Consider the following 110,835-nt stretch of genomic DNA (forward strand, 5'->3'; position numbering starts at 1 on the left):
CAAGTGGACCGGCTCCCGGCACGATTGGAAGAGCGCGATGACCCAGTTTGCGCTGCTTTACCCGGAGCGATTCAACATCGGAATCTGAGTCTTAACCCGCCTCACACACAAGATTCCGGATACCTCCATTGGCGTTTCGCGCGCCGCATACAACTTTACTTCATCGCGCGACACTTCCTCAAAAACTCTACTTCGACACTAACCTGTTGCTGCCAACTTTTATCGATGGCCACCCACATCACCAGACATACGTCGCGCTGCTGCAGCGCCTTAAGCAAGCTTCCGCGCGAGCTGGAAATAAGTTACAACTGCTCACATACAGTGGTTACCTAAACGAGATTATCAGTCATAAGGCCGCTGCAATTTTGTACGCGAAAGAGGCCGGTGATAATTTCGAAGCGTTGGCGCGCAGTGATGCGTTATACCATGGTCCCGGCAACATCAATGTATTCGTCGGAGCTTACGTAAACTCCGTGGAGAACGGTCATCCACGGGGGTTTGATGCCTTCTTAAAGCGCGTCGCTCCGTATGCCACTGAGACCGAACTGAGGCGGTGGATTGAGAAACAAGGCTTTGTTGTTGTGGCATCGGTGAAAAACGGCTTTTATGGAAAACTGTATCCGATGCTTGAACAGCGCAACGCAACTCGTCTTTCCAACGGAAAGCAACCGATCCTTGTTGAGCACGATGCGTTGCAGTTGAGCCTGTTAGATGCTGATCACCAAAAAGGACAACGAGCGCTTTTCATAACTGCTGATCGCCAGCTTTACGAGGACTTAGCTGGATCCTCGTTTAGGCACTTGACCGAATTCATGGTCAGCCATATTGGAATCGTCCAATTTGTTGATCTCTTGATCGGCCTGAAAAGTGACGACCGGACGTTGGGTGAGCTGCTTTGGAGCAACAAAATTTCAGAAAAGGCACAGCGCATTCGATCCTATTTGACTGTCGAGGCTTTGAGCAAGTATGACGCAGCGATGGCCATGGACTTGCATGCTGTGGTCGAGGCCCAGTCCGAAGACATCGCAAAACGACTGGAGCGGCAGGGTGCTGATCTGGAGTCTCATGACCCAGCCCAACGGGTCAAGGCGCTCAAATCATTGGGCACGCTTGAGGCAAATTTCTTTGCGGATATTAGTCAACGCATATCCAAGAAAAAGCGCTGATCTCCGGGAGGTACTTTTCGATCTGATTCCGGCGCGATAGATAATTCAGCCACGTTCTTCGAGGCGCTGCTATCCCACGCACGTAGCGTGTTGTGTCAGCGGCGGATTTGCTCGGATAGTCGTCGTATGGACGACATTCAACACCCCAACGATTTCCCGACGTTGACCAACGAGCAGATTTGCGAGCTGGCTGCGGCGGTGTGTGACGATTTCGGCGGCGACCTCCCGCGAGCAGCTTTCACGGAGACACTGCGGTTGCTTCTCGAAGACGTTCCAGGATTCGAGGCAGGCAAGGTGGACGAGAGGCTCATTGAGTCGGCGTGGGGGACGTACAGCGGTCGTCCGCCCAATTCCTGAGATTTCTACTCGCGCACCAGTTCAGCCACCTTTCCGTAGAGAGTTTCTCGGTACGCACGAGCATTTTCCGAGAAGTGGAGCTGTCGATGGCAGTTTGGGCAAACGGCTACCGCGTTCGTTGGCGTATCCGATCCGTCGTCCGCAAGTCTGCGGAGATGATGGACCTCCAAAAATGGGAAGCCGTCTGCCCCGATGAACGGGGCCGGTTGATTGCAAGCCTCGCATGTCCCATTTGCTCGCTCCAGCACCCATGCTTTGACCTGCGGATCCCGTACGACGCTGGTCGTGGTTGATGTAGTCTTTCGGGGTGTTTTGCTTCCTGCGGGGCGTTGCTTCAGCGTCTTGCGAAGCTTGGCGACCGTAGCTGCTTCGGTAGCCCTCGCCGATTCGCGGCGGCCTTCCAGTTCGCAGATGAGCGTTTCTATCTGCTCAGTGACTCTCACTCCAACGTTCTTTGCCGGCGGGAGGCCGGGTATCCAGTCCCGTCCCATGAGAGCTAAGACATGGGAGATGTTCTGCATCCGGTATTCGCACGACTTCTCGGACCGGCCAATTCTCGCGGAGAGGTCTCGATAGACCTGCTTCTTTACAACGGATTGCCCGTTCCGGAGCCGACGTGCCATGTCGAGATACGCGACGACGGAGGCTCTCAATTCTGGTTCGGACCAATCCGATTCAAGTCGATTTTCTTCGTCGATCCTTCTCGCCCAGTCTTGCATCAGAAGCAGACACGTCGCTTCGTCCTGGACCCAAAGATACGAACCGCTGTAGTCACTATTGACCTGCAATAGATTCGGGTCACACCCATGTTGCAGAGCGAACTCGGCCTTATCGAAGTTCGGGGGAGCCTTGGCGCGATTCTTCTCGAACCGGTACAAGCAAGCATAAGGGGGGTTATGCCCCCAGAGATCCTCGTGCATATTCCCGACGTGCACGCCGCGCCAAGTGATACGCAGAGTCTTTCTCTGGTCATTCGGACCCTGCGTCGTGGGAGCGATAGTAAAGCCGGCAGCTTCCAGCGCATGGATGGCGCTCAGTGCGAACGCGTTCGGCGGGTTGCCCGTATAGTTTGAAAGATCAGGCATGGGAACAATATGATCCGAGTGAATGCAACGTTTGTCGCTGCAAGACTTGATTGTTACTTGCGCCGCTTGCTCTTGGCCGGATGCTTGGCCCTCAGCATGTCGGCGAACTGCTGAACGAAATTCACGACGAGTTCCCGCTCGTCGCTATCCAGTCCATCGAGCGCGTCCGCAATCATCGCCAGTTGGTCATCCGGTCGCTTCGATCCGCGCTGCAACAACTGGTCTACCGAGCAGTTGAGTGCGTCACTAAGCTGCTGGAGCCGATGCAAAGTCGGCACACGAGTGCCACGCTCCCATCGGCTGACCGCTTCCTGTTCCAGGTCGATCATCTCCGCGAGCTTCGCCTGTGTCAGACCGCGTGCGCGTCGTTGTTCGGCAATGGCAGTTCCGACACGAGCGGCAAGCAATGCGTCTTGAGCGTCTTCGGTCGGGGAGGCAGGGCTGGTAGTCATAGGACGATATGGTCGTCTTCATTCCGATTGTGATGAACAACCATATTGGAATGTTATATTCCAATATGGTTGAATTTGTCGAGGGGTTGACGTATCGTGCGGAGATGCCTGAGCGGTCGGGGATAACAACGAACGCTCTCGGGCAAGGGCCAATCCAGAAAAATCAACGACCTATGACCACAAACGATCCTCTTTCCCGGTTTCACGCCTTCATGACCGCCTATGAGGGATGTCGAGCGTCGGCGCTCGCGAGCGCGTTGCAGATGACGCCGATGGCGGCCAGAGCACTCGGACTGATCAATGCATTTCCGGGCATGACCCTGCACGAACTGAGTTGTGTTCTCGGCGGCAGCCAAGGGCAAGTAATCGGCGCGGCATTCGACCTAAAGCACTTCGGCTACATCGACATCACCGAGGAGCAGAATGACAATCGGCGGTGTGTACTTCGACCGATCCGGGATCGGATGTTCGGCTTCGATGGGTACCAGCGGCTCGTGAGTAATCTTGCGAGCGACGCAGGAATCGCCGAACGCTTGGAGGCGTTGCTACCGCTGTATCAGGACGTTTTGATGAAAGCTTTGGAAGAGTTGCAGGGTGATGCGCAGAGCGTCCAATATCAGGCGCAACGGCGGATACTGGCGCGGGTCGCGTAATCGCGTGCTGAGATTTCGAACATGGAATTCGAGAGATTGTTCGAAGGGAACGTATGCCGGCGATTTCCTGAATGCGTTGGCGAGGATGGATCAGGGCATTGAGACCTTGCGACAAGGTGCCGACAAGCGATCGGCCTACGATGCGCTCATAGCGGGTAGCGAGAAAGGGGGCGAGCTGTTGTTCGGGCGGAGTGCACACGAGGTCGGTCGAACATACGACCCGTTTTTCCACGCGCTTGGCGTGAGGGATACGCGATTCTCGGATTTCGAATATGCAACGGGGTATGCGGAAGGGGCGTGGATTGAAGAGTTGAGCTGTCAGGCGCTCAAGTGCACGGTCGGGCTCGATTTTTCCGAATACCTTGCCTATGGCAAGCGTGCCGACGGCGGCACGCGTGTGTTCAAGCACTGGACGTATGAATCGTTGTTCCAGGATCCGTTTTTTCCTGCATGGCGATATTGGCCGCCCGGTCGCCGCTACCCCGCAGAACTTCCTCCTTGTCCGCCCAGGAACGAATCCGGTGCCGGCGAGGTTTGCAGCGATCAGGCGATTCCTGTCGAGGGTATCTGGGAACCATGGTTTCCGGCCGGCAAGGTCGGCTGTCCGAGCTACTTCCTCGAAGGCAGTATTGCCCACAAGTACCTGCTGGAAGGGTCCAACGACGAGCAGGTGGTGCGCTGGCGGCTGCTGTGGGAAGACACGCGATACCGGGATGGCAGCATTCCGGCGGAGGAGGGAACTTACGTCCCCGAACCTGTCACGTTGTCGCCCCTCGATCAAGCTGCGGTAGCCGATGCTGGCAAGCAATCGACGAACGAACAGGTTCCATGATGTTGAATATTTTGACCATGACCGCCGAGCAGGAACAGGATGCGCGCGCCAAGGCGTTTTATCTGCTCAAGAAATGGACGAGTTTCACGTTCCTGGAATACGCCGTTGGACTCTATCGGGATTTTCTCGGCGCGTACGCAAGACAACTGGACACACCGAGCCCGAATCAGGTGGAACTTGAGGAGGCCTACAGGCATGACTTCCAGGGGGCGCTGGTGCAAATGGATCTGGGCATCGATGCATTGCGCCGGGGTCTCGACAAACGAGCGGCATACGACGCGCTGATGACAGGAAGCCAGCAAGCTGGCGACCTGTTGTTTGGACGGAGTGCGCTTGAAATCGGTCGTAAATACGATCCGTTTTTTCATTCACTGGGACTGAAGGACACCAGCTTTGCGGACCCGGTGTATGCCACGGGGTTCGCGGAGGGCGTGTGGATCGAGAGATTGATCGGCTACGCGCTCAAGTGCACGGTCGGATTCGGTTTTACCGGGATGCTTGCATACGGAACACGTGCGGATGGCGGGACCCGCGTTTTTGAGCACTGGACCTATGAATCCATGTTCGAACAGGCGCCTCTTCCGGCTTGGCGGTATTGGCCACCCGGTCGCAGCTATCCCGCATCGCTTCCTCCCTGTCCCCCCAGGAACGAATCCGGCAGCGGCGAGGTTTGCAGCGATCAGGCGATTCCTGTCGAGGGTATCTGGGAACCTTGGTTTCCGGCCGGCAAAGTCGGCTGTCCGAGTTACTTCCTCAAAGACAGTATTGCCCACAAGTACCTGCTGGAAGGGTCCAACGACGAACAGGTGGTGCGCTGGCGGCTGCTGTGGGAAGACAAGCGTTACCGGGATGGCAGCATTCCGGCGGAGGAGGAAACTTACTTCCCCAAGGCTGTCGCGTAACCGCGGCTACGGGTCCTGCCCGGAGAGCCTGGTCCGCGCACCGGTTACGCGCAAAGCCCGGCCGTGAAAGATCCGGTTTATGTCGCGGCCGGAGCGTCCATGCCGGGGCCGCACCGCGCAGCGTGGGGGATGGTCATTCGGCATTGCGGCGATCCTAAACCGGACCATTGAATCGCGGCCGAGGCGGAGTGCCCGCATGCAAGCCCGTGTCGAAAATAGACGAGTCCGCGTCGGAAGCATACAAGTCCCCGCCACGCTTTCGAACTAACGTGACAGGCCTCTCTTACACGATCGTTAGTCTGGAGCCGACATGTCCGATTTCATCACCGTCTTGCGCGAAACCTGCCCGACCCCCGTCCTTGACGCGACCAAGTGGAAGCGCATCGGCGGCGATCCGCACACCGTGAACCTGAACGCTTACCTCTCGAAGGACGGCAGCAAGATCATGGGCACCTGGATCTGCACGCCGGGCAAGTTCGAGGTGAACTACGAGAAATGGGAGTACTGCCACTTCCTCGACGGCTACTGCATCATCACGCCGGAAGGCGAGGAGGCGGTGCACCTCAAAGCCGGCGACGTGTTCGTAATCGAACCCGGGATGAAAGGGACGTGGGAAGTGGTGGAAACGGTGCGCAAGTACTTCGTGTTCGCCTGAGTGAGTGGATCGGATCGGCCTGAGCAAATGGCGCCGGTCGTCCCGACACGTTGAGCCGCACCCTTCAGCCGATACCATCGAACGGGGATGGCTGCCGGGATGACCCGCGGCGGATTCCGGCTCAATAAAACTCGTTCCGGTTCGGAAACAGCTCGCCGAGCGTGGTCGCGTGCCCGGCCGGTTCCGCTATCCCGCCAATCGCGCCGGGTGCCTGACGCTCGCGATACGCGCTCGGCGACATCCCGTACGCGCGCCGAAACTCGCGCCCGAGATGTGACGCATCGGCAAATCCGCAGGCGGCCGCGATTTCGGAAATGTTCTTGTCCAGATGCGTCAGCATCCATGCGGCCGTGCGAATCCGGATGGCCCGGTAGCACGCTGCCGGCCCGCTGCCGGTCGCTTCCCTGAACAGCCGTTCCAGCTGTCTCGACGAGACGTCCAGCCGTCGCGCCAGCTCGTCGATCGTAATCGAGTGGCTGATGTGTTGTTCCATCAGCAGGATCGCGCGCTTCACCTTCGGATGCGCGTTGGGTGCGACGCCGGGCGGATGCGGTTGCGGCGCGCTGACCGTTTCGCGCCCGTCTACCAGCAGGATCCGGAGCGCCTTGTAGACGATCGACGGCTCGATGTGCCGCACCAGGATCGCGGCCGCGACGTCAATCGACGCGCGTCCGCCGGAGCAGGTCACGCGCCGGCCGTCCACCACGTAGAGGCGATCGGACACCACGAGCTTCGCGTCGACGGACGGAAACCGCTCGATGAAATCCCAGTAGTGAAACCAGCTGACGCAGATCCGGTGTCCGGCCATCACGCCCGCACGTGTCAGCGCGAACGCGCCCGTGCAGATGCCGACCAGCATCGCACCGGTCGATGCAGCCGCGCGAATGAATTCGAGCGTGGCCGCGTCGAGTTCCGAGCGGGCATGCAGGAGCCCGCCCACGACGACCACGTAGTCGTATTCCTGACGCGCGTTCAACGACTCCCACGCCGGGATCTGGATCCCGCAGCTGGCGCGAACGGGGGCGGCCATGTCGCCGAGGATCGTCCACGACAGTCTGACCGGACGGCTGTTGTCGCCTTCGTCGGCCGCGAGCCGCAGCACGTCGATCATGCCCGAGAACGCCGTCAGCGTGAAATTCGGCAACAGGACGAAGCCGAACCGGATACGTGCCGGCGTGTCGGGTTCCGGCGGGCTTGCGACAGGCGCTGCATGACTCATGATGATGCGCGAATAAGGCAGCTGCTCGCGCAGATGCGAAACAAGGAGGGCCGGCGCGATGCTCGGCGAATCGCCCCGGTGGGCAACGTGGGCCGCAGCGCCGGGTTGCCGTGCGGATGGACGTCGTGAACGACGCGGCCGGGATATCGCCGGCCGGGTCGAGTCGGAAACATCGCCGCGGCATGGCAGTCGTCGGCGCAGGGCGCCACGCACCCGAAACTCGCGAAGCCCGATGCGACCGACTCGCCGGTAGCGGCAACCGCGCGCCTGCCTGCGCGCGTCGATGTGTCCTCAGGCCGACGACACGCCGCGGCGGCTGAGGCTCGACTGCGCATCGCGGCTGCGCTGGTTGAGCCACGCGGCGATCAGCACGAGCCCGGCGAGCACGCCGGTTGCCGCGACTTCCATCCGGTGGCCGTCGAGGAACAGCATCGTGACGAGCGTCCCGCAGATGAACACGATGACTGCCCACGTGAGCCACGGGAACATCCACATCCGCAGCGTCAGCGCCGAACCGCTCACGTCGAGCATGCGGCGCATCCGCAGTTGCGACACCGCGATCACCAGATATACGAGCAGCGCGATCGCGCCGGACGTCGCGATCAGCACGTTGAACACCTGTTCCGGTACCACGTAGTTCGCGATCACGGTCAGGAAGCCGAAGGCAGTTGACGCGAGCACGGCCGCGCGCGGCGTGCCGGTCGAATCGGTACGATGCAGGAACGCCGGTGCATCCTTGCGCTTCGACAGCGAGAACAGCATTCGCGACGCGGTGTACAGCGCCGAGTTCAGGCAGCTCGCGACCGACACGAGCACGATCACGTCGATGATCGCTTTCGCATGCGGGACGCCAAGCAGTTCCATCACGCGCTGGTACGAGCCGTGTACCGGCAGCAGCGGGTCGTTCCACGGCACGATCGCGGTGACGAACAGGATCGAGCCGAGATAGAACAGCGAGATGCGCCAGATCACCGAATTCGTCGCGCGCACGATCTGCCGCTCCGGATGCTCGGATTCGGCCGCGGCGATCGTCACGATCTCGGTGCCGACGAACGAGAACATCGTCATCAGCATGCCGGCGAACACCGCGCCGATCCCGTTCGGCATGAACCCGCCGTGCGTGACCAGGTTCGAGAAGCCCGACGCGTGGCCGCCCGGCAGCAGCCCGAATACGGCCGCACCGCCGATCGCGATGAACACGGCGATCGCGACGACCTTGATCAGCGCGAACCAGAATTCGAACTCGCCGTAGTTCTTGACGGAGAACAGGTTGGTCACCGTCAGCAGCAGCGTGACGCCGAGCGCAAAAATCCACGTCGCGATACCCGGGAACCACGCGTTGAGGATGGTGGCCGCCGCCGTCGCCTCGATCGGGATCACGAGCACCCAGAACCACCAGTACAGCCAGCCGATCGTGAAGCCGGCCCAATGGCCGATCGCGCGATCGGCATAGGTGGAGAACGAGCCGCTGTCCGGATGGGCGACGGCCATCTCGCCGAGCATGCGCATCACGAGGACGACGAGCGCGCCCGTCAGTGCATAGGCGATCAACGCTGCCGGTCCCGCTGCCGCGATCGCGTGGCCGGAGCCGACGAACAGGCCTGCGCCGATCACGCCCGCGATCGACAGCATTGTGACGTGGCGTGGCTTCAGGCCTGTCGCCAGGCCCGTATGACTACCATTCATGTCGTCCTCCAATCCCTGTTTCCAGTATCTGGTTTGTTGTTCAATGAGCTGCACGTTGCAGGGAGCCATCGCGGCGTTTCCGCATGCGTTGGCCTGCCTGACGACATGTATCTTCTCGGCACAAAACCACGCGATCTAGAAAATATCCGACCGCAACCCATAACAAATGCGACGCGCGGTTGATCGGCGGCGACACTTTTCGTGTGTGATGCCGATGGAAGCGGCGATGCCCCGGGGCAAACGCGGATTGCGGGACGCGATCGGATATCGGCAGGCGCCGCCGATATCGGGCGCGGATGACATCGCAGTACGCGTGGAACGCGTGACGGAGAATGAGTCCGTACGCCGATGTGGCGCGGCGCGATTCGGGCGCTGCCAATCGGGTCGCATGACGGTCGCGAGCCTGCAAGGCATCGCGCAAGCACCTATGATGCAGCGATCCGCCCGTCGCGCCGGCCACCATGCATGCATGACCTGCGAACACCGAACGTATTTCCGGAACCCCGACCATGCGCATCACCGCGATCCACGAACGAGCGATTCCCGTGTCCCGCTATGCCGATCCGGCGATCGCGTCCGGCGGCCTGACGACGAGTGTGGTCGCGGTCGTCACCGACGTCGTGCGCGACGGCCGTCCCGTGACGGGCTACGGCTACGCATCGGTCGGCCGTTTCGCGCAGGGCGGCCTGATTCGCGAACGGTTCGCGCCACGCCTGCTGGCCGCCGCCGACACGCTCGCGGACGAAGCGGGCACGAACCTCGATCCGTTCCGCGCATGGCGCGCGATGATGGCCGGTGAAAAACCGGGCGGGCACGGCGAACGATGCGTCGCAGTCGGCACGCTCGACATGGCGATCTGGGATGCTGCCGCGAAAATCGCACACTTGCCGCTCCATCGCTTGCTCGCCGACCGGCTTGGCCGCACGGCAGCACCACGCGTGCGCGTCTATGCAGGCGGCGGCTACCGCTATCCGCATGACGACCTCACGCGTCTGTCGGACGAGATGCGCCGCATCGCCGATCTCGGCTACACGCACGCGAAGATCAAGATCGGCGGCGAGGATCTCGACCAGGACCGCAGGCGTATCGAAGCTGCGGCCACGCAACTGGCGGACAGTTCGCATCTCGCGGTCGACGCGATGAACACGTACGACGCGACGACCGTCGACGCGGCCGCCGCGATGCTCGCACCGTTCGACCTCTGGTGGTTCGAGGACATCTGCGATCCGCACGACCTGCCGCTCCAGGCGGATCTCGCCACGCGCTACGCACCGCCGATCGCGGCCGGCGAGGCGCTGTTCTCGCTCGCGGAAGCGAAGCTGTTCGACCGCTACGGCGGTTTGCGTCCGGAACGCGACGTGCTGGTGTTCGATCCGGTGCATTGCTACGGGCTGCCGAGCTATCTGCAGATCGTCGACCACTTCGCATCGCGCGGCTGGCGGCGCGACGCATTCTGGCCGCACGGCGGCCACCTGTTCTCGCTGCATGTCGTCGCGGCGCTCGGGCTTGGTGGGGCGGAAGTCAATCCGTTCGCGTTCCATCCGTTCAGCGGACTGGCCGATGGCGTGAGTGTCGACGCCGGATACGCCCCTGTACCGCAAGCACCGGGCGTCGGCTTCGAGCTCCATGCCGGCGCACACGACGTGTTTCGCACGTTATCGAGCCGCTGACGCCTGAAGCGCGTCGATCGCGAAACGCACCGCGAAGCCGAGCATCATCGCGGCGACGAAGCAATCGAGCACGCGCCATGCCAGCACGTGTGCGAACCACGCGCGGCACGCGCGTGCGCCATAGGCGAGCAGGAGGAACCACGCGAGCGAAGCCGTCATCGCGCCGATCGCAAACGGCGCGCGTGCGGCGGGCGCGTGGCTCACGATCACGGTGCCGAGCAGCAGCACGGTGTCGATCCACGCATACGGATTGAGCAATGAGACGGCGGCGGTCGCGAGCACCGTGCGCGACCGCGTGGGTTCGCTGCCCGAGCGTGGTCCATCGACGTGCTCTGGCTGTCGCCGCCGGATCGCGGAGCGCAGGGCGAGCAGGCCATAGCCGGCGAGATACGCGATGCCGGCCCACAACGCGGCCGATACCACGCCGGGATGCTGCGACAGCAACGACGACAACCCGTGCGCGCCGAGGGCGATCAGCAGCGCGTCGCTGCCGGCGCAGACGAGGGCGATGGAGAGCAGATGGGGGCTCGAGATCGAGCGCTTGATGACGAATGCGTCCTTGGGGCCGACCGACGTGAACAGGGCGGCGCCAAGCAGCAGGCCTTCGGCGAAGGCAGAGGTGTCGAGCACGAGCGGGCCGACAACCTCTTAAGCTGAACCGGTGATGGTTACGATGAACGAAACGTTAAGGGGCGCCCGGGGGTGTTGTCAATGCCCCGCCAGGCGCCCATACGCCGATGACCGGCCCGACGCCGGTCAGTGCGTGGCCGCTTCGCCGAGGTTGAGCGCAACGAGCGCACAGACGGTCAGCGCGACGCCGGCGAGCTTCAGCGACGACACCGATTCATCGAAGCAGAGGATGCCGATCACGGCCGTGGCCGCGGTGCTGGCGGCGGCCCAGCTTGCATACGCGAGCCCCATTTCGAGGCGCTTCGTCGCGAGCGCCATCAGCCACACCGCGCAGGCATAACAGACGACGGTGAGCGCGGAGGGGAGCGGGCGGGAAAAGCCGGCCGACAATTTCAGGCCGACGGAGCCGAGCACTTCGGCGAGGACACTGACGCCCAGCAGAAGCCAGGCAGACTGGAGCGGGGACACGAACGGCCTCCTTCCCCCGACGCTTATACCGAGCGGCGAGGAGAAGTGGCGGTGTCAGCGGTACCCAGGATGAACGGAGCTTAGTACGCGCGGCGGCCCGGCACAAGGCACGCAGCGTGCCCGTTACTTGCCGTCGGTCTGTCCGGACGCCCACTCGGGCCGCTGCCCGAGCGCGTCGAACAGCCGAACGATCTCGGCTTTCACTTTCTGCACCGCGTTGCTGACGAGCGCCGTATCGTGCCAGCACAGCGACAGGTCGCGCGCGAACAGCCGATGCGCGACCGTCGACAGCTTGAGCTTGCGCTCCTCGATCTCGACGTGCGCGGCCGTCCACGGCAGGATCGTCACGCCGAGCTGCGCCATCACGGCCGCGAACAGCAGCCCGGTCGAGCTCGCCTCGAAGCTGATCTCGTACGACAGCCCGGCCTCGCGCATCGCCCAGTCGACCCGGTTGCGGATCGTGTTCGGCGCGCTCGGCAGCACGAGCGGCATCCGCGCGATCGCGTCGAGCGGCACGGGATCGTCCGGCACCTGGAACCCGGGCCACGTGATCAGGTACAGCGTCTCCGTCAGCAGCCGGTGGATCGCGATGCCACGCGTGTCGACCGCGTCGACGACGATCGCGAGATCGAGCCGTGCGCGTTCGAGCAGCGTGTCGAGATCGGCGCTCGGCGCCTCGATCAGCTCCAGCATGATGCCCGGGTAGCGGTCGCGCACTGCGCGTGCGAGCGGAATGGCCAGCACGCGCGCGGTGCTCGACGGCATCCCGACCGTCACGCGGCCCTGTGGCGTGTCGGCGTCGCGGCGCAGCAGTTCGCGCGTGCCGTCGGCCTGGCGCAGCAGGTCGAGCGCGTGCTGATACAGCGTGCGGCCGGCGGCGGTGGGCGCGACGCCGCGCACGCTGCGTTCAAGCAACTGCATCCCGAGATCCTGTTCGAGATTGCGCATCTGCTGGCTGACCGCCGGCTGCGCGACATGCAGCGCCTCGCTCGCATGCGTGACGTTGCCGCATTCGACGACCTTCACGAAATAGCGCAACTGCCTCAAGTCCATCGCCGCCGCCTCCCGATTCGAGCCATAAGCCAATCCGATCGAGCAAGATGAATATCATATTTTTCCCCGATCGATGGGGTTTCTATACTCGTCTCACAAAAGAGCCAGCCTCCCGGCCATCCCGGACCGGACGCGGCAAAAGCGCCGGCCCCGCCGGCAAGGAGACGAAGATGTTCAAGGCGATCGACGCGCCGGCGGCCGGCGCGAAGCCGCGGCGCACGCCGCTCACGCGCGAGCAGGTCAAGGGCTTCTGGGCCGTGTATGCGGGCTGGGTGCTCGACGGCGTGGATTCGGTGATCTACGCGCTTGTGCTGATTCCCGCACTGACCGAACTGCTGCCGGCGTCCGGCATCGCGGCGACGCCCGCGAATCTCGGGATGTACGGTTCGATCCTGTTCGCGCTGTTCCTGATCGGCTGGGGGCTGTCGTTCATCTGGGGGCCGCTCGCCGACCGCTTCGGCCGCGTGCGTACGCTCGCCGCGAGCATCCTGATCTACTCGGTGTTCACCGGCGCGGCCGCGTTCGTGCACGACGTGTGGGCGTTGGCCGCGTGCCGGCTGATCGCCGGGATCGGCGTCGGCGGCGAATGGGCGCTTGCGGGCACCTACGTCGCCGAGAGCTGGCCGGAAGACCGCCGCAAGATGGGCGCCGGCTACCTGCAGACGGGCTACTACTTCGGTTTCTTCATCGCGGCGTGCCTGAACTACACGATCGGTGCGACCTACGGCTGGCGCGCGATGTTCCTGTGCGGCCTCGCGCCCGCGCTGCTCGCGGTGTTCACCGTGATGCGCGTGAAGGAGCCGGGGCAGTGGCGCCGGCACGATGCACGCGATGGCGACGTGGCCGACGCGCGGCGCGCGCATCCGCTGCGCGAGATCTTCGCGCCGGCCTTCCTGCGCCGCACGCTGACGAGCGCGAGCCTCGTCGGCGTCGCGATCGTCGGACTGTGGGCCGGCTCCGTCTACGAGGCGAGCGCGGTCAGCACGCTGGCGGCGCGCGCGGGCATCGATCACATCGGCGCACTGCGGCTCGCGTCGGTCGGCGCGGCGATCCTGTCGTGCGCGACGATCGCCGGCTGCCTGGTGGCGCCGTGGCTCTCCGAGCGGCTCGGCCGGCGCACCGCGCTCGGCGTGTATTTCGCGGGCATGGCCGCATCGATCGTGTTCGCGTTCGGCTGGGCGTTCTATCAGCCGAACGGGCTCGCGGCGTTCATGGTGTCGCTCGCGTTCCTCGGTTTCTTCGGCGGCAATTTCGCGATCTTCTCGCTGTGGCTGCCCGAGCAGTACCCGACGCGTGTGCGCGCCACCGCGTTCGCGTTCAACGCGTCGGTCGGCCGCTTCATCGGCGCAGGCGTGAACTTCCTGCTCGGCGCCGCGATTCACGGCTACGGATCGCTCGGCGTGCCGGTCGCATGGACCGCGGCCGTATTCGGGCTCGGCATCCTGATCCTGCCGTTCGCGGTCGAAACGCGTCACCAGACGCTGCCCGAATGAGCGCTGCGCCGCGATCGTTCGGAAACGAGCCACACCCAGTCATCAATATCAGGAGTCCGGAATGCAGGCATTACAAGGAATCAAGGTCGTCGATTTGAGCCGCGCGCTGTCGGGGCCGTTCTGCTCGATGGTGCTCGCCGATCTTGGCGCCGACGTGATCAAGGTCGAGTCGGGGCCGCACGGCGACATGAGCCGCGCATGGGGGCCGTTCGATCGCGGCGTGAGCACGTACTACCTGTCCTGCAACCGCAACAAGCGCGGCATCTGCGTCGATTTCCGGCAGCCGGCCGGCCTCGACGTCGTGCGTCGGCTGATCGCGCAGGCCGACGTCGTGATCGAGAATTTCAAGGCCGGCACGATGGACGCGATGGGGCTCGGCTACGCCGCGCTGAGCGCGCGCGATCCGCGGCTCGTGATGGGCAGCGTCACCGCGTTCGGCCCGCGCGGCCCGTTGCGCGACTGGCCCGGCTTCGACCAGATCGCGCAGGGCTATGCGGGGCTGATGAGCCTCACCGGTTTTCCCGACGGCGAGCCGACCCGCACGGGCACCGCGATCGGCGATCTCAGCTCGGGAATGTGGGTCGCGACCGGCGTGATGGCCGCGCTGTACGAGCGCGAGCGCACGGGGCGCGGCCAGCATGTCGGCACGTCGCTGCTCGAAAGCCTCGTTTCGCTGCTGAGCGTGCACGGGCAACGCTACCTGAGCCTCGGCGACGTGCCGCGCCGTACCGGCAATGCGCATGCGGTGATCGCGCCGTACGGCGTGTTCGAGACCGCTGACGGGCCGCTCAACCTCGCACCGATCACGACCGACATGTGGCTGCGGCTGTGCCAGTTGCTGGACCTGCCCGAACTGCCGAACGATCCGCGCTTCTCGACCAACGACGCGCGCGTCGCGCACCGCGACGAACTGAAAGCGTTGCTCGAGAGCCGGCTGCGCACGCGCGGCAAGCGCGAATGGACGCAGCGTTTCGTCGACGTCGGGCTGCCGGCCGGGCCGATCAACACGCTCGACGAAGTGTTCGACGATCCGCAGCTCGCGCATTGCGGGCTGGTCGAGCCGGTTGCGCATCCGACGCTCGGCACGCTGCGCCAGGTCGTCACGCCGCTCGGCGGGATGGGGGGCGAGATGCCGGCGCCGCGCACGCGCCATGCGCCGCCGCTGCTCGGCGAGCATACGGTCGACGTGCTGCGCGAAGCGGGCTACAGCGACGACGCGATCGACGCGCTGCTGGCCGGGCGTGCGATCTTCCAGGCGGAAGCGGTGGCGGAGGTCGTGCAATGAGCGATACGACGAAACACGAAGGGGCGTCGAACGTGACGGTCGACATGATCGGCGAGCGGATCGCGCGCGTACGGTTCGCGAATCCGGCGCGACGGCATGCGCTCGACGCGCCATTGCTCGATGCGCTCGTCGCGCGCCTCGATGCGCTGGCCGAACATCGTCCGCCACCGGTCGTGATCCTGTCGAACGACGGCAGCGGCGACGTGTGGAGCGCGGGGCACGACCTGCGCGAACTGGCCGACGATCGCGATCCGCTCGCGTATGGCAAGCCGCTCGAACGGGCGCTGCGGCGCGTGCGCACCTACCCGGGCGCGGTGATCGCAGCGGTGGCGGGTTCGGCGTGGGGCGGGGCGGTCGATCTCGTGATGAGTTGCGACCTGGTGGTCGCGGCGCGCGACGCGCGTTTCGCGATGACGCCCGCGAACATCGGCCTGCCGTATTCGACGAGCGGCCTGCTGCGCTTCTACGACAACCTGCCGATCCACGTGCTGAAGGAGATGTTCTTCTGCGCGCAACCGCTCGATGCGGAGCGCGCCGCGCATCACGGGCTCGTGAACCGGCTGGCCGACGCGGGCGGTGTCGACGATGCGGCGCTCGACGTCGCGCGCACGATCGCCGCGAAGGCGCCGCTCGCGGTGTACGCGGTGAAGGAACAGTTGAGGGTGCTGCAGGACGCACGGCCGTTGCCGGCCGACGCGTTCGAACGGATTGCCGAGCTGCGCCGGCAAGCGTGCGAAGGCGCGGACTTCGACGAAGGGCTGCGCGCGTTTGCGGAGCGACGCACGCCGGTGTTTCGCGGCGTCTAGGCGACGTGTTGCGCGAGCCGGGCGCGCATGCGACGCGAGCGCGCGGACGCGCTCGCGTCGCTGCGAGGGTATCGGCTGTGTCGTTCGTAGCCGCCCGCGCGTGCTGCGTCGCCGCGCGTCACATGCCGAGTGCGTGCACGCCGACGAGCAGCAGCGCGCCGATCGCGATCAGCAGCAGTGCATGAACGCGCGTATACATCACGCACAGCGTCGACGCGACCGCGATCGCGCGCGCGGCCCAGCCGCCGTCGAGCGCCTGCAGCAGCACCCACGCCGACGCGAGGATCATGCCGGCCGCGACCGGGCGCAGGCCGGCCTCGAGCGCGATCTGCCAGCGCGCGCCCTGGTGCCGCCGCCACAGATGCGCGACGCCGTAGATCAGGAACGCGGTCGGGCCGAACAGCGCGAGCGTCGCGATCACCGCGCCCCAGAAGCCGGCCACCTGCCAGCCGATCAGCGTCGCCAGCAGCGAGCCGGGGCCCGGCGCCATCCGCGCGATCGCGAAGTCGTTCACGAATTGCGTGGCGGTCATCCAGTGATGCACGTCGACCACCTGCCGCTGGATGTCGGCGATGATTGCCTGTCCGCCGCCGATCGTCGCGATCGACAGCGGCGCGAACACGCCGATCAGCGCGGCGTAGCGTTGCGATGCGGTCATCGCGTATCGCTCCCGGCCGGTGTTGCGGCCGCGCGGCGGTATTCGAGCGCGACGCTCAGCGTGCCGCCGACCAGCACGGTCCACACGAGCGGCCAGTGCAGCACCGCAACCGATACGAAGGTCAGCGCCATTACCGCGAACGGTAGCGCGCGACGCGGCAGCCGGCGCACGGCGGTGATCGCCATCGAGATCGACAGCCCGATCGCTGCCGCCGCCGCGCCGGCGAGCGCGACATGCGTGAGCGGAAAGCGCGTGAGGGTCGAGAACGCGATGCCGAACAGCACGATCAGCACGGCCGGCGGCGCGATGATGCCGGTGAAGCCGGCCACGGCGCCGCGCCATCCGGCGAGCCGGTAGCCGATCCAGATCGCGAGGTTCTTGACGTTGACGCCCGGCAGCGCCTGCGACAGCGCGAGGCCGTTGAGGAACGCCTCCTCGTCGAGCCAGCGCCGCTCGTAAACGAAGTCGCGCATCATCCGGCCACTCAGCCCGCCGCCGAAGCTGGTCAGGCCGATCTGGGAGAACGCGATGAACAGCGCGAGGACGCCGGGCGACGGCGCATCGCCAGCCGGCGGTGCCGGCGTGGGGGTGGCGGAGGGCGGGGGCATCGGGCGGGCGGCGCGTGGCGATTGGGCGGACGCCCATGTTAGCAAGCGGACCCTGTCAGCACGCTGACATGGGCTCGGCGGCGAAGCGATGAAAGCCCGCGGACGAATCAACGGGCGCGTTCCGGCGCATTCGGCGCATCCGGCACATCCGGCACATCCGGCACATCGGCACATCGGCACATCGGCACATCGGCACATCCGCACATCCCGCGCGCCCGCAACCCCGCGCAGCTACGCGCGCACGACCGTCACGCCCGCCGCCTCGATCGGCTTCGTCAGCGCGGCGTCGGTTTCCTTCTCGACCACCACGGTGTGCGCCAGCGTGAGCTCGCCGATCACGAACTGCGACGCCGCGCGCAGCTTCGACTGCGAAGCGAGCACGACCGTCTCGGCCGCGCGTTCGGCCAGCGCGCGCTTGATCGCAGCTTCCTCGAAATCGCCGGTGCTGAGCCCCGCGACCGGATGCACGCCCGTGACGCCCATGAAGTACAGGTCAGCGTGGATGCGCGTAATGCCTTCCATCGCCGCCGCGCCGACGGCGACGATCGAATGCTTGTAGAGCCGCCCGCCGATCAGGATCACGTCGATCGACGGATGCGCGGCCAGCGCCACCGCGACACTCGGGCTGTGCGTGACGATCGTCGCGCGCAGGTCGGCCGGCAACTGGCTGACGAGCAGCGCCGAGGTCGTGCCGCCGTCGACGATGGCCACTTGCCCAGGCACGATCATCTCCGCGGCCCGCCGCGCGATGCGCCGCTTTTCCGCCGTCTCGAGCGCCTCGCGCTGCGCGAACGGCGCGACGGCCGGCGACGCCGGCAGCGCGCCGCCATGCACGCGCTGCAGCAGGCCCTCGGCCGCGAGCTCGCGCAGGTCGCGGCGGACGGTGTCTTCGGACACGCCGAATTGCGCGCTCAGCTCGACCGCCAGCACCTGGCCGTCGCGCGCGAGTGCGTCGAGAATCGCTTTCTTGCGTTGGGTCGTCAGCATCGTGTTTGCACGAAATTTCTTGAATTTGCACGAATATGCACGTTACCATGGGCGCCGTCTTTTGTCGAACCGGAGGCTGGGATGGCTGCAACGCGGGACCGTGTCCGCATCGTCGATACGACGGTGCTGTCCGATGACTGGTATGTGCTGAGGAAGGTGACGTTCGATTTCCTGCGCCGCGACGGTACGTGGCAGCGCCTGAGCCGCGAGACCTACGATCGCGGCAACGGCGCGACGATCCTGCTGCGCAATGCCGATACGGGCGACGTGCTGCTGACGCGGCAGTTCCGGATGCCGGCATTCGTCAGCGGGCACGACGGCATGCTGCTCGAGGCCGCGGCCGGCCTGCTCGACGATGCGACGCCCGAAGCACGCATCCGCGCGGAGGCCGAGGAAGAGACCGGCTATCGCGTGCGCGGCGTGCGCAAGGTGTTCGAGGCGTTCATGAGCCCGGGCTCGGTGACGGAGAAGCTGCATTTCTTCGTCGGCGAATACGATGCGTCGTTGCGCACCGGCGATGGCGGTGGCGTCGCGGAAGAGGGTGAGGATCTCGAGGTCGTCGAGATGCCGCTGCAGGCAGCGCTGGATGCGGTCGAGCGCGGCGAGATCGTCGATGCGAAGACGATCATGCTGCTCCAGTACGTCGCGCTGCGGGAAACCGCCGGCGCGCGCACGGCATGACGCCGCTGCTCGTGCTGGTCGCCGGCCCTTATCGCAGCGGCACGGACGGCGACCCCGCACGCATCGCCGCGAACCTGCACCGGCTGGAGGCGGCCGCGCTCGCCGTGTATCGCCGTGGGCACGTGCCGATGATCGGCGAGTGGGTGTCGCTGCCGCTCGCCGTCGCGGCCGGGTCGCGACAGGTCGGCGACGCGATCAGCGAGGCGTTCCTGTATCCGGCCGCGCACCGGCTGCTGCGCCGTTGCGATGCGGTGCTGCGTATCGACGGCGCGTCGCGCGGGGCGGACATGGACGTCGGTCTTGCAAGGCAGCTCGGCAAGCCGGTCTATTTCGCGGCCGACGAGATTCCGGTCGCGCAGGACGATTCGGATAGCTGAACAGGCGGGGAGGCGCCCGGCCGCGGTGGCGCCCTGCATCGGCCGGTTGCCTGCATCGTCCGCGGCCGGTCGAGCATCGCGCCATGCCGTTGCATCGCGCATGCCGCGCCGCGCGCGAACCGGCGTATGATCGCGACGCTACCCGCGCACCGCTCGATGCTATCGCCGCCCCATCATGCCGTTTTCCGATTCCGCTGACTCCACCGCTGCTGCCGCTGCCGCACAACTGCCCGCCGATCTCGTCGCCTCCGCCGTTGCTGCGCTCGCGCGCGCCGACGCGTTGCTCGTGACTGCCGGCGCCGGTATGGGTGTCGATTCAGGGCTGCCCGATTTTCGCGGTACGGACGGGTTCTGGCGTGCGTATCCGGCACTGCGTCACGAGCGTTTCGAATTCCACGAGATCGCATCGCCGCACGCGTTCCGTGCGCGTGCGCAACTCGCGTGGGGGTTCTACGGGCACCGCCTTGCGCTCTACCGTGCGACGGTGCCGCATGCGGGTTTCGCGATCCTGCGCCGCTGGATCGACGCGATGCCGAACGGCGGCTTCGTGCTGACCAGCAACGTCGACGGCCAGTTTCAGAAAGCCGGCTTCGATCCGGCGCGGATCGTCGAGATCCACGGTTCGATCCACGCGATGCAGTGCCTGCGCCCCTGTTCGGACGACACGTGGGATGCGGCGCCGTTCGTGCCGGACGTCGACGAAGCGACCTGCCGCCTCGTCGGCGACCTGCCGCGCTGTCCGCACTGCGGCGGCCTCGCGCGGCCGAACATCCTGATGTTCGGCGACACCGGCTGGCTCGGTGCGCGTTACGACGCGCAGGAACGTGCGCTGGAAGACTGGATCACGCAGGCCGGGCGGGTCGCCGTGGTCGAGATCGGCGCGGGCACCGCGATCCCGACCGTGCGCCTGCTGAGCGAACGGCTCGGTGGCGACGTGATCCGCATCAACGCGCGCGAAGCGCATGCGCGCCGTGCGGACGTGATCGGCTTGAAGGGCGGCGCGCTGGCGACGCTGAGCGCGCTCGACGCAGCCTGGCAACGCGCGTGAACCTGCGAGCGGGCGAGACGGCCTGAACGGGCAGGGATCCTGCCGGCCGTCGCCATTGCAGGTGCGCGGCGAATCCGCATACAGTTCAGCCTGTGCCGCCCGCCCACGTGCGCGCGCGGGAGCGGACATCGTCCCGGGCGACCGGGGGCCGGCGGCTGAATCCAGCCGCATCATCGACCGGGAGCGCCCTTGTTCTATTCGATCGTCGCGATCTTCGTCGGCGCCGGGCTCGGCGCGTTGCTGCGCTGGTTCCTGAGTCTCGCGCTTAACGAATTCTTTCCCGCCGTGCCGCTCGGCACGCTTGCCGCGAACCTGATCGGCGGCTACGTGATCGGCATCGCCGCCGTCGTGTTCACGACCCGTGTCGGGCTGCCGCCCGAGTGGCGGCTGTTCGTGATCACGGGCTTTCTCGGCGGCCTCACGACGTTCTCGACCTATTCGGTCGAAGTGATGACGCATGCGGTGCAGGGCGAATTCGGATGGGCGTTTGCGGTGGCTGCCCTACACTTGACTGGATCGTTCGCGCTGACGGCGCTCGGCATGTGGACCGCGCGCGCGTGGCTCGCGGCGGCCTGAGCGTGCCGCCATCGGAGGGTGCGATGGACAAGATCTTCCTGCGCTTCTATGTGCACGAGAAGCACCGGCTGCACTGGAAACCGTTGTGGGAATGGCTGCTGGAGGAGGCGAACCGGATGGGCGTCGCGGGCGGTTCCGCGTTTCGCGCGATGGCCGGTTTCGGCCAGCATCGCGTGCTGCACGAGGACCGCTTCTTCGAACTGCAGGGTTCGCTCGCGATCGAGATCGAATTCATCGTCACCGAGGACGAGGCGCAGCGCTTGCTCGAGCGGTTGTCGCACGAGAAGGTGCGGGTGTGCTACGCGATGATGCCGGCGCGCTTCGGCGTGATCGACACGCTCGGCGCACCGCCGGCGCAAGCGCCGGCGGCATAGGGGACGACAGCGTCAGATGCCGAACATCGTCAGCGACACGGCGGCGCGCGTGACGATCATCAGCAGCACCTGCACGATCACGAACAGCAGGATCGGCGACAGGTCGATGCCGCCGAGGTTCGGGATGATGCGGCGCAGCGGGTTCAGGAACGGCGCGGTGAGCTGGTAGAGGATCGGCATGGCCGGCGAGCGCGGGTTGAGCCACGACAGCAGCGCCATCAGGATCGTCATCCAGATCACGAGGTTGAGCGCCCACTTCACGACGGTGAGCAGCGCGACCACGACGAGCGTCGCGATCACCGAGGCCGGATCGAAGCCGGCCATCACGACCATCAGCACGACGTAGACGAGCGCGGTGAGCAGCGCGGCGACGACGCTGGCCCAGTCGATGCCGCGTACGCCTGCGATCACGCGGCGCAGCGGCAGCACGAGCCAGTTGGTTGCCTGCAGCACGGCCTGCGTGACCGGGTTGTACGGCGGCACGCGGACGGCCTGCATCCAGACGCGCAGGATCAGTGCGGCGCCGAACAGCGTGAAGACGGTATTGAGCAGAAAACGGGCGATCTCGCCGAACATCGTTGGCATCCTTTTTATACAGTCAGTAGCTCAGTAGCGTGCGGCCGCCAACGCCGGATGGCGGCGCATCGGCCGACACCTTATCACGCCTCGTCTCGCGACGGGGAGGGGTGCGCGGCGGTGCGCGCGAGCGACGTTTCGACGGCTTCGGCGAGCGCCGGCAGCGACGCCGGCGGCGTGGCGCGCTGCGCCGCGAGCGCGACCGCGCGGCGCGTCAGCAGCGCGTACAGCGTCGCGTGATCGCCGCCGCGCGTTTCAAGCAGTGCCAACTGGCGTTCGACGATGCCCGTATCGCCGCGCGACACGGGGCCGGAGAGCGCGTTCGCGAGGCCCTTGTCGCGCGCGGTCTCGATCGTGCCGGCCAGCATCGGCAGCAGCGCGCGCAGCGCGGCTTCCTCGTCGAAGCCGAGACCGCGCCACAGCTCGACCGCTTCCGCCAGCCCGCACAGCGCGAAGCTCGCCGCGTAGTGCGCGGCCGCGTGATAGAGCATCCGGCCGCCGGCCGGAATCGACAGCGGATGGCAGCCGAGTGCGGCAGCAAGCCGCATCAGCGTCGCATGCAACGCGCCATCGGCTTCGATCGTGACCGAGCAGCCGTCGATGCGGGCGAGGTCGGCGTCGGTGCCGCCGAACAGGTAGAGCGGATGGAAGCCGCCGGTGGCCGCGCCTTGCCGTTTTGCCGGATCGAGCAGCGCGACCGCCGACGCGCCGCTGCAGTGAACGACGGCCTGCTGCGCCGCGCGCGACGTGTCGAAGTGCAGCGCCGCGGCGGTCGACGCGAGATGGTCGTCGGGCACCGTCAGGAAGATCAGGTCGGCGGTATCGGCGACCTGCTGCGGCGTGTCGACCGCCTGGCAGCCGTCGATGCGCGCGGCGAGGGCGGCGGCCGATGCCGGCGTGCGGCTCGCGATCGCGACGACCGGAAAGCCGGCCTGCGCAAAGCGCTGCGCGACGCAGCGCGCGAGACGGCCGGCGCCGATGAAGCCGAGGCGGGGTGGGTCGGGGAGGGACATGGCAGCGAACGTAAGCGAAAACGAAGCAACCGCCAGTATCGCAGGAATGACGGCGGGGCCGCGAAAGGGCCATTTCCGCATGGACACGTGTGTGGATGACCGGTATACGGCGCGATCGACGCGTGTATCGGCGCCCGGCGTTACGGTCGAATCACGATCGTTGAATCCGACCCCGAAACATATCGCGCCCGTATCCCGCTTGAAATGTCGGCATCTTGTCTCAAATTTGTAATCGTTCATTACGGTCGCGTGCCCGCCATGCGCGCCGTATCCGGTAAGACTGACCGGCCATGATGTAGCGACCCGACTCGTCGGACGGAATCGCGCGACCCGCAAGGGTCGCCGCAGGCGCTGCAAGCCACGCCGCACGGCGGCTCTGGCCGCGTGCGATTGCAATTTGCAACAAATGCACGATACGCGAGGGGCGGGTTTTCGCTACATTGCTTCCATGCGACGTGCATGCCCGCCGTTGCCGACAGGGGCGCATAAAATACCGCTCCAGCAGGAGAATCGAAGTGAAAAAGCTCATTCCGTTCATCGCCGCCGCCGCGCTGGGCCTGGGTGCCGCAAGCGTTGCGCAGGCTCACGTGTCGATCGGGGTCGGCATCGGTATCCCGGTCGCGCCCGCGTATCCCGTCTATGCACCGCCGCCGCCCGTGTACTACGCGCCGCCGCCTCCGCCCGTGTACTACGCACCGGCGCCGGCCTACTATGCACCGCCGCCCGCCGTGGTCGTCGGCGGCTATGGTGGCTACTACGGTCGCCCGTACTGGCGCCATGGTTACGGCGGCTGGGGCCATCACGGCTACTGGCGTCGCTGATTCGTGCCGCGCGGCCTAGCCGCGCGTGGCAAAACGGCGCAACGTCCCGCGAGGGGCGCTGCGCCGTTTTTTCTTTGGAGCCGCTGCCCGACCGCGATGAGCGGCCCCGGGCAGGCCGGCTGCGATTACACCGCGTGCACGATCAGGTCGCGGTAGCCGCCGACGATCACGCTGTACGAGAAATACGCGAACAGCAGCGCCGACGCGATGTGACACGCGCGCATCAGCCCGGCGCCCGCACGCTTGCGGCCCTGGCTCGCGAGCGTGCACATGAAGAGCGTCCACGCGAGGCCGCCGAGGAAAAAGCCCGACAGGAACACCGACGCGGTGGCCGGCGTGGTCGCGCCGGCTTTCGCGATCAGCGCGCCGCCGACCGCCGCGAACCACAGGATCGCGCTCGGCGACGACATCGCGAGCAGCATCCCGCGCAGGAAACTGCGCCGCGCGCTGGCGCGCGGCTGCGGCGTGTCCTCGGCATCGTCGCCGGACGCCTTGGCGGGCGCGAGCGCTTCGCGCGCCATTTTCCACGTGAGGAACAGCAGCACGGCGCCGCCGCCGATCCACACGATCCAGCGTACCGGCTCGAACTGCAGCAGCACGGCCATCCCCGCGAGCGCGAGCGCCGCGTAGACGAGATCGCCGACGCACGAGCCGATGCCGAGCCAGAAGCCCGGCCGGAAGCCGTGCGACAGCGTCAGCGACAGCATCGCGACGTTCACGAGGCCGATGTCGAGACACAGCGACAGCGACAGAAAGAAGCCGTCGGACAGCATGGAGGCGGGTGGAAAGGTCATCGTCGTTGTCTTGTACTTGTAGCGATGGCAGTCCATGGGCCGGCGGGCGCCGGCCCATGGCGTCAGAGTCCGATCTCCTGCCAGAGCCGGTCGACGCGCGCCTTCACGGCGGCATCCATCTCGATCGGGCGGCCCCATTCGCGGTTGGTCTCGCCGGGCCACTTGTTGGTCGCGTCGAGCCCCATCTTCGAACCGAGGCCGGCGACCGGCGACGCGAAGTCGAGATAGTCGATCGGCGTGCTGTCGACCATCACGGTGTCGCGCACCGGGTCGACGCGCGTCGTGATCGCCCAGATCACTTCCTTCCAGTCGCGGATGTTCACATCCTCGTCCACGACCACGATGAACTTCGTATACATGAACTGCCGCAGGAAGCTCCACACGCCGAACATCACGCGCTTCGCGTGGCCCGCGTAGCTCTTCTTCATCTGGACGATGGCCATCCGGTAGCTGCAGCCTTCGGGCGGCAGGTAGAAGTCGGTGATCTCGGTGAACTGCTTCTGCAGCAGCGGCACGAACACTTCGTTCAGCGCGACGCCGAGCACCGCGGGCTCGTCGGGCGGCTTGCCCGTGTAGGTCGAGTGGTAGATCGCGTCGCGGCGCATCGTGATGCGCTCGACGGTGAACACCGGGAACCACTCCTGCTCGTTGTAATAGCCGGTGTGGTCGCCGTACGGGCCTTCGAGCGCGTGCTCGTACTTGGCCGACGCGTTGCCGGCCGGACGCGGCGGTGCGCCGGCCGGAGCGGGGGCGGGCGTGCCTTCCTGCGGATAAATGAAGCCTTCGAGCACGATCTCCGCGCGCGCGGGCACCTGCAGCGTGTCGACGCCGGGTGTCAGGCACTTCGCGAGCTCCGTGCGGCTGCCGCGCAGCAGGCCGGCGAACTGGTACTCGGACAGCGAATCGGGCACGGGCGTCACCGCGCCGAGCGTCGTGGCCGGATCGGCGCCGAGCACGACCGCGACCGGATACGGCTTGCCGGGGTTCTGCAGCGCGAATTCACGGAAGTCGAGCGCGCCGCCGCGATGCGCGAGCCAGCGCATGATCAGCTTGTTGCGGCCGATCAGTTGCTGGCGGTAGATCCCGAGGTTCTGCCGCGACTTGTTGGGCCCGCGCGTGACCGTCAGGCCCCACGTGACGAGCGGCCCCGCATCGCCGGGCCAGCAGGTCTGGATCGGCAGCCGGTTCAGGTCGACGTCGGCGCCTTCCCAGACGATCTCCTGGCACGGCGGCGACGACACCGACTTCGGCGCCATGTCCCACACGGCCTTCGCGAGCGACAGCAGCTTGCCGGCGTCCTTCAGGCTCTTCGGTGGATCGGGTTCCTTCAGCGCGGACAGCAGGCGGCCGAGATCGCGCAGCGAGTCGAGCGCGGCATCGTCGCCCGCATCGACGCCCATCCCGAGCGCGACGCGCCGCGGCGTGCCGAACAGGTTGCCGAGCACCGGGAAGTCGTAGCCGGGCGGCGCGTTGAACAGCAGCGCGGGGCCGCCGGCGCGCAGCACGCGGTCGCACAGCTCGGTCATTTCGAGCACGGGCGACACGGGTTGCGTGACGCGCCGCAGTTCGCCGAGCGCCTCGAGGCGCTGGATGAAATCGCGTAAGTCTTTGTATTTCATGAAGATGGTCCGGGCCACCCGCAAGGCGGGCAGCGATGGGCGGGCGCAGCGGCCGGCTGCGGCCCCGAATCGACCGACGATTTTACCCGCGCCGCCGCATGCCTGCCCGACGGAGAAAAAAGTCGACCGCGCGCAACCCCTCTACGGCATGGGGCTGGCGATCTGAAGAGTGACGCTAAATTACTTTTTGTTATAATTTCAAGGTTCTATAGTGTTGACGATCTATAAAACCCTGCTAGAATCCGCTCACATTGGCTGCAGGGTAAAAGGCTTCGAGCCGCCAATCACCGATCTTTGACGCAGCGCGTCACCGTCCGCCGAAACCTGCACGGCGTATCCGACGGCCTTAGTCGTAGTCTCGGCCAGCGCCACCAGACGCTGGTTTTTTGCGTGGGTGCCACCGCGTATGCCCGCCTCGCCCAGTGTGCGAAGGTGCCGGCCCTCTTACACCGTGGCCTCGAACGGTACTTATACCGTTTCCCCGATGCTTGCACGCCCCAACCAAAGCGTGCGGCGTCGTGATTCCGCGGCGCGTTACCTGTCTCGCCATCGAGCTGAGCGAGCCGCACGAGTCATGTTCATGGGAGATGATCTGAATGAACGCTTGGTTATCGTGGCGTCCTAGCGAGCAGCATGCGCAATTCGTGCGCAGCATGCTGCGTCGTGGGACGCGTGTCAGTCACCATCTATTCAGCGTTGTCGGCTGTTTCGCTGTCGCAGTTGCGCTCGCACTGTGGCTGCTGCCAACCGTCCGCGGCACGCTCGCCGCGAAGCTGATGCCGGTCGTATCCGCGGCCGTGCAAGCCGGCCCGGCCCGTCTGCTGACCGGCCATCCGCTGCCGAACTTCGCGCCTGCCGGCGCGCAGCCGCAGCAGGAAGACAGCCCCGAAACGGACGCGCTTGCGGTCGGCCTCGACGTCGCACCGGAAGCCGCCGCCGCCCAGGGCGATGCGTCCGATCCGGCCCGTAACGGTCCGTCGCCCGTCGCGCTGGCCAAACTGATCCCGACCCAGCGCGTCGCGGCTGATGCGCGCGACGACCGTGCGCTCGCATCGAATCGCGAACAGGCGCTCGTCGCGACCTACCTGTCGCGCCGTTACCGCGTCGCCCAGGAGCCGCTCGGCCAGCTCGTCAAGGCTGCGTTCCAGACCGGCCGTGACGTCGGCCTCGATCCGCTGCTGCTGCTGTCCGTGATGGCGATCGAATCGGGCTTCAACCCGTACGCCGAAAGCGGCGTCGGCGCGAAGGGCCTGATGCAGGTCATGTCGAAGGTCCACTCCGACAAGTTCGAGTATTTCGGCGGCACCGATACCGCACTTCAGCCGCTCGCGAACCTCCAGGTCGGCGCACTCGTGCTGAAGGACTGCATCGCACGTGGCGGCTCGCTCGCGACCGGCCTGCGCATGTACAACGGCTCGACGAACCCCGAAGATAATGGCTACGGTTCGAAGGTGATGGCCGAGCGAGGTCGCCTGCGGGACGTCGCGCGTGGTCGTAGCGTGCCGGTCAATGCGCCGCAGGCGCCGGCGAAGCCGATCGTGACGGCCGCGGCCGTCACGGCAGCAGCGGGCGGTGCGAAGCGCGTGCATGCGACGCTCGAAACCACGACGTCGGCGAAGTCGACGGCATCGAAGGACGCCGCGTCGCAGGACGACGCGAGCGTCGATACCGCGAAGCAGTCGCACGCGGATCATTCGGAGCTTGGCGCGTAACGTGCGGGGGTAACTGACCGCACGGCTCTGGCCTGCAGGACATGAAAAAGGCACCCGATCCGGGTGCCTTTTCTTTTTTTGCGGTGCGCGGAGAAGCCGCCGCTCCGGCCGCGTGTCAGTGCTGCCCGAACAGCGTCGCGAGCCGATCGACCGCTTCCTCGAGCCGCGAGTAGGCGGTCGCGTAGGACAGGCGGATATAGTCGCGCGGCGCATGGACACCGAAGTCCATGCCGGGCACCAGCACGACGCCCGCGTCGTGCAGCATCGCCGTCGTGAGCGCCGCGCTGTCGCCGGCCGCCGGGTGGGCGACGCCGCCGCAGTGCGCATACACGTAGAACGCGCCGTCCGGCATCACGGGCACCGTGAAGCCGAGCCGTTCGAGCGCCGGGGCGATGAAGTCGCGGCGGCGCTTGAATTCGAGCCGGCGCGCTTCATAGATGTCGAGTGCGGCCGGCTCGAAGCACGCGAGTGCCGCGTGCTGCGCAAGCGCGGACGGGCAGATGAACAGGTTCTGCGCCAGCTTTTCGAACGTGCCGACCAGTGCGGGCGGCACGACCAGCCAGCCGAGCCGCCAGCCCGTCATGCTGAAATACTTGGAGAAGCTGTTCACGGTGACGACGTCGTCGCCGAACGACAGCGCCGACACAGGCGCCGCGTCGTAGCTGAGCCCCTGGTAGATCTCGTCGACGATCGTGAAGCCGCCGCGTGCGCGCACGGCTTCGACGATCCGCTTCAGTTCGTCCGGCTCGAGCGACGTGCCGGTCGGGTTCGACGGCGAGGCCAGCAGCACGCCGCGTGTGCGGTCGCCCCAGCGCGTGCGGACGTCGTCCTCGGTGAGCTGGAAGCGCGCGTCGGGGCCGCTCGGCACGAGCACCGCGCGGCCTTCGGCCGCGGCAACGAAGTGCCGGTTGCACGGATACGACGGGTCGGGCATCAGCACCTCGTCGTCGCGCCCGACGAGCGCGAGGCAAGCGAGCAGCAGCGCGGCCGACGCGCCGGCCGTCACGACGATCCGTTCCGGGCTGATCGTGAGGCCGTAGGCGCGCGCGTAGTGCGCGGCGATCGCCTCGCGCAGCGGCGCAATGCCGAGTGCGCTCGTATATTGCGTGACGCCGCGGCGCAGCGCGGCCGCGGCGGCTTCGACGACCGGCTCCGGCGCGGTGAAATCCGGCTCGCCGATGCCCATGTGGATAACATCGCACCCGGAAGACTCCAGACGCTGTGCCTCCTTCATCAATTCCATCACGTAGAAGGGCTGGATCGCGTCGACGCGTGCGGCGAGTTTGACGAGCGAATCGGTGGCGGTATTCATCGGGCGGGCAGGGCGAGGGAGGCGAGACAAAAGAAAAAACGGGCGCATGCGCGCCCGTTCAGGACCAACGGAATCAGCCGTTGCGGCGCGCCTGCGTTTCGGCGGGGCGCAGCTTCGCGGCGAGCTTGTCGAGCACGCCGTTCACGTACTTGTAGCCGTCGGAGCCGCCGAACGTCTTCGCGAGTTCGACAGCTTCGTTGATGATCACGCGGTACGGTGTTTCGACGTGGTGCGTGAGCTCGAAAGTCGCGATCAGCAGCACGGCGCGTTCGACCGGCGACAACTGGTCGATCGGGCGGTCCAGCGACGGCGTCAGCGCTTCGACGAGCGTGGCGTGCTCGCGGATCACGCCGTGCAGGATGGCTTCGAGCAGATCCTTGTCAGCCTTGTCGTAACCGAGCGCGCCGCGCAGCTGCGCGTCGATCTCACCGGAGGACGCGTTCGACAGCAGCCACTGGTACAGCCCCTGCGTCGCCAGCTCGCGCGATTGTCGGCGGGCGCTCTTCTTCATGCGCGCTCCTCTTCGTCGTCTTCGTCTTCTTCTTCCTCGTCGTCATCGCCGAGCTGGTCGAGCGCCATCGTCAGGTTGGCCATCTCGACGGCGACGCGTGCGGCGTCACGACCCTTTTCGGTCATGCGCGCGACGGCCTGCTCGTCGTTTTCGGTCGTCAGGACCGCATTCGCGATCGGAAGGTTGAAGTCGAGGCCGATGCGGGTGATGCCCGCGCCGCTCTCGTTCGACACGAGTTCGAAGTGGTAGGTCTCGCCGCGGATCACCGCGCCGAGCGCGATCAGCGCGTCGAACTGGCCGCTTTCCGCGAGCTTTTGCAGCGCGAGCGGGATTTCCAGCGCGCCGGGCACCGACACGAGCAGCACGTCTTCACCGGTGACACCGAGGCGTTCCAGTTCCTCGACGCACGCGTCGGCGAGGCCGTTGCACACGGGCTCGTTGAAGCGCGATTGCACGATGCCGATACGCAGGCCGTCGCCTTCGAGATTCGGTTGGTATTGTCCGATTTCCATGATCTTGTCCGTGGTGTGGATGAACGGTTATAGGGCGAAAGCGTCGTGGCGGGTTACGCGTTGGACGCCGGGCAGGACTTGGCTTCGCCGCCGGGCATCGGAATGAAGCCCGTGACTTCCAGGCCGTAGCCGGACATGCTGCCCAGCTTGCGCGGATTCGACAGCACCTGCATCTTGCCGACGCCGACATCGCGCAGGATCTGCGCGCCGATGCCGAACGTCTTGAAATCAACCGGCCGGCGCTTGAGTGCAGCGGCCTTTTCTTCCTCGTCGAACGCCTTGAAGACGTCGATCAGGTGTTCCTTCGTGTCGCCGCAATTGAGCAGCACGATCACGCCGAGGTCGCGCTCCGCGATTTCGCGCATCGCGGCATCGAGCGTCCACGAGTGCGTCGACACGCCCGTTTCGAGCAGGTCGAGCACCGACAGCGGCTCGTGCACGCGCACCGGCGTATCGACGTCGGGCGACGGTTCGCCACGCACCAGCGCGATGTGCGGCGAGCCGCTCGGCTGGTCGCGGTACAGCACCGCGCGGAACGTGCCGTGCGCGGTCTGCATCGTGCGCTCGGCGATGCGCTCGATGATCGATTCGGTGCGGCTGCGGTACTGGATCAGGTCGGCGATCGTGCCGATCTTCAGGTTGTGTTCCTGCGCGAACTCGATCAGGTCGGGCAGGCGCGCCATCGTGCCGTCGTCCTTGATGATCTCGCAGATCACCGCGGCCGGCGTGAGGCCCGCGAGCGCGGTGAAGTCGCAACCGGCCTCGGTGTGGCCCGCACGAACGAGCACGCCGCCCGGCTGCGCCATGATCGGGAACACGTGACCCGGCTGCACGATGTGCTCGGGGCGCACGTCGTGCGCGACCGCCGTGGCGATCGTGTGCGCGCGGTCGGCGGCCGAGATGCCGGTCGTCACGCCTTCGGCCGCTTCGATGCTGACCGTGAAGGCGGTGCCGTACTGCGTACCGTTGCGGTAGGTCATCAGCGGCAGGTGCAGCTGCTTGCAGCGTTCCTGCGTCAACGTCAGACAAACCAGGCCGCGGCCATACTTGGCCATGAAGTTGATCGCTTCCGGCGTGACGAATTCGGCGGCGATCACGAGGTCGCCCTCGTTTTCGCGGTCTTCTTCGTCGACCAGGATCACCATCCGGCCGGCTTTCAGCTCGGCGATGATGTCGAGCGTGGAGGCGAGCGTCATAAGGGGGCGAGAAAGAGGAAAGTGCGTATTTTACGCCAGCCGGACGACCTTTCGGCTGGCATGGGCCGCGCGCGGCCGGCGAGCGCTCCGGAAAGCGCCCCGGCCGGCCTGCGCGGCAGGCCTGACGGGGCCGCCGCGCGGTGCCTGCACGCGGGTGCGGGGCGGTGCCGGGCTTTGCCCGGGCCGTGGGTCAGGCGTGCTGGTCGCGCCCGCCCAGGTAGTCGAGCTTGCCGAGTTCGACACCGCTGTGACGCAGGATGTCGTACGCGGTCGTCACGTGGAAGAAGAAATTGGGCAGCACGAAATTCAGCAGGTATGACTGGCCGGTGAACTCGATCGGGCCGACACGCATCTTCAGCACGATCTGGCGCGCCTCGCTGCCGTCGATCTGCGCGGCGTCGAAGCTTTTCAGGTAGTCGATCGTCTTCTGGATGCGTGCGTGCAGCTCGTCGAAGGTCTGCTCGACGTCCGGGTAGCTCGGGATCTCGACATCGGCGAGACGCGCGGCGCAGCCCTTGGCCGTGTCGGTCGCGATGTAGACCTGGCGGACGAGCGGCAGCATGTCCGGGTACAGGCGGGCGCCGACGAACACCGACGGGTCGATCTGCTTTTCGGCTGCATGCGCCTGCGCCTTGCCGAGGATGTGCTGCAGGTTGGTCAGGCCACGGATCAGCACGGGCAGGGAAGCCTGGTACATCGAGATGGACATGGGGACGACTCCTTGAAGAAGAGGGCGGCCGGTACGCGGCACGTCGTGCGTTGCGGCGTTGAAACCGCTGTCGACGCATCTTAGCGCGACGGCATGACCCGTGCGCGTCGTTGGCCAATCGGCCGATGGTGCCGGCGGGCCGGCCGGGGTGCCCACCGCCGGATCCGGTCAAGCACGCTGCATCCAGCCAATCATCTGCCGATACCGATCGGCGATATTGGCGGGCGATTGCGGCACGTGGTCGTCGCCCCAGTAGCGGACGAGCCGCACGTCGCGCTTGAGTTGCGTCAGTGCCGCGAACATCCGTTCGCTTTGTTCGAGCGGCACGTAGTCGGCGTCGCCGTGGATGAGCAGCAGCGGCGTCGTGATGTGCGCCGCATGCAGGATCGGGCTGATCGCGTGGTAGGCGTCCGGGCGGAGCCACGGCGGCGCGTCGATGTTCCAGCTGTTGTCGGCCAGCAGCTTGCCGATCAGCGAGAAACGCTCGGGGCGGGTGTCGTGGCCCGTGTCGTAGCGCAGGCGCGCGTCGAGCGACGCGTAGAGCGCCGCCGCGTCGCTGATGCCGGCGCTGGACACGCCCGAGCGGAACATCGGCGTGCGGGCGAGCAGCATCATCGTCGCCCAGCCCCCCAGGCTCTGGCCATACAGATGCAGCCGGTCGCGGTCGACGTATCCGGCGTCGGCCGCCGCGTCGACGGCCGCCAGGACGTCGTCGAGCATCCTGTCCGCCATCGTCGCCGGTGCTTCGCCGAGCACGTCCCGCATGTTGACGTCGATGACGGCGAAGCCATGCGCGGCGAACGGCTGGAAACTGAACGGCAACGGGCAGTCCGGTTCATGAAACAGGTGCGGATGGGGCGCGACTTTTTCGTGCGGATAGACCCAGACGACCGCGGGCACCGGCGCGCCCGCGAAATCCGGCGGCAGCAGGACGTCCACGAAGCGCTGCCGGCCCGGTTCCGCGCCACGGCAGGCAAGCCGGTGCGTCGTACCGGTCGCGATGCCGGCCAACTGGCGATTCGTCTCGAATGCCAGCGTCGAATCGCGCGAGTCCGCCAGCCGGACCGTCAGGCGGGTCGCGTCGCGGCCGTGTTCGATGAAGGCGGCATACGGGCGCCCCGTCTCCGCCGATACGCGTTCGCGGCGCCCGCCGCTATGGTCCGGCGGCGCGTCGGCGTCGTGCGTGTCAGGCGCGGCCGGCGGCGTGTCCGCAACCGCCCCATGTGCCAGTCCGGCCGCAGCACATGCTTCCGGCGACAGCGCGGACAGCGTGCCGGTGGCGGGATCGAACGCCCACCAGTCGCGCACGGGCTCGACGGGTTCGTCGCCGAACGACGCACTGTCGAGCACATCGGCCGTCGGTCGCCGGCCGGCGGCATTGGCCTCCCAGGCGCGGCGTGCGTTCCCGAACAGTCGGCGGTGCAGGTTCGCCATCGTGGGCGTCGCGCGTTCGGCCAGCAGGGGCAGCGCGACACGGCCATCGGCGAGCCAGGTGAACGGCCCGTCGCGGTCGCACGGAGACAGGTCGAGGTTGCGCGAAGTCGTGATCGGCGTCACAGCCCCGGTCGCCGGGTCGATCAGCACGGCGTGTACGGCGTCGTCGTCGGCCGACAGCGTGATGGCCGCGATCCGCTTCCCGTCGGGCGACCACGACGGCGAGCCGCACGCCCGGCCGGCCCGTCCGTCGCCGGCCAGCCGGCGCAGCGTGCGGCCGGCGAATTCGAACAGGTAGAGTTCGGCCCGATCGAGCCCGCCGAGGTAGGCGCGGTCGAAGCGGAGCGCGTCGGCCATCGGGCGGACGACGGCGAAGCAGATCGAGCCGCCGTCGGGCGATAACGCGCAGGTGCGACCGTAGTCGCGCTGGAAGGTGTCGAGCGACAGCAGATCGTCGACCGTGAAGCGGCGCCGTTGCAGCGGATCGGAAGGGACGGCCGTCACGCAAGCTCCTTGTCGGGTCGGCGGAAGCGGATAGACAGGCCTGGCCGGAGATGAGTTCCGGCGCTGTCGACCGCGCGCGGGAGGCGACGACACGAAGGTCTGGGCGCGGGCGGGAATCGTCGCCGCTGGCAGTGCGATTCACATGTCGACCTCGCTGCCGACGGTGCTGCCTCTTGGCGGTTTGAGCGGGCGCGCAGCGGGAAGGGCGTAGCGGGTTTCGGCTCGCCGCTCAACGCAAGACGGCTCGGCCTTTCACGAATCGTTTGGCCGAGTCGGCGGCATGCTGCCACCATGACATGCCGACGCGCCGCCGTTCGCGCCACGCATGGTCGTGCAGCGCCACCGCCGTCCACTGCTCGGCGTGCGTGCGAAAACGCGGCACGCCGAAGCGCTCGGGCGCGTCGAACAGGTCGAGATACGCGCGTCTATAGTGCTCGACGAGCGTGCGATCGTCATAGTGCGTTTCCATCCAGCGGCGCGACGCCTGCCCGACCTCGTCGCGCAGGCGCTTGTCGGCGAGTAGCGCGCGCAGCACCGGCTCCGCCTCCTCGAGCCGCACGTCCACCCACGGCAGCTCCGTCGCCCCGGTCATCGCGCGTAACTGTGCCTGCACGCGCGCGTCGAGATGCCCGAGGGTGGGCTTGCCCTGCGACAGCGATTCGAGTCCGCTCAGGTGATAGTTGCCGGTCACGCATTCGTCGACGGCCAGCGCGGCGCACTGTTTCAGACGCAAGCACGCGTCGTGCGGCGTGTCGACGATCGTCCGCACGCGGCACAGGCCCTTGCGCTCGAGCCGACGCAGCAATGCCAGCGTTTGCGGCGCGCCCTTGGTTTCCCAGCGCGTCTTCCACGCGCTGCGGCTGCCGCTCGGCGAGTAGACGACCACGGGCGGCCCGTCCTCGGATTCGGGCCCGGGCAGGTAGCGTGCGTCGTGAATGGGCACCAGATTCGGCACCACGCGCGCGAACGGATAGTAGCGCTCCGGCCCCTGCGCGATCACGAGTTGCGGGATCGGCTCGTTGACGATGCGCGCGAGCCGGTCGGCATCCTGCCCTGCCCAAAGCGACGGCGCGGAGTGGTATTGGCGAATGAGCTTGCGTGCACCGAAGTGCTGCGGCAAATCGGCGCCGAACGTCTCGTCGAACGAGAAGTGCTGGTGCAGATGAATGACGTCGGCGGCGTCGATGGCTGCCAGCGCGATGTCGCGCTGCGTGTGCCAGTCGATATCGACCGAAAACGTGCGCGCGCCGTAGGCCGACGCGTTGAACACTATGTGGCGCGCCTCGATGTCGGTGTGCCGGTTAAGCGCGGCGACGATGTTGCCGGGGCTGCCCGCCACCGGCGTATTCGAGATATGGACGACGCGCATGCTCGTTCGTCAGCGCGTGCGTGACGCTGGGGCGCGCGCGGATTCGGGGGCCGGTGCAGGGGTGAAAGTCGGCATCGTTGCGGGCATCGCGTCGCCCATGCCCGCTTGCGCGAGCATCTGCCAGCGCAGCTTCGGGAAGATGTCCTCGCCGAGCGCGCTTTCCATCGACAGATTGCGTACGTCGACGCCGCGGCGTGTCAGCAGCGCCGATGCATGACGGAACGACGGCTCGATGAAGCCGGGGAAATTTTCGTCGAGATGGCTGGGCTGCATGGTCGACGCCGATTCCTCGTAAAAGCGGGGCGTGCGCTTCGCGTCAGTGAGGTCGACACCGTGCAGATAGAGGCGTGTGAAGCCGAGCGCGGCGAGTACTTGCAGGCCAGTATAGGCGACCGTTCGGCCGTCGAAGACACCGCACCGCAGGTCGAGGCTGAAGCCGAGCGGCTTCGGCGTGTCGAACAGTGCGAGCGCCTGTGTGTCGTACGTCGTGCGCAGCTCGCGCGCACGCGGCGCGCGGCGGCCGGCGGGAAAGAGCATGTCGTCGAGGAGAAACACACGGCAGCGGATGCGCTCGACGCCGATGCGCTCGGCGATGTGCCAGAGCACGTGGGGCGTGGCAAACAGCGTGAGCGGCTCGCCGATCACGCGCTCGACGAGATCGGGCCGATTGCGTACGAAGCCGGTATCGACGATGCAGTAGTAGTCGAAACTGACACCCTGACGCTCGGTGAGTGCGATGGCACCGTTCACGCCCAGCACGTGCGTCATGTGCAGCGCGCGGTAATCGATGGTGTTGACGGACGGGCCGGTGGCGATGAGATGACATGCCTGCCCAGCGTGGCGCAGGGCGGGCGCGGATGCCATCTGGGTATTGGCGCACGCGATGCGGCGTCCGCGGATGCACATGCCGACGAGTCGCCCGGCTTCATCGCGTTCGAGCGCGACCCCGTGCGCGAGGCGCTCGTTGTGTCGCCACGCGCGCGAATGCGTATAGCGGTAAAGCAGCTTGAAAAAAGTATTGACTGCCCGCCGGACCGACGAAGCGGATGCACGCGCACCTTGTTCCGCTTTGACGCCGGTGCGCAGCGAGCGGATCGCATTGCCTTCGGAGATCATCGCTGAGCCTTGCAACGAAACGAAGCCTGAGGCTTCGCGACATGGTAAAGCGTCAGCTTACAATTTGATCTCGTTACACAGGTTACATATCCGGCAAGACAGTATTACTGTTTATTGCGCACGCAACGCTCATGACAGACGCGAATAATCGCTGCCGTTAATGAAATGAGCGCGGCGCCGGCGTCTCGAAATGGGCGGTCGTCGGGCGTGCGAGCCGCTGGCCGTGACGGCAAGCCGCAGTTCCCGAGGTGAGGGCCGGCGATTAACCGGCTGGCCGTTCAAAATGCTTGAACGATTTACAACTATTCGGAAACGTTCCGGGTATTCGTTTCACCTGCCGTGACTCATGTTGGGTCACGCAGAAAATGCCAGACCCACGAAAGACCATTCGGAAAACGCCAATTGGCGAGCGGTGGGGCGCGAAGGCAGGCGGTCGATTCGCGCGATTCGCGCCAAGCCGAATTACTTCGATGCTTGATGCTCGTCCCGGGCCGTGCTGAGCATTCGCTCCACGTACCGCGCGATCATGTCGACTTCGAGATTGACCTTGTCACCGGTCTTCACGTGACGCAGCGTCGTGACCTCGACCGTGTGCGGAATCAGGTTGATCGAGAACTCGCAGCCGTCCGCGCGATCGCCGACCGTGTTGACGGTCAGGCTCACGCCGTTGACCGTGATCGACCCCTTGTACGCGAGATAGCGACCGAGCTCGCGTGGTGCGACGATGCGCAGTTCGTGCGACTCGCCGACCGGCGCGAAGCGCGACACGGTGCCGAGGCCGTCCACATGGCCCGACACGATATGCCCGCCGAGGCGGTCGTGCGCGCGCAACGCCTTCTCGAGATTCACCTCGCCAGGCTCCGCGAGGCCGACCGTGCGGTTCAGGCTTTCGCGCGACACGTCGACGTCGAACGACGCGTCGGTCTTTTCGATTACCGTCATGCACGCACCCTGGATCGCGATGCTGTCGCCCAGCGCGACATCGGCGAGGTCGAGCCCGTCGGCCAGCACGGTCAGGCGCACGCCCGCATCGGCCGACGCGCCGAGCGGCTGGATCGATTCGATACGGCCGACGGCCGCGACAATGCCGGTAAACATGGTGGCGATTCCGTTCAGTGAGAGGCGTCGGACGGTGTGAAGCGCGCGAGGATCCGCAGATCGTCGCCGACCCGCTCGAACCCGTGGAACGACAGCCGCGTGCGCGCCTCGAGGCTCGCCGGCGCCGCGAGATCGAACATGCCAGCCGCATCGGCGCCCAGCAGGCTCGGCGCGAGGTAGACGAGCAGTTCGTCGACGCACTGTTCGCGCAGCAGCGAGCCGTTCAGCTTGTGGCCCGCCTCGACGTGCAGTTCGTTGACGCCGCGCGCGCCGAGCGCCGCCAGCATCGCGGGCAGGTCGACCTTGCCGTGCGCGTTCGCGAGCGGCACGATTTCCGCGCCGCGCGCTTTCAGCACGTTCGCGCGGACTTCGCCGGCCGCATCGAGCCGGCCGCAGAAGATCAGCAGCGGCGCGCCCTCGAGCAGCCGCGCGTCGAGCGGCAGGTCGAGGCGGCTGTCCACCAGGATGCGCTGCGGCTGGCGCGGCGTGTCGATGCCGCGCACGGTCAGCAGCGGGTTGTCTTCGCGGACGGTGCCGATGCCGGTGAGGATCGCGCAGGCGCGCGCACGCCATGCGTGCCCGTCGAGGCGCGCGGCCTCGCCGGTGATCCACTGGCTTTCGCCGGACGGCAGCGCGGTGCGGCCGTCGAGCGAGGCGGCGGTCTTCATCCGTACCCACGGGCGGCCGCGCGTCATCCGCGACACGAAGCCGATGTTCAGCTCGCCGGCTTCATGTGCGAGCAGCCCGCAGCGCACGTCGATGCCCGCGTCGCGCAGCATCCCGAGGCCGCGCCCCGATACCTGCGGGTTCGGGTCTTCCATCGCCGCGACGACCTTCGCGACGCGCGCGTCGATCAGCGCGTTCGCGCACGGCGGCGTGCGGCCGAAATGGCTGCACGGTTCGAGCGTGACATAGACGGTCGAGCCTGCGACGTCGTAGCCGCGCGCGCGTGCGTCCTTCAGCGCCTGCACCTCCGCGTGATCCTGGCCGGCCGGCTGCGTGAAGCCTTCGCCGATCACGTCGCCGTCCTTGACGATCACGCAACCGACACGCGGGTTCGGCGCCGTCGTATACATGCCGCGCGCGGCGAGCGCGAGCGCACGCTGCATGTGGGCGAAATCGATATCCGAGAACATGCGCGCGGACCCGGGTCAGGCAGCGAGTGCCGCGAATGCGCGGCGCGCGGCCGCGAGCGTCGCGTCGATCACCGCGTCGTCGTGCGTGCTCGACACGAAGCCGGCCTCGTACGCGGACGGCGCGAAATACACGCCTTCGTCGAGCATCAGGTGGAAGAAGCGGTTGAAGCGCTCGGTGTCGCTCTTCGTCACTTCCGCGAAGCTGGTCGGCACGCGTTCGGCGAAGTAGAGGCCGAACATCGCGCCGATCGAGTCGGCCGCGAACGGCACGCCGGCCGCGCGCGCTTCGGCCGCGAGGCCGTCGGCGAGGCGCTTCGTCTGCGCGGTGAGCGCGTCGTAGAAGCCGGGCGCCTGGATCAGCTGCAGCGTCTTCAGGCCCGCGGCGACCGCGATCGGGTTGCCCGACAGCGTGCCGGCCTGGTAGACGCCGCCGAGCGGCGCGAGGTGGGCCATGATGTCGCGACGGCCCCCGAACGCGGCAGCCGGCATCCCGCCGCCGATCACCTTGCCGAGGCAGGTGAGGTCGGGCGTGATCCCGTAGTAGGCCTGTGCGCCGCCGAGTGCGACGCGGAACCCGCACATCACTTCGTCGAAGATCAGCACGGCGCCGTGCTTCGTGCACAGCGCGCGCAGCGCGTTCAGGAATTCGGGCGTGCCGCGCACGAGGTTCATGTTGCCCGCGACCGGCTCGATGATCACGGCGGCGATCTCGTCGCCGAACGCGCCGAACGCTTCTTCGAGCGCGGCGACGTTGTTGTATTCGAGGACGGTCGTGTGTTTCGCGATGTCGGCGGGCACGCCGGCCGACGTCGGATTGCCGAACGTCAGCAGGCCGGAGCCGGCCTTCACGAGCAGGCTGTCCGCGTGGCCGTGGTAGCAGCCCTCGAACTTGACGATGCGGCTGCGGCCCGTGAAGCCGCGCGCGAGACGCAGCGCGCTCATCGTGGCCTCGGTGCCGCTCGACACCATCCGCACCTGCTCGATCGACGGCACGAGCTTGCAGATTTCCTCGGCGATCTCGATCTCGGCTTCGGTCGGCGCGCCGAACGAGAAGCCGTCGGCGAGCACGTTCTGCACGGCCGACAGGACTTCCGGATGGACGTGGCCGACGATCATCGGGCCCCAGGAGCCGATGTAGTCGATGTACTGCTTGCCGTCGGCATCCCAGAAATACGGGCCTTGCGCACGCGCGACGAAGCGCGGCGTGCCGCCGACCGAACGGAATGCGCGCACCGGCGAGTTGACGCCGCCGGGAATGGTCTTCTGGGCGCGTTCGAAGAGGATCTGATTGTTGGACATGGGCGAAACCTGCGAGAGAAGGGCGCGGGGGCCTGTGCACGGGCCGCGGCGCCTGGGCGGAACGATCGTCCGATTGTACCGGAGACGCGCGCGGCGGGCCTGCGGTGCGGTCTGCGGCCTTTCGGCACGTGAAGGATTGATCGGGCCGGGAGGGAGGAGGGCGATTCGGCCCCGTTATCGATCCGGCAAGGGTGGCGGCTTGCGCTTGCCGGTCAGCTCGGCCCAGCGCTTCTCGAGCGGGCCTTCGACCATCGGCTTGATCACCGTGCCGGAGCTCTGCGCATCCCAGGTCTGCACCGAATACGGATGGACGCGCAGCGCGTCGCGTGCGATCACGACGTCCTGGTGCGCGTCGACCAGCCAGTCGTATACGAAGTCGATGCACAGCCGGTAGCCGCGTTTCGTCGCCGCATCGGGCACCTCGTACGGTGCGCGCGTCACGTAGCCGGAGCCGAACACGCCCTTGGGCTCCTTCGCGACGCGGTGCAGGAACACGCGGTCGCCCGGCAGGATGCCGCGCGCGAAGCCGCAGCCCCACACGTCATGTACGGCCTCGCCGGCCTTCACGCGCGCGGCGACGTCGGGCAGGTCGGGCCACGGCCATTTCTTGGGGCTCCAGATCAGCAGGAAAGCGGTCATCGGTTCGGTCGTGCGTCGAATTGGTCAGACGAGAGAGGCAAGGAGCTGCAAGCTTAATCGAATCCCCGCTCGCGATCCCGCGCGGCGGGCACCGCACCGCTGCTTTCAGGCCGGCCGCGCACGCGCACCGGCGGCACGTAAAAAAGTTGCGCGTACAATCATGGGCCTGAGCGCGCCGTTCGCGGCGCGGCCTCCCGTCTTCATCGCCACGCGCGCCCCGATGCGTGCGGGCTCCATTCCGGATACCCATGTCCCACGTCGTCCGGCGCCGGCCCGATGCCCGGCTGATCCTGTTGCTCGGTGCGCTCGCCGCCTGCGGGCCGATCGCTACCGACATGTACCTGCCGAGCCTGCCGTCGATCGCCGACGGCTTCTCCGTCAGCCCTGGCGCCGCGCAGCGCACGCTGACGAGCTTCATGGCCGGCTTCTCGGTCGGCATGCTGCTGTACGGCCCGCTGTCCGACACGTGGGGCCGCCGTCCCGTGCTGCTCGGCGGCATCGCGCTGTTCACGCTCGCGAGCATCGGCTGCTTCGTGTCGACGTCGATCGACATGCTGATCCTCGTGCGCTTCCTGCAGGCGCTTGGCGCCGGCGCGGCGTCGGTGCTGTCGCGCGCGATCGCGCGCGACGCGCACGAGCCGACCGACGCGGCGAAGGTGCTGTCGATGGTCGCGATCGTCACGGCGGTCGGGCCGTTGCTCGCGCCACTGATCGGCGGGCAGATCCTGCGTTTCTCGGGCTGGCGCGGCGTGTTCGTCGTGCTGGCCGTGTTCGGCGCGGTGTGCGCGGCGACCGCGTACCTGCGCGTGCCCGAAACCTGGCCGAAGGAGCGGCGCAAGAGCGCGGCCGTGCTCGCGTCGTTCGCGTCGTATGGGCGCATCCTGTCCGATCCCGTTGCATGGGGGCACATGCTGTGCGGCGGCATGGCGTTCGCGTCGATGTTCTCGTACATCACCGCCACACCGTTCGTGTACATCGAGTATTTCCACGTGTCGCCGCAGCACTACGGGCTGCTGTTCGGCTTGAACGTCGTCGGCATCATGATCGGCAACTTCGCGAACACACGGCTCGTCGGCCGCATCGGCTCGCTGCGCATCATCGCGGCCGCGTCGCTCGTGAGCTGCATCGCATCGCTCGCGGTCGCGCTCGTCGCGCTGACGGGGTGGGGCGGGCTGTGGTCGATCGTCGTGTGCCTGTTCTTCGTCGTCGGCGTGGTCGGGATCCTGTCCGCGAACTGCACGACCGACCTCATGCATCGCTATCCGCACAACGCGGGCGCGTCGGCGGCGGTGTTCGGCGCGATGCAGCTGGCGCTCGGCGCGCTCGCGAGCGTCGCGATCGGCGCACTCGCGGACGGCACGCCGTTCGCGATGGGCGTGACGATCGGCATCTCGGGCGTGCTGTGTTTCGCCGGCCGCTACCTCGTGCTGCGCTGGCACGGGCGGCCCGTCAAGGCGGGCGCCTGAGCCGCGGCCTGACGGCAGAATGAAAAACGCCACCGTGCGCGCTGCGCCGGTGGCGTTTTTGTTTCGAACGCGGGGAGCGGCGGCCGCCGCGCCGCGTCAGTCCCGCGCGACGTCCTTCGCCGCCGGCGACGCGCCGTGGCTCAGCCAGTCGAGCACGTCGGCCGTTTCGTCGTCGCTCGCGCGTGCCTTCGCCTGGGCGACGGCCTCGGGCAGTTCGCCGTTCGTCGACGCACGGCGGATCGCGACGCCGACCGCGAGGATGTCGATCATCAGCAGATGCAGGATCCGCGAGATCATCGACAGCTGCGACTCGCGCATCTCGATGTGGTCGGTTTCGAGCGCGACGGTTGCGCGCTTCGCGAGCGGCGTGTTGCTCGACGTGATCGCGATCACCTTCGCGCCAGCCTGCATCGCGACGTCGAGCACGCGCAGCAGCTCGGGCGCGCGTCCCGACTTCGACACCGCGACGATCACGTCGCCCTTGCCGAGCAGCGCGGCCGACGCGGCCTGCATGTACAGGTCGCCGTACGCGATCGTCGGGATCCCGAAGCGGAAGAACTTGTAATGCGCGTCCTGCGCGACGATGTTCGAGTTGCCGAGCCCGTAGAACTCGATGCGCCGTGCACCGTTCAGGATCTCGATCGCGTTCTCGACGTGCTCGAAATTCAGGTGTTCGCGCAACTGCAGGATCGCCGACACCGTGTTGTCGAGCACCTTCGCGCCGAAGTCGGTGGCCGTGTCGCCGAGATGCACCTGGCTGTGGCTCATCGGGATCGTGCCGGTGAGGCCGGTGGCGAGCTTCAGCTTGAAGTCGGACAGCCCCTGGCAGCCGAGCGAGCGGCAGAAGCGGATCACCGTCGGCTGGCTCACGTCGGCCTTGCGCGCGATGTCGACGATCGGATCGTTGATGATCGAGCGCGGATGGTTCAGCGCGAGATCGGCCACGCGGCGCTCGGCCGGCGTCAGCGCGTCGCGCATCTGGCGGATCCGTTCGAACACGGCCGACGACGCACCGCCCGAGCGGTTCGACAGTTGCTCCGCGAGGATCGCCGACACGCCGAGGAACGCCGGATATTCGGCGGTGATCAGGTAGGTCGGGATGTTTTCGAGGTAGTGCGTGAAACGGCCCTTCGCCTCGAAGCGCGCACGGAACGACGAGCGCGTGAACAGTTCGCCGAGCTTCAGCGCGACGCCGCCGCCGATGTACACGCCGCCGAGCGCGCCGAGCGTCAGCGCGACGCTGCCCGCGAACGCGCCGAGAATGCCGCAGAAGCATTCGACCGTCTCGAGCGCGAGGGCGTCGCCCGCATGCGCGCGCTCGACGATCTCGACCGTGTCGACGGTCGCGGCGACGCGCTTCTTGTCGCGCGCGGCGAGCGCGCGATAGACGATCTCCATGCCGGGGCCCGCGCATACGCGTTCGAACGACACGTGCGGAAACTTCTTGCGCGCGTACTGCAGCACCAGATCCTCACGCTCGTCCTGCGGCGCGAACGACGCATGGCCGCCTTCGCTGCCGAGCGCGATCCAGCGGTCGTCGGCCGGAATCAGCCCCGACACGCCGAGCCCGGTGCCGGGCCCGAGCAGCCCGATCACGCTGTTCTGGCGGCGCGTGCCGCCGCCGATCTGCACGCGCTGCGCGTCGGTCAGGCCCGGCAGCGCCATGGCGAGCGCGGTGAAATCGTTGACGACGAGCAGCGTGTCGAAGCCGAGCGCGCGGCGCGTCGCCTCGATCGAGAAGCTCCAGTCGTGGTTGGTCATCGTGACCTGGTCGCCGTCGACCGGATTGGCGATCGCGATCGCCGCGTGATTCACGCGGCTGATCTTCACGTCCTTCAGGTATTTGCGGATCGCGTCGGTGAGCGTCGGATAGTCGGCGCCGGGATACACGCGGATCTGCGTGATGTCGCCCGGGCCGGTTTCCAGCGCGAAGCGCGCGTTGGTGCCGCCGACGTCCGCGAGCAGGCGCGGGCCGTCGGCATGCTGGCCCGCGACGGCCGCCTTACTTTGCGCACCAGTAGACATCGAGCTGGGTCCCCTTGTCGTTGGCCAGTTGGGAAATCGCGTTCTTCTGCAGCGATGCGGCTGCGGCGTCGAGCACCGCGCGCTTGCGTTCGCCCGCGATCAGCAGGAACAGCCGGTCGACGCGCTTGAGCGCATCGAGCGAGAAGCTCACGCGCGCATGCGGCGCGGCGCCGGGATGCACGGCGACGAAACGCTCGGGCGTCGTGATCGCGTGCTCCCATTCGAGCGCATCGGCGAAGATCGACGCGGTGTGGCCGTCCTCGCCCATGCCGAGCACCGCGACGGTCGGCACGCGGTAGTCGGCGTTCGCGTTCAGCGCGGCGACGTGCGCGTCGAGCGCGGCGCGCGTGTCGACGAGCGGCAGGAAGCGGGCCGGGGCCGCTGCGTGTTGCAGCAGCGTATCGCGCACGAGGTGCGCGTTGCTGGCTGCGTCGTCCTCCGGCACCCAGCGGTCGTCGACCAGCGTCACGTCGACGCCGGCCCAGTCGAGCGCCGCGTGCGACAGCGTTTGCAGGAACGGGCGCGGGCTGGTGCCGCCGGACACCGCGAGCGTCGGGCGCGCGGGGCCGGCGAGCGCGGCGCGCAGCGCATCGCCGACGGCGCGCGCGAGCGCGTCGCTTTGCGCTTCCTGGGTGTCGAAAGCGTGGATCTCGATCACATCTCCTCCGGACTGCTTTGTCTGTTCAAATCGTACGAATCGTGGGGCACGTTGCCGCGTACGGTGGCGTGCGCGGCAACGGTTTGCATCAGTTCTCTTCTTCGAGCCAGCAGGTGTCGTGCTGCGCGAGCATCGCGCTCGCCGCGGCCGGCCCCCACGTGCCCGCCGCGTACGGCTTCGGCGGCTTCAGCGTGCGTGCCCATTCGTTCAGGATAGGCTCGACCCAGCGCCATGCGGCTTCCTGTTCGTCGCGGCGCACGAAGAGGGCGAGCCGGCCGTTGATCACGTCGAGCAGCAGGCGCTGGTACGCCTCCATCTGCCCTTCCTTGAAGAACTGGTCGAACGCGAGGTCGAGGTGCACGCTCGCGAGGTTCATCCCTTCGCCCGGCTGTTTCGCGAGGCAGTACAGGCGGATCGTTTCGTTCGGCTGCAGCCGGATCACGAGGCGGTTCGAGCCGGGACGCAGCGCGGTGGGCCCGAGCGCCGAGTGCGGCACCGGGCGGAAATTGACGACGATCTCCGCGACGCGATCGGCAAGACGCTTGCCGGTGCGCAGGAAGAACGGCACGCCGGCCCAGCGCCAGTTCTCGATCTCGACCTTCAGCGCGACGAAGGTTTCGGTCTGGCTGTCGGGCTTCACGCCCGGCTCGGTCGCGTAGGCCGGCACCTGCGCGCCCTTGATCACGCCCGCATGATACTGGCCGCGCACGGCCACCTTGCCGATGTCGCGCGGATCGACCGGCTTCAGCGCGCGCAGCACGCGCAGCTTCTCGTCGCGTACCGAATCCGAATCCATCGAGTGCGGCGGTTCCATCGCGACGATCGACAGCAGCTGCAGCAGGTGGTTCTGCACCATGTCGCGCAGCGCGCCCGTATTGTCGTAGAAATCGCCGCGCGCCTCGACGCCGAGCTCCTCGGCGATCGTGATCTGGATGCTCTCGACCCATTCGCGGCGCCACAACGGCTCGAACAGCGCATTGCCGAAGCGCAGCGCGAGCAGGTTCTGCACGGGTTCCTTGCCGAGGTAGTGGTCGATCCGGTAGATCTGGCCTTCCGCGAAGATCTCGCCGACCGCGTCGTTGATCGCGTTCGACGACTTCAGGTCGTAGCCGAGCGGCTTCTCGAGCACGATTCGCGAGCCTTCGTTCAGGCCGACCGACGCGAGCGCCTTGCAGATCGGCACGAACAGCGACGGGCCCGTCGCCAGATAGAACACCCGGATGCCGGGCAGCGATGCCACGGCGTCGCGCAGCACGACGTAGTCTTCCGCGCGGCCGAGATCGAGGTGCACATACTCGATGCGATCGAGGAAGGACTTCCACGCAGCTTCGTCGAACGCCTTGCCGGCGGCCTTGGCCGCGTGCGGCTTCACGTGGGTGTCGACCCACTCGAGATAGGACGCCCGATCCGATTCATGACGCGCCACAGCGACGATCCGGCCGCTCTCCGCCAGCATGTTCGCACGGTGCGCTTCGAACAGCGCGGGCAGGATCTTGCGCATCGACAGATCGCCGGTGCCGCCGAAAAGTACGAAGGTAAAGCTGGAATCGGTATGCATGTGTCTCCGCCGGGTTGGGGGGCTGGGAAGCGATCCGTAGTGCGATAAAAATATTTTTGACACTGAATTGTAGTTTAACTACAATCCGCCGCAAGGGGTAGCACCTGGGTGAAGAAAAAAAGAAGTGCGGTCGATGAACTGCGCGAGCTTCGCCTTCGGGAACGCCTTGTGCCGAATGTTATCGGACATTGACGGCGCGCATCGTCAGCGCGACGTCGGCCCCGGGCTCGCGCCGCAGCATCGCGGCGGGCCAGAAACACAAAGAGGAGACACGCCGTTGAATCTCGATTCACGCTTTCTGTAAGAGCCCGGCCGGTCATCGGCCCCGTACGCTGCATGCGTCCCGCGGCTCGATTTCCCCGTCGTTATCAAGAAGCCGGTTCCCCGTCGGGGAACCTCACGAGTTGATTCAGTCTGGAGGAGATAAGTAATGAAAGTTCGCTCGATCATGGGCGCGCTCTGCGCCGCAGGTCTGATGGCTGGCGCCGTGGCGGCGCAGGCAGCCGAAAACGTGACGGTGCTGCACTGGTGGACCTCGGGCGGCGAGTCGAAGGCCGTCGGCGTGCTGAAGGACGACGTGCAGAAGCAGGGCTACGTGTGGAAAGACTTCGCGGTCGCGGGCGGCGCCGGTGCCGCGGCGATGACCGCGCTGAAGACCAAGGTGATCAGCGGCGACGCACCGTCGGCCGCGCAGATCAAGGGCCCGCTGATCCAGGACTGGGCCGACCAGGGCGTGCTCGTCAACATCGATTCCGCGGCCGGCGACTGGAAGCAGAACCTGCCGCCGGAAATCGACAAGATCATCAAGTACAAGGGCCACACCGTCGCGGCGCCGTTCTCGGTGCACCGCGTGAACTGGCTGTACATCAACAAGGCCGCGCTCGACAAGGTCGGCGCGAAGGTGCCGACCACCTGGCCTGAATTCTTCGCGGTGGCCGACAAGCTGAAGGCCGCGGGCATCCAGCCGGTCGCGATGGGCGGCCAGCCGTGGCAGGACCTGACGCTGTGGGAAGACGTCGTGCTGTCGCAGGGCCCCGCGTTCTACAAGAAGGCGCTGGTCGACCTCGACCAGGCGACGCTGACCTCGCCGCAGATGCTGTCCGTGTTCGACACGGTGCGCAAGATCCAGGGCTACTTCGATACCGGCCGTAACGGCCGCGACTGGAACCTCGCGACCGCGATGGTGATCAACGGCAAGGCCGGCATGCAGTTCATGGGCGACTGGGCGAAGGGCGAGTTCGAGAACGCCGGCAAGAAGTCGGGCAAGGACTACATCTGCGCACCGGTGCCGGGCACGGCGAATGCTTACACGTTCAACGTCGATTCGTTCGTGTTCTTCCAGCAGAAGGGCGACAAGGCGGCAACGCCGGGCCAGCTCGCGCTCGCGAAGACGATCATGACGCCGGACTTCCAGGAGCAGTTCAGCCTGCTGAAGGGTTCGGTGCCGGTACGCCTCGGCGTGAAGATGGACAAGTTCGACGACTGCGCGAAGAAGTCGTATGCCGACGAGCAGACCGCGATCAAGTCGGGCGGCTTCGTGCCGTCGCTCGCGCACGGGATGGCGCAGAGCGATGCGACCGCCGGCGCGATCACGGACGTCGTGACGAAGTTCATGAACTCGCAGCAGGATTCGAAGAGCGCGGTCGCCGCGCTCGCGAAGGCCGCGAAGGTCAAGTAACGCGCGACAGGCGCCCGGCCGGAAGCGCTTCATCGGCCGGGCGTTTTTGCATGTGCAGCAAACGGGCTCGCCCGCGGGCTCGTGCCGTATCTGGCGCCGGCCCGGCCTGCGTCGCCCTCGTTCCAGGAGTCGAATCAAGTGGCTGCCCCTCTTAGCGGAAACGGATCCGGCGCTGCCGCCGCACGGCGTACGTCGCCGATGTCGGCCTTCGCCGATCGCTGGATCCCGAAGCTCGTGCTTGCGCCGAGCGTCGCGATCGCCGTGGTGTTCATCTACGGCTTCATCCTGATTACCGGCTATCTGTCGCTGACCAATTCGCGGCTGTTGCCGAACTACGAATTCGACGGCTTCGGCCGTTACTCGGACCTGTTCCAGAACGACGTGTGGTGGACCTCCGCCGCGAACCTCGGCTGGTTCGGGATTCCGTTCATCGTGGTCTGCGTCGCGCTCGGGCTGTTCCTCGCGATCCTGCTCGACCAGCGGATCCGCAACGAAGGCGCGCTGCGCGCGGTCTTCCTGTACCCGATGGCGCTGTCGTTCATCGTCACCGGCACCGCGTGGCAGTGGATCCTGAACCCGGGCCTCGGCCTCGAGAAGGTGATGCACGACTGGGGCTGGACGAGCTTCTCGTTCGGCTGGCTCGACGATCCGGACAAGGCGATCTTCTGCGTGGTGATCGCGGCCGTGTGGCAATCGACCGGCTTCGTGATGGCGCTGTTCCTCGCGGGGCTGCGCGGTGTCGATGCGGAGATCTTCAAGGCCGCGCAGGTGGACGGCGCGACGCTGCCGACCATCTACCGCAAGATCGTGATCCCGAGCATGCGCCCGGTGTTCTTCTCGGTGCTGCTGATCCTCTGCCACATCACGATCAAGACCTTCGACCTGGTCGTCGCGCTGACGGCGGGCGGCCCGGGCACGTCGTCGTCGCTGCCGGCCATGTTCATGTACACGTTTTCGTTCAACCGCGGCCAGCTCGGGCTCGGCGCGGCGTCCTCGGTGATGATGCTCGCGACCGTGGTCGCGGTGCTGGTGCCGCTGATGTATATGGAATCGAGGAGCACCCGCAATGCAGCCTAAGATGACGATCAGCCGGGCAGTGATCTATGCGGCACTGATCCTGTTCGCGCTGTATTTCCTGTTCCCGATCTACGTGATGCTGTCGACGTCGTTCAAGGATCTCGACCAGCTGCGCACCGGCAACCTGCTGACGCCGCCCACCACGTGGACCATCGATCCGTGGGTGAAGGCCTGGAGCGGCGCCTGTACCGGCGTGCGCTGCGACGGCATGAAGCCGTTCTTCCTGAACTCGCTGCAGATGGTGATCCCGGCCGTGCTGATCTCGTCGCTGATCGGCGCGTTCAACGGCTACGTGCTCACGCACTGGCGCTTTCGCGGCGCCGACGCGCTGTTCACGATGATGCTGGTCGGCTGCTTCATCCCGTTCCAGGTGATCCTGCTGCCGATGGCGCGCCTGCAGGGGATGCTCGGCCTCGCCAACACGATTCCGGGCCTCGTGTTCGTGCACGTCGTGTACGGCATCGCGTTCACGACGATGTTCTTCCGCAACTTCTACGTGAGCGTGCCGGCCGAGCTCGTGAAGGCCGCGCGCATCGACGGCGCGGGCTTCTTCACGATCTTCACGAAGATCCTGCTGCCGGTGTCGCTGCCGATCTTCATGGTGTGCCTGATCTGGCAGTTCACGCAGATCTGGAACGACTTCCTGTTCGGGATCGTGTTCTCCGGCGTCGATTCGATGCCGATCACGGTTGCGCTGAACAACCTCGTCAACACGTCGACGGGCGTGAAGGAATACAACGTCGACATGGCCGGCGCGATCATCGCCGCGCTGCCGACGCTGCTCGTCTACATCGTCGCCGGCCGCTACTTCGTGCGCGGGCTGACGGCGGGCGCGGTGAAGGGGTAAGCGCGGCTTCATCCGATACGACGAACCGGCCGCGCCTCGCGCGCGGCGCATCGAAACGAACCCGACGCGGCGCCCGAGTGCGCCGCGCGAGACGAGACAGAGGATTCACAGCATGGCAAGCCTTTCCATCCGTGACGTGTACAAGACCTACCCGAACGGGGTGCCGGTCCTGAAGGGTGTCGACATCGAGATCGAGGACGGACAGTTCCTGATCCTGGTCGGCGGGTCGGGCTGCGGGAAGTCGACGCTGCTCAACATGATCGCCGGGCTCGAGACGGTCACGAGCGGCGAGATCTGCATCGACGGCAAGGTCGTCAACGACCTGTCGCCGAAGGATCGCGACATCGCGATGGTGTTCCAGTCGTACGCGCTGTATCCGTCGATGACGGTGCGCGAGAACATCTCGTTCGGCCTGAACATCCGCAAGGTGCCGAAGAGCGAGCAGCAGCAGATCGTCGACCGCGTGTCGCAGATGCTGCAGATCCAGCACCTGCTCGACCGCAAGCCGGGCCAGCTGTCGGGCGGCCAGCGCCAGCGCGTCGCGATGGGCCGTGCGCTCGCGCGCGATCCGTCGCTGTTCCTGTTCGACGAGCCGCTGTCGAACCTCGACGCGAAGCTGCGCATCGAGATGCGCGCGGAAATCAAGCTGCTGCACCAGCGCCTCGGCACGACGATCGTCTACGTGACGCACGACCAGATCGAGGCGATGACGCTCGGCGACCGGATCGCGGTGATGAAGGATGGCGTGGTCCAGCAGTTCGGCGCGCCGCAGGAGATCTACGATTCGCCGTCGAACCTGTTCGTCGCGGGTTTCATCGGCGCGCCGCCGATGAACTTCATCAACGGCAAGCTGGTCGAGCAGGGCAGCGGGATCGCGCTCGAAGTCGACACGGGCGTCAAGCGCGGCGCGCTGAACCTGCCGTTCGACGCGGCGAAGCTGAAGTCGCACGTCGGCCGCGAGGTGATCCTCGGCCTGCGTCCGGAGCGCATCACCGACGTGCGCCACGCGCACAACGGCGACGCGTCGCACCTGCAGCCGTTCGACGTGCGTGTCGACGTGACCGAACCGACCGGGCCGGATACGCACGTGTTCGCGCAGGTGAACGGCAAGCGCATCGTGAGCCGCGTGCATCCGGCCGCGAACCCGCAGCCTGACCAGACGCTGTCGCTGCTGTTCGACGTGTCGAAGGCGGTGCTGTTCGATCCGGCGTCGGAAGAGCGGATCGCGTGATGTCGCGTGAGCGCTGAATGAAGCAAAAAGGGGCCGTCGTCGGACGGCCCCTTTGTTTCGGCGCGACGGTCGATGTTGCGGCGACAGTCAGTGCGGCAGCCGTACGTCGAACTTGAACGTCGCGAGCCGCGCGACGAGGATGAAGCCGGTCGCGAGCAGCACGCTGTAGACGGAATCGAACTGCAGCCACACGAGCAGCAGGTAGAACCAGCAGCCGACGAACGCGCAGGTCGCATACGGCCGCGAATCGCGCAGGATCAGCGGGATGTCGTTGCACAGCACGTCGCGGATGATCCCGCCGACCACGCCCGTGATCACGCCCATCATCACCGCGATGAAACGCGGCATCTCGGCATCGAGTGCGATCGCCGTGCCCGAAATGCTGAAGATCCCGAGCCCGATCGCATCGGCGACGAGCAGCAATCGCTCGGCCGACAGCCGCGACAGCATCCGCAGCACGAACGGTGCGAACAATGCGAGCACGAAGATCACGATCACGTAGTCGTCGTGCACGACCCAGTAGAACGGCCGGCGCTCGAGCAGGATGTCGCGCAGCGTGCCGCCGCCGAACGCGGTGGCGAGCGCCACCACGAACGTGCCGACCGAGTCGAGACGGTTCTTGCGCGCCTCGATGAAACCCGAGATCGCAAAGGCCAGCGTGGCGATCGCCTCCAGTATCGCGATCGCGAGCGTCAGCCTAGGATGCGGCACGCGGCCCCCGGTCGCCCGGCGCCGCGAACGGCTGCAGCAGCACCAGCACCGCGCCGGCGCCGCCATCGTTGCCGCGCGCCTCGCAGAACGCGATCACTTCTTCCTTCTGCACGAGCCACGCGCGCACCTTGCCTTTCAGCACGGGTTCCTTGCCGATCGAGCCGAGCCCCTTGCCGTGGATTACGCGCAGGCAGCGCAGCCCCTTCTTGCCGGCTTCGCGGATGAATTCGGCGAGTGCATCGCGCGCCTCGTCGCGCCGCATCCCGTGCAGGTCGATCTGCGCCTGCACGATCCACGCGCCGCTGCGCAGCTTGCGCACCACGTCGCGGCTGATGCCGGGGCGGTGGTAGTACAGCGAGTCGTCGCTGTCGAGCAGCGTCTCGGGATCGAATTCGTCGGACAACGTCGCGTTCAGCACGGCTTCCTCGTCGCGCTGCGTCTGCTTCGGCACCGGGTCCGGCGGCGTGCGGCCGGCCGCCGCGCGCGGCGGCGCATTGAGCGGCTGGATCGCGCCGATCTCGTTGCGGAACAGGTTCGCGTCGGCTTCCGCCTTGCGCTCTGCCTTCGTCGATTCGATGCGCTCGCGGTCGCGGCGATCGGCTTCGCCTTGCAGCGACTTGCGCAGCGCGCCGAGGCCCGCGAGCCCCTGGCCGCGCAACGTGGCGGGATCGGGTGCGGGCGCCGGCGCGGCGGGCGCGGGGTTCGCGGGACGGGCGGCGATCTGCCGCTTCGCGGGATCGCTCGGATGGGGCTGGTTCTTCGCCATGATTCGGTACGCAGGGCAGGCGCGTTCGGGCGCGCGGGCAAAAAAAAGCCGCTGCACGGCGGCAGCGGCTTGTCCGGCCAGAGCCGCTTCGCGGCAGCGGACGCCATTGTAGCGCCCGGCGCGGCAGGTCTCGCGGCTTACTTCTTGTCGTGCAGGCTTTCGAGGTAGCGCTGCGCGTCGAGCGCGGCCATGCAGCCCGTGCCGGCGCTGGTGATCGCCTGGCGGTACACGTTGTCCTGCACGTCGCCCGCGGCGAACACGCCCGCGACGCTCGTCGACGTCGCGTTGCCGTGCAGGCCGCTCTTCGTCAGGATGTAGCCGTCCTTCATCTCGAGCTGGCCCTGGAACAGGTCCGTGTTCGGCTTGTGGCCGATCGCGACGAACACGCCCTGCACGGCGAGATCTTCCGTCGCGCCGGTCTTCACGTTCTTGATGCGCAGGCCCGTGACGCCCGAATCTTCGCCCGTCACTTCGTCGAGCACGTGATCCCACTTGATCACGACGGCGCCTTCCTTTTCCTTCTCCAGCAGGCGGTCGATCAGGATCGGTTCCGCGCGGAACTTGTCGCGGCGGTGGATCACCGTGACCTTCTTCGCGATGCCCGTCAGGTAGAGCGCTTCCTCGACGGCCGTGTTGCCGCCGCCGATCACGGCGACTTCCTGGCCGCGATAGAAGAAGCCGTCGCAGGTCGCGCAGGCCGACACGCCCTTGCCCATGAACAATTCTTCGGACGGCAGGCCGAGATACTGCGCGGACGCGCCGGTCGCGATGATCAGCGAGTCGCACGTGTATTCGCCCGAGTCGCCGATCAGGCGGATCGGCTGCTCGTGCAGCTTCGCGGTGTGGATATGGTCGAAGATGATTTCGGTGTTGAAGCGCTCGGCGTGCTCGAGGAAGCGCGCCATCAGCTCCGGACCCTGCACGCCTTTCGCGTCAGCCGGCCAGTTTTCGACATCGGTCGTGGTCATCAGCTGGCCGCCCTGCGCGATGCCGGTGATCAGCACCGGGGACAGGTTGGCGCGTGCTGCGTAGACGGCAGCCGTGTAGCCGGCGGGGCCGGAACCGAGAATCAGGACTTTGGCGTGTTTGGGCGTGGACATGTGCGAATCCGTAAAAGGCGGCCGCGGCGGGCGGGGTGGGGCTCGCCGTACGATCCGGGTTGACCGGGATGCCGTCATAGATGGGTATCAGACGCGCATTATAAAGGCCCCGTTGCTGCGTTGCCGAACGAGAGTTTCAATCGCGGCGATAGTGTCGGGCGGCGCAACGGCCGCGCACGCGGGGCGGGCGGGGCGCTGGTTCGGGGCTGCACAGAAGCGGCGCCCGACGCCTGGCCGGACTGGGGGGGAAGGGCCGCTGCGGAGCGCGTCCGCGGGGCCGGCCGTACCCCGGCCCTCTTATGTAACCGTCATTTACACTTGGCGGCCCGGTGCAGCGTTTACAATAAGCGGGATCGAACGACAGGCGGGCGCACGGCCCGTCCTCTTTATACGGATTCATGGCAAAAGCTCCTTATTCCGCCCAGGCACAGGCGTTGCCGCACCGGATGTCGAAGCTCCTCACGGAGATCCGCTGGATTCTCCAGGTCGCGCTCTGCGCATTTCTGGTGATGGCCCTGCTGAGCTACAGCCGGCGCGATCCGAGCTGGACGCACGCCGCCCAGGTGGACCACATCTCGAACTGGGCCGGCCGCGTCGGCGCGTGGACGGCCGACATCATCCTGCTGCTGTTCGGCCTGTCGGCCTACTGGCTGATCGTGCCGCTCGCGCGGCGCATCGCCGTCAACTATCGCCGCATCACGCGCCACGAGGCGGTCGCGGACGAACCCGAGCGGCCGATTGGCTGGCTCACCGAAATCCTCGCGTTCGTGCTCGTCGTGCTGGCGTGCGACGGCATCGAGGCGCTGCGCATGTGGTCGCTGAAGGTGCAGCTGCCGCGCGCGCCGGGCGGTGTCGTCGGCGAGGCCGTCGCGGGTGCGATGTCGCATGCGTTCGGCTTCACGGGCGGCACGCTGCTGCTGCTGATCGCGCTGGCGATCGGCCTGTCGCTGTATTTCCGCTTCTCGTGGCTGTCGGTCGCCGAGCGCGTCGGCGGCGCGATCCTGTCTGCCGTCAACGTCGCGAAGCTGCGCCGCGAGGCCGAGCGCGACCGCAAGCTCGGCGAGGCCGCGGCCGTGCGCCGCGAGGGCAAGGTCGAGGAGGAGCGCGTGCGCATCGAGGATCACGAGCCCGTGACGATCGTGCCGCCGGTCGTCACGCCGGTGAAGTCCGAGCGCGTCGAGCGCGAGCGCCAGGTGCCGCTCTTCACCGACCTGCCGGGCGATTCGACGCTGCCGGCGGTGTCGCTGCTCGATCCCGCACCGAAGGCGCAGGAGGCGATTTCCGCCGATACGCTCGAATTCACGTCGCGCCTGATCGAGAAGAAGCTGAAGGACTTCGGCGTCGAGGCGAGCGTCGTCGCCGCGTATCCGGGCCCGGTCGTCACGCGCTACGAGATCGAACCGGCCACCGGCGTGAAGGGCAGCCAGATCGTCAACCTCGCGAAGGATCTCGCGCGTTCGCTGTCGCTCGTGTCGATCCGCGTCGTCGAGACGATCCCCGGCAAGAACTACATGGCGCTCGAACTGCCGAACCAGCGCCGCCAGACGGTGCACCTGTCCGAAATCATCGGCTCCGAAGTCTATGCGGCCGCGTCGTCGGCGCTGACGCTGAGCCTCGGCAAGGACATCGGCGGCAAGCCGGTGTGCGCCGATCTCGGGAAGATGCCTCACCTGCTGGTCGCCGGCACGACCGGTTCGGGCAAGTCGGTCGGGATCAACGCGATGATCCTGTCGCTGCTGTATAAAGCGACCGCCGACCAGGTGCGCCTGATCCTGATCGATCCGAAGATGCTCGAAATGAGCGTCTACGAAGGCATTCCGCACCTGCTGTGCCCGGTCGTCACCGACATGCGCCAGGCCGGCCACGCGCTGAACTGGACGGTCGCGGAGATGGAGCGCCGCTACAAGCTGATGAGCAAGCTCGGCGTGCGCAACCTGGCCGGCTACAACAACAAGATCGACGAGGCCGCGAAGCGCGAAGAGAAGCTGCCGAATCCGTTCAGCCTGACGCCGGAAGATCCGGAGCCGCTTGGCCGCCTGCCGAACATCGTCGTCGTGATCGACGAGCTGGCCGACCTGATGATGGTCGTCGGCAAGAAGGTCGAGGAACTGATCGCGCGGATCGCGCAGAAGGCGCGTGCGGCCGGTATCCACCTGATCCTTGCCACGCAGCGTCCGTCGGTCGACGTGATCACCGGCCTCATCAAGGCCAACGTGCCGACCCGGATCGCGTTCCAGGTGTCGTCGAAGATCGACTCGCGCACGATTCTCGACCAGATGGGCGCCGAATCGCTGCTCGGGATGGGCGACATGCTTTACCTGGCGCCGGGCACCGGGCTGCCGGTGCGGGTGCACGGCGCGTTCGTCGCGGACGACGAAGTGCATCGCGTCGTCGAGAAGCTCAAGGAGCAGGGCGAGCCGAACTACGTCGAGGGCCTGCTCGAAGGCGGCACCGCCGACGGCGACGAGGGCTCGGCCGGCGCGGGAACCGGCGAAGGCGGCGACGAGTCTGATCCGCTGTACGACCAGGCGGTCGAGATCGTCATCAAGAACCGCCGCGCGTCGATCTCGCTCGTGCAGCGCCACCTGCGGATCGGCTATAACCGCGCGGCGCGGCTGCTCGAGCAGATGGAGCAGTCGGGGCTCGTGTCGGCGATGTCGTCGAGCGGCAACCGCGAAATTCTTGTGCCGGCGCGCGACGCGGAATGAGTCCGCGGCGCTCGCAGCGCCGGCCACCCAGGGAGAAAACCGCAATATGCAGCAACATTCGTTCGCAATGTCCCTTCGTTCGACGCGGCGCTGGCTCGGCGCGGCGCTCGCCGGCGCATCGCTGATGCTCGCGGCGACGCACGCGTTCGCGGGCGGCACCGAGCAACTGAAGGCGTTCGTGTCGCAGGTGCGTTCGGCGAAGGGCGACTTCACGCAGCAGATCGTCAAGGCACCGTCGAAGGGCGCGAGCGCCGTGCAGGCCGTGCCGAAGCCCACCGACAATTCGAGCGGCACGTTCGTGTTCGCGCGCCCGGGCAAGTTCATCTGGACGTACCAGAAGCCGTACCAGCAGGTGCTGCAGGCCGACGGCGAGAAGCTCTACGTGTACGACCGCGACCTGAACCAGGTCACCGAGCGCAAGCTGAACGGCGCGCTGGGCGCGAGCCCGGCCGCGATCCTGTTCGGCAGCAACGATCTCGAGAAGAACTACACGCTGCGCGATGCCGGCGAGAAGGGCGGCATCGAGTGGCTCGAGATGCTGCCGAAGGCGCAGGACACGCAGTTCCAGCGGATCGGCATCGGCTTCAAGAACGGCACGCTCGCCGCGATGGAGTTGCACGACGTGTTCGGCAACGTCACGCTGCTGACGTTTACGAACATCCAGACCAATCCGCCGCTGAAGGGCGATACGTTCAAGTTCGTCGTGCCGAAGGGCGCGGACGTGATTACCGGCTGACCGGCGCCGCGCGCCGCGCTCCCGCAACGGGCCTGCCGGCGACGGCAGGCCCGTTTCGTTTCTGGGCGCGGGCACCGGGCGGCACCGGGTGCGGCGGGGCTTTCGCGCGGCTGTCATAATGTCGGGTCCGGCGGCCGCGTTCGGCCGCTACCGTTTGAAGTGGAGCGAGGGTTCATGTCCGACCTGTTTCAAGTCGAGCCGCGCCGGCCGCTCGCCGAGTCGCTGCGGCCGAAGACGCTCGCCGAGGTGATCGGCCAGACGCATTTGCTGGGCGAAGGCAAGCCGCTGCGGCTCGCGTTCGAATCGGGCAAGCCGCATTCGATGATCCTGTGGGGGCCGCCCGGCGTCGGCAAGACGACGCTCGCGCGGCTCACCGCGCTCGCGTTCGACTGCGAGTTCATCGCGCTGTCGGCGGTGCTCGGCGGCGTGAAGGACATCCGCGAGTCGATGGAGCAGGCGAAGGACACGCTGAACCGCACCGGCCGCCACACGATCCTGTTCGTCGACGAAATCCACCGCTTCAACAAGGGGCAGCAGGACGCGTTGCTGCCGTTCGTCGAGTCGGGGCTCGTGACCTTCATCGGCGCGACGACCGAGAACCCGAGCTTCGAGGTCAATTCGGCACTGCTGTCGCGTGCGCAGGTGTACGTGCTGAAGTCGCTGAACGACGACGAGATGCGCCAGTTGCTGAAGCGCGCACAGGAAATCGCGCTCGACGGCCTTGCGTTCGACGACAAGGCGATCGATACGCTGGTCGGCTATGCGGACGGCGATGCGCGGCGCTTCCTGAACCTGCTCGAGCAGGCGCAGACAGCCGCCACGTCGGCCGGCGTCGCGACGATCGATGCCGAGTTCGTCAGCAGCGCGATGACGCTGAACGCGCGGCGCTTCGACAAGGGCGGCGACAACTTCTACGATCAGATTTCGGCGCTGCACAAGTCGGTGCGCGGTTCGAGCCCGGACGGTGCGCTGTACTGGTTCTGCCGGATGATCGACGGCGGCGCGGATCCGAAGTATCTCGCGCGGCGTATCGTGCGGATGGCGTGGGAAGACATCGGCCTCGCCGATCCGCGTGCGCTGCAGATGGCGAACGACGCGGCCGAAACCTACGAGCGGCTCGGCTCGCCGGAAGGCGAGCTCGCGCTCGGGCAGGCGGTGATCTATCTCGCGTGCGCAGCGAAGAGCAATGCGGGCTACAACGCGTTCAACCAGGCGATGGCGTTCGTGAAGCAGGACAAGTCGCGCGAGGTGCCCGTGCATCTGCGCAACGCGCCGACCAAGCTGATGAAGGAACTCGGCTACGGTCATGCCTACCGTTACGCGCACGACGAGCCGAATGCGTATGCGGCCGGCGAGACGTACCTGCCGGACGGGATGCGCGAACCGCGCTGGTACAAGCCGGTGCCGCGCGGGCTCGAATCGAAGATCGCCGACAAGCTCGCGTGGCTGCGCGAACTCGACCGCGAGGCCGGCAAGAAGGACTGACGGGCGCGCGCGGCCCGGTGAGGCCGGCGCCGCCGCGAGTGTGTCAGCGCTTGCGGGCCGGCTGCTTCTTCCAGTAGCCGAACGGCTCCTGATGGCACTCGATGTCGAGCTCGGTGACGCGGGCGTGCAGGCTCTGCTGCGCATCGGCGATCGCGAGGTTGTAGATCGCGGGCGCGATTTCCTCGACGAAGAAGTGCAGCAGTGCGCCGGCCTGGATATTGCCGATCGGCTCGTCCATGTTTTCCGTGAAATAGCGTTGCAGCGACGCGATCGCGCGGTCGCGTACGTCCTTGTCCAGTTCGATGGCCATCGGGTTCCTTGAGTAGCTGTGACGGGTGGCGGGTGCCTCGCTCGATGCACTGCGGCGGGCGCACACGGATGTTTCGCGATCCGCCGCGCGTCGATGCCGCGCGATTCGGCGGGTGCCGACGGGCGGACCGGCAATGCGATACTGCCATGGCCGTCGCACCCCGGTCATCGCCCGTTTGCAGCATTGTCCGTCCGGCCAGTGCCGTGGCGGCCCCGCGGTGCGTTAGAATTCCCGTCTTACACAACGATTCTCCAAGTCCTCCCATGCTCGACATCCAGTTGCTGCGCAAAGACCTCGACGGCGTCGCCCAGCGCCTCGCCGATCGCGGCTACACCCTCGACATCGCCGCGTTCTCCGCCCTCGAAGCGGAGCGCCGCGCGATCCAGACCCGCACCGAAGAGCTCCAGGCACGCCGTAACAGCCTGTCGAAGCAGATCGGCGCGATGAAGGGGAAGGGCGAGGACACGTCGGCCGTGATGGCCGAGGTCGGTGGGATCGGTGACGAAATGAAGGCGGGAGAAGCCAAGCTCGGCGAAATCCAGACGCGCCTGTCCGACCTGATGCTGGGCATGCCGAACATCGCGCATGAAAGCGTGCCGGTCGGCAAGGACGAAGCCGACAACGTCGAAGTGCGCCGCTGGGGCACGCCGCGCCAGTTCGATTTCGAGGTGAAGGATCACGTCGACGTCGGCACGCCGCTCGGCCTCGATTTCGAGACCGGCGCGAAGCTCGCCGGCGCGCGTTTCACGATGCTGCGCGGCCCGATCGCGCGCCTGCACCGCGCGCTTGCGCAGTTCATGATCGACACGCACACGCTGCAGCACGGCTATACCGAAACGTATACGCCGTACATCGTGAACCCCGAGATCCTGTACGGCACGGGCCAGCTGCCGAAGTTCGCGGACGACATGTTCCGCGTCGAGAAGGGCGGCGAGGAGAACAAGGTCACGCAATACTTGATCTCCACGTCGGAAATCTCGTTGACGAACACCGTGCGTGAGTCGATCGTCGATGCATCCGCACTGCCGATCAAGCTGACCGCGCATTCCCCGTGCTTCCGCTCGGAAGCCGGTTCGTACGGCCGCGACACGCGCGGGATGATCCGCCAGCACCAGTTCGACAAGGTCGAGATGGTGCAGGTCGTCGCGCCGGAAGCGTCGTACGCGGCGCTCGACGAGATGGTCGGTCATGCGGAAGCGATCCTGCAGAAGCTCGGCCTGCCGTACCGCGTGATCACGTTGTGCACGGGCGACATGGGCTTCTCGGCCGCGAAGACGTTCGACCTCGAGGTGTGGCTGCCTGCGCAGAACACCTACCGCGAAATCTCGAGCTGCTCGAACACCGAAGCGTTCCAGGCGCGCCGGATGCAGGCGCGTTTCCGCAACGCGCAGGGCAAGCCCGAGCTCGTGCATACGCTGAACGGTTCGGGTCTCGCCGTCGGCCGTACGCTCGTCGCGGTGCTGGAGAACTACCAGAACGCGGACGGCTCGGTCACGGTGCCGGAAGTGCTGCGTCCGTACACGGGTGGCATCGAGCGCATCGACGCGCCCGTGAAGGCGTCGTAAGATCGCGCGCCTGCAAGCCCTTGGTGCTCTCGTAAAAATTTTTGCAAAAAGGGCTTGTGGGTTTCGAAGAGATCGTTCTATAATCTTTTCTTTCGCGGAAACGACCAACCGCGAAATGCAGTAAGGAAGGAGAGGTGGCAGAGTGGTCGAATGTACCTGACTCGAAATCAGGCGTACGGTTTCCCCGTACCGTGGGTTCGAATCCCACCCTCTCCGCCAAAATACGAAGCCCCTTGATCCGGAAGGATCAAGGGGTTTTTCGTTTTGGGCACGCGGCGCGTGTGTCGTATCGCAAGCCGTTGCAGTGTCAACAGCTTGACCGTCGGCAATCCGGATCGTGCTGATGCCGCGGCGCCCGCCGCGTGCATGATCCTGCCGCGTCTTTGATACAGCCGCGCTGAACGGCGCATACAGCGTCCCCATGACGAACCGTGTGTCGAAAGTCCTGACGGGCATGGCGCTGTTCGTACTCGCATCCGCGTTGTTCGTCGTCGTGCGCCGCTGAGTGGCGAGCCCGCGCAGGGCCGCGACCGCCGGGCCGCGCGACGCATCCGACCTGATCGGACTGGCCGGTCTTGTCGTGCGTATCCAGTCTTCACCACTTTCTTCAGCTTTAAGCCCGCGCTTCCGGCGCCGTTAACACGAGGCGGCAGCCGGCGCCCGTGCCGGACCGCATCGTTCCCCGTCGATTCAAGGTTCCATGAAGCTGAGCTACAAGATTCCCCTCGCATTCGCTATCGCGCTGCTGCTGATGTTCGGTGGCGCGCTGTACGGTATCCACATTCTCAATCGGTCAATCGATACGTTTGCCGAAGACGTGCAGACGAACGTCGGCGACGAACGGCTCGTGTCGGCCACGCTCGTGCAATTCAAGCTGCAGGTGCAGGAATGGAAGGACACGCTGCTGCGCGGCAAGCAGCCCGACAAGCTCGACCGGTACTGGCAGGCGTTCCAGACGCGCGAGCGGACGGTCGATACGCTCGCCGCGCAGCTCGTTCACCAGTTGCCGCCCGGTGAGAGCCGCTCGCTCGTCGAGCAGTTCATGCGCGCACACACGGCGATGGGCGAGGGCTACCGGCGCGGGTTCGACGCGTTCAAGGCTGCCGGATTCGAGCCGTCGGCCGGCGATGCCGCTGTGGCGGGCGTCGACCGCGAACCCGCGGCGCTGCTGGAGCGGGCCGCGAAGTCGATCGCCGACGAGAGTGCCGCCGTATCGGCGCAGGCGAGCCGCGACGCGCAGCACGCCACCACTGCGAGCCTCGTGCTGATGCTGGTCGTGCTCGGCGTCGCGATGGTGGGCGCGTTCCTGTTCAGCCGCGCGATCCTGCGTCCGCTCGACCGCGCGGTGGCGTGCGCGCAGGCCGTCGCCGAAGGCGACCTGACGCGCGACGTCGATGCGGCCGGCCGCGACGAGATCGCGGACCTGCTGCGCGCGTTGCAGACGATGCAGGCGAGCCTGTCGGGCGTCGTGCTCGAAGTGCGTACGCACGCCGAAGCTGTCGCGACGGCGAGCGCCCAGATCGCGTCGGGCAATCATGACCTGTCGGCGCGTACTGAGGCGCAGGCCGCGTCGCTCGAGGAGACGGCCGCCAGCATGACCGAACTCACGGGCATCGTCCGCCAGTCGGCCGAGCACGCGCAGCACGCGGCGCAACTGGCGCGTGACGCGTCGAACATCGCGGCGGCAGGCGGCGGCGTGATGACGGATGCCGTCGGCACGATGAACGGTATCGCCGACAGCTCGGCGAAGGTCGGCGAAATCATCGCGGTGATCGACGGCATCGCGTTCCAGACCAACATCCTCGCGCTGAACGCAGCGGTCGAGGCCGCACGTGCGGGCGAACAGGGGCGCGGCTTCGCGGTTGTCGCGGCGGAAGTGCGGACGCTTGCGCAGCGCAGCGCCGCCGCCGCGAAGGAGATCAAGGGGCTCATCGAGCAGTCGACGCGGCGGGTCGACGAGGGCGCGTTGCTGATCGGCCGTGCGGGCGAATCGATTCACGAGATCGTCGGCGCGGTGCAGCGTGTCACGACGATCGTCGGCGAGATTTCGTCCGCGTCGCAGGAGCAGAGCGGCGGCATCCAGCAGGTGAACATCGCGGTGACGCAGATGGACGAAGCGACACAGCGCAACGCGGCGCTCGTTGAGCAGGCGTCGGCCGCGACGCAGGCGCTGGCCGAGCAGGCGAGCGCGTTGCGGCACGCGGTGGCCGTGTTCAGGCTGCCGGACATGGCTTGACGGCGGCGCCGTCGCGCCGGACTGAAACGGAACCGGGGGGCGCGGCGTGGCGTTGGCCTTGGGCCGCGCGCCGGCGCCGGCTAACACCGGCCCGTCCCCCGCGATCACGCCGCGGCCGGATATTGCGCGAGCACCCGGGCGCGGATCGACGGCTTGATGTTCGATTGCGCCATGTCGCCGCCGTAGTGCGCAACGACACGCGGATTCATCACGCGATACCAGAGCGGCGGCACGTACGCGAACAGGATCATCGTCGCGTAGCCGGCCGGCAGTTGCGGCGAATCGTCGAAGTGGCGCAGCGCCTGGTACGAGCGTGTCGGATTCGCGTGATGGTCGGCGTGCCGCTGCAACTGGTACAGGAACAGGTTGGTGACGACGTGATTGCTGTTCCACGAATGCTGCGGCGTGCAGCGTTCGTAGCGGCCGCTCGGCAGCTTGCGGCGGCCGAGCCCGTAGTGCTCGACGTAGTTCACGACTTCGAGCAGCGACGCCCCGTAGACGGCCTGGATCACGAGAAACGGAATCACGACCTTGCCGGCCATCGCGATCGCGATGCCCCACACGACGACGGTCATCGCCCATGCGTGCAGCACCTCGTTGCGCCAGGTCCACGGCGAATTCCCGAGCCGTTCGAGGCGGGCCTTCTCGAGCCGCCACGCCGAGCGGATGCTGCCGGTCACGGTGCGCGGCAGGAACGCCCAGAACGATTCGCCGTAGCGCGCGCTCGCGGGATCCTCGGCCGTCGCGACACGCACGTGGTGGCCGCGGTTGTGCTCGACGTAGAAGTGGCCGTAGGCGACCGGCGCGAGCGTGATCTTCGCGAGCCAGCGCTCGAAGCGGTTGGTCTTGTGCCCGAGCTCGTGCGCGGTATTGATCGAGATGCCCGTCGCGGCGCCGAGCGACAGCGCGAAGCCGACGTAGTCGTACCATGCGAGCGCGTGGGTGCCGACGATCCAGACGCACACGAAGAACGCGACGTATTCGACGAAGGTCGCGAGATAGACGATCAGCCGGTAGTAGCGCTCCCGTTCGAGGTGCGGCACGACCGCCTCGGGCGGGTTGTCGCGATCGTCGCCGATCAGCGTGTCGAGGATCGGAATCACGCCGAACGCGAACAGCGGGCCGAACCACCAGAACACGTGCAGGCCCGTCGACAGCGCGAGCTGGGCGGCGAGAATCGGCAGCGTGATCGTCAGCGCGCCGAGCAGCCACAGGTAACGCTTGCCATCCGACCAGCCCGAAGCCGATCCGTCGGTCATTGCCATTGTCTCCCTCCTGCCGGCCCGCCCGGGGGCGGCCGCCTGTCCGGTTGTTCGAATTCTCGCTGGTCCGCGACGCACGCGCGGCTCTACCGGATCGTCACCCGGTTCTGCCTGTTATACGACCCATGCGCACGCTTGCCAAACTCCAGCGCTAGGCGGGTGGCTCCAAACGGAGGGGGGTGTACGGCGCGGGCAGGGAAGGGGCCGCGCACGCTGATTGAAACATGCGGGGAACGCCGGATCGACCCGCGCGGGCGGCAGATTTGTCAGACGGATCGGGTACCTTGACGCGTTCGGGTGTCGACGCTGCAGGTTCACAACAAATGTTGCGATGCAATATGCGGAACGCGGCGAGTACCCGCGACGCCTGCTTTCTGGGTTACAAGTATTACGGATCATTACGGCTCCCGCGATGAAGTACGCAGGCTCCGGCAGGCGACTGCCTCATGCCATAAGGCGACTGGCGGCATGCGTCGAACGAAGCGGTCATGGTTGTCGTCCTGACGCACGCATCGACGTGGCGATGCTGCACCTGCACATTGGCTGGTCGCAAGACAGCTGGCGGCCCCCGCCGCCTTTCAATTCGCGCTGCCATTTGAAAATAACGATTTGACTCATGCCCCGCTTTCGGTTGAAGCTAATAGCTTGCTGTCCGAAGGGGGCTGTGCCTGCATGAGTTCGACCTTGACCGTTCGTCGTATCGTTGCCGACCAGGGCGGCGTGTATCGCGAACTCCGCGCCGCATCGCTGCGCGAGCCCTACGCGCCCGGCGAAGCGCCGGAGGCCGAATTGCTGAACGTCGAAGCGGACGCAGCGTCGGCGATTGCCGCGCAGCGTGCCGTGTCCGACGAATCGACGACTTTCCTGCTGTATACCGAAGGCCATCCGGCCGGCATGATCGGCGCGTATTTCGACAATACGCCCGATCGGCGCGCGTTCGTCAGCGAGCTGTGGGTCGCGCACGCCGTGCGTCATCTGCGCGGCGGCGTGCTGCTGCTGGAGACGGCCACCGCCTGGCTCGCCGAGCGCGGCGCCCAGGATGTCTACGCATGGATTGCCGATGCGAACCGCAATGCGATTCGCTTCTACGAGCGTGCCGGTTTCGGCAACACCGGCGAACACGCGCCGATTGCGCGGATGCCGGGCGCGATGAAATCGCTGTACGTGTCGCAGGTGAAGCACTGACGCGACGTCAGAACGCGGGCTGCACGGCGCGATGAAGGTCCGGTCGCCCGCTGCCTGCCCGCCTGCCGGTTGTGCGCCCGCCCGGGCCACCACCACCCGGCTCCCCAAAAATAATGGCCGCGCGCGTGGACGCCTGTAAAATACGCAAAAAATTTTTGCAGAGTGTCCATGTCGCTTAAAAAATCGCCATTCTTCGAGCTGCGCAGCGGATCGGTCGATACGTTGCTGTTCACCGTGAAGACGACCGATCTCGACGCGTTGCGTACCGAACTGGTCAAGCGCTTCGAAGCGACTCCCGAGTTTTTCGCCGACGATGTCGTCGCGATCGACGTCCGCCGCCTGGCTGACGGCGAACGTGTGGCGCTGGCGGACATCCGCCAGATGCTGAACGACGTGCGGATGCGCCCGGTGGGTGTCGTCGCGCTGGCAACGCAGGGCTGGGCGGGGGAAGCCGGCCTGCCGTTGCTCGAGGCGCGCGATCGCCGCGCGCCGGCCGCAAAGCACGCCGACGAAGCGGAACCGGCGCCGGCGCCCGTCGTCGAAGCCGCCGCCGCTCGGGCAGCCGAACTGGCGCAGGAGCCCGCGCCGACGTTGTTGCAGGCGGGCGGCCAGACGCTCGTGATCGACCGGCCGTTGCGTTCGGGGCAGCAGATTTACGCGAAAGGAGACCTCGTGGTGCTCGCGCCGGTCAGTCACGGTGCGGAGATCATCGCGGAAGGCAACATCCACATCTACGCGCCGTTGCGTGGCCGCGCACTCGCGGGCGTGCACGGCAATCACGACGCGCGCATTTTCTGCACGTGTCTGGAGCCGGAACTGATTTCGATCGCGGGTATCTATCGAACAACCGAGAACCCGCTGCCCGCCGAAGTACTGGGCAAATCGGTGCAGATCCGGCTCGAAGAGGAAAAACTGATGATCGAACCGCTGCGCCTGACGTAATCCACGCGGTGCGCTCCGGATCGATCGGCTCTCATTGACGAACACAGGGTATTGGGTAAATGGCAAAAATCATCGTGGTGACCTCGGGCAAGGGCGGCGTGGGCAAGACGACGACGAGCGCGAGCTTTGCGTCCGGTCTCGCGCTGCGCGGCCACAAGACGGCCGTGATCGACTTCGACGTCGGCCTGCGCAACCTCGATCTCATCATGGGCTGCGAGCGCCGTGTCGTGTACGACCTCGTGAACGTGATCCAGGGCGAAGCGAACCTGAACCAGGCGCTGATCAAGGACAAGAAGTGCGAGAACCTGTTCATCCTGCCGGCGTCGCAAACCCGCGACAAGGATGCGCTGACGCGTGACGGCGTCGAGAAGGTGCTGAACGACCTTGTCGCGATGGACTTCGACTACATCGTCTGCGATTCGCCGGCCGGTATCGAGGCAGGCGCGCTGCACGCGATGTACTTCGCGGACGAAGCGTTGATCGTCACGAACCCGGAAGTGTCGTCGGTGCGCGACTCGGACCGCATTCTCGGCATCCTGTCGTCGAAGACGAAGCGCGCGACCGAAGGCAAGGATCCGATCAAGGAACACCTGCTGATCACGCGTTACAGCCCGAAGCGCGTCAGCGAAGGCGAGATGCTGTCGCTCGAGGACATCAGCGAGATCCTGCGCATCAAGCTGATCGGCGTGGTGCCCGAGTCGGAAGCCGTGCTGCATGCATCGAACCAGGGTCTGCCGGCCGTGCATATCGATGGCACCGACGTGGCGGAAGCGTACAAGGACGTCGTCGCGCGCTTCCTCGGCGAAGACAAGCCGCTGCGTTTCACCGACTACCAGAAGCCGGGCCTGCTGCAGCGCCTCTTCGGCAGCAAGTAACGGAGGCCGACCATGTCCATCCTTTCGTTTCTCCTCGGCGAGAAGAAGAAGTCCGCATCGGTCGCGAAGGAGCGCCTGCAGCTCATCATCGCGCACGAGCGCGTCGGCGGCCGGCCGCCGGCCGATTACCTGCCGGCGCTGCAGAAGGAGCTGGTCGCGGTCATCTCGAAGTACGTCCATATTTCGAACGATGACATCCGCGTGAGCCTCGAGCGCCAGGACGATCTCGAAGTCCTCGAAGTGAAGATCGAGATCCCGCAAGCCTGACGCTTGCCGGTATCCCTCCGCGCGGCGGCACTCGCCGCCGTGCGCGTCTTACGCCCTGTTGCACTTTCGGGCACGCCGTAACAAGGCGTCTGTCGGCCGTAACCGCGCCTCCCGCATTGAACGAATACGCTCGCGTAACTTGTTCAACCCGGAGGTTGTGATGGCTGTCTCTATCGTTCAACGTCGTATCGTTTCGCTCGCACTGCTTGCCGCGAGCCTGTCAGCCGTCGTCGCGCCGCTTGCCGCACGTGCGGACGAGATTCTCGTCGGCACGCCCGTGATCGCGCCGCAGGGCCGCGTGGTCGTCGCCGAGCCAGTCGCCGTGCGCACCGAGGAAATCGTCGTGGTCGCGCCGAATGCGCCGCCGCCGGTGCGCTACGAGGTCGTGCCGGCCACGCGCGTGGGCTACGTATGGGATCGCGGGCACTGGCACTGGGATCATGGCCGCTACGTGTGGATCGGCGGCCACTGGGAAGCCGAGCGCGTCGGCATGCAATGGGTGCCGGGCCATTGGGACCAGCGCGGTCCGAACTGGTTCTGGACCCGTGGTCACTGGGCATGATGGAGGCGAGCGATGAAACGAACCGCAATCGCCATCGCGCTCGTCGCGATCACGCTGGCCGGATGCATCGTCGTGCCGGCACGGCCCGTGTACTACCGGCCGGCACCCGTCGTGATCTACTGAGCGTCGCGCGGGCCGGGCTGCGCCGGGCCGTTCGTCCCGGCCGCAGCCGCCTCGTCTTCGTGCGGCGCCGGCGCATGTGCTGCACGTTCGGCCGGCGCGGCGGCGGACGGCTCGTCGCCGCCTTCGTCGCGCAGCGTGTCGAGCGGATCGGCGGGCGCGGCGGTCGCGTCCTGCGGCTCGGTGACGCCGGTTGCCACCGTCGCGCTCGCGGCGGTGGCAGCGGCTGCCGCAGCCGGTTCCGCGGCCGCGACGGGCGGCGCGAGATAGCGCTGGGCGAGCGTTTCGTAGAGCGGCGGCGCGAAAAAGCGCGATACGCGGCTCGACACCAACGCAGTGGCCATCAGCGAAATCACGAGTGCATGACCGTTGATCATCTCCATCACGATCACGAACGACGTGATCGGCGACTGCGTGACGGCCGCCATGTAGCCGACCATCGCGAGCGCGATCAGCATCGGCAGGCTCATGTTGCTGAACACGACGTGCAGCAGGTTGCCGAACCCGGCGCCGATCGACAGCGACGGCGCGAAGATCCCGCCCGGGATGCCCGGCAGGTACGACGCGACCATCGATATCATCTTCAGGAACGGGTAGAACACCGACAGATGCTGGCTGCCGTCGAGCAGGCCGCGCGCTTCGGCATAGCCGCTGCCGAAGGTCGTGCCGCCCGATACGAGGCCGACGACAGCGATCGCGAAGCCGCACAGCGCGGCGAACGTGATCGGCCGCTCGCGATACAGGCCCAGCAGCTGCGCGGGCAGCCAGCGTCCCGTGTTGAGCAGCAGCCAGCAGAACAGGCCGCCTGCGATCCCCGTCACGATCGCGGTGACCAGCACGGCGAGCGCCAGCAGTTTCGGGAAATGGGGGCCGGCATCGATCGTGCCGAAATACGTGTAGTTGCCGTTCAGGCCGAGTGCGACGACGCCGGCGAGGATGATTGCGGTGATCAGCACGCCGCTGGCGCGCGCGGAGAAACTGCGCGTCAGCTCCTCGATCGCGAACACGATCCCGGCGAGCGGCGTATTGAACGCGGCCGACAGCCCGGCCGCCGCGCCGGCCAGTACCAGCTGGCGTTCGATCTGCGCGTTCGAGCGCGGATAGAAGCGCCGCAGGTTGAACATCAGCGCTGCGCCGACCTGCACGGTCGGCCCTTCGCGGCCGATCGTGAAGCCGCCCAGAATGCCGAGGAACGAGACCAGCACCTTGCCGAACAGGATGCGCAGCGTCAGCAGCCGGGAGCCGAACGCGCTCGGGCGCGCGTGCAGCGTCGCGATCACCTGCGGGATGCCGCTGCCCTCGGCGCCGCGGAAGAAGCGGCGCGTGATCCATACCGACAACGCGGCGATGGCTGGCGTCAGCAGCAGCGGCAGCCACGCGGCGTGATCGCGCATCGTGCGGAAGGTCTCGTAGCCCCAGTCGATCAGGCGCGCGTAAAGCACGGCCGCGAGACCGACGACGATCGCGCCGAGCCAGAAAACGCCGTACTGGCGCCAGATTCTCACCGAGCGTCGGGTGAGGGCGGGAAACAGGGCGGGAAGGGCAGGGCGTGGCATTGGCGCGGGCCGGAAGGCAAAGACACGATTATAAAAAAAGAACCCGGGCGACAATAAGCTCTACAATTCTCGACATATCCAAACGCTTTGTTACAAATGTAATTCAGCCGTAATTCTCAAGCGTCCCCGATCTTATTAGCATGCCGAAATGCACCGCTCCATGTACTCCCCCGCAAACGTGAAACGCATTCTGATCGTGAAAGTGACGTCGCTCGGCGATGTCATCCAGACGCTACCCGTCGTTGCGGATCTCCACCGTGCCTTTCCGGGCGTCGAGGTCGACTGGGCGGTGGACGAGTCGTGTGCCGAGATCGTGCGCTGGCATCCGGGCGTCAGCGCCGTGCTGTGCGCGCCGCTGCGCCGTTTCAAGAAGATGAGAAATACCGGCGACCTGAAGGCGATCTCGGCGTCGATCGGCGCGTTGCGCCGGCATCGCTACGATGCGGTGATCGACCTGCACGGCGTCTACAAGAGCGCGATCATTGCGGCGCTGGCACGTGCCCGGCGTCGAGTCGGTTACCGTACGCCGGATCTCGGCGAAACAGGTGCACGCTTTGCGTATTCGCATCGCTTCGGCCCGAAGCCGGCCTGCGACGCGTGGCACGGCATGCGCGTCAGCGCCGGCGAGGCGCTTGGCTACACGCCCGAAGGCATTGCGTCGTACGGGATCGTTGCGCCAGACGTATCGTTGCCGCCGATCGTTACGGAAGGCGCGCCGTTCGTACTGTTGTTCCACGCCACGTCGAATGCCGACAAGAAATGGCCGGCCGATCATTGGGCCGAACTCGCGACCCGAATGATGGCGCGTGGCTTGCGCGTGCTGCTGCCGTGGGGCTCGCCCGCCGAGCATGGCGATGCGCAGGACATCGCCGCGCGCGCGCCTGGTGCGGTCGTGCTGCCGGCCATGTCGCTGGGCGAACTCGCCGCGACGATCAGCCGGGCTGCGCTGGTCGTCGGGGTCGACACGGGGCTGGTGCACCTGGCGCACGCGCTGCAGCGCCCGACGGTGATGATGTTCGTGGCCACGTCGCGTGCCCACTTCGGTATCGGCGGCGCGCCGCATTCGCTGTCGATCGGCGCCGCCGGCGCGCCGCCGAGCCTGGCCGATGCACTCGCTGCCATCGATGCCGTGGCGCCGGTCTGCGACGTGTTGCCGGTGCACGCCGCCGCCTGACGGTTGCCGGCGGGCTTACGCCAGGATCGCTTCGATGGTGAGCACGGCGGCGATGGCCGCCAGATTCGCGAGCAGTGCCTCGAACACGAGGCCGCGCCACGTCTTCGGCCGGAAGCGCAGCGCGAGCAGCAGCGCGCCACCCAGCGCGAGCGCGAGGATCAGGACGAGATCGGCATTACCGAGGCGAATGTTCATGGCGGCGGCTCCTTCGGGGCGGGATCCCGGGGGCGCGCAGCGGCGCACCCAGGATCGAGTATAGGCAGCGCCGGTCACCGCACAACCCGGGTCGCCCCGGAGTCTCAGACGAGCGATGCGTCGCGCGTTTCGCGCATCAGCAGCACGCCGATCAGGCTGATTGCCGCCGCAACCGACACATAACCGCCGACCCACGACAGCCCGCCGCGCGCCGCCAGCAGTTGCGCGATGTACGGCGCGATCGACGCGCCGAGAATCCCGCCGAGGTTGTACGCGACGCCCGCGCCCGTATAGCGGACGTTGGTCGGGAACAGTTCCGGCAACAGCGCACCCATCGGCGCGAACGTCACGCCCATCAGGAACAGCTCGATCGTCAGGAACAGCGCGACGAGCGGCATCGAGCCGCTGCCGAGCAGCGGCTCCATCGCGAAACCCGACAGCAGCGCGGCGATCGCGCCCACGACGAGCACCGGCTTGCGGCCGAAGCGGTCGGATGCCCACGCGGACAGCGGTGTCGCGAGCCCCATGAACACGACCGCGAAGCACAGCAGGCCGAGGAAACTCTGGCGCGGAATATGCAGCGCCGACACGCCGTACGACAGCGAGAACACCGTCGAGATGTAGAACAGCGTGTAGCAGACGACCATCGCGAGCGCGCCGAGCAGCGTCGGCTGCCAGTGTTGCGTGATCAGTGTCGCGACCGGCACGCGCACGCGCTCGTTGCGATCGAGCGCAGCCTGGAACGCGGGCGTTTCGGTGATCTTGAGCCGCACGTACAGACCGAGCGCGACGAGCACCGCGCTGACCAGGAACGGGATGCGCCAGCCCCAGCTGCGGAACTGCTCGTCCGACAGCGATAGCGCGAGCGCGAAGAACAGGCCGTTCGACATCAGGAAGCCGACCGACGGCCCGAGCTGAGGGAACATCCCGAACCAGCCGCGCTTGCCCTGCGGCGCGTGCTCGGTCGCGAGCAGCGCGGCGCCGCCCCATTCGCCGCCGAGGCCGATCCCCTGGCCGAAGCGCAGCACGCACAGCAGCACCGGCGCGAGCGCGCCGATTGAGTCGTAGCCCGGCACGAAGCCGATGGCTGTGGTCGACACACCCATCACGAGCAGCGACGCGACGAGCGTCGACTTGCGGCCGATGCGGTCGCCGAAGTGCCCGAACAGGAACGAGCCGATCGGGCGTGCGATGAACGCGATGCCGAACGTCACGAACGCGGACAGCGCCTGTGCGGTTGCGGAGCCGTGCGGGAAGAAGACGGGGCCGATGACGAGCGCGGCGGCCGTTGCGTACACGTAGAAATCGTAGAACTCGATCGCGGTGCCGATGAAGCTCGCGAACACGATGCGCCGGTGGCTGACGGCGCCGGCCGAACCGGTTGCGTGTGCAACGGTCGGGGGGGATGCGGACATGGATGTCTCCGTTTTGTCGTTGGGGCGGTCGGCTGAGCATGCGGTCGGGCAGGCGGACGCCTGCCGGCGGCAGCCGAGCGGATGATGCGGTGGCGGCGTGGACGCGCGCCGTGGCGCGGACGTCACCCGCCGGTCGACGATGGAGACGGGTATGTCGCCGCCGCCCGGTGCCGGCGTGGTCGGCTCGCATGCCGGGTGGGGCGCGCGAACGCGCGCACGGCGTGATGGCCGCGCGATTGCGGAAAATTATAGCCAGCGCCGCCGCGCACCGGCAATCGCGGGGCGGCGGCCGATCAGTCGATCGATTGCGCCTGCGCCGACGCGGTGCTTTGCAACTGGAAGTGGCCGTCGTCGTTGAAGAGCCAGCCTTCCATCAATTCGAGCCGGCCATTGCCGTCGAGCAGCCGCGACGGTGGCGGCGGCAGCGGTGCCGAGCGGCGCAGCGACGCGAGCGCGAGCGCTTCCGCCTCGCTGTCGCCGTTGCTGCGATAGACGGACGCGTTGACGAGCCGGCCGCTGCCATCGACGGTGAAGGCCACGACGACGAGTGAGCGGAGCATCGCCTGCGGCGTGCCGTGCAGCATGCCGGACGGGTTGCGTTCGGCGACACGCTGCGCGACTTCGACTCGGTACTGGTCGAGGCTGCCGCTGCGAGTGATCGACGGAATCGTCAGGATGGAGTGCAGCGACGGAGGCGGCGTGATCGTGCACGCCGCGAGCATCGCGACGACGGCCAGCGCAACTGCACGCAGCCGGTCGACGCGCGGACGGGGAAGGAGGCGCATGGGGGGCTAGCCAGAAGTGACTATAAAAAAATGATAGGCGCACGGACGCGAGCCGATATCGGGAGAAACGCATAACGGGCGATGCCGGATGATGCGATCGCTGATGACGAGCGAGCGGGCGCCCGTGCATCGCGATGTGACGTGACATGTGACAGCGCACCCGCGCGGCTGCCGCACGTGTGCATCCCGGCGTGCGTGTTGCAAGGTTGAAAGAAAGGCACGGCGCGCGAGTGGCACGCACACATTGCGCGATGATCCGGCAGGGCGCAGCGATCGCCGCAGGCAGCACCGCTGCCGACGCCCGCGCAATCTTCAGCGACGCGTGCCGTCCGCTTCAGAAGCCGTGCGTGACGAGTGACAGGATCGACAGGTCGGGGTGCGTGCCGTCGATGATGCTCTTGCCGATGTGCACGGCCTCGTGGACGGCTTCGTCGAGGCTCGCGAAGCTTTCCTCGCCGTCCGCGTGGAACGGCACCGCGTGGCCGGGCAACGCAGGATTCGCGCCCGGATGGCAAACGTAGCCGGTGTAGGTGTAGCGCGTGTCGCTGCCGGGCACGGCGGCCGGCACGACATGGATCTCGAAGCCTTCGTAATCGACGGGTTCCGTCGGTATCGACAGTTCGGTCATGGCGATCTCCGTGTACCGCACGCAGGGGTGGCGCGCGCGGTATCGAGTACGCGGCGGCGGACTGTCGCCGTGTTGATCGAATTCTAGGTGATCGAGCGGCCGGCCGGGAGGCTGCCGGCGCGGTGCCACGTGACGACGGGCGGCTGCCCGTGCCCGCGGCTCAGTGGGCGCACGAGGCCCGGCGCGAACGCATGTGCCGTTTCGACGGACGGCGTCGCGTGCGGCGCTGCATCATTGTTTGCAGCGGGCGTCCTTGCGCTGCACGACGATGATCACCGGATATTTCTGGCCGTGGTCGAGTTCCACGCGTGCCACGACGGTCAGCGTCGCCGGATCGGAATCGTCGTACACGCTGACCTGTTCGTTCCGGAGGTAGGTCACGCCGGTGCAGTTCGACGTGCGTCCGTCGTCTCCCACCTTGCACTGGAGGTCGTTGTCCTTCAGGTAGTTGTACGGCGACGGGCTCGCGAGGTATTCGCTCAGGCCGCGCGGCGAGCCGCCGACGCCGGTCACGTAGGCGATCGCGCACGACGCTTGCGCGTCGCTGCCGGAGGCGGTGTCGGCCGTCGCCTGCGTGCTGACGGCAACCAGCAGCGCGGCGAGCGACGAGACGATGAAGGGCTTCATGACGTGGGTTTCCCGTTTCGCGAATCGGAGCGCCGGATTGTAACGGCATCCGGCGAGGCGCGTCCGGAAGTGAGGGCACGGCCACGAGAGTGGTCGACGAGTTGACTATAGAATCGCGGCCTGAGAGCGCCAGCCACTCTCTGGTGAAAAAACGACGGCAAAAGAAGCAATAAAGGGAATGGAACGAGTGCGCAGGATATCGTGCGGGCGCTTCAAGGGGGCTGATCTACGAAAACAAGAAGTTCAAGCGATGGCTTGGCGTGCAGCGCGGCAACTGGCGTCTTCGGACGATACGGCGATCAACAACTCGGTCCAGTCGATGCAGCACGGCCTGTCGGACGGTTCCGAGATTGCGCTGGCACCGGTCATTCGCGCGCTGGTTCCCAGCCTTCAACTCGCGCTCACGTCCGATGACAAGACGGACAGCATCGAATTCAGGTCGGACGCGCCGGGCCGCCTGGTGCTGGAGGACTATCAGAAGCGCATGGACTGGATCCAGACGGCAGCAACGAAGTACGACGGGTTGATGCAGGGGCCCAGGAAGCAAGTCATGCTCGATTATCTCGGAACGATCAAAAGCTGGGGCGACAGACCCGATACCTGATGAAAAAGACTCATTGCTTTGTACTGATCCTCGGGGCGCTTCTGCTTGGCGTCGTACTCGCATCGCACGACGGGAATGCCCGCTCAACCCTCGACAACCGCAACGGCATGAATTCACCACTTACCGTGATCCGGCTCGGCGATCCCAAGGACTCCGATCTCAACGGTCCGGGCGCGTCCGTCGACAATCATCCGTCAGGTACGAGCTTTTATCAGCATGACTGGATGCGCGGCAAACTCGGCACGGTGAAGTTCATGCAGGGGACGCATGGCTTCGTGCTGGACAACGTGCTGTCCGCGGTGGGTTCAGCGGACAAGGATCTGCCGGGCGGCATCTACACGTGGAATATCAATTTTGGCGTCAGCCCCGAGCAGGCCGACACGCACGAGGCCGCATTGGCGCGCATGACGAAACTGTTTCAGGATCTGCGCGCGAACGGCTGGGTCCGGTACATCGACGTCAGCAATCCGCGCCTGACCGGCAAGCAGGCGTGGGACTACATGAAGACGTATTCGATTTATTCCCTCGATTCCGGTTACACACCGACGATCGAGGAGTGGAAGGCCGCCGTGAAGGAAATGCCGAGATGGGTGTTTTATGCAGATGGCGCCTATCTGGAGATTTCGCTGTCGGAGAAGAACATGGGCGGCTTTGTCGGGAAGACGACCTATCTTCTGACGGCTCGCATCAGGAACGAGTATGCGTTCTACGGGCTGGGGTATTTCCCCAGGAACGCCGAAAAAATTCGCAACTGGAAGACGCTGTTGCCCGCGGAACTGCAGAAGTACCGCGCGAAGCGCATCGCTACCGAGGCTGCCCTGAAGGGGCAGGGCTATACGATCGACACGGCCTATCAGGATCCGCCCATCCTGGCGTTGAAGTGACGTGTCCGCCCATGCGTGACGAGGTGATGCCGGTGATGCGAGCAACAGTAGGCGGGAAGGCGCAGATCGTGATGGGCGACACGACCAGTCATGGCGGGCGGGTGATTTCCGGCAGCCCTTCTTCGACATGGGGGCGCGAGGCGATTCCGATCGCGCGCAAAGGCGACAAGGTGACCTGTCCGATTTGCGCACCTCATGTCTTCGAGATTGCGGTGGGTTGTGCGAACAGTCTGGATTTCGGTGCGCCGGTTGCGCTGGAAGGGCACACGACGACGTGCGGCGCGGTGCTGCTGGCCCAGCCCGGCAGTGCCGAGTCGTGAGCGGCACCGTCGATTGCGCGTGACCACGCACACGAAGCGTGTCGACGATGCGCGGTGAGCAGCGCAGGCGGATGTCCGCGAGCGCCTGATCGCCGTCGGAAATAAAAAACGGGCCGAGCGGCCCGTTTTCTTTGAAGCTCTGGCGGAAGCGGTGAGATTCGAACTCACGGACAGTTTCCCGTCGCCGGTTTTCAAGACCGGTGCCTTAAACCGCTCGGCCACGCTTCCACACGAGGCGGCATTGTAACCGAAATGCCGCCAGGTTCATTCCTTCAATCGTCGCGCAGGAACAATTCCTGCAGGTCGTTGAGGAAACGCTGGCCGAGCGGCGTCGGCGCGATCTGCGCGAAATCGCGCGCGATCAGCCCGCGCCGTTCCGCTTCCTGCAGTGCCGGCTCGATCGTGCTCATCGGCAGGCCCGTGCGTTCGGCGAAGCTGTGCACGGGGAAGCCCTCGACGAGCCGCAGCGTGTTCAGCATGAACTCGAACGGCAAGTCGCGCGCACCGACTTCGCGCTCTTCCTGCACGGCCGTGCCGGCCATCGCCTGCTCGATGAACGTGGCCGGATGCTTGTAGCGTGCCTGCCGCAGGATCCGGTTCGGGAACGACAGCTTCGTGTGTGCGCCCGCACCGATCCCGAGATAGTCGCCGAAGCGCCAGTAGTTCAGGTTGTGCTTGCACTGATGATTCGGCTTCGCATACGCGGACACTTCGTAGCGCCCGTAACCGGCCTCGGCCGTGCGCGCGTGGATCCATTCCTGCATGTCGGCCGATGCGTCGTCGTCGGGCACGACCGGCGGGAACTTCGCGAACAGCGTATTCGGCTCGAGCGTCAGGTGATACAGCGACAGATGCGGCGGCGCGTACGACAGCGCAGTCTCGATGTCGGTACGGCATTCGTCGAGCGTCTGGTTCGGCAGCGCGAACATCAGGTCGAGGTTGAAGTTGTCGAAGTTCTTCGCGGCGATCTCGACAGCGGCGCGTGCCTGCGTGGTGTCGTGAATCCGGCCGAGCGCCTTCAGGTGCGTTTCGTTGAAGCTCTGGATGCCGACCGACAGGCGATTCACGCCGCTCGCGCGGAACTGCGCGAACTTCGCGGCCTCGAACGTGCCGGGATTCGCCTCGAGCGTGATTTCGGCATCGGCGTCGAGCGGCAGCAGCGCGCGCACGTCGGACAGCATCCGGTCGAGGCCGGCTGCCGACAGCAGGCTCGGCGTGCCGCCGCCGATGAACACCGTATGCACCTGCCGGCCCCACACGAGCGGCAGCGCCTGCTCGAGATCGGCGCGCAGCGCATCGAGATACTCGGTTTCCGGAAACCGTTCGCCTTTCCACTCGTGCGAGTTGAAATCGCAGTACGGGCACTTGCGCACGCACCACGGGAAATGCACGTACAGCGCGAGCGGCGGCAACGACGTGAGCCGCACCTGGCCAGGCGACGTGAAGGTCGCGACGACGCGCGCGCCGGTTTCCGCGGCCTGGCTCATGCTGCCTCCGTGGGCGAACGGGTATCGGGCGTGCTCATGCTTCCTCCGCGAGCCGCGCCAGCAGCGCCTTCAGCGCCAGCGCGCGATGGCTGTGCGTGTTCTTTACGGCCGGCTCGAGTTCGGCAGCCGTCGCGCGGAGCGACGGCAGGTAGAAATACGGGTCGTAGCCGAATCCGTGCTCGCCGCGCGGCGTGTCGACGATCTCGCCCACCCAGCGCCCTTCGGCGAACAGCGGCTCGGGGTCGTCCGCATGGCGCACGAGCGCGAGCACGCAGCAGTAGTATGCGCGCCGGTCGTCGACGCCTCGCAACTGCTCGACGAGATATGCGTTGTTCGCTGCGTCACCCTTGTCGCGGCCCGCGCGCTGCGCGTAGCGCGCCGAATAGACGCCCGGCGCACCGCGCAGCACGCGCACGCACAGGCCCGAATCGTCGGCGATCGCCGGCAGCCCGGTGAGCCGCGATGCGTGGCGCGCTTTCGTCAGCGCATTCTCGATGAAGGTGCCGAACGGCTCTTCCGCCTCGGGCACCGCAAGGTCGCCCTGCGGGACGATCTCGATGCCGACCGTCGAGAACAGCGCGGTGAATTCGCGCAGCTTGCCGGCGTTGTTCGACGCGAGAACGATGCGCGACAGCGGCGCGATGGTGTGATCGTCCGGCATGTCAGGCGCCCAGCACGTCTTTCTGGAGCTGCACGAGCTCGGCGATCCCGCCTTGCGCGAGGTCGAGCAGCGCGTTCATCTCGGCGCGCGAGAACGGCGCGCCTTCGGCCGTGCCCTGGACTTCGACGAAGCCGCCGGCGCCCGTCATCACGACGTTCATGTCGGTGTCGCACTGCGAATCTTCCGCGTAATCGAGGTCGAGCACCGGCGCGCCTTCGTACACGCCGACCGAGATCGCGGCGACGTGGTCGGTGATCGGCGAGCGCGTGAGCTTGCCGGCCGCGAGCAGCTTCGACACGGCGTCGTGTGCGGCGACGAACGCGCCGGTGATGCTGGCCGTGCGCGTGCCGCCGTCGGCCTGGATCACGTCGCAGTCGATGTGGATCGTACGCGGGCCGAGCGCCTCGAGGTCGAACACCGCGCGCAGCGCGCGGCCGATCAGGCGCTGAATTTCCTGCGTGCGGCCGGTCTGCTTGCCGCGCGCGGCTTCGCGGTCGCTGCGTGTGTGCGTCGCGCGGGGCAGCATCCCGTACTCGGCGGTCAGCCAGCCTTGCCCGCGGTCGCGCAGGAAGTCGGGCACGCGTTCGGACACGCTGGCGGTGCAGAGCACCTTGGTGTCGCCGAATTCGACCAGTACCGAGCCTTCGGCATGTTTCGTGTAGTGGCGCGTGAGGGCGACCTTGCGCAGTTCGTCGGCGCGGCGGCCGCTCGGGCGGGAAACGGAGGACGTCATGTGGGATTCGCGGAACGGGAGGAAACCCCGATTTTAGCGCTGAACGGCGGGCTTGCCCGGCGGGGTGGTCCGCAAAAATGGGATAATGCGCGCTTCCCGCCCCGCGCTTTCCGATGCGCCGGGCGCCTCGACATATCCCCGCCCGCGAGGGCACCCAGACGGCGAGACGAACCATGATCTACAGCATGACGGGCTACGCGAGCGCAACGCGCGAACTCGCGACGGCCACCGGCAACGGCGGCACCAGCGTGTCGGTCGAACTGCGCACCGTGAACTCGCGCTTCCTCGACCTCAATTTCCGGATGCCGGACGACGTGCGCGCGTGCGAACCCGCGCTGCGCGAAATGCTGATGAACAAGCTGTCGCGCGGCAAGGTCGACATCCGCATCAACCTGCAGCGCGGCGAGCAGAGCATCGGCGCGGGCGCGCTGAACCAGTCGGCGCTCGGCCAGCTCGCCGAGCTCGAGCGCTCGGTGCTCGACACGTTCCCGGGCGTCGGCCGCCTGCGCGCGGGCGAGATCCTGCGCTGGCCCGGCGTGATCGCCGAGAGCGGCGTGTCGGCGGACGCGATCCGCGAGGCGGTGCTCGCGTGCGGCAAGGAAGCGATCGGCGAGCTCGTCGTCGTGCGTTCGCGCGAAGGCGCGCAACTGGCGACGATGCTGCTGTCGAACGTCACCGAGATGGAAGCGATCGTCGCGCGCATCACGCCGCTCGTGCCGGAGCTGATCGCGAAGCACCAGCAGAAGATCGTCGAACGGCTGCAGGAGGCGCTCGGCATCGCGGCGCCCGAAGGCAGCTCGACGATCGTCACGCGCGAGGAAGCCGCGGAGCGCATTCGTCAGGAAGTGACGATGTACGGGATCCGGATCGACATCGCGGAAGAGCTGTCGCGGCTCACCGCGCACCTGAACGAAACGCGCCATGTGATCGAGAAGGGCGGCCGTGTCGGCAAGCGTCTCGACTTCATGATGCAGGAACTGAATCGAGAAGCAAACACGCTCGGCTCGAAGGCGGCGGCGAAGGAACTGGCCGACGCGTCGATGGCGCTCAAGCTGTTGATCGAGCAGATGCGTGAGCAAGTGCAAAACCTGGAGTAAAAAGATGAAACAACCCCCACGCTCACTACGTTCACTGCCCCCCGAGGGGGCGGTCAGCCTCCTTGGGGCGGCCCGGCGGAGGCTGACATGACCCAGTCCACCCACGACGCCCACGCGTCGCATTCGCTGCACGGCGGCGTCTATCCCGGCAACCTGTTCATGGTCGTCGCGCCGTCGGGTGCCGGCAAGTCGACGCTCGTGAATGCGCTGCTGTCGAAGGACAACGACATCTGCCTGTCGATCTCGTACACGACGCGCAAGCCGCGCCCGGGCGAGCAGGACGGCCGGCACTATCACTTCACGACGGTCGAGGATTTCCGCGCGCGTCACGCGACGCACGAATTCCTCGAGAGCGCGGAAGTGCACGGCAACTACTACGGCACGTCGCGCGTCTGGATCGAAGAGCAGATGAAGAACGGCCACGACGTGCTGCTCGAGATCGACTGGCAGGGCGCGCTGCAGGTGAAGAAGCAGTTCCGCAACGCGGTCGGCATCTTCATCCTGCCGCCGTCGCTCGACGCGCTCGAAGAGCGTCTGAAGAAGCGCGGCCAGGACGAACCGAACGTGATCACGCGCCGCCTGCTTGCTGCCGGCAGCGAGATCGCGCACGCGTCTGAAGCGGAATACGTGGTGATCAACGAGAATTTCGAGCGTGCGCTTGCCGAGCTCGAATGCATCGTTGCGGCCACGCGCCTGCGCTTTGCTTCGCAGTACGCGCGACACACGGAGCTGTTCATCGAGCTCGGCATCCATCTGCCCCATGCGGAATGACGCGGGGGACGAGGGACATAAGGTAGAATAAGGACTATATTCAGAAGGAATTACCAACATGGCTCGCATTACCGTCGAAGACTGCCTGAAGCAAATCCCGAACCGCTTCGAACTGGCGCTCGCCGCCACCTATCGCGCGCGGCAGCTCGCGCAAGGCCATACGCCGAAGATCGAAAGCCGCGACAAGCCGACCGTCGTCGCGCTGCGCGAAATCGCTGCCGGCCAGGTCGGCGTCGAGATGCTGAAGAAGGTGCCGGTGTAACGCGCATCCGGCCCGTTCCAGCCATGTAATCCACGCGCGCAACGACTCGACCTGGAGGCGAATATGAGCACCACCCCATCGTCCGCCTCCGCGGATTCGACCACCGAAGCCACGGCCCAGTCGCCTGCGCGCCAGTACATCGACGCGGTTCTCGAACAGTCCTTCCGGCATCTGTTCGGGCCGACCGCCACACCGGAGCAGCCTCGCAAGCACGGCGTCGTTTCGATCGCGAAACTGACGGCTGCGCTTGCCGAGTATCTTCCTCCGGAAGAAATCAAAGAGGTCAAGGCGGCGTTCCACTTCAGCGACGAAGCCCACCTCGGTCAATATCGCCAGAGCGGCGAACCCTATATCACCCATCCTGTCGCCGTCGCGGAAATCTGCGCCGGCTGGAAGCTCGACGCGCAGGCTGTCATGGCGGCGCTCCTGCACGACGTGATGGAAGATCAGGGCGTGACCAAGAGCGAGCTGGCCGAACGGTTCGGCCCGAAGGTCGCCGAACTGGTCGACGGCCTGTCGAAGCTCGACAAGATGGAGTTCCGCAGCCGCGAAGAAGCGCAGGCGGAAAACTTCCGCAAGATGCTGCTCGCGATGGCACGTGATGTGCGCGTCATTCTCGTCAAGCTCGCCGACCGCCTGCACAACATGCGCACGCTCGGCGCGGTACCGATGGAAAAGCGCCGCCGCGTCGCGCGGGAAACGCTCGACATCTACGCGCCGATCGCGCACCGCCTCGGGTTGAACAATACGTATCGCGAGCTGCAGGACATGAGCTTCGCGAACTTCAACCCGCATCGCTACGCGACGCTCGAGAAGGCCGTGAAGGCCGCGCGCGGCAACCGCCGCGAAGTGATCAGCAAGATCCTCGAGGCCGCGCAGCGCGCGATGGCCGACGCGAAGATCGACGCCGAGATCACCGGCCGCGAGAAGACCATCTACAGCGTCTACCGCAAGATGCGCGACAAGCAGCTGTCGTTCTCGCAGGTGCTCGACGTGTACGGTTTTCGCGTCGTCGTCGACAGCCCGCTCGACTGCTACACGTGCATCGGCGCGCTGCACGCGCTGTACAAGCCCGTCCCTGGCAAGTTCAAGGACTACATCGCGATCCCGAAGATCAACGGCTACCAGTCGCTGCACACCACGCTGGTCGGCCCGTTCGGCGCGCCGATCGAGTTCCAGGTGCGCACGCGCAAGATGCACGAGATCGCCGAGGCGGGCGTGGCCGCGCACTGGTTGTACAAGAACGGCAGCGCGGATCTCAGCGACGTGCAGAAGCGCGCGCACCAGTGGCTGAAGTCGCTGCTCGACATCCAGAGCGAAGCCGGCGATTCGAGCGAATTCCTCGAGCACGTGAAGATCGACCTGTTCCCGGATGCGGTCTACGTGTTCACACCGAAGTCGAAGATCATGGCGCTGCCGCGCGGCGCGACGGCACTCGATTTCGCGTACTCGATCCACAGCGATCTCGGCAACCAGTGCGTGGCCGTGAAGATCAACAACGAGCTGCTGCCGCTGCGCACCGAGCTGAAGAGCGGCGATATCGTCGAGGTGATCACCGCGCCGTACTCGAAACCGAACCCCGCGTGGCTCGGGTTCGTGCGCACGGGCAAGGCGCGTTCGGCGATCCGTCACTATCTGAAGACGATGCGCCTGAACGAGTCGGTGCAGCTCGGCGAGCGTCTCGTCGACCAGAGTTTGAAGGGCTACGGTCTCGCGCTCGCCGACGTCACGCCGGAAGTGTGGGAGAAGCTCGTACAGTGGACGGGCAACAAGAGCCGTCAGGAAATCTTCGCGGACATCGGCCTCGGCCGTCGCGTGGCCGCGGTGATGGCCAAGCGCATCGAGGTGCTGATGAGCGGCCGCGATGCGGACGACGATCTGCCGAAGTCCGAGCGCCATCCCGCGCACCATGCGCCGCCGGTCGTGATTACCGGCACCGAAGGGATGTCGGTGCAGTTGTCCGCGTGCTGCCGGCCGATTCCGGGCGACGCGATCATGGGCTACATCGGCATCGGCCTGGGGATGGCGATTCATACGACCGATTGCCGCGTGGCGCAGCGGATTCATCGCCGCGATCCGGGCCGCTGGATCGACGTCGAATGGGCGCCGCAGCCGGGCCGCCTGTTCGACGTCGCGGTGAAGGCGCTCGTGAAGAACGCGAAGGGCATCTTTGCGCGCGTGGCGGCGGACATCACGTCGGCCGATGCGAACATCGTGCATATCGCGATGGACGAGGATCTGACACACGAATCGACGGTGCTGCGCTTCGTGATTCAGGTCAGCGACCGCGTGCACCTCGCGAACGTGATGCGGCGCGTGCGCACCAATCCGGACGTGATGCGGATCATGCGCGAGCGTTCGACCGACGACGGCGCGCATGCGCGTCACGACGGCGGTATGCGCATCGAGCGCGAGCGGCAGGATTACTGACGCGTCCTGCGTGACGAGCGATGCGACGGCGGCCATGGGTCGCCGTTTTCATTGGTGCCTTGCGGTGTGATGGCGCGAGCCTGACTGATGGCATCTTTCAGACGCCGATCGGATGGGCGGTGTCGTGCCGCTCATGGAGGGAGAAGGGGATGCAGAAAAGAAAAAGGGCTTTCCCGGAGGAAAGCCCTTTTAAGGTGGCGCGGCTGGCAGGATTCGAACCCACGACCCCTTGGTTCGTAGCCAAGTACTCTATCCAACTGAGCTACAGCCGCACGCAAAGCGGTACTACTTCAACTGTCGGAGCCTTCTACGGTGGGAAGGCCCCCAAAAAGGTGGCGCGGCTGGCAGGATTCGAACCCACGACCCCTTGGTTCGTAGCCAAGTACTCTATCCAACTGAGCTACAGCCGCACGCAAAACAAAACTTCTACTGCTTCGAACTGAAAGGGCCTTCGGATCAGAAGGCCCTCGAAAAAAGTGGCGCGGCTGGCAGGATTCGAACCCACGACCCCTTGGTTCGTAGCCAAGTACTCTATCCAACTGAGCTACAGCCGCACGCAGAAGCGAAATTATAGCAGGGTTGTATAAAAAGGGAAGCCTTATTCGCGAATTGTTCTGCAAGACCTTGCCGGGGCGCCCTTCGTGTACCCTTGGAGCATCAGTCATCCATGTTGAACCCGCATCATGAACAAGGCGTTTGTCAAAGAGTCGGACGGTGACGACGACGATCTCGACCAGGCCCAGCCGGCGATTCCGGCGGGCGCGAAGAACTACATCACGCCGGCCGGCCACAAGCGGCTGAGGGACGAACTGCTGAACCTGATCGACGTCGAGCGTCCCGAGGTCGTGCGGCTCGTGTCCTGGGCCGCGTCGAACGGCGACCGGTCGGAGAACGGCGACTACATCTACGGCAAGCGGCGGCTCCGCGAGATCGATCGCCGCATTCGCTTCCTGACGAAACGGCTCGATCTTGCCGAAGTCGTCGATGCGAGCCGGCAGGAGAACGTCGACCAGGTGTTTTTCGGCGCAACGGTCGACTACGAGACGCCGGACGGCGAGGATCACACGATCACGATCGTCGGGATCGACGAGGTCGATCTCGATCACGGGTGCGTCAGCTGGATCTCGCCGGTCGCGCGTGCGCTGATCAAGGCGAAAATCGGCGATACCGTCACGCTGATGACGCCGGCCGGCCCGCAGCAGATCGACGTGCTCGACGTCCGTTACCCGGCACCGGGCAACGCCTGAGCGACGCTCGGGATCAGCCCGGAAAAGAAAAAGCGCCCCGATGGGGCGCTTCGTCATCCGGCGTGCGGCGGATGTGCGGGTCGCTCAGAAGCGATGGCGCAGGCCGGCCGTGACCGCGATCTGCTTGTTGCTCGACGAAGCACCACCGAGGCCGTTGACATAGGCGCCGATGCCCAGGCCGTCCGTGCTGACGCGCTGATACACGCCTTGCACGTACACGTCGGTCCGCTTGGACAGTGCATAGTCAGTCTGCAGGTTGAACTGATTCCAGCCCGGATGACGGCCGTCCAGGAAGCCGGCGGTGTATGTGTACGACCCCGCCAGCGACAAGGCCGGCGTGAGCGCGTAGCGAGCGTTCACTTCGTAGTTGTTGAAGCGGGCAAACGTGCCGTCGAGACCCAGGCCGTTCGACACGCCCGAGGCACCCGCGGAGATGCCGAGCGCCCGGTTCACACGCGATTGCGTGAATACGAAGCCGGCCGTTGCCGGGCCGAATGTGTAGTTCAGGCCGCCGCCGAACACGCGCTGACGCTTGCCGACGAACGTGTTGTCGCCTGCTACCGCGCCGCCGCTGTTGGTGACCGTGGCCGACGTGAGGCCCGTGATGTCATTGTTCAACTGCAGGTAGCCAGCGCCGATATTGAAGCCGGCGTAGGTGTACGACACGCCCGCGCTGTACGCGCGATTGTTCGAGAACTGGTTGCTGTTCGAGAAGCCGTATAACGCGCCGAACTTCAGGCCGCCGTAATTGATGCTCGTATACTTGACGGCGTTATTGATCCGGAACGAATTGTTCAGGTTGTCGTTATCGAACGGGTGGGCAAACTGGGTGCCGCCGAATTGCGTACCGGTCAGCGACAGCGGCCCGATGTAGTCGACGACGCTGTCGTATTGGCGACCGAGAGTGACGGCGCCAAACTGGTCATGAGACAAGCCGACGAACGCCTGGCGGCCGAATTCACGGCCATTCTGGCCGAGCGTGCCGTTGGCGATGTTGAAGCCGTTTTCCAACACGAAGATTGCTTTCAGGCCGCCACCGAGATCTTCCGTGCCGCGCAGGCCCCAGCGGCTGCCGTTGATTTGGCCGCTGCGTTCCGACCATGAGCTGTGGCCACCCTGGTTGTTGGTATAGGTGATGCCTGCGTCGATCAGGCCATAGAGCGTCACGCTGCTCTGAGCATGGGCTGCTGTAACGAAGACACCCGACAACGCGGTGACGATCAGGGTTTTTTTCATGGATCTGTCTCCAAACAGGATGATGTCGATCGAACCTGCTGCGGACTGGCATGTTTTGCTTGACGCTGCGGCCGGTCCGGCAGAGCGGCGGTGCGCTTATCAATAAGCCATCTGCAGTGTACGGAGTGCGTGGAGCGGGGGACGATCACGCTTTAAGCAATAATATATTTTGGAATCCGCAAAGATTGTCGAGGCAGCACAAACGATTGACCATCAAGGGTTTGCGGCGCTGCAGCGAAGAAAAATGGCGATTAGGACTACGGAACGGGCGTTGCGCGATCGCGACAGGTAGTCAGCAGCAGGCGAGGGCGGTCATAGCGCGATTATTGACACATCGGCAATAGAGGTTTGTGTGGAGCATGAATAATGAAAGGTTGTTCTCTCGCTATACTGCGATCTCTGCTTTCCGAAGCAGACTTTTTCGTTGACGGAAAAGATCTCCAAACCTTTGTCGGCGCGACTTCCCAGTCGCGCTTTTTTTTGCCCCGTCACGCCGCGTGCTATTGCGCGTATGAGCGCCGCTTGCGCTTGGCCGCAGGTGCGGCTTCCTTGGCTTCGTTGGGGGGCGGTGTGTAGGTCCAGTCTTCCATCACGTAGTGACGGGCATCGAGTGGCGATGCGAGCAGGTTCTGCCAGTGATCGCCGTGCCAGGTCGTATCGAATTCGGTGTCACATGGCGCTTCGCGCGCAGACTCGGCCAGGGCGCGGGACTTGCGACGTACGCGTCCAAGCCGGCTCGCGAAGCGCTTGATTCCGTCCAGCCACATGACCTTCTCCTTCCTTCCGACGTTAAGTGAGCATCGCAATGTCCCCGCATTTCCGCAACCCGGAAAAAACCCGAGGATTTTACCGAGCCGATTTGTCCCCGGTAGAAATTTCGTGGTCGAGATTATTGATGCTCCGGTCCCGGTAATGTTGACAGGTTTTTGATGCGAATCAATTAATCAAAGGCGATGGTGTACCGATTCCAATGGTATTAGCGCTTTTTTGATAAAACGTTCGTCAAAAATTTTCTTGACGCACCCGGATTGTCCAATTTATAAAGTCAGCACTCCGTCCTCGGGCGGCGTGCTGGTGCGGGTGCTGGCGCAATGTTTCGGGATTTCGGGAAACGGCTATAAAAATAGCTTTTTTGATCTAATCGAGTGGGGAACGAAGACATGGATACCGGTATCGTGAAATGGTTTAACGATGCTAAAGGTTTCGGCTTTATTACGTCGGACAATGGTGGTGAAGATTTGTTTGCGCACTTTTCCGAAATCAAGATGGACGGCTTCAAGACGCTGAAGGAAAACCAGCGTGTTTCGTTCGACGTGAAAGTCGGGCCGAAAGGCAAGCAGGCAGCGAATATCCAGGCGGTCTGACGCGCCACGCATTGCCGATCACGTCCGGCCCCCGCATGGCGGGGGCTTTTTGCTTTTCGGGGGCGGAACATTCCGGTTCGGGCTGGCCGCGAACGGGGATGCCGGTGCATACTCACGGAAGCATCGTTTCCCAGTCTTTTCATGCCTGATTCCCCCCGTCCGTCCGATCCCGCCAGCGAACAGCCGCTCGTTTTCGTCGACCTTGAAACCACGGGCGGCTCGCCCGCCGAACACCGCATCACCGAAATCGGTGTGGTCGAAATCGGCCCGCTCGGCGTGTCGACGTGGACGACGCTCGTCAATCCGGGCCAGTCGATTCCGCCGTTCATCCAGCAACTGACGGGCATTTCGGACGACATGGTGCGCGACGCGCCGTCGTTTGCGTCGCTGGCGTCGGCGTTGTTCGAGCGGCTCGACGGCAAGCTGTTCGTCGCGCACAACGCGAGTTTCGACCGCGGCTTCCTGCGGGCCGAATTCGAGCGCGCCGGCTTCGCGTTCAATCCTGATGTGCTGTGTACGGTGCGGCTGTCGCGTGCGCTGTTCCCGCGCGAAGCGCGGCACGGCCTCGACGCGTTGATCGAACGCCACGGCCTCGTGCCGGCTGCACGCCACCGGGCGCTGGCGGATGCCGACCTCCTGTGGCAGTTCTGGCGCCAGTTGCACGATATCGTGCCGCTCGAGCGGTTGCGCGACCAGATCGCGCGCACGACGCGCCACTTCCGTCTGGGTGGCGACCTGACCGAAGCTTGGCTCGATACCGCGCCGGCCGGGTGCGGAGCGTACGCGCTGTTCGCGGAGGGCGACGCGCCGCTGTATGTCGGCCGCAGCGTACGCGTGCGGCAGCGGCTACGTGCACTGCTGACCGGCGAGCGCCGTTCGTCGAAGGAAATGCGGCTTGCGCAGCAGGTGCGCCGGGTCGAATGGCGCGAGACCGGCAACGAGCTGGGGGCAATGCTTGCCGAAGCGCAATGGATCGCCCAGTTGCGTCCATCGTACAACCGTCGCCCCGCGGCCGACGCCCGTGCCGGCGGTGCGCCCTGGCCGTTTGACGGTGCAGTTGCATTCGAGGCGAGCGGCGAGCGCCGCCTGTTTCATGTGATCGATGGCTGGCGCTATCTCGGCGTGGCGGAATCGCTCGACGCGGCCGCGCGGCTCGCGGCTGACGGGACGGACGGTGCGTTCGAACCCTTCACCCACCGCCTGCTGCAGACGCATCTCGCACGCGGCCTGCAACTGATTCCGCTCGCCGCGCTCACGCCGGCGGGGCAAGCCGGTTGAATCAAGCGCGGCCGCGCGATCCGCGCCTGCTGCGTCAACCGATCGCGCTTGCGCCGCCGGCCGAGCAGACGTGCGACAGCGCGGTGTCGAGTGCCTGCGTTTGCGTGGAGTCGTAGCGGGTGAGCGTCTTCCAGTTCGCGATGCTGCGCGCGAGCCGCGCCTGGCAATCAGGCGCATCGCGCAGCGGTCCAACCTGCGCGAGCCCTGCGAGCATTTTCTGCGTCAGCCGGTCGAGCGCCGGGCGCGTGCTGGTCGCGAGATCGGGCGGCATGCCTTCCGGCGGCCGCGTCGCACGCCAGGTCGCGAACAGCGCGTTCTGCACATCTTTGCTCGCGGTGATCTGATCCTCGAAGAACGTCCGCGCGAACGCGGGATCGACGCCGGCTTGTGCCGCGCGCTTCTCGACCGATGCGAGCAGTGCCGCTTCGCGCGGCCGGTCCTCGATTGCCTTGTGATTGGCCCATTTCCAGCGAGCGACCGGTTCGGCGAGCGCGAGACGCTGCGACGCGAGCGCGACGAGGTTGGTGAGGGCGGTGTCGTCGCCATCTGCATTGGCGATACGCGGGGACGAAAAGAGGGCGACGCCGAGCGCGGCGACAGCGAGGCTGGCACGAATGGCTTGCTTCATCGGAACGATCGGGAGAGCCGGGCGGGCCGGACGTGGAAAACCAGAAGAATAGACGAAGACAGTCGCGCGGCGTAGTGCAGCGACCGGAGAATCAGCAGGCGAGCTGATCCGGCACCGTCAGGCTGTTGCGGCCCGGGTGCGAGGCGAATTGCGCACGATGCGCAGTGATGAACCGCACGATAGCGATGATCGACACGTGGCGGTTACAGAACCGGACAGGCGTTCACTTCGGCGAGTACAGCTTGTGCTGCTCGTCGAAGAATGCCCGCACGTGGTCAGGCAATTCGGCGAGGAATTCCACGCCGACGGGTTCCGGATCCGGGCTCATCACTTGCTCGGGCGGTGGCATGCGAGTTGGTCTTTCGTCCATGGTCATTTCTCCAGCAGGTTCGATGATTATCAACCTCGCGCTTGGATTTATGCCAGTGGCGAATCGTTAGATTTTGTCTCTGTTGTATTAACGGCACATGCGCTCTGACGCGCGCTGCGATGCCGACTATTGCATCGTACGGAATCGGCAACAATCGGGCCGCTTGTTATACTTGCGCGCACTTTTTCCTGGACCGCGATGAAACGAACGACGCGATGGATCGGCCTCGTATGGCTGGCGCTGGTACTGAACGTACTGTCGCCCGTCATCGGCTATGCGCGTCTCGCATCGAGTGGCTCCGGCGAGCTCACGCTCGAATTGTGCAGTGCAGCGGGCGCCCGCCAGGTCGTGCTCGCGCAGGCGGGCGGCGATCACGATACGTCGTCGTTCGACCATGCCGGCATGGCGCACTGCGTGTACTGCCCCGGCTTCGCGGCGAACGTGGCGCTCGGGTCGAGCCTGCCCGCGTTGCCGGGCTTCGTGCGGACGTTCGCCTATCGCGCGGCCGCCCCCGTCGTTCCCGATTGTCCCCGCAAGGGCATTCGTCTCGCGCAGCCCCGCGCCCCGCCTGAAAACGCTCCGATCTGATTGATGTCGTCCGCGCGCCCCCCGGTGGCGCGCGTGCCGCCCGCGGCGAGGCCGCGTGCCGCGCCGTCCGTGCGCGGCACGCGCGCTCGCGTCCGGCGGCGTCCGATCGCGTTTTCAGGAATTCGCACATGTCCTCCCCCTTCGCCGCGCGGCCGTCGCGCGGCCGGCTCGCGCTCGCATGCGCGGCCGCTTTTGCCTGGCCAGCCGCCCATGCGGCGTCAACGGACGATGCACGCGGCGCGACCGCGCACGGTGGTGTCGAGCGTTCCGCTGATGCCGCCGCGCCCGCTTCGGCTGTCGCAACCGTGCCGCCGGCGCTGGCCGGCGACACGCTGAGCGCCGTCAGCGTGACCGCGCAGCGGCAACCGATCGATCCGGATACGCCGGCCGTTGTCACATCGATCACGCGCGAGCAGATCGAATCGCATACCAACGTCACGACCGAAGACGCGCTGAAATACGCGCCGAACCTGATGGTCCGCAAGCGCTATATCGGCGACCGCAACAGCGTATTCGCCGGCCGCGACTTCAACGAACTGCAGAGCGCACGCGGGCTCGTGTATGCGGACGGCGTGCTGCTGTCGAACCTGCTCGGCTCGAGCTACGCGTACCCGCCGCGCTGGTCGCTGATTCCGCCCGACGACATCGCGCGCGTCGACGTGCTCTATGGCCCCTTTTCCGCGCTGTATCCGGGTAACTCGATCGGCTCGACCGTGCTGCTGACGACGCGTCGCCCGGACAAACTCGAGGCGTCGCTGTCGACCCAGTTCTTCACGCAGCGCTATCACGACGGCTACGGGGTGGCAGACAGCTTCGGCGGCAATCACCAGACCGCGCGGATTGCGAACCGCGTCGGCCGGTTCTGGTTCGCGCTGTCGCTCGACCGGCTCGAGAACAACGGTCAGCCGATGCAGTATGCGAGCCCCAATTCGGCGTACAACCCGAAGCTCGGCGCCGCCGTGCCCGTGACGGGCGCCGCGACCGACATCGGGCCCAACGGAAAGCCGCGGACGATCGTCGGTGCGCAGTCGATCGAGCGGACCGAGCAGCTCAACGAAACGGTCCGGATGGGCTATGCGTTCACCGACCACGTCGATGCGACGCTCACGCTCGGGCATTGGGAGAACCATTACCGGCAGCACGGCGAAACCTTCCTGCGCGATGCGGCCGGCAATCCGGTCTACGGCGGCAACGTGTCGATCGGCGGCCGGAACATGACCGTCGCGCCGAACGCGTTCGCGCCGCAGCGCGGCGACCAGGAGAACTGGCTGTACGCGCTCGGCCTGAACGGCCGGCTCGATTCCGGCTGGCGCCTGTCGGGCGTCGTGTCCGCATACGACGTGTCGCGCGACGTGCAGCGCTCGGCGTCGACCGTGCAGGGTGGCGCAGGCACGCAGTTCCAGGGCGACGGCACCGGCTGGCGCACGCTCGACCTGAAGGCCGAGGCGCCGGAAGTGAAGGGCCATACGTTCACGTTCGGTTACCACTACGACAACTACTTCCTGCGCAACGTCACGTACAACACGGCCGACTGGCTGGCCGGGCCGACCACGTCGCTGTCGAGCGTCTATCGCGGCGACACGCGCACGCAGGCGCTGTTCGGCCAGGACGCGTGGCGCTTCGCGCCGGGCTGGCTCGCGACGCTGGGGCTGCGTTACGAGCGCTGGGATGCGTACGGCGGCGCGCTCGGCAATGCAACGGGCACACTCGGCTATGCGGACCGCAGCGCGAATGCGCTGTCGCCGAAAGTCGCGCTGCAATGGGATGCGACCGACGTATGGCGGTTCCGGCTCTCGTTCGCGACCGGCACGCGTTTCCCGACGGTCGGCGAACTGTTCCAGGGCACGATCTCGAACAACGCGATCGTCAACAACAACCCGAACCTGCGGCCCGAAAAGGCGATCGACTGGGACTTCACGGCCGAACGCGACGTGGGTGTCGGCGTCGTGCGTGCCAGCGTGTTCCAGAGCGATCTGCGCGATTCGATCTACAGCCAGACGACGGTGTCGGGCGCGACGACGGTGACCAACATCTCGAACGTCGATCGCGTGCGCGTGCGCGGCGTCGAACTCGCGTTCAGCGGCGAGAACGTTGGGTTGAAGGGACTCGCGATCGACGCGAACGTGTCGGCGAGCAATGCGCAGATCCTCGCCGATGCCGCGAATCCCGCGTATGTCGGTTCGCGCTTTCCGCGGATTCCGCGCATGCGTGCGAACCTGCTCGCGTCGTATCGCTTCGACGAGCACTGGCTTGCGAGCGTCGGCGTGCGCTATTCGGGCCGCCAGTTCAACACGCTCGACAACAGCGACGTAAACCCGGACGTCTATGGCGGCACGAGCTCGTTCACGATCGTCGATCTGAAGGCGCGCTACCGCTTCGACCGTCACTGGACCGCGTCGGTCGGCATCGACAACCTGACGGACCGCCGTTACTACGTGTTCCACCCGTATCCGGGCCGTACTTTCTATGGAGAACTGAAATGGTCGCTGTGAGATCGCTCGCGGCAGGCGGCGCGCTGTGGTTCGCGTTGCTGTCATCCGCAGGTGCGCACGATGCGCATGACGTGCCGAAGGCGGCTGACCCGCACGCCGCGCACATGAGCATGCAGGCCGCGCCCGCGCAGCAGAAGCAGCCGCTCGCGACCGGCGCCGCGTTCGACACGCATCACCGGCTGTGGGTCGCGTGGGTCGAGGGCGCGCACGTCGTCGTCGCGCATTCCGACGACGCGGGCAGCACGCTGTCCGCGCCCGTGACCGTCAACGCGATGCCGGAGCCGATCTACACGAGCGCCGAGAATCGCCCGAAGATCGCGACGAGTACGGATGGTCGCGCGGTGTACGTGTCGTGGTCGATGCCGCTCGATGCGCCGTACACCGGCATGGTGCGCTTCGCGCGATCGCTCGACGGCGGCGCGACGTGGAGCGTGCCCGTGACCGTGCATCGCGACCGGCAGGCGATCACGCACCGCTTCGACATGATGGCCGTCGATCCGGCCGGCAATATCGCGATCGCATGGATCGACAAGCGCGATCTCGTGGCGGCGAAAGCGGCGGGGCAGGCGTACGAAGGCGCGGCTGCCTACTACGCGGTATCGCGCGACGGCGGCGCATCGTTCGAAGCCGAGCGCAAGGTGACCGACCACACGTGCGAATGCTGCCGCATCGCGATGGCGATCGATCCGGCCGGACGGATCGAGGCCGCGTGGCGCAACGTGTTTCCGGGGCAGATCCGCGATCATGCGCTCGCCGTGTTGCCCGTCGCGGCGTCGGAGCCGGTCGTGCCGGTGCGCGCGACGTTCTCGAACTGGCACGTCGAGGCGTGCCCCGAGCACGGGCCGGCGCTGGCGATCACGCCGGACGGTACGCGCCATCTCGCCTGGTTCGGCGTCGTCGACGGCCGGGCTGACGTGTTCTATTCGCGCATCGGCGCCGACGGCGAGCCGCGCGGCACGCCGTGGGCATTCGGCGCGAATCCCGCGGTGCCCGGCGAGCAGGCGTCGCATGCGGCGCTCGTCGCGCGCGGCGACGTCGTCTGGCTCGCCTGGAAGGCGTTCGACGGCGACACGATGCAGATCAAGCTGCGCCGGTCGGACGATCGCGGCGAGCACTGGTCGGCGCCGCGCGTGATCGCGTCGACGTCGGGCGCGAGCGACAACCCGCAATTGCTCGACGACGCGGGCCGCCTCTATCTGTCGTGGCGCACGCGTAACGACGGTTATCGGCTGATCGCGGTGGAGGGGGCGAAATGAAGCGGCTGATTGCGTTGCTGGGCATCGTGCTCGCGAGCGTGCCGGCGTGGGCCGGCGGCGAACTGCAGCCGCTGCGCGCGGCCGACGTCGCGCACCTGTATGCGACCGCGCACGAGCGGCCGCTGGCGGTCGAGATCTGGTCGCTCGATTGCGGATACTGTCGCGAGAACGCCGCGCACCTGGTCGCGTGGCAGCGCCGCCATCCGGACGTGCAGCTCGCGATGGTCGCGATGGATGCATACGACGACAACGGTGCGGCGATCTCGCAGGCGCTCGCGCAGATGAACTTGCCGCCGCAGGTCGCGCAGTACGCGAACGCGGAGCCGATGCCCGAGCGTCTGCGGGCGGCGCTCGATGCGGGATGGAGAGGGGAGATGCCGCGCACCGTGTGGATCGGGCGCGATGGCGCACGCGAAGCGCGCAGCGGATTGCTGACGGCCGACGTGCTCGACGGCTGGTTGCAGCGCGCCAGGCGCTGAACCGGCCAGCGGCGCGCGGCGAGCGGGCCGCGCGCCGGCCTGATACGAAAACGCGCCCGAAGGCGCGTGGAGAGAATCGTCAGGCCGCTCGCTTGAATAGCCGGATCACGAACAGCAGGATCACCGCGCCGACGACCGCGACGATCACCGAACCGATGAAGCCACTGCCGACGCTGATGCCGAGCAGCCCGGCGAGCCAGCCGCCGATCACTGCGCCGACGATCCCGACGATGATGTCGACGATCAGCCCGAAGCCGCCGCCCTTGACGAGCAAGCCGGCAAGCCAGCCGGCGATCGCGCCGATGATGAGCCACATAATCAAGCCATGAGCCATGGTTGTCCTCTCCTTGAGTTGAGTCGAATGACCGGACATCGGCAGCGTTGCCGCAAGCTGAATGAAGGCGGCAACGCGACCTGCCGCGCCGCCCACGCAATGTAACGCGATAGACGGGTCGGAATCGTTAAGTAATGTTATGCACCCTTAACCGGATTTTCCAGGGAATTCGTCTGCATACGGGGAGGCTCGTGCGTGGACGATGCGTGATGAAATGAATATGTAATAAATGACCGCCGGTGAAGCCGGTCGGCCACGGGCGTCATCGCTCGCGCGTCGATGCCTGCATGCCCGCGTCGGGCAATCCGTCGCTTGCGTCGGCGATCAGCCGGGCGACGGTCGAGGGATCGCCGATCGCCTCGATCGACAGCAGTGCGAATCGGGCGAGAAAGAGCGACGCATCGGCTTCACCGATTCGCGTCATCGTGCGGCACAGGTCGGTGTAGAGGGTGTCGCGTTCGGTATCCATCATCATGCGGTCTCCTGAGGATCGGTTGACGCGCACGGATGGAGTGCGCGTTCGAGCGCGGCGGCCACGTCGCCGGCGCAAGCGTCGTGCCAGCGACCAAGGACGTGACCGTCCGGACGCACGAGATAGACGGTGCCGTCGCGCGCACCATACATGTCGAACAGCCGGCCGTCGTCGTCATGGCCGCCGCAGGCTGGTTGCCGCGGGGCCGCATGCCGTGCGAGCGTGACGAGCGCGAACGGTATCCGCGCAGCGTGCAGGCGCCGTTCGAGAGCGGCGAGTGCCGGATCGGGCACGCCGTCGGACGTGAAGCAGAACGCGGTGAAGCGCGGCGCGACGAGATCGGTCAGGTGGCCGCGGCGCATGTCGCTGCCATGCGCCGAGTACAGCATCAGCGGGCATTCGGCGAGCACCGTGCCGGGCGTGGGGCCGGCGGCAAACGTATCGCGTTCGGCTGCGTTGAGCGACGACGTCGCATAGGCGATGGCCATCGTCTGGCGCGGATTGATCAGCGAACGCAGCGCCGGATGCCCGACCGCGAGCGACAGCACGGCCTTGCGCATCAGTTCGAACGCAAACGACGGTGGCGCCATGAACTCGGTGCTCTTCGTGCCGTAGCGGAGGTTCTCGTGCGTCGCGAACACGCGTTCGTCCGAATAGCTGTCGAGCAACGTGTCCGACGCGAGCCCGCGAGTCACGTACGCGAGTTTCCATGCAAGGTTGTCGGCGTCTTCGATACCCGAATTCGCGCCGCGCACGCCGAAGATCGGTACGAGATGCGCGGCGTCGCCGCAGAACAGCACGCGGCCGTGCCGGTAGCGTTCGAGCGTCAGCGCGTTCGCCTTGTAGATCGTGATCCAGATCGGCGACCAGTCGCCGCGCTCACCCATCATGTCGAGCAGGTTCTGCACGCGCGGGATCACGTTCTCCGGTTTCACGGCCGCTTCGGGATCCTCATCGTCGCGCAACTGGTAGTCGATTCGCCACACGTTGTCGGGCTGCTTGTGGACGAGCACCGTCGAACCCGGGTTCGACGACGGATCGAAGTATGCGAGCCGTTCGGTCGGCCGGTCGCTGTCGAGCGCGATGTCGACGATCACGTAGCGGCCCTCGTAGCTCGTGCCCTGGAGCGACAGGCCGAGCGCGTCGCGCATCGTGCTGCGTCCGCCGTCGCACGCAACGACCCATTCGGCGTCGAGCGCATAGCCACCGAGCGGCGTGTCGACCTGCAGGCGCACGCCGTCCGGCTGCCGGATCACCCCGGTGACCTTCGCCTGCCAGCGAATCTCGATGAGTTCGGCGCGGCGCAGCGCGGCGTCGAGCAGGAATTGCTCGATGTGATACTGCGCGAGATTGATCATCGGCGGCAGCTTCTGGTTGTCGTCCTGCGGCATCGTGAAATGCAGCACTTCGTCGCGACGGTAGAAGCTGCGTCCGCCGGTCCACGGCAACCCGGTGCGCAGGAAGTCGTCGAGCGCGCCGAGCCGCTCGATGATCTCGAGGCTGCGCCGCGAGATGCAGATGGCGCGGCTGCCGTGGCAGACCGCGTCGTCGGCCTCGATCAGCACGCTGCGGATGCCGTGGTTCGCGAGGCCGAGCGCGACGGCGAGGCCGACAGGGCCGCCGCCGACGATCGCCACGCGATGCCGATGCGTATCGATACCGTCGTCGCAGGCCGGCAGATGTGCGGGATGGCGCGCGGCGACGAACGGGTAGGGCTTGAAGTCGAGATCCATCGTTGGCTTCCAGGGGGAGTGGTTCGACGTGCATGCGGGCCGGGGCAACGCGTGCAGGCAGTCGAAGCAGTATGGAAGCCGGGCGGAAATCCGCTGTCCCCATTCCGGGTACGGCAAGCCGACCGGGATTTACCCCGATTCGGTCATCACCGGCCGATTGGCTTCAGGGCTGCAGGCAGAGCGCGAACAGCTGGCGTTGACTCGAGATGCCCAGGCGCCGGTACGCGCGTTTCTGGTACGTGACGACGCTCGACGTCTTCACGCCGATCGTCTCGCCGATCTCGTGAGCGGTCTGGCCTTCGAGTACGCCGCGCAGCACGTCGAGTTCGCGCTTGGGCAGCGTCGGGCATGCGCTGCGCAGCCGCGCGAGCATCAGTTGCGGGATACCGATCTGCGCCGCACCGGCGAGTGCGTAGTGATGCTTCGCTGCCTGCGCGATCAGCGGCGCGAGCGCTTCGATCGCCGCGATCTCACGCGGCTGGAACGCGCCGCTGCGATGCGCGCGGTACAGGTTGATCGACAGCCAACTCGCATCGTTGGGCTGCATCAGCAGTGACAGCCGGTCGGACACGTCGGGGCCGCGGTAGCAAGCCGCGCGATACGCTTCATGATCGATCTCGTCGCCGGCCTGCTGGTGTAGCAGCAGGTCGTGGCGGCGCGTGCCGCGATGCGCGCTCGATACGATCTTCTGGTTGCCGTCGAGCGCGTAGAAGTGTCTCGCGTAGGTGTCGGCGACGTCGCGCAGGTAACGGCCGCCGCGATGGTCGGCGACGGATAGCGTGCGCGGGCGGTTGCCGAACTCGTACGCGAAGATCGTGCATTGCGTGACCGACAGCGCATCGTCGAACAGCCTCAGCACTTCGGCCGCGAATGGGTTCGGCTCGCTGCCGCCGATTGCGGCGACGAGGCGCGTCGCACGCGATACATCCAGTTGCCCGGTGAGGTTCGGTCGCTCGAGACGCCAGGTACGCATGATGCTCGGAAAGGGCGGGGTGATCCGAAGATTGTAATCGGCGGGATGCGGCGCGGGAGTCGGGTGATGCCCGCAAGCGGAGCGGGTGCGGACAGAAGGGCAGCGCACGATTCGGCGCCCGGAATGAGAAAAGGGCTGACAAGCATTGCTTGTCAGCCCTTTATAACTTGGTGCCGGAGATAGGAGTCGAACCTACGACCTTCGCATTACGAATGCGCTGCTCTACCAACTGAGCTACACCGGCATCAGAGAAACGAAATTATAAGGTGAAATCTGAAACCTTGGCAATAGGTTTTGCGAATTTTTTTCAGCTTGCTGCTGTTGTTTCGCGAAACTCATCGACTCGGCAAACTTCCCGCTTCGTTTCACTGCGATGCGACCCGTTGGGGTCACATCGAGAGGCGCGATTGTACTAACGTCACGCGATACTGTCTAGTGCTGCAGTGCAAATTTATTGCTTTTCTTGATGGTAGCCCGTCACGCGCTCGACTTCGTTCTTCGAACCGAGGAACACCGCGACGCGCTGATGCAGGCCCGTCGGCTGCACTTCCATGATGCGCTGCGTGCCATTCGTCGCGGCGCCGCCCGCCTGTTCGACGATGAACGACATCGGGTTCGCTTCGTACATCAGGCGCAGCTTGCCCGCACGATCGGGCGTGCGCTTGTCGGCCGGGTACATGAAGATGCCGCCGCGGTTCAGGATCCGGTGCACGTCGGCGACCATCGATGCGATCCAGCGCATGTTGAAGTTGTCGCCGCGCGGGCCGTCCTTGCCGGCGTTCAGTTCGTCGACGTAGCGCTTGACCGGGTCGTACCAGTGGCGTGCGTTCGATGCGTTGATCGCGTATTCGCGCGTGTCGGCCGGGATCTGCATGTTGCTCTGCGTGAGCACCCACGAGCCGACTTCGCGGTCGAGCGTGAAGCAGTTCACGCCGTTGCCGGTCGTCAGCACGAACACCGTTTGCGGGCCGTACACGGCGTAGCCGGCGGCGACCTGCTCCGTGCCGGGCTGCAGGAACGATTCCTCGGTGGCCTGCTTGCCGTCCGGGCAGCGCAGCACCGAGAAGATCGTGCCGATCGACACGTTCACGTCGATGTTCGACGAGCCGTCGAGCGGATCGAACACGAGCAGGTATTCGCCGCGCGGGTAGTTCGCCGGGATCGGGAAGAACGTTTCCATTTCTTCCGACGCCATCGCGGCGAGGTTGCCGCCCCATTCGTTCGCGTCGAGCAGGATCTCGTTCGACAGGATGTCGAGCTTCTTCTGCACTTCGCCCTGGACGTTCTCGCTGCCGGCGGTGCCGAGCGCCTCGCCGAGCGCGCCCTTCGACACGTTGTAGCTGATCGCCTTGCACGCTCGGGCGACGACTTCGATCAGCAGGCGCAGGTCGGCGGGGAGGTTGTTGGTCTCACGTTGCTGTTCGATCAGGAACTTCGACAGCGTGGTGCGGCGGGCAATGGACATGACAGACTCCGAAAGGCCAAAGAATCCTTGAATGGTCGCAATTTTACCCGCCGCGCCTCTCGTGCCGCCGGCTTTTTTCGTCCGGTTACATGGCCGGGCGGCCGAAGCGGCCCGGTTTCCGGTGGCGGGGGCGGGCGAGATGCGCTTTGCAGCGGCGGCAGGCGGCGCGGTCTGACCCCGCGATTGCGCCCGGTTCACGCGGTGCTCACACAATAAAAAAGCCGGTGCCGCGATTGGCGGCACCGGCTGTCTCGCGCGGGCGCGATGCGGGCGATGGCGTTACGCGAGCGCCTTCTCGACGATCTCGCGCACGTCGCGCGATTTCGCACCGGCGGCGACCTGCTCGAGGGCTTCGCGCATCCGGTCGCGCAGCGCCGGCGTGAAGCGGCGCCACAGTTCGAGCGAGCGGGCGAGGCGCGCCGCGACCTGCGGGTTGATCGCGTCGAGCGCGAGCACCTGTTCGGCCCAGAACGCATAACCCGAGCCGTCCGCCGCGTGGAATTGCGCGGGGTTGGCCGCGCAGAAGCTGAAGATCAGCGAACGCGCGCGGTTCGGGTTCTTCAGGTTGAACGCGGGGTGCGCGAACAGCTTGCGAACCTTCGCGAGCGTCGGCTGCGCGGCCGTGCCGCGTTGCGCAGCCTGCATCGCGAACCACTTGTCGATCACGAGCGCTTCCTTCTCGAAGCGGCGGTAGAAATCGTCGAGCGCGTGCTCGGCCGGTTCGTTCGCGCCGGCCGCCGCGGCGGATAGCAGCGCGCCGAGGGCAGCCGCGCGATCGGTCATGTTGTTCGCCGCGTCGTATTGTGCGGTTGCGAGGCTCACGGCATCGGCCGGGTTCTCGAGCTCGGCGAGATACGCGAGCGCGAGGTTCTTCAGCGCGCGGTGGCCGGATGCCTCCGGCGTCGGCTCGTAGGCGCCGGGCGTCTGGTGCTGTTCGTAGGCGGCGAGCCAGTCGGCGCGCAGCGCGGTGGCGAGTTGACGGCGCACGAACTGGCGCGCGCGATGCACGGCGGCCGGATCGGCTTCCGCCATCTGGTCGGCGAGGTAGGTTTCCGACGGCAGCGTCAGCGCGAGTTCGCGGAACGCCGGCGACAGCGTCGCGTCGGTCAGCACGCGGCGGAAGGCGGCGACGAAGTTCTCGCCGAGCGTGAGCGGCTCGTTCGCGGCGGCGCGCGCGGCGAGCGTCAGCAGCGCGCGCGTCGCGAGGCGCTGGCCGGCTTCCCAGCGGTTGAACGGATCACTGTCGTGCGCAAGCAGGAACGCGAGATCGTCGTCGCTGTAGTCGTACTCGACGATCACCGGCGACGAGAAGTTGCGCAGCAGCGACGGCAGCGGTTGTTCCGGCACGTCGACGAACGTGAAGGTCTGCTCGGTGTCGGTGAAGTCGAGCACGCGTGTCGTGCCTGCGGCGGCGGCTTCGCCGTCGAGTCGCAGCGGCAGGTCGCGGCCGTCGCGGCCGATCAGGCCGATCGCGAACGGAATCAGCAGCGGCCCTTGCTGCGTTTCGCGCGCGGCCGGCGATGCGTCGCCGTAACCCTGCGCGAGCGTGACCGTATAGCGGCGCGCGGCCGCGTCGTACGCGGTGCGCACCGACACGCGCGGCGTGCCGGCCTGGCTGTACCAGCGCTCGAACTGCGCGAGGTCGCGTCCGTTCGCGTCGGCCATCGCGTGACGGAAGTCGTCGCAGGTCACGGCGTGCCCGTCGTGGCGCTTGAAGTACAGGTCCATCCCCTTGCGGAAGCCGTCACGGCCGAACAGCGTCTGGTACATCCGCACGACTTCCGAACCTTTCTCGTAGACGGTCATCGTGTAGAAGTTGTTGATCTCGACGTAGCTCTCCGGGCGTACCGGGTGTGCCATCGGGCCCGCATCCTCGGCGAACTGCAGCTGGCGCAGCACGCGCACGTCCTCGATGCGCTTGACCGCGCGGGCCGCCGATTCGATATCGTCGCCCGCGGCCATGTCGGCCGAGAATTCCTGGTCGCGGAACACCGTCAGGCCTTCCTTCAGGCTCAACTGGAACCAGTCGCGGCAGGTCACGCGGTTGCCGGTCCAGTTGTGGAAGTACTCGTGGCCCACCACCGATTCGATGTTCGCGAAGTCGGTGTCGGTCGCGGTCTCGGGGTTCGCCAGCACGTACTTCGTATTGAAGATGTTGAGCCCCTTGTTTTCCATCGCCCCCATGTTGAAGTCGCCGACCGCGACGATCATGAAGCGGTCGAGATCGAGCTCGAGGCCGAAGCGCTTCTCGTCCCAGCGGATCGAGTGGATCAGCGAATCCATCGCATGACGCGTCTTGTCGAGGTCGGCCGGCTCGACCCACACCTGCAGCAGCTTTTCCTTGCCCGAGCCGGTCGTGATCTTTTCCTCGATCGCGACGAGCGTGCCCGCGACCAGCGCGAACAGGTAGCTCGGCTTGCGGAACGGGTCTTCCCACTTCGCGAAGTGGCGGCCGTCGGGCAGGTCGCCGGAATCGACGAGGTTGCCGTTCGACAGCAGCACCGGGTAGGCGGCCTTGTCGGCGCGCAGCGTCACCGTGTACGACGCCATCACGTCCGGGCGGTCGAGGAAGTAGGTGATGCGGCGGAAACCTTCGGCTTCGCACTGCGTGAAGAAGTTGCCGCTCGACACATAGAGGCCCGACAGCGTCGTATTCTGGTCGGGTGCGCAGGCGCTTTCGAGCGTCAGCTCGAATGCATCGGGGACGTTCTCGACGGTCAGCCCGTGTTCGTGCGCGCGCACGGCGTCATGCGGCGCACCGTCCAGCCGTGCGCCGACGAATTCGAGCGCTTCGCCCATCAGCTCCAGGTGCGGCGCGGGTGCGGCGTCCGGATTGCGGCGCACGCGCATCGTATTCCTGACGATCGTACGGGCCGGCGCGAGATCGAATTCGAGCGCGACGGAATCGATGAGGAAGGCCGGCGGCGTGTAGTCGGCGCGGCGGATCACGGTGGAGGAGGCGTTGTCGGACATGGTCGTCGAGATCGGTGGAATGGGGGACGCGCCCGTGGCACGGGCCGGGCGAACCGGGCCATTGTACAAAGGCTTGCGGCTACGTGCCGGGCGAACTTTTTACCGGTTCCGCGAGTCCGCGTATTATCGGCATCCCGTTGCGGTTCGCACGGTGCGACGAACGGGTGACGGATCGAAGAGGATCAACATGAAACGCAAATGGATTCAACGCGGTGCGGGCTGGGCGGCGGTGCTGTGCGTGGCGCTGCTGACCGGCTGCACCAGCTACGTGACGACCCAGGTCACGGCCTTCTCCGACTGGAGCGGCAGCGACGCGACACGCACCTATGCGTTCACGCGCACCGATGCGCAGAAGCACAGCATCGAGCAGTCGACCTACGAACCGATCGTGGCGAACGAGCTGTCCACGTATGCGTTCCGGCAGGCGCCGGCCGCGCAGGCCCGCTATCTCGTCGGACTGACGTACGGGGTCGGCAGCGATCTCGTGACGGTGCCGCAGCCGGTCTACTACGACCCGTGGTTCGCCGGCCCGGGGCCGTACTGGCGGGGCGGGCCCTGGGGACCGTGGGGCCCCTGGGGGCCGATGCCGGCCGGCTATGTCGCGCAGACCTATCAGGTGTTCGACTACACGCTCGGCATCCGTATCACCGAGCGCGCAACGGGCAAGGAGGTCTACAACGTGACCGCGCGCACGACCGGCGACAACGGCGCGCTGCTGTATGCCATGCCGTTCCTCGCGCGCAGCGCGCTCGCCGATTTCCCGCTGGCGAACGGCGCGGTCCGCACGGTGCGGCTGCCGGTCGACAAGCGCGGCGGCCCGGCGGCGCCGGCCGCCAACGAGCGAGCGGTGCCGGCGGCGCCTGCTTCAGGTGCAGCCGCCGCGAAGTAACGCGGCGTCAGTCCCGGCGCGGCCGTCCGGCCGCGCCCGCCATCTTCCTTCCCGTCAGACCCCGATGCCCAGCAGCGCAAGCGCGCCGAGCACGACGAACAGCACGGCCGCAATCCCGTGCACGAGCTTCGTCGGCAGACGGTGCGCGAAGCGGTCGCCGAGCAGGATCGCCGGCACGTTCGCGAGCATCATCCCGAACGTCGTGCCGGCCACGACACCGATGTAGTCCTGGAAGCGCGCGGCCAGTGCGACGGTCGCGATCTGCGTCTTGTCGCCCATTTCCGCGAGGAAGAACGCGACGAGGGTCGCACCGAACACGCCGAGCCGCGAGCGGTTGGCATTGGCTTCGTCGGCATCGAGCTTGTCCGGCACGAGGATCCACAACCCCATCGCGATGAACGAGAACGCGAGCGCCCAGCGCATGATCGACGGCGTGACGAGCGCGCCGAGCCATTCGCCGAGCGCGCCGGCGAAACCGTGGTTCACGAGCGTCGCGACGAGCACGCCAAGAATGATCGGCATCGGCTTGCGATAGCGCGCGGCCAGTACGAGGGAAAGCAGTTGGGTCTTGTCGCCGATTTCAGCGAGGGCGACGGCGCCGGTGGAGATCAGGAAGGCTTGGGACACGGATGGGGTTCCACGGGCCGGTGTTGTGCGTGCGAGCGACGATCCACGGCGCGCCGGGCCCTGATGCGGCGCACTGTGAACCATCGGTCTCGCCAGGCCAACGTGGCTGCGCCCGCCATGGCCATACGGCCAAGTCTGTTGACGGACGCCTCCGTCACGATGCGCGCCGGGGGCGCGGGACATCGAGCGGAGCGGCTACTCCCCAATGAGCGGCGAATTCTAGCACGGCGCGTTGTGCGCGGGAAAGCGGGCGGGCGGCATGGCACCCGGAGTCGGGGCGGGATTGGGATACGGCAATCCTCGGCGTCCCGGCACGCGCGGCGGCGAATGCCCGCGCGTGCCGGGACGAGCCCTCGGGCAGGTCGTTACGCGGCAGGGCGGCGTGCCGCGCCGCGCTCGTGGACGAGTTTGCCGGCCGCATAGGTGCGGTACACCGCGCGGTCGTCACCGAGCAGCGCGAACGCGAACAGCAGCTCCTCGAGCGAATCCGCGCGTTTCGTGCGGCGCGCGAGCAGCGGCGTGGCCTGCGGATCGAGCACGACGAAGTCGGCTTCGGTACGCGGCGCGAGCGTGCCGACCGTATCGGCGAGGTCGAGTGCCTGCGCGGCGCCGGCCGTCGCGAGCCAGAACATCCGCGTCGCGGTCAGGTGGTGGCCCGACAGCCGCGCGACCTTGTGCGCTTCGTTCATCGTCTGCAGCATCGAGAACGACGTGCCGCCGCCGACGTCGGTCGCGAGCGTGACGGGCACGTCGTATTCGCCGGCCTTGTCGAAATCGAACAGCCCGCTGCCGAGGAAGAAGTTCGACGTCGGGCAGTGCGCGACGACGGTGCGCGTCTCGGCCATCCGGCGGCGGTCCTCGTCGTCGAGGTGGATGCAGTGGCCGTACACCGCGCGCGGACGCAGCAGCCCGTAGCGGTCGTAGATGTCGAGATAGCTGCGATGGCCGGGGAACAGCTCGGCCACCCATTTCACCTCGTCGACGTTTTCCGCGACGTGGCTCTGCACGAACACGTCCGGATGACGGCGCGCGAGTTCGCTGCACGCCTCGAGCTGTGCCTCGGTCGACGTCGGCGCGAAGCGCGGCGTGAGCGCGTACATCTGGCGGCCCTTGCCATGCCAGCGGCCGATCAGCTCGGCGCTGTCGTCATAACCCGATTGCGCGGTATCGCGCAGGAATTCGGGGCAGTTGCGATCCATCAGCACCTTGCCCGCGATCATTCGCAGGTCGCGCGCGTCGCTCGCGGCGAACAGCGCATCGGCCGACTGCTTGTGCACCGTGCAGTAGACGAGCGCGCTCGTCGTGCCGCACGCGAGCAGTTCGTCGACGAAGAAGTCGGCGACTTCGCGCGCATGCTCGGGATCGCCGAACTGGCGCTCGGTCGGGAACGTGTACTTGTCCAGCCACGGCAGCAGACCCGGTGCCGGCGACGCGATCATGTCCGTCTGCGGATAGTGGATGTGCGTGTCGATGAAGCCGGGCACGATCAGCTTGTCGCGCAGGTCATGGACGATCGCGTCGCGCGCGAGCGTCGCGGCGAGCTGCGCGTACGGGCCGGCCGCGACGACCTTGCCGTCGTCGACGATCAGGAGGCCGTCGGTCTCGTAGTTCGCGGCCTGGCTCGATTGCGCCGGGTCGCCGTTGAAGGTCAGCAGTTGGGAACGAAAAGCGGTTTGCGTCATGACGAATGGTCCTGCATCAAGGTAAGGCGAACAGAAGAAAACGAGCGACGCCGCACGAGGGCGGGATGGCGCCTGGCGAGCGGGTGCGGCACGCTGCGTGCCGCACGACCGGATGCGATGGCGCGGGCGAACGTGGCGGCCGAAGCCGCCAGCGAGTGGTTGCCGGCGGGCCTCGCAGCCATTGCGCTCGCGACCGGTGCGGCGGCGAACGAAACGGCAAACCGCGACGGCCGGCATGTGCGCGCGACGACGAACGGTGCCGTCGCCGCGCAGGCACGCGCGCGACCGCTTCGGCACGAGGCCGAACCGGTGGTCGCGAAGCGGATGCCGTTGCCGTGTTTCATCTGTCTAGCGTTCCTCGATGCCGGCCGTCACGCGGCGTGCCAGTACGCGTCGAGGCGCGCGAACAGCGCGTCGCGCTGCGCCGGTTCGATGAACGACGCCTCGAAGCCGTTGCGGATCACCGCATGGACTTCGGCATCCGTGAGCTGCAGCCCTTCGGCCGTCGCGAAGTAGTTTTCGTTGACGTAGCCGCCGAAATAGGCCGGATCGTCGGAGTTGATCGTCACCGCGACGCCGCGATCGAGCAGCGCCTTCAGCGTGTGCTTCGCCATGTCGTCGAACACGCACAGCTTGAGATTCGACAGCGGGCAGACGGTGAGCGCCGTGCGCGTTTTCGCGAGGCGCTCGACGAGTGCCGCGTCCTCGATGCTGCGCACGCCGTGGTCGATCCGGTCGACCTTCAGCACGTCGAGCGCTTCGTAGATGTACGCGGGCGGGCCTTCCTCGCCTGCGTGCGCGACGAGCTTCAGCCCGAGCGCGCGCGCCTTCTCGAACACGCGCGCGAACTTGGTCGGCGGATGGCCGAGCTCGGACGAGTCGAGGCCCACGCCGATCAGGCGATGGCGATAGCGCTCGAACAGCGGCAGCGCGGATTCGAACGTCGCGAGCGCGTCCTCTTCGGACAGGTGGCGCAGGAAGCACAGAATCAGCTTGCTCGACAGCCCGCGTTGTTCGGCATCGGCGAGTGCGCGTTCGATGCCCGCGACCACCGTCTCGATCGGCACGCCACGCTCGGTGTGCGTCTGCGGATCGAAGAACAGTTCGGTATGGACGACGTTGTCGGCGAGCGCGCGTTCGCAGTACGCGGTCGTCATGTCGTAGAAATCCTGCTCGGTCAGCAGCACGCTCGCGCCGGCGTAATAGATGTCGAGGAACGACTGCAGGTCGGTGAACGCGTACGCGGCGCGCAGCGCGTCGATCGAGTCGTACGCGAGCTTCACGCCGTTGCGCTGCGCGAGCGCAAAAATCAGTTCGGGCTCGAGCGAGCCTTCGATATGGATGTGCAGCTCCGCTTTCGGCGCGCGGGCAATCTTGTCCTTGAATGTCGGGGTCATGGCGTCGTTCTTGGTCGGTCAGTAGGTAGGGGAAGCCTGCGCGGACGCGTTCGCGTTTGCCTCGACGGCCTGCAGCAATTGCGCAGCCACCGAGATCGCGATTACTTCGGGCGCCTTGTCGATGATGCCTTCGACACCGATCGGGCAGCGCATCCGCTCGACCTGGGCCGGGTCGATGCCGATGGCTGCGAGGCGATGATCGAACTGCACGCGTTTTGCGTGCGAACCGGTCATCCCGAAGTACGCATAGTCGCCGCGCCGCAGGATGCGCTCGGCCAGCACGAAATCGAGTGCGTGGTCGTGCGTCATCACGACGAAGTAGGACTGCGGCGGCGCTGCGTCGACCGCGTCGGCCGGGGCGGCGGCCGCTTCGATCGCGAGGTTGCCGATGCCGGCGAGCACGTCGGCCGGCGGGAACACCGCATCGGGCCCGTCGATCCAGCGCACGTGGCACGGCAGCGTCGCCAGTATCTTCACGAGCGCGGTGCCGATGTGCCCGGCGCCGAACAGCACGACGGGGAATGCATACGGCGCGATCGTTTCGGTCATCAGCGACACGCCGCCGGTTTCCCACAGCAGGCAGTCGGCACGCGCGGCTTCCGATTCGGGCTCGCTCAACAGCGGCGCGCCCGGCGAGGGGCCGAATGATACGCTACGGACGGTCGCGGCGCCGGCCGCGACACGCTTCGCGAGCGACATGATCCAGCCGAGATCGCCGACGTCGAGCCGCTCGAACGCGAGCACCACGGCGCCGCCGCAGCACTGGCCGAGGCTCGGGCCGAGCGCGAGCCGCTCGAGCCGGCGCGCGTGCGGCACGTGCGCGCCATCCTTCAGCAGGTGCCGTGCGATCTCGATCGCCTTCCATTCCAGATGACCGCCGCCGATCGTATGGCGAGCCGTGTCGCGCGTGACGAGCATCTTGGTGCCGGCTTCGCGCGGCGCGGAGCCGTCGGTGTGCGCGACCGTCACGAGCACGGCCGCTTCGCCATGCGCGAGCAGTTGCTGCAGATCGCCGAGCCAGGCTTCCATCAGCACGCTCCGTTCGGGACGACGCGGCACGACACGCGGCGCGGGCTGGCGGGCGTGGCGGCAACGATGACGGACGGGAGCGGGGCGGGCCGGCCGCACGGCCGATGCGGTGCGGCGGCAGCGCGCGGACGGCGCGCGCGGACGGCACCGCCGGATGGGCGGACGCCATGAGGGTGACGGATGCGGATGGTGTGCGTTGTCATGATGAATCCAGTCGACATTGCGGATCGGGCGCGCGTTACGCAGGGGTGGTGAGACCGCCTGGCCTCGCGCACGTAGATCGCCATCCAGTCCCGACGATAGCACCGCAAGGCGACGGGAACATCGCGGGGCGGTGATTCGGGCTATCAGGAGGCGATCATGTCGATCATAGGCCCGCCGCGCGGGATCGGGGCGCCGACGCATGCACGCCGGGCCGAAACGCACGCGTGGCGGGGCTGGGCGCGGAAGTCGCGCGATGCGCGTTCGCCCGGATCGCCGGGCGGCGGCGGAGTAGGTGTTTACGCGGGGCCGGCTAGGCAGGGCCACCTGGGTGGAGCCGTCCGGGCGCGGCTGCTCGGGTGCGGCCCGCCGGGTTGGGCCGGCGGGTGCTCCCGGGCCGGGCGGTCACCGGTCGGCGGTGTGCGGCCCGGGCGAGCGGGCCGCGCGCAGGCCGGTGCGAAACCGGCTGGTCACGCCACGAGCTTGCGGCGATGACGCCAGAGGCTCGCGACGACGGCGATCAGGATCGCGGCGAAGCCGATCAGCGACCAGCCGGGCAGCAGGATGCCGAAGATCGGCGGATAGACGGTCTCGCACAGCCCGGCGACCTTGAACATGCCGGGGAACCACTGCGCGGGCGGCAGGCTGTCGACGATCGGCTGCAGCGTGTCGAAGCCGCAACTGAAGCCCGGATTCATCTGGATCGACAGATGCCGGGCGGCCGTGCCGACACCGCCGGCCGCGGCGATCGCGATCAGCAGCTCGAGCACCCAGACGCCGCGCCAGTTGCGGATCCCGGCGGCCAGGAACGCGAAGATCCCGATCGCGCAGAAGAAGTAGCGCTGGATGATGCACAGCGGGCACGGATCTTCGTTCTTCACGTACTGCAGGTAAAGCGCACCGGCCAGCAGGGCGATGCACACCCATCCGAGCAGCATCAGCAGGCGGCGTTCGCGGCGGATGGCGAGCGTGTAGTCGTTCATGTCGGCGGGGTTCCTCGTGGGTCGGTCCGGAAAACAATCGCGCGATTTTAGCGCGAACGGTCTGGCACGAAACTGACAGCGCGCGTGCGGCAACCTGCCGCACCGCGCGCGCTGTCCGCCGGCGGTCGATTGGCTGCGGTCAGCGGATCGTGTTCAGCACGGCCTCGACCGCCTGGCCGATCGCGAGCAGCGCGTCGTCGCGATGCGGTGCGGCCGCGAGCATCAGCCCGACCGGCGCGGCATCGCGCGGATGGCAGGGCAGCGACAGCGCGCACGCGTCGAGGAAGTTGAACGCGCTCGGGTTGCGCAGGATCAGCGCGTTGGTGCGCGTGAACGCGGCGTCGTCCGCTTCGAGTTCGGCGATGCGCGGCGGCACGACCGGCACCGTCGGCGCGACGAGCGCATCGAAGCGCGACCAGACCGTATGCGCGGCTTCGTCGAGCATCGCCGTGCGCGCGGCGAGCAGGTCGAGATAGTCGGCCGCGCTCGCGGGTTCGCCCTTCAGGATCCGCGTGAGCACGCGCGGGTCGTATTGGTCGCGGTGCTTGTCGAGCAGCGGGCGATGCCACGCATAGGCCTCGATCGGCGAGAAGCCGAAGCGGTTGATGTCCGGTAACCGGTCGAGTGCCGGAAAGCGCACTTCCGTGACGATCGCGCCGGCGGCTTCGAGATGCTTGAGCGCGGCGTCGAGCGCGGCTGCGACGTCGGCATCGACGCCATCGGTCACGTAGTTCGTCAGCACGCCGAGCCGCACGCCTTCGAGCGGCCGGGCGGCCGGCACGTGCGGTTCGAGGCCCGCGAGCATCCGGTCGACGAGCGCGCAGCAGGCGACCGTCAGGCCGATCGGGCCGAACGAGTCGAGCGTCGTCGACAGCGGCACGCCGCCTTGCGTCGGGATCCGGCTCGCGGTCGGCTTGAAGCCCGTCAGCCCGCACAGCGCGGCCGGAATGCGGATCGAGCCGCCCGTATCGGTGCCGAGCGCGACCGCGGCCATCCCGTCGGCGACCGATGCGGCCGCGCCGGACGACGAGCCGCCGGAAATCCGCGCG

The 110,835-nt window shown here is 66.5% G+C and carries 109 protein-coding genes, 6 tRNA genes and 1 riboswitch (1 of these 116 only partly in view); of the genes, 50 read left to right on the plus strand and 65 right to left on the minus strand.

Going from position 1 to position 110,835, the window contains the following annotated elements; genetic code table 11:
* The first annotated feature begins 128 nt into the window (after positions 1-128).
* Together QZM67_RS29140 and QZM67_RS29145 are read left to right on the plus strand one after the other, a co-directional pair.
* Positions 129-1,166, plus strand: coding sequence for a hypothetical protein (locus tag QZM67_RS29140; protein ID WP_301808677.1), 1,038 nt, complete (start codon positions 129-131; stop codon positions 1,164-1,166).
* 126 nt (positions 1,167-1,292) lie between these two features.
* Positions 1,293-1,523 carry a hypothetical protein gene (locus QZM67_RS29145; RefSeq protein WP_301808680.1) on the plus strand — a complete coding sequence of 77 codons (231 nt, stop codon included), beginning with the start codon at positions 1,293-1,295 and terminating at the stop codon, positions 1,521-1,523.
* A gap of 5 nt (positions 1,524-1,528) precedes the next feature.
* Here QZM67_RS29145 and QZM67_RS29150 read toward each other — a convergent pair whose 3' ends face one another.
* Both QZM67_RS29150 and QZM67_RS29155 read right to left on the minus strand, forming a co-directional pair.
* Entirely contained in the window at positions 1,529-2,608 is a 1,080-nt protein-coding gene (locus QZM67_RS29150) for an HNH endonuclease signature motif containing protein (RefSeq protein WP_301808682.1), read from the minus strand.
* Positions 2,609-2,661: 53 nt separating this feature from the next.
* Positions 2,662-3,060: a helix-turn-helix domain-containing protein gene (locus QZM67_RS29155; protein ID WP_038757527.1), complete on the minus strand. Its 399-nt coding sequence runs from the start codon at positions 3,058-3,060 to the stop codon at positions 2,662-2,664.
* Positions 3,061-3,068: 8 nt separating this feature from the next.
* On the opposite strand from QZM67_RS29155, the gene QZM67_RS29160 reads away from it, so the two are divergent.
* The 4 genes from QZM67_RS29160 to QZM67_RS29175 all read left to right on the plus strand — a co-directional run bounded on the left by QZM67_RS29160 (position 3,069) and on the right by QZM67_RS29175 (position 6,102).
* A complete protein-coding gene (locus QZM67_RS29160) occupies positions 3,069-3,713 on the plus strand; it encodes a MarR family transcriptional regulator (RefSeq protein WP_301808687.1) in 645 nt (214 codons plus the stop codon).
* Entirely contained in the window at positions 3,658-4,545 is an 888-nt protein-coding gene (locus tag QZM67_RS29165; RefSeq protein ID WP_301808689.1) for an Imm72 family immunity protein, read from the plus strand. The genes QZM67_RS29160 and QZM67_RS29165 overlap by 56 nt, the downstream gene beginning before the upstream one ends.
* Positions 4,542-5,447, plus strand: a complete 906-nt coding sequence (locus QZM67_RS29170; protein ID WP_301808691.1) for an Imm72 family immunity protein — start codon at positions 4,542-4,544, stop codon at positions 5,445-5,447. The genes QZM67_RS29165 and QZM67_RS29170 overlap by 4 nt, the downstream gene beginning before the upstream one ends.
* A 310-nt stretch (positions 5,448-5,757) precedes the next feature.
* Complete coding sequence (locus QZM67_RS29175; protein WP_006752094.1) at positions 5,758-6,102, plus strand: cupin domain-containing protein; 345 nt, start codon at positions 5,758-5,760, stop codon at positions 6,100-6,102.
* Positions 6,103-6,223: 121 nt separating this feature from the next.
* Here QZM67_RS29175 and QZM67_RS29180 read toward each other — a convergent pair whose 3' ends face one another.
* Positions 6,224-7,321: a GlxA family transcriptional regulator gene (locus tag QZM67_RS29180; RefSeq protein ID WP_301808693.1), complete on the minus strand. Its 1,098-nt coding sequence runs from the start codon at positions 7,319-7,321 to the stop codon at positions 6,224-6,226.
* Between the two features lie 291 nt (positions 7,322-7,612).
* Positions 7,613-9,007 carry a GABA permease gene (gabP, locus tag QZM67_RS29185; protein WP_089450666.1) on the minus strand — a complete coding sequence of 465 codons (1,395 nt, stop codon included), beginning with the start codon at positions 9,005-9,007 and terminating at the stop codon, positions 7,613-7,615.
* A gap of 509 nt (positions 9,008-9,516) precedes the next feature.
* Here gabP and QZM67_RS29190 point away from each other — a divergent pair.
* A complete protein-coding gene (locus QZM67_RS29190) occupies positions 9,517-10,677 on the plus strand; it encodes an enolase C-terminal domain-like protein (RefSeq protein WP_301808696.1) in 1,161 nt (386 codons plus the stop codon).
* Here the strand turns inward: QZM67_RS29190 and QZM67_RS29195 are convergent.
* From QZM67_RS29195 to QZM67_RS29205, 3 genes are all read right to left on the minus strand, one after another.
* Positions 10,663-11,307, minus strand: a complete 645-nt coding sequence (locus tag QZM67_RS29195) for a LysE/ArgO family amino acid transporter (RefSeq protein ID WP_301808698.1) — start codon at positions 11,305-11,307, stop codon at positions 10,663-10,665. The genes QZM67_RS29190 and QZM67_RS29195 overlap by 15 nt on opposite strands.
* 126 nt (positions 11,308-11,433) lie before the next feature.
* Positions 11,434-11,775, minus strand: a complete 342-nt coding sequence (locus QZM67_RS29200) for a multidrug efflux SMR transporter (RefSeq protein WP_301808699.1) — start codon at positions 11,773-11,775, stop codon at positions 11,434-11,436.
* Between the two features lie 123 nt (positions 11,776-11,898).
* Positions 11,899-12,828, minus strand: a complete 930-nt coding sequence (locus QZM67_RS29205) for a LysR substrate-binding domain-containing protein (protein WP_301808700.1) — start codon at positions 12,826-12,828, stop codon at positions 11,899-11,901.
* 170 nt (positions 12,829-12,998) lie between these two features.
* On the opposite strand from QZM67_RS29205, the gene QZM67_RS29210 reads away from it, so the two are divergent.
* The 3 genes from QZM67_RS29210 (at position 12,999) to scpB (ending at position 16,412) form a co-directional block, all read left to right on the plus strand.
* Entirely contained in the window at positions 12,999-14,321 is a 1,323-nt protein-coding gene (locus QZM67_RS29210; protein ID WP_301808702.1) for an MFS transporter, read from the plus strand.
* A gap of 61 nt (positions 14,322-14,382) precedes the next feature.
* Complete coding sequence (locus QZM67_RS29215; protein ID WP_301808704.1) at positions 14,383-15,606, plus strand: CaiB/BaiF CoA-transferase family protein; 1,224 nt, start codon at positions 14,383-14,385, stop codon at positions 15,604-15,606.
* Positions 15,603-16,412, plus strand: a complete 810-nt coding sequence (gene scpB, locus QZM67_RS29220; RefSeq protein ID WP_301808707.1) for a methylmalonyl-CoA decarboxylase — start codon at positions 15,603-15,605, stop codon at positions 16,410-16,412. Before QZM67_RS29215 ends, scpB begins: the two co-directional genes overlap by 4 nt.
* A gap of 118 nt (positions 16,413-16,530) precedes the next feature.
* Here the strand turns inward: scpB and QZM67_RS29225 are convergent, their stop codons facing one another.
* The 3 genes from QZM67_RS29225 to QZM67_RS29235 form a co-directional block, all read right to left on the minus strand.
* Positions 16,531-17,070: a chromate transporter gene (locus QZM67_RS29225; protein ID WP_301808708.1), complete on the minus strand. Its 540-nt coding sequence runs from the start codon at positions 17,068-17,070 to the stop codon at positions 16,531-16,533.
* A complete protein-coding gene (locus QZM67_RS29230; RefSeq protein ID WP_301808709.1) occupies positions 17,067-17,678 on the minus strand; it encodes a chromate transporter in 612 nt (203 codons plus the stop codon). Before QZM67_RS29230 ends, QZM67_RS29225 begins: the two co-directional genes overlap by 4 nt.
* Positions 17,679-17,909: 231 nt before the next feature.
* Entirely contained in the window at positions 17,910-18,665 is a 756-nt protein-coding gene (locus tag QZM67_RS29235) for a DeoR/GlpR family DNA-binding transcription regulator (RefSeq protein ID WP_301808712.1), read from the minus strand.
* An 81-nt stretch (positions 18,666-18,746) separates the two neighbouring features.
* On the opposite strand from QZM67_RS29235, the gene QZM67_RS29240 reads away from it, so the two are divergent.
* The 5 genes from QZM67_RS29240 (at position 18,747) to QZM67_RS29260 (ending at position 21,721) form a co-directional block, all read left to right on the plus strand.
* Positions 18,747-19,346 carry an NUDIX domain-containing protein gene (locus tag QZM67_RS29240; protein WP_089450075.1) on the plus strand — a complete coding sequence of 200 codons (600 nt, stop codon included), beginning with the start codon at positions 18,747-18,749 and terminating at the stop codon, positions 19,344-19,346.
* Positions 19,343-19,723 (plus strand): DUF4406 domain-containing protein, encoded by a 381-nt coding sequence (locus QZM67_RS29245; protein WP_175026399.1) that lies wholly within the window; start codon positions 19,343-19,345, stop codon positions 19,721-19,723. Before QZM67_RS29240 ends, QZM67_RS29245 begins: the two co-directional genes overlap by 4 nt.
* A 175-nt stretch (positions 19,724-19,898) precedes the next feature.
* Positions 19,899-20,771, plus strand: coding sequence for a Sir2 family NAD-dependent protein deacetylase (locus QZM67_RS29250; protein WP_301808714.1), 873 nt, complete (start codon positions 19,899-19,901; stop codon positions 20,769-20,771).
* A 189-nt stretch (positions 20,772-20,960) separates the two neighbouring features.
* Positions 20,961-21,347 carry a fluoride efflux transporter CrcB gene (crcB, locus tag QZM67_RS29255; protein WP_011351225.1) on the plus strand — a complete coding sequence of 129 codons (387 nt, stop codon included), beginning with the start codon at positions 20,961-20,963 and terminating at the stop codon, positions 21,345-21,347.
* A gap of 23 nt (positions 21,348-21,370) precedes the next feature.
* Entirely contained in the window at positions 21,371-21,721 is a 351-nt protein-coding gene (locus QZM67_RS29260; protein ID WP_043183075.1) for a DUF190 domain-containing protein, read from the plus strand.
* A 12-nt stretch (positions 21,722-21,733) separates the two neighbouring features.
* Here the strand turns inward: QZM67_RS29260 and QZM67_RS29265 are convergent, their stop codons facing one another.
* Together QZM67_RS29265 and QZM67_RS29270 are read right to left on the minus strand one after the other, a co-directional pair.
* Positions 21,734-22,297, minus strand: a complete 564-nt coding sequence (locus tag QZM67_RS29265; RefSeq protein ID WP_039371016.1) for a YggT family protein — start codon at positions 22,295-22,297, stop codon at positions 21,734-21,736.
* Between the two features lie 83 nt (positions 22,298-22,380).
* On the minus strand, positions 22,381-23,310 hold the full coding sequence (locus tag QZM67_RS29270) for a Rossmann-like and DUF2520 domain-containing protein (protein ID WP_301808717.1): 930 nt from the start codon (positions 23,308-23,310) through the stop codon (positions 22,381-22,383).
* Between the two features lie 515 nt (positions 23,311-23,825).
* Between QZM67_RS29270 and QZM67_RS29275 the strand changes: the two genes are divergently transcribed.
* Positions 23,826-24,131: a hypothetical protein gene (locus tag QZM67_RS29275; RefSeq protein WP_043181688.1), complete on the plus strand. Its 306-nt coding sequence runs from the start codon at positions 23,826-23,828 to the stop codon at positions 24,129-24,131.
* Between the two features lie 125 nt (positions 24,132-24,256).
* On the opposite strand, the gene QZM67_RS29280 is transcribed toward QZM67_RS29275, so the two are convergent.
* Both QZM67_RS29280 and QZM67_RS29285 read right to left on the minus strand, forming a co-directional pair.
* On the minus strand, positions 24,257-24,925 hold the full coding sequence (locus QZM67_RS29280; protein ID WP_089450667.1) for a LysE family translocator: 669 nt from the start codon (positions 24,923-24,925) through the stop codon (positions 24,257-24,259).
* Positions 24,926-24,987: 62 nt separating this feature from the next.
* Complete coding sequence (locus tag QZM67_RS29285) at positions 24,988-26,544, minus strand: UbiD family decarboxylase (RefSeq protein ID WP_301808720.1); 1,557 nt, start codon at positions 26,542-26,544, stop codon at positions 24,988-24,990.
* Here QZM67_RS29285 and QZM67_RS29290 point away from each other — a divergent pair.
* The gene (locus QZM67_RS29290) at positions 26,516-26,710 is read left to right on the plus strand and encodes a hypothetical protein (RefSeq protein ID WP_301808721.1); all 195 of its coding nucleotides are present in this window, start codon (positions 26,516-26,518) and stop codon (positions 26,708-26,710) included. The two genes, QZM67_RS29285 and QZM67_RS29290, sit on opposite strands and share 29 nt — an antisense overlap.
* A 430-nt stretch (positions 26,711-27,140) precedes the next feature.
* Complete coding sequence (locus QZM67_RS29295) at positions 27,141-28,256, plus strand: lytic transglycosylase domain-containing protein (RefSeq protein WP_043181694.1); 1,116 nt, start codon at positions 27,141-27,143, stop codon at positions 28,254-28,256.
* 115 nt (positions 28,257-28,371) lie between these two features.
* Here the strand turns inward: QZM67_RS29295 and QZM67_RS29300 are convergent, their stop codons facing one another.
* The 12 genes from QZM67_RS29300 to QZM67_RS29355 form a co-directional block, all read right to left on the minus strand.
* Positions 28,372-29,568, minus strand: a complete 1,197-nt coding sequence (locus tag QZM67_RS29300) for a pyridoxal phosphate-dependent aminotransferase (RefSeq protein ID WP_301808724.1) — start codon at positions 29,566-29,568, stop codon at positions 28,372-28,374.
* A gap of 73 nt (positions 29,569-29,641) precedes the next feature.
* Complete coding sequence (gene nusB / locus QZM67_RS29305) at positions 29,642-30,079, minus strand: transcription antitermination factor NusB (protein WP_175025621.1); 438 nt, start codon at positions 30,077-30,079, stop codon at positions 29,642-29,644.
* The gene (ribH, locus tag QZM67_RS29310; RefSeq protein ID WP_089450082.1) at positions 30,076-30,591 is read right to left on the minus strand and encodes a 6,7-dimethyl-8-ribityllumazine synthase; all 516 of its coding nucleotides are present in this window, start codon (positions 30,589-30,591) and stop codon (positions 30,076-30,078) included. The genes nusB and ribH overlap by 4 nt, the downstream gene beginning before the upstream one ends.
* Before the next feature lie 53 nt (positions 30,592-30,644).
* Positions 30,645-31,787, minus strand: coding sequence for a bifunctional 3,4-dihydroxy-2-butanone-4-phosphate synthase/GTP cyclohydrolase II (gene ribBA, locus QZM67_RS29315; protein WP_043181701.1), 1,143 nt, complete (start codon positions 31,785-31,787; stop codon positions 30,645-30,647).
* 190 nt (positions 31,788-31,977) lie between these two features.
* Positions 31,978-32,496: a DUF1993 family protein gene (locus QZM67_RS29320; protein WP_085039677.1), complete on the minus strand. Its 519-nt coding sequence runs from the start codon at positions 32,494-32,496 to the stop codon at positions 31,978-31,980.
* 168 nt (positions 32,497-32,664) lie between these two features.
* Positions 32,665-34,434, minus strand: coding sequence for a prolyl oligopeptidase family serine peptidase (locus QZM67_RS29325; RefSeq protein WP_301808727.1), 1,770 nt, complete (start codon positions 34,432-34,434; stop codon positions 32,665-32,667).
* A gap of 229 nt (positions 34,435-34,663) precedes the next feature.
* Positions 34,664-35,803 (minus strand): hypothetical protein, encoded by a 1,140-nt coding sequence (locus QZM67_RS29330; protein WP_301808729.1) that lies wholly within the window; start codon positions 35,801-35,803, stop codon positions 34,664-34,666.
* Between the two features lie 9 nt (positions 35,804-35,812).
* A complete protein-coding gene (locus QZM67_RS29335; protein WP_301808730.1) occupies positions 35,813-36,919 on the minus strand; it encodes a hypothetical protein in 1,107 nt (368 codons plus the stop codon).
* Between the two features lie 462 nt (positions 36,920-37,381).
* Entirely contained in the window at positions 37,382-38,017 is a 636-nt protein-coding gene (locus tag QZM67_RS29340; RefSeq protein WP_301808733.1) for a riboflavin synthase, read from the minus strand.
* A gap of 14 nt (positions 38,018-38,031) precedes the next feature.
* A complete protein-coding gene (gene ribD, locus QZM67_RS29345) occupies positions 38,032-39,153 on the minus strand; it encodes a bifunctional diaminohydroxyphosphoribosylaminopyrimidine deaminase/5-amino-6-(5-phosphoribosylamino)uracil reductase RibD (RefSeq protein WP_043181709.1) in 1,122 nt (373 codons plus the stop codon).
* 15 nt (positions 39,154-39,168) lie between these two features.
* On the minus strand, positions 39,169-40,452 hold the full coding sequence (gene hemL / locus QZM67_RS29350; protein WP_301808734.1) for a glutamate-1-semialdehyde 2,1-aminomutase: 1,284 nt from the start codon (positions 40,450-40,452) through the stop codon (positions 39,169-39,171).
* Positions 40,453-40,626: 174 nt separating this feature from the next.
* Positions 40,627-41,091, minus strand: a complete 465-nt coding sequence (locus QZM67_RS29355; RefSeq protein ID WP_089430736.1) for a hypothetical protein — start codon at positions 41,089-41,091, stop codon at positions 40,627-40,629.
* A 248-nt stretch (positions 41,092-41,339) separates the two neighbouring features.
* Here QZM67_RS29355 and QZM67_RS29360 point away from each other — a divergent pair, with 248 nt between their 5' ends.
* Positions 41,340-42,557, plus strand: a complete 1,218-nt coding sequence (locus QZM67_RS29360; protein ID WP_043181712.1) for a Bcr/CflA family multidrug efflux MFS transporter — start codon at positions 41,340-41,342, stop codon at positions 42,555-42,557.
* A gap of 96 nt (positions 42,558-42,653) precedes the next feature.
* Here the strand turns inward: QZM67_RS29360 and QZM67_RS29365 are convergent, their stop codons facing one another.
* The 3 genes from QZM67_RS29365 to zwf form a co-directional block, all read right to left on the minus strand.
* Positions 42,654-44,582, minus strand: coding sequence for a bifunctional transcriptional regulator/glucokinase (locus QZM67_RS29365; RefSeq protein WP_175025613.1), 1,929 nt, complete (start codon positions 44,580-44,582; stop codon positions 42,654-42,656).
* The gene (gene pgl / locus QZM67_RS29370; RefSeq protein WP_301808737.1) at positions 44,560-45,240 is read right to left on the minus strand and encodes a 6-phosphogluconolactonase; all 681 of its coding nucleotides are present in this window, start codon (positions 45,238-45,240) and stop codon (positions 44,560-44,562) included. The genes QZM67_RS29365 and pgl overlap by 23 nt, the downstream gene beginning before the upstream one ends.
* Before the next feature lie 88 nt (positions 45,241-45,328).
* Positions 45,329-46,798, minus strand: a complete 1,470-nt coding sequence (gene zwf / locus QZM67_RS29375) for a glucose-6-phosphate dehydrogenase (RefSeq protein WP_174941423.1) — start codon at positions 46,796-46,798, stop codon at positions 45,329-45,331.
* 430 nt (positions 46,799-47,228) lie between these two features.
* On the opposite strand from zwf, the gene QZM67_RS29380 reads away from it, so the two are divergent.
* From QZM67_RS29380 to QZM67_RS29395, 4 genes are all read left to right on the plus strand, one after another.
* On the plus strand, positions 47,229-48,476 hold the full coding sequence (locus QZM67_RS29380; RefSeq protein WP_043181719.1) for an ABC transporter substrate-binding protein: 1,248 nt from the start codon (positions 47,229-47,231) through the stop codon (positions 48,474-48,476).
* Between the two features lie 138 nt (positions 48,477-48,614).
* The gene (locus QZM67_RS29385; RefSeq protein WP_043181720.1) at positions 48,615-49,553 is read left to right on the plus strand and encodes a carbohydrate ABC transporter permease; all 939 of its coding nucleotides are present in this window, start codon (positions 48,615-48,617) and stop codon (positions 49,551-49,553) included.
* Complete coding sequence (locus tag QZM67_RS29390) at positions 49,543-50,400, plus strand: carbohydrate ABC transporter permease (RefSeq protein WP_043181722.1); 858 nt, start codon at positions 49,543-49,545, stop codon at positions 50,398-50,400. Before QZM67_RS29385 ends, QZM67_RS29390 begins: the two co-directional genes overlap by 11 nt.
* Positions 50,401-50,512: 112 nt before the next feature.
* The gene (locus QZM67_RS29395) at positions 50,513-51,631 is read left to right on the plus strand and encodes an ABC transporter ATP-binding protein (RefSeq protein WP_046545128.1); all 1,119 of its coding nucleotides are present in this window, start codon (positions 50,513-50,515) and stop codon (positions 51,629-51,631) included.
* 87 nt (positions 51,632-51,718) lie between these two features.
* Here the strand turns inward: QZM67_RS29395 and QZM67_RS29400 are convergent, their stop codons facing one another.
* The 3 genes from QZM67_RS29400 to trxB all read right to left on the minus strand — a co-directional run bounded on the left by QZM67_RS29400 (position 51,719) and on the right by trxB (position 54,208).
* Positions 51,719-52,342 carry a trimeric intracellular cation channel family protein gene (locus QZM67_RS29400; RefSeq protein ID WP_043183085.1) on the minus strand — a complete coding sequence of 208 codons (624 nt, stop codon included), beginning with the start codon at positions 52,340-52,342 and terminating at the stop codon, positions 51,719-51,721.
* Positions 52,329-53,108 carry a Smr/MutS family protein gene (locus tag QZM67_RS29405; protein ID WP_301808743.1) on the minus strand — a complete coding sequence of 260 codons (780 nt, stop codon included), beginning with the start codon at positions 53,106-53,108 and terminating at the stop codon, positions 52,329-52,331. Before QZM67_RS29405 ends, QZM67_RS29400 begins: the two co-directional genes overlap by 14 nt.
* 137 nt (positions 53,109-53,245) lie before the next feature.
* Entirely contained in the window at positions 53,246-54,208 is a 963-nt protein-coding gene (trxB, locus tag QZM67_RS29410; protein ID WP_041492769.1) for a thioredoxin-disulfide reductase, read from the minus strand.
* Positions 54,209-54,606: 398 nt separating this feature from the next.
* On the opposite strand from trxB, the gene QZM67_RS29415 reads away from it, so the two are divergent.
* The 3 genes from QZM67_RS29415 (at position 54,607) to QZM67_RS29425 (ending at position 59,137) form a co-directional block, all read left to right on the plus strand.
* The gene (locus QZM67_RS29415; protein WP_175025610.1) at positions 54,607-56,916 is read left to right on the plus strand and encodes a DNA translocase FtsK; all 2,310 of its coding nucleotides are present in this window, start codon (positions 54,607-54,609) and stop codon (positions 56,914-56,916) included.
* 46 nt (positions 56,917-56,962) lie between these two features.
* Positions 56,963-57,652, plus strand: coding sequence for an outer membrane lipoprotein chaperone LolA (gene lolA / locus QZM67_RS29420; RefSeq protein ID WP_043181732.1), 690 nt, complete (start codon positions 56,963-56,965; stop codon positions 57,650-57,652).
* Between the two features lie 174 nt (positions 57,653-57,826).
* A complete protein-coding gene (locus QZM67_RS29425) occupies positions 57,827-59,137 on the plus strand; it encodes a replication-associated recombination protein A (protein ID WP_089450091.1) in 1,311 nt (436 codons plus the stop codon).
* A 43-nt stretch (positions 59,138-59,180) separates the two neighbouring features.
* Here QZM67_RS29425 and QZM67_RS29430 read toward each other — a convergent pair whose 3' ends face one another.
* The gene (locus QZM67_RS29430) at positions 59,181-59,447 is read right to left on the minus strand and encodes a DUF2164 domain-containing protein (RefSeq protein WP_011351259.1); all 267 of its coding nucleotides are present in this window, start codon (positions 59,445-59,447) and stop codon (positions 59,181-59,183) included.
* A gap of 263 nt (positions 59,448-59,710) precedes the next feature.
* On the opposite strand from QZM67_RS29430, the gene serS reads away from it, so the two are divergent.
* From serS to QZM67_RS29445, 3 genes are all read left to right on the plus strand, one after another.
* Positions 59,711-61,012, plus strand: coding sequence for a serine--tRNA ligase (serS, locus tag QZM67_RS29435; protein WP_301808748.1), 1,302 nt, complete (start codon positions 59,711-59,713; stop codon positions 61,010-61,012).
* 128 nt (positions 61,013-61,140) lie between these two features.
* Positions 61,141-61,231: transfer RNA gene (locus QZM67_RS29440), tRNA-Ser, on the plus strand.
* 481 nt (positions 61,232-61,712) lie between these two features.
* Positions 61,713-63,248, plus strand: coding sequence for a methyl-accepting chemotaxis protein (locus QZM67_RS29445; protein WP_301808751.1), 1,536 nt, complete (start codon positions 61,713-61,715; stop codon positions 63,246-63,248).
* A 104-nt stretch (positions 63,249-63,352) separates the two neighbouring features.
* On the opposite strand, the gene QZM67_RS29450 is transcribed toward QZM67_RS29445, so the two are convergent.
* Complete coding sequence (locus tag QZM67_RS29450; RefSeq protein ID WP_301808759.1) at positions 63,353-64,513, minus strand: alkane 1-monooxygenase; 1,161 nt, start codon at positions 64,511-64,513, stop codon at positions 63,353-63,355.
* Between the two features lie 540 nt (positions 64,514-65,053).
* Between QZM67_RS29450 and QZM67_RS29455 the strand changes: the two genes are divergently transcribed.
* The 5 genes from QZM67_RS29455 (at position 65,054) to QZM67_RS29475 (ending at position 68,341) form a co-directional block, all read left to right on the plus strand.
* Entirely contained in the window at positions 65,054-65,695 is a 642-nt protein-coding gene (locus tag QZM67_RS29455) for a GNAT family N-acetyltransferase (RefSeq protein ID WP_235996256.1), read from the plus strand.
* A gap of 168 nt (positions 65,696-65,863) precedes the next feature.
* Complete coding sequence (minC, locus tag QZM67_RS29460) at positions 65,864-66,637, plus strand: septum site-determining protein MinC (RefSeq protein ID WP_301808763.1); 774 nt, start codon at positions 65,864-65,866, stop codon at positions 66,635-66,637.
* A gap of 59 nt (positions 66,638-66,696) precedes the next feature.
* Positions 66,697-67,512 (plus strand): septum site-determining protein MinD, encoded by an 816-nt coding sequence (gene minD, locus QZM67_RS29465; RefSeq protein ID WP_043181745.1) that lies wholly within the window; start codon positions 66,697-66,699, stop codon positions 67,510-67,512.
* A gap of 12 nt (positions 67,513-67,524) precedes the next feature.
* On the plus strand, positions 67,525-67,779 hold the full coding sequence (gene minE / locus QZM67_RS29470; protein WP_006486661.1) for a cell division topological specificity factor MinE: 255 nt from the start codon (positions 67,525-67,527) through the stop codon (positions 67,777-67,779).
* Between the two features lie 160 nt (positions 67,780-67,939).
* Positions 67,940-68,341 carry a YXWGXW repeat-containing protein gene (locus QZM67_RS29475; RefSeq protein ID WP_089450097.1) on the plus strand — a complete coding sequence of 134 codons (402 nt, stop codon included), beginning with the start codon at positions 67,940-67,942 and terminating at the stop codon, positions 68,339-68,341.
* Positions 68,342-68,457: 116 nt separating this feature from the next.
* Here QZM67_RS29475 and QZM67_RS29480 read toward each other — a convergent pair whose 3' ends face one another.
* A complete protein-coding gene (locus tag QZM67_RS29480; protein ID WP_301808767.1) occupies positions 68,458-70,017 on the minus strand; it encodes a chloride channel protein in 1,560 nt (519 codons plus the stop codon).
* A gap of 178 nt (positions 70,018-70,195) precedes the next feature.
* Here QZM67_RS29480 and waaC point away from each other — a divergent pair, with 178 nt between their 5' ends.
* The gene (gene waaC / locus QZM67_RS29485; RefSeq protein ID WP_301808835.1) at positions 70,196-71,191 is read left to right on the plus strand and encodes a lipopolysaccharide heptosyltransferase I; all 996 of its coding nucleotides are present in this window, start codon (positions 70,196-70,198) and stop codon (positions 71,189-71,191) included.
* A 15-nt stretch (positions 71,192-71,206) separates the two neighbouring features.
* Here waaC and QZM67_RS29490 read toward each other — a convergent pair whose 3' ends face one another.
* The 5 genes from QZM67_RS29490 to QZM67_RS29510 form a co-directional block, all read right to left on the minus strand.
* Positions 71,207-71,386: a hypothetical protein gene (locus QZM67_RS29490; protein WP_043181750.1), complete on the minus strand. Its 180-nt coding sequence runs from the start codon at positions 71,384-71,386 to the stop codon at positions 71,207-71,209.
* Positions 71,387-71,490: 104 nt separating this feature from the next.
* Positions 71,491-72,801, minus strand: coding sequence for an MFS transporter (locus QZM67_RS29495; protein WP_089450099.1), 1,311 nt, complete (start codon positions 72,799-72,801; stop codon positions 71,491-71,493).
* A gap of 293 nt (positions 72,802-73,094) precedes the next feature.
* Positions 73,095-73,586: an energy transducer TonB gene (locus QZM67_RS29500; RefSeq protein ID WP_175025603.1), complete on the minus strand. Its 492-nt coding sequence runs from the start codon at positions 73,584-73,586 to the stop codon at positions 73,095-73,097.
* Between the two features lie 334 nt (positions 73,587-73,920).
* On the minus strand, positions 73,921-74,214 hold the full coding sequence (locus tag QZM67_RS29505) for a hypothetical protein (RefSeq protein ID WP_089450101.1): 294 nt from the start codon (positions 74,212-74,214) through the stop codon (positions 73,921-73,923).
* 231 nt (positions 74,215-74,445) lie between these two features.
* Positions 74,446-74,841 (minus strand): hypothetical protein, encoded by a 396-nt coding sequence (locus QZM67_RS29510; RefSeq protein ID WP_043181759.1) that lies wholly within the window; start codon positions 74,839-74,841, stop codon positions 74,446-74,448.
* A gap of 178 nt (positions 74,842-75,019) precedes the next feature.
* On the opposite strand from QZM67_RS29510, the gene QZM67_RS29515 reads away from it, so the two are divergent.
* From QZM67_RS29515 to QZM67_RS29525, 3 genes are read left to right on the plus strand one after another with little or no spacing between them, the layout of a single operon-like run.
* The gene (locus tag QZM67_RS29515; RefSeq protein WP_301808773.1) at positions 75,020-75,445 is read left to right on the plus strand and encodes a hypothetical protein; all 426 of its coding nucleotides are present in this window, start codon (positions 75,020-75,022) and stop codon (positions 75,443-75,445) included.
* A complete protein-coding gene (locus QZM67_RS29520; RefSeq protein WP_301808775.1) occupies positions 75,445-76,329 on the plus strand; it encodes a hypothetical protein in 885 nt (294 codons plus the stop codon). The genes QZM67_RS29515 and QZM67_RS29520 overlap by 1 nt, the downstream gene beginning before the upstream one ends.
* An 11-nt stretch (positions 76,330-76,340) precedes the next feature.
* Complete coding sequence (locus QZM67_RS29525; protein ID WP_301808776.1) at positions 76,341-76,649, plus strand: PAAR domain-containing protein; 309 nt, start codon at positions 76,341-76,343, stop codon at positions 76,647-76,649.
* A gap of 140 nt (positions 76,650-76,789) precedes the next feature.
* Here QZM67_RS29525 and QZM67_RS29530 read toward each other — a convergent pair.
* The 4 genes from QZM67_RS29530 to rph form a co-directional block, all read right to left on the minus strand.
* A tRNA-Ser gene (locus QZM67_RS29530) sits at positions 76,790-76,877 on the minus strand.
* A 44-nt stretch (positions 76,878-76,921) separates the two neighbouring features.
* Entirely contained in the window at positions 76,922-78,136 is a 1,215-nt protein-coding gene (gene hemW, locus QZM67_RS29535) for a radical SAM family heme chaperone HemW (protein WP_043181762.1), read from the minus strand.
* 34 nt (positions 78,137-78,170) lie between these two features.
* A complete protein-coding gene (gene rdgB / locus QZM67_RS29540) occupies positions 78,171-78,797 on the minus strand; it encodes an RdgB/HAM1 family non-canonical purine NTP pyrophosphatase (protein ID WP_301808779.1) in 627 nt (208 codons plus the stop codon).
* A gap of 1 nt (position 78,798) precedes the next feature.
* Positions 78,799-79,530: a ribonuclease PH gene (rph, locus tag QZM67_RS29545; protein WP_043181765.1), complete on the minus strand. Its 732-nt coding sequence runs from the start codon at positions 79,528-79,530 to the stop codon at positions 78,799-78,801.
* Positions 79,531-79,703: 173 nt separating this feature from the next.
* Between rph and QZM67_RS29550 the strand changes: the two genes are divergently transcribed.
* The 4 genes from QZM67_RS29550 to QZM67_RS29565 all read left to right on the plus strand — a co-directional run bounded on the left by QZM67_RS29550 (position 79,704) and on the right by QZM67_RS29565 (position 84,090).
* Positions 79,704-80,627, plus strand: a complete 924-nt coding sequence (locus QZM67_RS29550; protein ID WP_043181767.1) for a YicC/YloC family endoribonuclease — start codon at positions 79,704-79,706, stop codon at positions 80,625-80,627.
* 87 nt (positions 80,628-80,714) lie between these two features.
* A complete protein-coding gene (gene gmk / locus QZM67_RS29555) occupies positions 80,715-81,398 on the plus strand; it encodes a guanylate kinase (RefSeq protein WP_175025598.1) in 684 nt (227 codons plus the stop codon).
* A 58-nt stretch (positions 81,399-81,456) separates the two neighbouring features.
* Entirely contained in the window at positions 81,457-81,660 is a 204-nt protein-coding gene (rpoZ, locus tag QZM67_RS29560) for a DNA-directed RNA polymerase subunit omega (RefSeq protein ID WP_006025620.1), read from the plus strand.
* Between the two features lie 63 nt (positions 81,661-81,723).
* Positions 81,724-84,090: a bifunctional (p)ppGpp synthetase/guanosine-3',5'-bis(diphosphate) 3'-pyrophosphohydrolase gene (locus QZM67_RS29565; protein WP_301808782.1), complete on the plus strand. Its 2,367-nt coding sequence runs from the start codon at positions 81,724-81,726 to the stop codon at positions 84,088-84,090.
* 195 nt (positions 84,091-84,285) lie between these two features.
* Here the strand turns inward: QZM67_RS29565 and QZM67_RS29570 are convergent.
* The 3 genes from QZM67_RS29570 to QZM67_RS29580 form a co-directional block, all read right to left on the minus strand.
* Positions 84,286-84,362: transfer RNA gene (locus QZM67_RS29570), tRNA-Arg, on the minus strand.
* Between the two features lie 61 nt (positions 84,363-84,423).
* Positions 84,424-84,500, minus strand: a tRNA-Arg gene (locus tag QZM67_RS29575).
* A gap of 67 nt (positions 84,501-84,567) precedes the next feature.
* A tRNA-Arg gene (locus QZM67_RS29580) sits at positions 84,568-84,644 on the minus strand.
* Positions 84,645-84,773: 129 nt separating this feature from the next.
* On the opposite strand from QZM67_RS29580, the gene greB reads away from it, so the two are divergent.
* Positions 84,774-85,337 (plus strand): transcription elongation factor GreB, encoded by a 564-nt coding sequence (gene greB / locus QZM67_RS29585; RefSeq protein ID WP_301808784.1) that lies wholly within the window; start codon positions 84,774-84,776, stop codon positions 85,335-85,337.
* An 84-nt stretch (positions 85,338-85,421) separates the two neighbouring features.
* Here greB and QZM67_RS29590 read toward each other — a convergent pair whose 3' ends face one another.
* Together QZM67_RS29590 and QZM67_RS29595 are read right to left on the minus strand one after the other, a co-directional pair.
* Positions 85,422-86,573 carry a porin gene (locus tag QZM67_RS29590; protein WP_301808785.1) on the minus strand — a complete coding sequence of 384 codons (1,152 nt, stop codon included), beginning with the start codon at positions 86,571-86,573 and terminating at the stop codon, positions 85,422-85,424.
* 500 nt (positions 86,574-87,073) lie between these two features.
* Positions 87,074-87,340 (minus strand): hypothetical protein, encoded by a 267-nt coding sequence (locus QZM67_RS29595; protein WP_043181783.1) that lies wholly within the window; start codon positions 87,338-87,340, stop codon positions 87,074-87,076.
* A 393-nt stretch (positions 87,341-87,733) separates the two neighbouring features.
* Here QZM67_RS29595 and QZM67_RS29600 point away from each other — a divergent pair, with 393 nt between their 5' ends.
* Together QZM67_RS29600 and QZM67_RS29605 are read left to right on the plus strand one after the other, a co-directional pair.
* A complete protein-coding gene (locus QZM67_RS29600; protein WP_011351289.1) occupies positions 87,734-87,937 on the plus strand; it encodes a cold-shock protein in 204 nt (67 codons plus the stop codon).
* Between the two features lie 141 nt (positions 87,938-88,078).
* The gene (locus QZM67_RS29605; RefSeq protein ID WP_301808788.1) at positions 88,079-89,215 is read left to right on the plus strand and encodes an exonuclease domain-containing protein; all 1,137 of its coding nucleotides are present in this window, start codon (positions 88,079-88,081) and stop codon (positions 89,213-89,215) included.
* A 34-nt stretch (positions 89,216-89,249) separates the two neighbouring features.
* Here the strand turns inward: QZM67_RS29605 and QZM67_RS29610 are convergent, their stop codons facing one another.
* Both QZM67_RS29610 and QZM67_RS29615 read right to left on the minus strand, forming a co-directional pair.
* A complete protein-coding gene (locus QZM67_RS29610; protein WP_301808790.1) occupies positions 89,250-89,843 on the minus strand; it encodes a chorismate mutase in 594 nt (197 codons plus the stop codon).
* Between the two features lie 223 nt (positions 89,844-90,066).
* Complete coding sequence (locus QZM67_RS29615) at positions 90,067-90,213, minus strand: hypothetical protein (RefSeq protein ID WP_006756195.1); 147 nt, start codon at positions 90,211-90,213, stop codon at positions 90,067-90,069.
* Positions 90,214-90,411: 198 nt separating this feature from the next.
* Here QZM67_RS29615 and QZM67_RS29620 point away from each other — a divergent pair, with 198 nt between their 5' ends.
* From QZM67_RS29620 to QZM67_RS29635, 4 genes are all read left to right on the plus strand, one after another.
* Positions 90,412-90,801 carry a DUF2946 domain-containing protein gene (locus QZM67_RS29620; RefSeq protein ID WP_301808791.1) on the plus strand — a complete coding sequence of 130 codons (390 nt, stop codon included), beginning with the start codon at positions 90,412-90,414 and terminating at the stop codon, positions 90,799-90,801.
* 128 nt (positions 90,802-90,929) lie between these two features.
* Complete coding sequence (locus QZM67_RS29625; protein ID WP_301808793.1) at positions 90,930-93,293, plus strand: TonB-dependent receptor; 2,364 nt, start codon at positions 90,930-90,932, stop codon at positions 93,291-93,293.
* Complete coding sequence (locus tag QZM67_RS29630; RefSeq protein WP_301808795.1) at positions 93,281-94,549, plus strand: sialidase family protein; 1,269 nt, start codon at positions 93,281-93,283, stop codon at positions 94,547-94,549. Before QZM67_RS29625 ends, QZM67_RS29630 begins: the two co-directional genes overlap by 13 nt.
* On the plus strand, positions 94,546-95,028 hold the full coding sequence (locus QZM67_RS29635; protein WP_301808797.1) for a TlpA family protein disulfide reductase: 483 nt from the start codon (positions 94,546-94,548) through the stop codon (positions 95,026-95,028). Before QZM67_RS29630 ends, QZM67_RS29635 begins: the two co-directional genes overlap by 4 nt.
* 79 nt (positions 95,029-95,107) lie before the next feature.
* Here the strand turns inward: QZM67_RS29635 and QZM67_RS29640 are convergent, their stop codons facing one another.
* The 7 genes from QZM67_RS29640 to pepN all read right to left on the minus strand — a co-directional run bounded on the left by QZM67_RS29640 (position 95,108) and on the right by pepN (position 102,978).
* The gene (locus QZM67_RS29640) at positions 95,108-95,362 is read right to left on the minus strand and encodes a GlsB/YeaQ/YmgE family stress response membrane protein (RefSeq protein ID WP_043181796.1); all 255 of its coding nucleotides are present in this window, start codon (positions 95,360-95,362) and stop codon (positions 95,108-95,110) included.
* A gap of 262 nt (positions 95,363-95,624) precedes the next feature.
* Positions 95,625-95,837 (minus strand): hypothetical protein, encoded by a 213-nt coding sequence (locus QZM67_RS29645; RefSeq protein ID WP_175026333.1) that lies wholly within the window; start codon positions 95,835-95,837, stop codon positions 95,625-95,627.
* Complete coding sequence (locus QZM67_RS29650) at positions 95,834-97,567, minus strand: FAD-dependent oxidoreductase (RefSeq protein WP_301808801.1); 1,734 nt, start codon at positions 97,565-97,567, stop codon at positions 95,834-95,836. Before QZM67_RS29650 ends, QZM67_RS29645 begins: the two co-directional genes overlap by 4 nt.
* Before the next feature lie 163 nt (positions 97,568-97,730).
* Positions 97,731-98,540 carry a LuxR C-terminal-related transcriptional regulator gene (locus QZM67_RS29655; RefSeq protein ID WP_301808802.1) on the minus strand — a complete coding sequence of 270 codons (810 nt, stop codon included), beginning with the start codon at positions 98,538-98,540 and terminating at the stop codon, positions 97,731-97,733.
* A 168-nt stretch (positions 98,541-98,708) separates the two neighbouring features.
* Positions 98,709-98,784: transfer RNA gene (locus tag QZM67_RS29660), tRNA-Thr, on the minus strand.
* 207 nt (positions 98,785-98,991) lie between these two features.
* Complete coding sequence (locus QZM67_RS29665; RefSeq protein ID WP_175026330.1) at positions 98,992-100,005, minus strand: class 1 fructose-bisphosphatase; 1,014 nt, start codon at positions 100,003-100,005, stop codon at positions 98,992-98,994.
* A gap of 279 nt (positions 100,006-100,284) precedes the next feature.
* Positions 100,285-102,978 (minus strand): aminopeptidase N, encoded by a 2,694-nt coding sequence (pepN, locus tag QZM67_RS29670; protein ID WP_301808804.1) that lies wholly within the window; start codon positions 102,976-102,978, stop codon positions 100,285-100,287.
* A 187-nt stretch (positions 102,979-103,165) separates the two neighbouring features.
* Between pepN and QZM67_RS29675 the strand changes: the two genes are divergently transcribed.
* A complete protein-coding gene (locus tag QZM67_RS29675; RefSeq protein ID WP_301808806.1) occupies positions 103,166-103,867 on the plus strand; it encodes a DUF4136 domain-containing protein in 702 nt (233 codons plus the stop codon).
* Between the two features lie 54 nt (positions 103,868-103,921).
* Here QZM67_RS29675 and QZM67_RS29680 read toward each other — a convergent pair whose 3' ends face one another.
* The 7 genes from QZM67_RS29680 to QZM67_RS29710 all read right to left on the minus strand — a co-directional run.
* Positions 103,922-104,494: a TMEM165/GDT1 family protein gene (locus QZM67_RS29680; RefSeq protein ID WP_043181806.1), complete on the minus strand. Its 573-nt coding sequence runs from the start codon at positions 104,492-104,494 to the stop codon at positions 103,922-103,924.
* A gap of 78 nt (positions 104,495-104,572) precedes the next feature.
* Positions 104,573-104,710: riboswitch (yybP-ykoY riboswitch) on the minus strand.
* 149 nt (positions 104,711-104,859) lie between these two features.
* Entirely contained in the window at positions 104,860-106,176 is a 1,317-nt protein-coding gene (gene guaD / locus QZM67_RS29685) for a guanine deaminase (protein WP_175026327.1), read from the minus strand.
* On the minus strand, positions 106,173-106,520 hold the full coding sequence (locus tag QZM67_RS29690; RefSeq protein ID WP_175026326.1) for a hypothetical protein: 348 nt from the start codon (positions 106,518-106,520) through the stop codon (positions 106,173-106,175). Before QZM67_RS29690 ends, guaD begins: the two co-directional genes overlap by 4 nt.
* Positions 106,521-106,547: 27 nt before the next feature.
* The gene (locus QZM67_RS29695; RefSeq protein ID WP_301808809.1) at positions 106,548-107,573 is read right to left on the minus strand and encodes an adenosine deaminase; all 1,026 of its coding nucleotides are present in this window, start codon (positions 107,571-107,573) and stop codon (positions 106,548-106,550) included.
* A gap of 18 nt (positions 107,574-107,591) precedes the next feature.
* On the minus strand, positions 107,592-108,602 hold the full coding sequence (gene xdhC, locus QZM67_RS29700; protein ID WP_089450119.1) for a xanthine dehydrogenase accessory protein XdhC: 1,011 nt from the start codon (positions 108,600-108,602) through the stop codon (positions 107,592-107,594).
* Positions 108,603-109,273: 671 nt separating this feature from the next.
* Positions 109,274-109,786 carry a disulfide bond formation protein B gene (locus QZM67_RS29705; RefSeq protein WP_043181818.1) on the minus strand — a complete coding sequence of 171 codons (513 nt, stop codon included), beginning with the start codon at positions 109,784-109,786 and terminating at the stop codon, positions 109,274-109,276.
* A 139-nt stretch (positions 109,787-109,925) separates the two neighbouring features.
* Positions 109,926-110,835, minus strand: the 3' portion of a protein-coding gene (locus QZM67_RS29710; protein WP_301808811.1) for an amidase. 467 nt of this gene lie beyond the right edge of the window; only the last 910 of its 1,377 coding nucleotides appear in the window; the start codon falls outside the window, past its right edge; it ends in the stop codon at positions 109,926-109,928.

The organism is Burkholderia sp. AU45251 (assembly GCF_030482905.1).
Classification (GTDB): Bacteria; Pseudomonadota; Gammaproteobacteria; order Burkholderiales; family Burkholderiaceae; genus Burkholderia; species Burkholderia aenigmatica.

Excerpts from the sequence above, each read along its gene's own strand:
- QZM67_RS29145 (WP_301808680.1), top strand. The coding sequence starts at position 1,293 with ATGGACGACATTCAACACCCCAACGATTTCCCGACGTTGACCAACGAG.
- QZM67_RS29150 (WP_301808682.1), bottom strand. The coding sequence starts at position 2,608 with ATGCCTGATCTTTCAAACTATACGGGCAACCCGCCGAACGCGTTCGCA.
- QZM67_RS29155 (WP_038757527.1), bottom strand. The coding sequence starts at position 3,060 with ATGACTACCAGCCCTGCCTCCCCGACCGAAGACGCTCAAGACGCATTG.
- QZM67_RS29160 (WP_301808687.1), top strand. The coding sequence starts at position 3,069 with ATGGTCGTCTTCATTCCGATTGTGATGAACAACCATATTGGAATGTTA.
- QZM67_RS29165 (WP_301808689.1), top strand. The coding sequence starts at position 3,658 with ATGCGCAGAGCGTCCAATATCAGGCGCAACGGCGGATACTGGCGCGGG.
- QZM67_RS29170 (WP_301808691.1), top strand. The coding sequence starts at position 4,542 with ATGATGTTGAATATTTTGACCATGACCGCCGAGCAGGAACAGGATGCG.
- QZM67_RS29175 (WP_006752094.1), top strand. The coding sequence starts at position 5,758 with ATGTCCGATTTCATCACCGTCTTGCGCGAAACCTGCCCGACCCCCGTC.
- QZM67_RS29180 (WP_301808693.1), bottom strand. The coding sequence starts at position 7,321 with ATGAGTCATGCAGCGCCTGTCGCAAGCCCGCCGGAACCCGACACGCCG.
- gabP (WP_089450666.1), bottom strand. The coding sequence starts at position 9,007 with ATGAATGGTAGTCATACGGGCCTGGCGACAGGCCTGAAGCCACGCCAC.
- QZM67_RS29190 (WP_301808696.1), top strand. The coding sequence starts at position 9,517 with ATGCGCATCACCGCGATCCACGAACGAGCGATTCCCGTGTCCCGCTAT.
- QZM67_RS29205 (WP_301808700.1), bottom strand. The coding sequence starts at position 12,828 with ATGGACTTGAGGCAGTTGCGCTATTTCGTGAAGGTCGTCGAATGCGGC.
- QZM67_RS29210 (WP_301808702.1), top strand. The coding sequence starts at position 12,999 with ATGTTCAAGGCGATCGACGCGCCGGCGGCCGGCGCGAAGCCGCGGCGC.
- QZM67_RS29215 (WP_301808704.1), top strand. The coding sequence starts at position 14,383 with ATGCAGGCATTACAAGGAATCAAGGTCGTCGATTTGAGCCGCGCGCTG.
- scpB (WP_301808707.1), top strand. The coding sequence starts at position 15,603 with ATGAGCGATACGACGAAACACGAAGGGGCGTCGAACGTGACGGTCGAC.
- QZM67_RS29225 (WP_301808708.1), bottom strand. The coding sequence starts at position 17,070 with ATGACCGCATCGCAACGCTACGCCGCGCTGATCGGCGTGTTCGCGCCG.
- QZM67_RS29230 (WP_301808709.1), bottom strand. The coding sequence starts at position 17,678 with ATGCCCCCGCCCTCCGCCACCCCCACGCCGGCACCGCCGGCTGGCGAT.
- QZM67_RS29235 (WP_301808712.1), bottom strand. The coding sequence starts at position 18,665 with ATGCTGACGACCCAACGCAAGAAAGCGATTCTCGACGCACTCGCGCGC.
- QZM67_RS29240 (WP_089450075.1), top strand. The coding sequence starts at position 18,747 with ATGGCTGCAACGCGGGACCGTGTCCGCATCGTCGATACGACGGTGCTG.
- QZM67_RS29245 (WP_175026399.1), top strand. The coding sequence starts at position 19,343 with ATGACGCCGCTGCTCGTGCTGGTCGCCGGCCCTTATCGCAGCGGCACG.
- QZM67_RS29250 (WP_301808714.1), top strand. The coding sequence starts at position 19,899 with ATGCCGTTTTCCGATTCCGCTGACTCCACCGCTGCTGCCGCTGCCGCA.
- QZM67_RS29260 (WP_043183075.1), top strand. The coding sequence starts at position 21,371 with ATGGACAAGATCTTCCTGCGCTTCTATGTGCACGAGAAGCACCGGCTG.
- QZM67_RS29265 (WP_039371016.1), bottom strand. The coding sequence starts at position 22,297 with ATGTTCGGCGAGATCGCCCGTTTTCTGCTCAATACCGTCTTCACGCTG.
- QZM67_RS29270 (WP_301808717.1), bottom strand. The coding sequence starts at position 23,310 with ATGTCCCTCCCCGACCCACCCCGCCTCGGCTTCATCGGCGCCGGCCGT.
- QZM67_RS29280 (WP_089450667.1), bottom strand. The coding sequence starts at position 24,925 with ATGACCTTTCCACCCGCCTCCATGCTGTCCGACGGCTTCTTTCTGTCG.
- QZM67_RS29290 (WP_301808721.1), top strand. The coding sequence starts at position 26,516 with ATGAAATCGCGTAAGTCTTTGTATTTCATGAAGATGGTCCGGGCCACC.
- QZM67_RS29285 (WP_301808720.1), bottom strand. The coding sequence starts at position 26,544 with ATGAAATACAAAGACTTACGCGATTTCATCCAGCGCCTCGAGGCGCTC.
- QZM67_RS29295 (WP_043181694.1), top strand. The coding sequence starts at position 27,141 with ATGAACGCTTGGTTATCGTGGCGTCCTAGCGAGCAGCATGCGCAATTC.
- QZM67_RS29300 (WP_301808724.1), bottom strand. The coding sequence starts at position 29,568 with ATGAATACCGCCACCGATTCGCTCGTCAAACTCGCCGCACGCGTCGAC.
- nusB (WP_175025621.1), bottom strand. The coding sequence starts at position 30,079 with ATGAAGAAGAGCGCCCGCCGACAATCGCGCGAGCTGGCGACGCAGGGG.
- ribH (WP_089450082.1), bottom strand. The coding sequence starts at position 30,591 with ATGGAAATCGGACAATACCAACCGAATCTCGAAGGCGACGGCCTGCGT.
- ribBA (WP_043181701.1), bottom strand. The coding sequence starts at position 31,787 with ATGACGCTCGCCTCCACGCTCGACATCATCGCCGAGCTGAAAGCCGGC.
- QZM67_RS29320 (WP_085039677.1), bottom strand. The coding sequence starts at position 32,496 with ATGTCCATCTCGATGTACCAGGCTTCCCTGCCCGTGCTGATCCGTGGC.
- QZM67_RS29330 (WP_301808729.1), bottom strand. The coding sequence starts at position 35,803 with ATGCGCGTCGTCCATATCTCGAATACGCCGGTGGCGGGCAGCCCCGGC.
- QZM67_RS29335 (WP_301808730.1), bottom strand. The coding sequence starts at position 36,919 with ATGATCTCCGAAGGCAATGCGATCCGCTCGCTGCGCACCGGCGTCAAA.
- QZM67_RS29340 (WP_301808733.1), bottom strand. The coding sequence starts at position 38,017 with ATGTTTACCGGCATTGTCGCGGCCGTCGGCCGTATCGAATCGATCCAG.
- ribD (WP_043181709.1), bottom strand. The coding sequence starts at position 39,153 with ATGTTCTCGGATATCGATTTCGCCCACATGCAGCGTGCGCTCGCGCTC.
- hemL (WP_301808734.1), bottom strand. The coding sequence starts at position 40,452 with ATGTCCAACAATCAGATCCTCTTCGAACGCGCCCAGAAGACCATTCCC.
- QZM67_RS29355 (WP_089430736.1), bottom strand. The coding sequence starts at position 41,091 with ATGACCGCTTTCCTGCTGATCTGGAGCCCCAAGAAATGGCCGTGGCCC.
- QZM67_RS29360 (WP_043181712.1), top strand. The coding sequence starts at position 41,340 with ATGTCCCACGTCGTCCGGCGCCGGCCCGATGCCCGGCTGATCCTGTTG.
- QZM67_RS29365 (WP_175025613.1), bottom strand. The coding sequence starts at position 44,582 with ATGTCTACTGGTGCGCAAAGTAAGGCGGCCGTCGCGGGCCAGCATGCC.
- zwf (WP_174941423.1), bottom strand. The coding sequence starts at position 46,798 with ATGCATACCGATTCCAGCTTTACCTTCGTACTTTTCGGCGGCACCGGC.
- QZM67_RS29380 (WP_043181719.1), top strand. The coding sequence starts at position 47,229 with ATGAAAGTTCGCTCGATCATGGGCGCGCTCTGCGCCGCAGGTCTGATG.
- QZM67_RS29390 (WP_043181722.1), top strand. The coding sequence starts at position 49,543 with ATGCAGCCTAAGATGACGATCAGCCGGGCAGTGATCTATGCGGCACTG.
- QZM67_RS29395 (WP_046545128.1), top strand. The coding sequence starts at position 50,513 with ATGGCAAGCCTTTCCATCCGTGACGTGTACAAGACCTACCCGAACGGG.
- QZM67_RS29405 (WP_301808743.1), bottom strand. The coding sequence starts at position 53,108 with ATGGCGAAGAACCAGCCCCATCCGAGCGATCCCGCGAAGCGGCAGATC.
- trxB (WP_041492769.1), bottom strand. The coding sequence starts at position 54,208 with ATGTCCACGCCCAAACACGCCAAAGTCCTGATTCTCGGTTCCGGCCCC.
- QZM67_RS29415 (WP_175025610.1), top strand. The coding sequence starts at position 54,607 with ATGGCAAAAGCTCCTTATTCCGCCCAGGCACAGGCGTTGCCGCACCGG.
- lolA (WP_043181732.1), top strand. The coding sequence starts at position 56,963 with ATGCAGCAACATTCGTTCGCAATGTCCCTTCGTTCGACGCGGCGCTGG.
- QZM67_RS29425 (WP_089450091.1), top strand. The coding sequence starts at position 57,827 with ATGTCCGACCTGTTTCAAGTCGAGCCGCGCCGGCCGCTCGCCGAGTCG.
- QZM67_RS29430 (WP_011351259.1), bottom strand. The coding sequence starts at position 59,447 with ATGGCCATCGAACTGGACAAGGACGTACGCGACCGCGCGATCGCGTCG.
- serS (WP_301808748.1), top strand. The coding sequence starts at position 59,711 with ATGCTCGACATCCAGTTGCTGCGCAAAGACCTCGACGGCGTCGCCCAG.
- QZM67_RS29445 (WP_301808751.1), top strand. The coding sequence starts at position 61,713 with ATGAAGCTGAGCTACAAGATTCCCCTCGCATTCGCTATCGCGCTGCTG.
- QZM67_RS29450 (WP_301808759.1), bottom strand. The coding sequence starts at position 64,513 with ATGGCAATGACCGACGGATCGGCTTCGGGCTGGTCGGATGGCAAGCGT.
- minC (WP_301808763.1), top strand. The coding sequence starts at position 65,864 with ATGTCGCTTAAAAAATCGCCATTCTTCGAGCTGCGCAGCGGATCGGTC.
- minD (WP_043181745.1), top strand. The coding sequence starts at position 66,697 with ATGGCAAAAATCATCGTGGTGACCTCGGGCAAGGGCGGCGTGGGCAAG.
- minE (WP_006486661.1), top strand. The coding sequence starts at position 67,525 with ATGTCCATCCTTTCGTTTCTCCTCGGCGAGAAGAAGAAGTCCGCATCG.
- QZM67_RS29475 (WP_089450097.1), top strand. The coding sequence starts at position 67,940 with ATGGCTGTCTCTATCGTTCAACGTCGTATCGTTTCGCTCGCACTGCTT.
- QZM67_RS29480 (WP_301808767.1), bottom strand. The coding sequence starts at position 70,017 with ATGCCACGCCCTGCCCTTCCCGCCCTGTTTCCCGCCCTCACCCGACGC.
- QZM67_RS29490 (WP_043181750.1), bottom strand. The coding sequence starts at position 71,386 with ATGAACATTCGCCTCGGTAATGCCGATCTCGTCCTGATCCTCGCGCTC.
- QZM67_RS29495 (WP_089450099.1), bottom strand. The coding sequence starts at position 72,801 with ATGTCCGCATCCCCCCCGACCGTTGCACACGCAACCGGTTCGGCCGGC.
- QZM67_RS29500 (WP_175025603.1), bottom strand. The coding sequence starts at position 73,586 with ATGCGCCTCCTTCCCCGTCCGCGCGTCGACCGGCTGCGTGCAGTTGCG.
- QZM67_RS29505 (WP_089450101.1), bottom strand. The coding sequence starts at position 74,214 with ATGACCGAACTGTCGATACCGACGGAACCCGTCGATTACGAAGGCTTC.
- QZM67_RS29510 (WP_043181759.1), bottom strand. The coding sequence starts at position 74,841 with ATGAAGCCCTTCATCGTCTCGTCGCTCGCCGCGCTGCTGGTTGCCGTC.
- QZM67_RS29515 (WP_301808773.1), top strand. The coding sequence starts at position 75,020 with ATGGAACGAGTGCGCAGGATATCGTGCGGGCGCTTCAAGGGGGCTGAT.
- QZM67_RS29520 (WP_301808775.1), top strand. The coding sequence starts at position 75,445 with ATGAAAAAGACTCATTGCTTTGTACTGATCCTCGGGGCGCTTCTGCTT.
- QZM67_RS29525 (WP_301808776.1), top strand. The coding sequence starts at position 76,341 with ATGCGTGACGAGGTGATGCCGGTGATGCGAGCAACAGTAGGCGGGAAG.
- hemW (WP_043181762.1), bottom strand. The coding sequence starts at position 78,136 with ATGAGCCAGGCCGCGGAAACCGGCGCGCGCGTCGTCGCGACCTTCACG.
- rdgB (WP_301808779.1), bottom strand. The coding sequence starts at position 78,797 with ATGCCGGACGATCACACCATCGCGCCGCTGTCGCGCATCGTTCTCGCG.
- rph (WP_043181765.1), bottom strand. The coding sequence starts at position 79,530 with ATGACGTCCTCCGTTTCCCGCCCGAGCGGCCGCCGCGCCGACGAACTG.
- QZM67_RS29550 (WP_043181767.1), top strand. The coding sequence starts at position 79,704 with ATGATCTACAGCATGACGGGCTACGCGAGCGCAACGCGCGAACTCGCG.
- gmk (WP_175025598.1), top strand. The coding sequence starts at position 80,715 with ATGACCCAGTCCACCCACGACGCCCACGCGTCGCATTCGCTGCACGGC.
- rpoZ (WP_006025620.1), top strand. The coding sequence starts at position 81,457 with ATGGCTCGCATTACCGTCGAAGACTGCCTGAAGCAAATCCCGAACCGC.
- QZM67_RS29565 (WP_301808782.1), top strand. The coding sequence starts at position 81,724 with ATGAGCACCACCCCATCGTCCGCCTCCGCGGATTCGACCACCGAAGCC.
- greB (WP_301808784.1), top strand. The coding sequence starts at position 84,774 with ATGAACAAGGCGTTTGTCAAAGAGTCGGACGGTGACGACGACGATCTC.
- QZM67_RS29590 (WP_301808785.1), bottom strand. The coding sequence starts at position 86,573 with ATGAAAAAAACCCTGATCGTCACCGCGTTGTCGGGTGTCTTCGTTACA.
- QZM67_RS29595 (WP_043181783.1), bottom strand. The coding sequence starts at position 87,340 with ATGTGGCTGGACGGAATCAAGCGCTTCGCGAGCCGGCTTGGACGCGTA.
- QZM67_RS29600 (WP_011351289.1), top strand. The coding sequence starts at position 87,734 with ATGGATACCGGTATCGTGAAATGGTTTAACGATGCTAAAGGTTTCGGC.
- QZM67_RS29605 (WP_301808788.1), top strand. The coding sequence starts at position 88,079 with ATGCCTGATTCCCCCCGTCCGTCCGATCCCGCCAGCGAACAGCCGCTC.
- QZM67_RS29610 (WP_301808790.1), bottom strand. The coding sequence starts at position 89,843 with ATGAAGCAAGCCATTCGTGCCAGCCTCGCTGTCGCCGCGCTCGGCGTC.
- QZM67_RS29615 (WP_006756195.1), bottom strand. The coding sequence starts at position 90,213 with ATGGACGAAAGACCAACTCGCATGCCACCGCCCGAGCAAGTGATGAGC.
- QZM67_RS29620 (WP_301808791.1), top strand. The coding sequence starts at position 90,412 with ATGAAACGAACGACGCGATGGATCGGCCTCGTATGGCTGGCGCTGGTA.
- QZM67_RS29625 (WP_301808793.1), top strand. The coding sequence starts at position 90,930 with ATGTCCTCCCCCTTCGCCGCGCGGCCGTCGCGCGGCCGGCTCGCGCTC.
- QZM67_RS29630 (WP_301808795.1), top strand. The coding sequence starts at position 93,281 with ATGGTCGCTGTGAGATCGCTCGCGGCAGGCGGCGCGCTGTGGTTCGCG.
- QZM67_RS29635 (WP_301808797.1), top strand. The coding sequence starts at position 94,546 with ATGAAGCGGCTGATTGCGTTGCTGGGCATCGTGCTCGCGAGCGTGCCG.
- QZM67_RS29640 (WP_043181796.1), bottom strand. The coding sequence starts at position 95,362 with ATGGCTCATGGCTTGATTATGTGGCTCATCATCGGCGCGATCGCCGGC.
- QZM67_RS29645 (WP_175026333.1), bottom strand. The coding sequence starts at position 95,837 with ATGATGATGGATACCGAACGCGACACCCTCTACACCGACCTGTGCCGC.
- QZM67_RS29650 (WP_301808801.1), bottom strand. The coding sequence starts at position 97,567 with ATGGATCTCGACTTCAAGCCCTACCCGTTCGTCGCCGCGCGCCATCCC.
- QZM67_RS29655 (WP_301808802.1), bottom strand. The coding sequence starts at position 98,540 with ATGCGTACCTGGCGTCTCGAGCGACCGAACCTCACCGGGCAACTGGAT.
- QZM67_RS29665 (WP_175026330.1), bottom strand. The coding sequence starts at position 100,005 with ATGTCCATTGCCCGCCGCACCACGCTGTCGAAGTTCCTGATCGAACAG.
- pepN (WP_301808804.1), bottom strand. The coding sequence starts at position 102,978 with ATGTCCGACAACGCCTCCTCCACCGTGATCCGCCGCGCCGACTACACG.
- QZM67_RS29675 (WP_301808806.1), top strand. The coding sequence starts at position 103,166 with ATGAAACGCAAATGGATTCAACGCGGTGCGGGCTGGGCGGCGGTGCTG.
- guaD (WP_175026327.1), bottom strand. The coding sequence starts at position 106,176 with ATGACGCAAACCGCTTTTCGTTCCCAACTGCTGACCTTCAACGGCGAC.
- QZM67_RS29690 (WP_175026326.1), bottom strand. The coding sequence starts at position 106,520 with ATGAAACACGGCAACGGCATCCGCTTCGCGACCACCGGTTCGGCCTCG.
- QZM67_RS29695 (WP_301808809.1), bottom strand. The coding sequence starts at position 107,573 with ATGACCCCGACATTCAAGGACAAGATTGCCCGCGCGCCGAAAGCGGAG.
- xdhC (WP_089450119.1), bottom strand. The coding sequence starts at position 108,602 with ATGGAAGCCTGGCTCGGCGATCTGCAGCAACTGCTCGCGCATGGCGAA.
- QZM67_RS29705 (WP_043181818.1), bottom strand. The coding sequence starts at position 109,786 with ATGAACGACTACACGCTCGCCATCCGCCGCGAACGCCGCCTGCTGATG.